Origin of the sequence: Lacrimispora sp., assembly GCF_046972725.1 — a bacterium.
GTDB lineage: Bacteria > Bacillota > Clostridia > Lachnospirales > Lachnospiraceae > Lacrimispora.
In genome coordinates, this window is the sequence record NZ_JBKVXF010000005.1 from 1 (window position 1) to 115,343 (window position 115,343).

Annotated in this window: 104 protein-coding genes, 5 tRNA genes, 2 pseudogenes and 1 riboswitch (1 of these 112 running past the window's edge); of the genes and pseudogenes, 27 read left to right on the forward strand and 84 right to left on the reverse strand. The window is 45.2% G+C overall.

Annotation, left to right across the window (positions count from 1 at the left end; genetic code table 11):
* Window positions 1–157: 157 nt before the first annotated feature.
* On the reverse strand, window positions 158–469 hold the full coding sequence (locus ACLTWA_RS15625) for a hypothetical protein (RefSeq protein ID WP_412328830.1): 312 nt from the start codon (window positions 467–469) through the stop codon (window positions 158–160).
* Window positions 470–929: 460 nt separating this feature from the next.
* Here ACLTWA_RS15625 and ACLTWA_RS15630 point away from each other — a divergent pair, with 460 nt between their 5' ends.
* The gene (locus ACLTWA_RS15630) at window positions 930–1,181 is read left to right on the forward strand and encodes a hypothetical protein (protein ID WP_412328831.1); all 252 of its coding nucleotides are present in this window, start codon (window positions 930–932) and stop codon (window positions 1,179–1,181) included.
* 303 nt (window positions 1,182–1,484) lie between these two features.
* Here ACLTWA_RS15630 and ACLTWA_RS15635 read toward each other — a convergent pair.
* The 14 genes and pseudogenes from ACLTWA_RS15635 to ACLTWA_RS15700 form a co-directional block, all read right to left on the reverse strand.
* A tRNA-Gly gene (locus ACLTWA_RS15635) sits at window positions 1,485–1,557 on the reverse strand.
* A 99-nt stretch (window positions 1,558–1,656) separates the two neighbouring features.
* A complete protein-coding gene (locus tag ACLTWA_RS15640; RefSeq protein ID WP_412328832.1) occupies window positions 1,657–2,403 on the reverse strand; it encodes a GntR family transcriptional regulator in 747 nt (248 codons plus the stop codon).
* A 12-nt stretch (window positions 2,404–2,415) separates the two neighbouring features.
* Window positions 2,416–3,063, reverse strand: coding sequence for a hypothetical protein (locus ACLTWA_RS15645; protein WP_412328833.1), 648 nt, complete (start codon window positions 3,061–3,063; stop codon window positions 2,416–2,418).
* Window positions 3,064–3,080: 17 nt separating this feature from the next.
* Window positions 3,081–5,210, reverse strand: coding sequence for a hydantoinase/oxoprolinase family protein (locus tag ACLTWA_RS15650; RefSeq protein ID WP_412328834.1), 2,130 nt, complete (start codon window positions 5,208–5,210; stop codon window positions 3,081–3,083).
* Window positions 5,211–5,298: 88 nt separating this feature from the next.
* A complete protein-coding gene (locus ACLTWA_RS15655; RefSeq protein WP_412328835.1) occupies window positions 5,299–6,642 on the reverse strand; it encodes a citrate transporter in 1,344 nt (447 codons plus the stop codon).
* Between the two features lie 483 nt (window positions 6,643–7,125).
* Window positions 7,126–8,613, reverse strand: coding sequence for an aldehyde dehydrogenase family protein (locus ACLTWA_RS15660; protein ID WP_412328836.1), 1,488 nt, complete (start codon window positions 8,611–8,613; stop codon window positions 7,126–7,128).
* Between the two features lie 513 nt (window positions 8,614–9,126).
* A complete protein-coding gene (locus ACLTWA_RS15665) occupies window positions 9,127–10,359 on the reverse strand; it encodes a UxaA family hydrolase (protein ID WP_412328837.1) in 1,233 nt (410 codons plus the stop codon).
* Between the two features lie 22 nt (window positions 10,360–10,381).
* Window positions 10,382–11,362 carry a mannonate dehydratase gene (locus tag ACLTWA_RS15670; RefSeq protein ID WP_412328838.1) on the reverse strand — a complete coding sequence of 327 codons (981 nt, stop codon included), beginning with the start codon at window positions 11,360–11,362 and terminating at the stop codon, window positions 10,382–10,384.
* 21 nt (window positions 11,363–11,383) lie between these two features.
* Entirely contained in the window at window positions 11,384–12,406 is a 1,023-nt protein-coding gene (locus ACLTWA_RS15675; protein ID WP_412329099.1) for an ABC transporter ATP-binding protein, read from the reverse strand.
* 27 nt (window positions 12,407–12,433) lie between these two features.
* Window positions 12,434–13,411 (reverse strand): annotated as a pseudogene (locus ACLTWA_RS15680) (ABC transporter ATP-binding protein); the annotation flags it as partial.
* Between the two features lie 15 nt (window positions 13,412–13,426).
* Complete coding sequence (locus ACLTWA_RS15685) at window positions 13,427–14,326, reverse strand: ABC transporter permease (protein ID WP_412328839.1); 900 nt, start codon at window positions 14,324–14,326, stop codon at window positions 13,427–13,429.
* Between the two features lie 14 nt (window positions 14,327–14,340).
* A complete protein-coding gene (locus tag ACLTWA_RS15690) occupies window positions 14,341–15,285 on the reverse strand; it encodes an ABC transporter permease (RefSeq protein WP_412328840.1) in 945 nt (314 codons plus the stop codon).
* A gap of 146 nt (window positions 15,286–15,431) precedes the next feature.
* Window positions 15,432–15,785, reverse strand: coding sequence for a helix-turn-helix domain-containing protein (locus tag ACLTWA_RS15695; RefSeq protein WP_412328841.1), 354 nt, complete (start codon window positions 15,783–15,785; stop codon window positions 15,432–15,434).
* 57 nt (window positions 15,786–15,842) lie between these two features.
* The gene (locus ACLTWA_RS15700; RefSeq protein WP_412328842.1) at window positions 15,843–16,577 is read right to left on the reverse strand and encodes a sugar diacid recognition domain-containing protein; all 735 of its coding nucleotides are present in this window, start codon (window positions 16,575–16,577) and stop codon (window positions 15,843–15,845) included.
* Between the two features lie 312 nt (window positions 16,578–16,889).
* Here ACLTWA_RS15700 and ACLTWA_RS15705 point away from each other — a divergent pair, with 312 nt between their 5' ends.
* On the forward strand, window positions 16,890–18,494 hold the full coding sequence (locus tag ACLTWA_RS15705) for an ABC transporter substrate-binding protein (protein ID WP_412328843.1): 1,605 nt from the start codon (window positions 16,890–16,892) through the stop codon (window positions 18,492–18,494).
* 324 nt (window positions 18,495–18,818) lie between these two features.
* On the opposite strand, the gene ACLTWA_RS15710 is transcribed toward ACLTWA_RS15705, so the two are convergent.
* The 4 genes from ACLTWA_RS15710 to ACLTWA_RS15725 form a co-directional block, all read right to left on the reverse strand.
* Window positions 18,819–18,980 (reverse strand): hypothetical protein, encoded by a 162-nt coding sequence (locus ACLTWA_RS15710; protein WP_412328844.1) that lies wholly within the window; start codon window positions 18,978–18,980, stop codon window positions 18,819–18,821.
* Between the two features lie 218 nt (window positions 18,981–19,198).
* Window positions 19,199–19,639: a VOC family protein gene (locus ACLTWA_RS15715; RefSeq protein ID WP_412328845.1), complete on the reverse strand. Its 441-nt coding sequence runs from the start codon at window positions 19,637–19,639 to the stop codon at window positions 19,199–19,201.
* 96 nt (window positions 19,640–19,735) lie between these two features.
* A tRNA-Gly gene (locus ACLTWA_RS15720) sits at window positions 19,736–19,806 on the reverse strand.
* Window positions 19,807–19,847: 41 nt separating this feature from the next.
* A tRNA-Phe gene (locus ACLTWA_RS15725) sits at window positions 19,848–19,920 on the reverse strand.
* Between the two features lie 347 nt (window positions 19,921–20,267).
* On the opposite strand from ACLTWA_RS15725, the gene ACLTWA_RS15730 reads away from it, so the two are divergent.
* Entirely contained in the window at window positions 20,268–20,660 is a 393-nt protein-coding gene (locus tag ACLTWA_RS15730; RefSeq protein ID WP_412328846.1) for a desulfoferrodoxin family protein, read from the forward strand.
* 98 nt (window positions 20,661–20,758) lie between these two features.
* On the opposite strand, the gene ACLTWA_RS15735 is transcribed toward ACLTWA_RS15730, so the two are convergent.
* The 14 genes from ACLTWA_RS15735 to ACLTWA_RS15800 form a co-directional block, all read right to left on the reverse strand.
* Window positions 20,759–21,190, reverse strand: a complete 432-nt coding sequence (locus ACLTWA_RS15735) for a hypothetical protein (protein WP_412328847.1) — start codon at window positions 21,188–21,190, stop codon at window positions 20,759–20,761.
* 96 nt (window positions 21,191–21,286) lie between these two features.
* Entirely contained in the window at window positions 21,287–23,281 is a 1,995-nt protein-coding gene (locus tag ACLTWA_RS15740; protein WP_412328848.1) for a methyl-accepting chemotaxis protein, read from the reverse strand.
* A 259-nt stretch (window positions 23,282–23,540) separates the two neighbouring features.
* Window positions 23,541–23,626 (reverse strand) — tRNA-Leu (locus tag ACLTWA_RS15745).
* 40 nt (window positions 23,627–23,666) lie between these two features.
* Window positions 23,667–23,748, reverse strand: a tRNA-Tyr gene (locus ACLTWA_RS15750).
* Between the two features lie 69 nt (window positions 23,749–23,817).
* Window positions 23,818–25,890 (reverse strand): glycoside hydrolase family 13 protein, encoded by a 2,073-nt coding sequence (locus tag ACLTWA_RS15755; RefSeq protein ID WP_412328849.1) that lies wholly within the window; start codon window positions 25,888–25,890, stop codon window positions 23,818–23,820.
* 370 nt (window positions 25,891–26,260) lie between these two features.
* Window positions 26,261–28,084, reverse strand: coding sequence for an ATP-dependent zinc metalloprotease FtsH (gene ftsH / locus ACLTWA_RS15760; protein ID WP_412328850.1), 1,824 nt, complete (start codon window positions 28,082–28,084; stop codon window positions 26,261–26,263).
* Window positions 28,085–28,093: 9 nt separating this feature from the next.
* On the reverse strand, window positions 28,094–28,621 hold the full coding sequence (gene hpt / locus ACLTWA_RS15765; RefSeq protein WP_412328851.1) for a hypoxanthine phosphoribosyltransferase: 528 nt from the start codon (window positions 28,619–28,621) through the stop codon (window positions 28,094–28,096).
* Window positions 28,614–29,990 carry a tRNA lysidine(34) synthetase TilS gene (tilS, locus tag ACLTWA_RS15770; RefSeq protein ID WP_412328852.1) on the reverse strand — a complete coding sequence of 459 codons (1,377 nt, stop codon included), beginning with the start codon at window positions 29,988–29,990 and terminating at the stop codon, window positions 28,614–28,616. The genes hpt and tilS overlap by 8 nt, the downstream gene beginning before the upstream one ends.
* Before the next feature lie 74 nt (window positions 29,991–30,064).
* The gene (locus ACLTWA_RS15775; RefSeq protein WP_412328853.1) at window positions 30,065–31,480 is read right to left on the reverse strand and encodes a SpoIIE family protein phosphatase; all 1,416 of its coding nucleotides are present in this window, start codon (window positions 31,478–31,480) and stop codon (window positions 30,065–30,067) included.
* A gap of 156 nt (window positions 31,481–31,636) precedes the next feature.
* A complete protein-coding gene (locus tag ACLTWA_RS15780) occupies window positions 31,637–31,960 on the reverse strand; it encodes an FtsB family cell division protein (RefSeq protein WP_412328854.1) in 324 nt (107 codons plus the stop codon).
* Between the two features lie 17 nt (window positions 31,961–31,977).
* On the reverse strand, window positions 31,978–32,334 hold the full coding sequence (yabQ, locus tag ACLTWA_RS15785; protein WP_412328855.1) for a spore cortex biosynthesis protein YabQ: 357 nt from the start codon (window positions 32,332–32,334) through the stop codon (window positions 31,978–31,980).
* A 17-nt stretch (window positions 32,335–32,351) separates the two neighbouring features.
* Window positions 32,352–32,636, reverse strand: a complete 285-nt coding sequence (gene yabP / locus ACLTWA_RS15790; RefSeq protein WP_412328856.1) for a sporulation protein YabP — start codon at window positions 32,634–32,636, stop codon at window positions 32,352–32,354.
* Between the two features lie 89 nt (window positions 32,637–32,725).
* Window positions 32,726–32,965 carry an RNA-binding S4 domain-containing protein gene (locus ACLTWA_RS15795; RefSeq protein ID WP_412328857.1) on the reverse strand — a complete coding sequence of 80 codons (240 nt, stop codon included), beginning with the start codon at window positions 32,963–32,965 and terminating at the stop codon, window positions 32,726–32,728.
* Window positions 32,966–32,968: 3 nt separating this feature from the next.
* On the reverse strand, window positions 32,969–33,271 hold the full coding sequence (locus ACLTWA_RS15800; RefSeq protein WP_412328858.1) for an HU family DNA-binding protein: 303 nt from the start codon (window positions 33,269–33,271) through the stop codon (window positions 32,969–32,971).
* 496 nt (window positions 33,272–33,767) lie between these two features.
* Here ACLTWA_RS15800 and ACLTWA_RS15805 point away from each other — a divergent pair, with 496 nt between their 5' ends.
* A complete protein-coding gene (locus ACLTWA_RS15805; protein WP_412328859.1) occupies window positions 33,768–34,748 on the forward strand; it encodes a ComEC/Rec2 family competence protein in 981 nt (326 codons plus the stop codon).
* Window positions 34,749–34,821: 73 nt separating this feature from the next.
* On the opposite strand, the gene ACLTWA_RS15810 is transcribed toward ACLTWA_RS15805, so the two are convergent.
* The 8 genes from ACLTWA_RS15810 to pth form a co-directional block, all read right to left on the reverse strand.
* Window positions 34,822–36,816, reverse strand: coding sequence for a methyl-accepting chemotaxis protein (locus ACLTWA_RS15810; RefSeq protein WP_412328860.1), 1,995 nt, complete (start codon window positions 36,814–36,816; stop codon window positions 34,822–34,824).
* Window positions 36,817–36,909: 93 nt separating this feature from the next.
* The gene (locus tag ACLTWA_RS15815) at window positions 36,910–37,548 is read right to left on the reverse strand and encodes an NAD(P)H-binding protein (RefSeq protein ID WP_412328861.1); all 639 of its coding nucleotides are present in this window, start codon (window positions 37,546–37,548) and stop codon (window positions 36,910–36,912) included.
* A gap of 85 nt (window positions 37,549–37,633) precedes the next feature.
* The gene (locus ACLTWA_RS15820; protein ID WP_412328862.1) at window positions 37,634–38,047 is read right to left on the reverse strand and encodes an Rrf2 family transcriptional regulator; all 414 of its coding nucleotides are present in this window, start codon (window positions 38,045–38,047) and stop codon (window positions 37,634–37,636) included.
* A gap of 162 nt (window positions 38,048–38,209) precedes the next feature.
* Window positions 38,210–38,353, reverse strand: coding sequence for an AE-binding protein (locus tag ACLTWA_RS15825; protein ID WP_412328863.1), 144 nt, complete (start codon window positions 38,351–38,353; stop codon window positions 38,210–38,212).
* Between the two features lie 26 nt (window positions 38,354–38,379).
* Window positions 38,380–38,928, reverse strand: a complete 549-nt coding sequence (gene spoVT, locus ACLTWA_RS15830) for a stage V sporulation protein T (protein ID WP_412328864.1) — start codon at window positions 38,926–38,928, stop codon at window positions 38,380–38,382.
* 192 nt (window positions 38,929–39,120) lie between these two features.
* Window positions 39,121–39,306: a hypothetical protein gene (locus ACLTWA_RS15835; protein ID WP_412328865.1), complete on the reverse strand. Its 186-nt coding sequence runs from the start codon at window positions 39,304–39,306 to the stop codon at window positions 39,121–39,123.
* Between the two features lie 147 nt (window positions 39,307–39,453).
* Window positions 39,454–42,990 carry a transcription-repair coupling factor gene (mfd, locus tag ACLTWA_RS15840; RefSeq protein WP_412328866.1) on the reverse strand — a complete coding sequence of 1,179 codons (3,537 nt, stop codon included), beginning with the start codon at window positions 42,988–42,990 and terminating at the stop codon, window positions 39,454–39,456.
* 9 nt (window positions 42,991–42,999) lie between these two features.
* Window positions 43,000–43,566, reverse strand: coding sequence for an aminoacyl-tRNA hydrolase (gene pth / locus ACLTWA_RS15845; RefSeq protein ID WP_412328867.1), 567 nt, complete (start codon window positions 43,564–43,566; stop codon window positions 43,000–43,002).
* Window positions 43,567–43,780: 214 nt separating this feature from the next.
* A riboswitch (purine riboswitch) is annotated at window positions 43,781–43,876 on the forward strand.
* Window positions 43,877–43,887: 11 nt separating this feature from the next.
* Here pth and ACLTWA_RS15850 point away from each other — a divergent pair.
* The 3 genes from ACLTWA_RS15850 (at window position 43,888) to ACLTWA_RS15860 (ending at window position 47,229) form a co-directional block, all read left to right on the forward strand.
* Window positions 43,888–45,300: an NAD(P)/FAD-dependent oxidoreductase gene (locus ACLTWA_RS15850; RefSeq protein WP_412328868.1), complete on the forward strand. Its 1,413-nt coding sequence runs from the start codon at window positions 43,888–43,890 to the stop codon at window positions 45,298–45,300.
* Between the two features lie 805 nt (window positions 45,301–46,105).
* The gene (locus ACLTWA_RS15855) at window positions 46,106–46,768 is read left to right on the forward strand and encodes a hypothetical protein (protein ID WP_412328869.1); all 663 of its coding nucleotides are present in this window, start codon (window positions 46,106–46,108) and stop codon (window positions 46,766–46,768) included.
* Between the two features lie 2 nt (window positions 46,769–46,770).
* Window positions 46,771–47,229, forward strand: a complete 459-nt coding sequence (locus ACLTWA_RS15860) for a hypothetical protein (protein ID WP_412328870.1) — start codon at window positions 46,771–46,773, stop codon at window positions 47,227–47,229.
* 91 nt (window positions 47,230–47,320) lie between these two features.
* On the opposite strand, the gene ACLTWA_RS15865 is transcribed toward ACLTWA_RS15860, so the two are convergent.
* From ACLTWA_RS15865 to ACLTWA_RS15900, 8 genes are all read right to left on the reverse strand, one after another.
* Window positions 47,321–48,118: an HAD family hydrolase gene (locus ACLTWA_RS15865; protein WP_412328871.1), complete on the reverse strand. Its 798-nt coding sequence runs from the start codon at window positions 48,116–48,118 to the stop codon at window positions 47,321–47,323.
* Window positions 48,115–48,699: a xanthine phosphoribosyltransferase gene (locus tag ACLTWA_RS15870; protein WP_412328872.1), complete on the reverse strand. Its 585-nt coding sequence runs from the start codon at window positions 48,697–48,699 to the stop codon at window positions 48,115–48,117. Before ACLTWA_RS15870 ends, ACLTWA_RS15865 begins: the two co-directional genes overlap by 4 nt.
* Window positions 48,700–48,725: 26 nt before the next feature.
* Window positions 48,726–49,820 carry a trigger factor gene (gene tig, locus ACLTWA_RS15875; protein ID WP_412328873.1) on the reverse strand — a complete coding sequence of 365 codons (1,095 nt, stop codon included), beginning with the start codon at window positions 49,818–49,820 and terminating at the stop codon, window positions 48,726–48,728.
* Between the two features lie 123 nt (window positions 49,821–49,943).
* On the reverse strand, window positions 49,944–51,353 hold the full coding sequence (locus ACLTWA_RS15880) for an aminopeptidase (protein WP_412328874.1): 1,410 nt from the start codon (window positions 51,351–51,353) through the stop codon (window positions 49,944–49,946).
* A 44-nt stretch (window positions 51,354–51,397) separates the two neighbouring features.
* Window positions 51,398–51,847 carry a D-aminoacyl-tRNA deacylase gene (gene dtd / locus ACLTWA_RS15885; protein WP_412328875.1) on the reverse strand — a complete coding sequence of 150 codons (450 nt, stop codon included), beginning with the start codon at window positions 51,845–51,847 and terminating at the stop codon, window positions 51,398–51,400.
* A 14-nt stretch (window positions 51,848–51,861) separates the two neighbouring features.
* The gene (locus tag ACLTWA_RS15890) at window positions 51,862–53,661 is read right to left on the reverse strand and encodes a glycerophosphodiester phosphodiesterase (protein WP_412328876.1); all 1,800 of its coding nucleotides are present in this window, start codon (window positions 53,659–53,661) and stop codon (window positions 51,862–51,864) included.
* Window positions 53,662–53,685: 24 nt separating this feature from the next.
* Entirely contained in the window at window positions 53,686–54,360 is a 675-nt protein-coding gene (locus ACLTWA_RS15895) for a GTP pyrophosphokinase family protein (protein ID WP_412328877.1), read from the reverse strand.
* A 130-nt stretch (window positions 54,361–54,490) separates the two neighbouring features.
* Window positions 54,491–55,423, reverse strand: a complete 933-nt coding sequence (locus ACLTWA_RS15900; RefSeq protein WP_412328878.1) for a S1 RNA-binding domain-containing protein — start codon at window positions 55,421–55,423, stop codon at window positions 54,491–54,493.
* A gap of 180 nt (window positions 55,424–55,603) precedes the next feature.
* Here ACLTWA_RS15900 and ACLTWA_RS15905 point away from each other — a divergent pair, with 180 nt between their 5' ends.
* The 7 genes from ACLTWA_RS15905 (at window position 55,604) to ACLTWA_RS15935 (ending at window position 61,155) form a co-directional block, all read left to right on the forward strand.
* The gene (locus tag ACLTWA_RS15905) at window positions 55,604–56,329 is read left to right on the forward strand and encodes a phosphatase (protein ID WP_412328879.1); all 726 of its coding nucleotides are present in this window, start codon (window positions 55,604–55,606) and stop codon (window positions 56,327–56,329) included.
* Entirely contained in the window at window positions 56,326–57,264 is a 939-nt protein-coding gene (locus ACLTWA_RS15910; protein WP_412328880.1) for a LysR family transcriptional regulator, read from the forward strand. Before ACLTWA_RS15905 ends, ACLTWA_RS15910 begins: the two co-directional genes overlap by 4 nt.
* A 97-nt stretch (window positions 57,265–57,361) precedes the next feature.
* On the forward strand, window positions 57,362–57,754 hold the full coding sequence (locus tag ACLTWA_RS15915) for a transcriptional repressor (RefSeq protein WP_412328881.1): 393 nt from the start codon (window positions 57,362–57,364) through the stop codon (window positions 57,752–57,754).
* Between the two features lie 110 nt (window positions 57,755–57,864).
* Complete coding sequence (locus ACLTWA_RS15920; RefSeq protein WP_412328882.1) at window positions 57,865–58,407, forward strand: NADH peroxidase; 543 nt, start codon at window positions 57,865–57,867, stop codon at window positions 58,405–58,407.
* A gap of 44 nt (window positions 58,408–58,451) precedes the next feature.
* On the forward strand, window positions 58,452–58,988 hold the full coding sequence (gene rbr, locus ACLTWA_RS15925) for a rubrerythrin (RefSeq protein WP_412328883.1): 537 nt from the start codon (window positions 58,452–58,454) through the stop codon (window positions 58,986–58,988).
* A 129-nt stretch (window positions 58,989–59,117) separates the two neighbouring features.
* Window positions 59,118–59,825: a LytR/AlgR family response regulator transcription factor gene (locus tag ACLTWA_RS15930; protein ID WP_412328884.1), complete on the forward strand. Its 708-nt coding sequence runs from the start codon at window positions 59,118–59,120 to the stop codon at window positions 59,823–59,825.
* A 4-nt stretch (window positions 59,826–59,829) separates the two neighbouring features.
* The gene (locus ACLTWA_RS15935) at window positions 59,830–61,155 is read left to right on the forward strand and encodes an ATP-binding protein (RefSeq protein ID WP_412328885.1); all 1,326 of its coding nucleotides are present in this window, start codon (window positions 59,830–59,832) and stop codon (window positions 61,153–61,155) included.
* A gap of 166 nt (window positions 61,156–61,321) precedes the next feature.
* On the opposite strand, the gene ACLTWA_RS15940 is transcribed toward ACLTWA_RS15935, so the two are convergent.
* The 18 genes from ACLTWA_RS15940 to ACLTWA_RS16025 form a co-directional block, all read right to left on the reverse strand.
* A complete protein-coding gene (locus ACLTWA_RS15940) occupies window positions 61,322–61,915 on the reverse strand; it encodes a hypothetical protein (protein ID WP_412328886.1) in 594 nt (197 codons plus the stop codon).
* Window positions 61,916–61,919: 4 nt separating this feature from the next.
* On the reverse strand, window positions 61,920–64,352 hold the full coding sequence (locus ACLTWA_RS15945) for a glycoside hydrolase family 3 C-terminal domain-containing protein (RefSeq protein ID WP_412328887.1): 2,433 nt from the start codon (window positions 64,350–64,352) through the stop codon (window positions 61,920–61,922).
* 15 nt (window positions 64,353–64,367) lie between these two features.
* Complete coding sequence (locus tag ACLTWA_RS15950) at window positions 64,368–67,241, reverse strand: glycoside hydrolase family 3 N-terminal domain-containing protein (protein WP_412328888.1); 2,874 nt, start codon at window positions 67,239–67,241, stop codon at window positions 64,368–64,370.
* 182 nt (window positions 67,242–67,423) lie between these two features.
* Window positions 67,424–68,437, reverse strand: a complete 1,014-nt coding sequence (locus tag ACLTWA_RS15955; protein WP_412328889.1) for a response regulator — start codon at window positions 68,435–68,437, stop codon at window positions 67,424–67,426.
* 2 nt (window positions 68,438–68,439) lie between these two features.
* The gene (locus tag ACLTWA_RS15960) at window positions 68,440–69,771 is read right to left on the reverse strand and encodes a PocR ligand-binding domain-containing protein (protein WP_412328890.1); all 1,332 of its coding nucleotides are present in this window, start codon (window positions 69,769–69,771) and stop codon (window positions 68,440–68,442) included.
* Window positions 69,772–69,893: 122 nt separating this feature from the next.
* Window positions 69,894–71,036, reverse strand: coding sequence for a 1-propanol dehydrogenase PduQ (locus ACLTWA_RS15965; protein WP_412328891.1), 1,143 nt, complete (start codon window positions 71,034–71,036; stop codon window positions 69,894–69,896).
* A 44-nt stretch (window positions 71,037–71,080) separates the two neighbouring features.
* Window positions 71,081–72,496, reverse strand: a complete 1,416-nt coding sequence (locus ACLTWA_RS15970) for an aldehyde dehydrogenase family protein (protein WP_412328892.1) — start codon at window positions 72,494–72,496, stop codon at window positions 71,081–71,083.
* Between the two features lie 36 nt (window positions 72,497–72,532).
* Entirely contained in the window at window positions 72,533–73,183 is a 651-nt protein-coding gene (locus tag ACLTWA_RS15975) for a phosphate propanoyltransferase (RefSeq protein ID WP_412328893.1), read from the reverse strand.
* A 38-nt stretch (window positions 73,184–73,221) separates the two neighbouring features.
* A complete protein-coding gene (gene pduA / locus ACLTWA_RS15980; protein ID WP_394523822.1) occupies window positions 73,222–73,497 on the reverse strand; it encodes a propanediol utilization microcompartment protein PduA in 276 nt (91 codons plus the stop codon).
* Between the two features lie 39 nt (window positions 73,498–73,536).
* Window positions 73,537–74,721 (reverse strand): methionine adenosyltransferase, encoded by a 1,185-nt coding sequence (gene metK / locus ACLTWA_RS15985; RefSeq protein ID WP_412329100.1) that lies wholly within the window; start codon window positions 74,719–74,721, stop codon window positions 73,537–73,539.
* Window positions 74,722–74,746: 25 nt separating this feature from the next.
* Window positions 74,747–76,060: an aldehyde dehydrogenase gene (locus ACLTWA_RS15990; protein ID WP_412328894.1), complete on the reverse strand. Its 1,314-nt coding sequence runs from the start codon at window positions 76,058–76,060 to the stop codon at window positions 74,747–74,749.
* A 45-nt stretch (window positions 76,061–76,105) separates the two neighbouring features.
* Complete coding sequence (locus tag ACLTWA_RS15995) at window positions 76,106–76,369, reverse strand: EutN/CcmL family microcompartment protein (protein ID WP_412329101.1); 264 nt, start codon at window positions 76,367–76,369, stop codon at window positions 76,106–76,108.
* Window positions 76,370–76,444: 75 nt separating this feature from the next.
* Window positions 76,445–76,972, reverse strand: coding sequence for a BMC domain-containing protein (locus tag ACLTWA_RS16000; RefSeq protein WP_412328895.1), 528 nt, complete (start codon window positions 76,970–76,972; stop codon window positions 76,445–76,447).
* A 16-nt stretch (window positions 76,973–76,988) separates the two neighbouring features.
* On the reverse strand, window positions 76,989–77,720 hold the full coding sequence (locus ACLTWA_RS16005) for a hypothetical protein (protein WP_412328896.1): 732 nt from the start codon (window positions 77,718–77,720) through the stop codon (window positions 76,989–76,991).
* 50 nt (window positions 77,721–77,770) lie between these two features.
* Window positions 77,771–78,049 carry a propanediol utilization microcompartment protein PduA gene (gene pduA, locus ACLTWA_RS16010; protein WP_412328897.1) on the reverse strand — a complete coding sequence of 93 codons (279 nt, stop codon included), beginning with the start codon at window positions 78,047–78,049 and terminating at the stop codon, window positions 77,771–77,773.
* A gap of 49 nt (window positions 78,050–78,098) precedes the next feature.
* A complete protein-coding gene (gene pduB, locus ACLTWA_RS16015) occupies window positions 78,099–78,887 on the reverse strand; it encodes a propanediol utilization microcompartment protein PduB (RefSeq protein WP_412328898.1) in 789 nt (262 codons plus the stop codon).
* A gap of 26 nt (window positions 78,888–78,913) precedes the next feature.
* Window positions 78,914–79,831: a glycyl-radical enzyme activating protein gene (locus ACLTWA_RS16020; RefSeq protein WP_412328899.1), complete on the reverse strand. Its 918-nt coding sequence runs from the start codon at window positions 79,829–79,831 to the stop codon at window positions 78,914–78,916.
* A 33-nt stretch (window positions 79,832–79,864) separates the two neighbouring features.
* A complete protein-coding gene (locus tag ACLTWA_RS16025) occupies window positions 79,865–82,387 on the reverse strand; it encodes a glycyl radical protein (RefSeq protein ID WP_412328900.1) in 2,523 nt (840 codons plus the stop codon).
* 396 nt (window positions 82,388–82,783) lie between these two features.
* Between ACLTWA_RS16025 and ACLTWA_RS16030 the strand changes: the two genes are divergently transcribed.
* Window positions 82,784–83,239, forward strand: coding sequence for a GlcG/HbpS family heme-binding protein (locus ACLTWA_RS16030; protein ID WP_412328901.1), 456 nt, complete (start codon window positions 82,784–82,786; stop codon window positions 83,237–83,239).
* Between the two features lie 90 nt (window positions 83,240–83,329).
* On the opposite strand, the gene ACLTWA_RS16035 is transcribed toward ACLTWA_RS16030, so the two are convergent.
* From ACLTWA_RS16035 to ACLTWA_RS16095, 13 genes are all read right to left on the reverse strand, one after another.
* Complete coding sequence (locus ACLTWA_RS16035) at window positions 83,330–84,214, reverse strand: hypothetical protein (RefSeq protein ID WP_412328902.1); 885 nt, start codon at window positions 84,212–84,214, stop codon at window positions 83,330–83,332.
* A gap of 46 nt (window positions 84,215–84,260) precedes the next feature.
* The gene (locus ACLTWA_RS16040; RefSeq protein WP_412328903.1) at window positions 84,261–85,454 is read right to left on the reverse strand and encodes an acetate/propionate family kinase; all 1,194 of its coding nucleotides are present in this window, start codon (window positions 85,452–85,454) and stop codon (window positions 84,261–84,263) included.
* A gap of 204 nt (window positions 85,455–85,658) precedes the next feature.
* On the reverse strand, window positions 85,659–86,558 hold the full coding sequence (locus ACLTWA_RS16045; protein WP_412328904.1) for a fumarylacetoacetate hydrolase family protein: 900 nt from the start codon (window positions 86,556–86,558) through the stop codon (window positions 85,659–85,661).
* A gap of 12 nt (window positions 86,559–86,570) precedes the next feature.
* Entirely contained in the window at window positions 86,571–87,131 is a 561-nt protein-coding gene (locus tag ACLTWA_RS16050) for a glycerol-3-phosphate responsive antiterminator (RefSeq protein ID WP_412328905.1), read from the reverse strand.
* Window positions 87,132–87,391: 260 nt separating this feature from the next.
* Window positions 87,392–87,757 carry a DUF1667 domain-containing protein gene (locus ACLTWA_RS16055; protein WP_412328906.1) on the reverse strand — a complete coding sequence of 122 codons (366 nt, stop codon included), beginning with the start codon at window positions 87,755–87,757 and terminating at the stop codon, window positions 87,392–87,394.
* A gap of 1 nt (window position 87,758) precedes the next feature.
* Window positions 87,759–89,021: an NAD(P)/FAD-dependent oxidoreductase gene (locus ACLTWA_RS16060; protein WP_412328907.1), complete on the reverse strand. Its 1,263-nt coding sequence runs from the start codon at window positions 89,019–89,021 to the stop codon at window positions 87,759–87,761.
* Window positions 89,008–90,468, reverse strand: a complete 1,461-nt coding sequence (locus ACLTWA_RS16065) for an NAD(P)/FAD-dependent oxidoreductase (protein ID WP_412328908.1) — start codon at window positions 90,466–90,468, stop codon at window positions 89,008–89,010. Before ACLTWA_RS16065 ends, ACLTWA_RS16060 begins: the two co-directional genes overlap by 14 nt.
* Before the next feature lie 167 nt (window positions 90,469–90,635).
* Entirely contained in the window at window positions 90,636–92,135 is a 1,500-nt protein-coding gene (gene glpK / locus ACLTWA_RS16070) for a glycerol kinase GlpK (protein WP_412328909.1), read from the reverse strand.
* A gap of 195 nt (window positions 92,136–92,330) precedes the next feature.
* Complete coding sequence (locus tag ACLTWA_RS16075; protein WP_412328910.1) at window positions 92,331–94,937, reverse strand: cation-translocating P-type ATPase; 2,607 nt, start codon at window positions 94,935–94,937, stop codon at window positions 92,331–92,333.
* A gap of 68 nt (window positions 94,938–95,005) precedes the next feature.
* A complete protein-coding gene (locus ACLTWA_RS16080; RefSeq protein ID WP_412328911.1) occupies window positions 95,006–95,758 on the reverse strand; it encodes an ABC transporter ATP-binding protein in 753 nt (250 codons plus the stop codon).
* A complete protein-coding gene (locus tag ACLTWA_RS16085) occupies window positions 95,755–96,819 on the reverse strand; it encodes an iron chelate uptake ABC transporter family permease subunit (protein WP_412328912.1) in 1,065 nt (354 codons plus the stop codon). Before ACLTWA_RS16085 ends, ACLTWA_RS16080 begins: the two co-directional genes overlap by 4 nt.
* On the reverse strand, window positions 96,816–97,829 hold the full coding sequence (locus ACLTWA_RS16090; protein ID WP_412328913.1) for an ABC transporter permease: 1,014 nt from the start codon (window positions 97,827–97,829) through the stop codon (window positions 96,816–96,818). The genes ACLTWA_RS16085 and ACLTWA_RS16090 overlap by 4 nt, the downstream gene beginning before the upstream one ends.
* Window positions 97,830–97,849: 20 nt before the next feature.
* On the reverse strand, window positions 97,850–98,902 hold the full coding sequence (locus ACLTWA_RS16095; RefSeq protein WP_412328914.1) for a siderophore ABC transporter substrate-binding protein: 1,053 nt from the start codon (window positions 98,900–98,902) through the stop codon (window positions 97,850–97,852).
* 366 nt (window positions 98,903–99,268) lie between these two features.
* Here ACLTWA_RS16095 and ACLTWA_RS16100 point away from each other — a divergent pair, with 366 nt between their 5' ends.
* From ACLTWA_RS16100 to ACLTWA_RS16115, 4 genes are read left to right on the forward strand one after another with little or no spacing between them, the layout of a single operon-like run.
* A complete protein-coding gene (locus tag ACLTWA_RS16100) occupies window positions 99,269–100,240 on the forward strand; it encodes an ABC transporter permease (RefSeq protein WP_412328915.1) in 972 nt (323 codons plus the stop codon).
* Complete coding sequence (locus ACLTWA_RS16105; protein WP_412328916.1) at window positions 100,230–101,213, forward strand: iron chelate uptake ABC transporter family permease subunit; 984 nt, start codon at window positions 100,230–100,232, stop codon at window positions 101,211–101,213. The genes ACLTWA_RS16100 and ACLTWA_RS16105 overlap by 11 nt, the downstream gene beginning before the upstream one ends.
* Window positions 101,210–101,968 (forward strand): ABC transporter ATP-binding protein, encoded by a 759-nt coding sequence (locus ACLTWA_RS16110; RefSeq protein ID WP_412328917.1) that lies wholly within the window; start codon window positions 101,210–101,212, stop codon window positions 101,966–101,968. The genes ACLTWA_RS16105 and ACLTWA_RS16110 overlap by 4 nt, the downstream gene beginning before the upstream one ends.
* 60 nt (window positions 101,969–102,028) lie before the next feature.
* Window positions 102,029–103,021: a siderophore ABC transporter substrate-binding protein gene (locus ACLTWA_RS16115; protein WP_412328918.1), complete on the forward strand. Its 993-nt coding sequence runs from the start codon at window positions 102,029–102,031 to the stop codon at window positions 103,019–103,021.
* Window positions 103,022–103,162: 141 nt separating this feature from the next.
* Here the strand turns inward: ACLTWA_RS16115 and ACLTWA_RS16120 are convergent, their stop codons facing one another.
* Window positions 103,163–103,837, reverse strand: coding sequence for a DUF5680 domain-containing protein (locus ACLTWA_RS16120; RefSeq protein WP_412328919.1), 675 nt, complete (start codon window positions 103,835–103,837; stop codon window positions 103,163–103,165).
* Window positions 103,838–104,090: 253 nt separating this feature from the next.
* Here ACLTWA_RS16120 and ACLTWA_RS16125 point away from each other — a divergent pair, with 253 nt between their 5' ends.
* The 5 genes and pseudogenes from ACLTWA_RS16125 to ACLTWA_RS16145 all read left to right on the forward strand — a co-directional run bounded on the left by ACLTWA_RS16125 (window position 104,091) and on the right by ACLTWA_RS16145 (window position 108,691).
* Complete coding sequence (locus ACLTWA_RS16125; RefSeq protein ID WP_412328920.1) at window positions 104,091–104,576, forward strand: S-ribosylhomocysteine lyase; 486 nt, start codon at window positions 104,091–104,093, stop codon at window positions 104,574–104,576.
* A gap of 87 nt (window positions 104,577–104,663) precedes the next feature.
* A complete protein-coding gene (locus ACLTWA_RS16130; protein ID WP_412328921.1) occupies window positions 104,664–105,065 on the forward strand; it encodes an RrF2 family transcriptional regulator in 402 nt (133 codons plus the stop codon).
* Window positions 105,066–105,117: 52 nt separating this feature from the next.
* Entirely contained in the window at window positions 105,118–107,001 is a 1,884-nt protein-coding gene (cooS, locus tag ACLTWA_RS16135) for an anaerobic carbon-monoxide dehydrogenase catalytic subunit (protein WP_412328922.1), read from the forward strand.
* 11 nt (window positions 107,002–107,012) lie between these two features.
* Window positions 107,013–107,465 carry a 4Fe-4S dicluster domain-containing protein gene (locus ACLTWA_RS16140; protein WP_412328923.1) on the forward strand — a complete coding sequence of 151 codons (453 nt, stop codon included), beginning with the start codon at window positions 107,013–107,015 and terminating at the stop codon, window positions 107,463–107,465.
* Window positions 107,462–108,691, forward strand: a pseudogene (locus tag ACLTWA_RS16145) (NAD(P)/FAD-dependent oxidoreductase). The gene ACLTWA_RS16140 and the pseudogene ACLTWA_RS16145 overlap by 4 nt, the downstream one beginning before the upstream one ends.
* 747 nt (window positions 108,692–109,438) lie before the next feature.
* On the opposite strand, the gene ACLTWA_RS16150 reads toward ACLTWA_RS16145, so the two are convergent.
* Window positions 109,439–110,368 (reverse strand): hypothetical protein, encoded by a 930-nt coding sequence (locus ACLTWA_RS16150; RefSeq protein WP_412328924.1) that lies wholly within the window; start codon window positions 110,366–110,368, stop codon window positions 109,439–109,441.
* A 406-nt stretch (window positions 110,369–110,774) separates the two neighbouring features.
* Here ACLTWA_RS16150 and ACLTWA_RS16155 point away from each other — a divergent pair, with 406 nt between their 5' ends.
* Window positions 110,775–111,362 carry a hypothetical protein gene (locus ACLTWA_RS16155; protein ID WP_412328925.1) on the forward strand — a complete coding sequence of 196 codons (588 nt, stop codon included), beginning with the start codon at window positions 110,775–110,777 and terminating at the stop codon, window positions 111,360–111,362.
* Window positions 111,363–111,458: 96 nt separating this feature from the next.
* On the opposite strand, the gene ACLTWA_RS16160 is transcribed toward ACLTWA_RS16155, so the two are convergent.
* Window positions 111,459–111,938, reverse strand: coding sequence for a cupin domain-containing protein (locus ACLTWA_RS16160; protein ID WP_412328926.1), 480 nt, complete (start codon window positions 111,936–111,938; stop codon window positions 111,459–111,461).
* Window positions 111,939–112,267: 329 nt separating this feature from the next.
* Here ACLTWA_RS16160 and ACLTWA_RS16165 point away from each other — a divergent pair, with 329 nt between their 5' ends.
* Both ACLTWA_RS16165 and ACLTWA_RS16170 read left to right on the forward strand, forming a co-directional pair.
* On the forward strand, window positions 112,268–114,556 hold the full coding sequence (locus ACLTWA_RS16165; protein WP_412328927.1) for an ATP-binding cassette domain-containing protein: 2,289 nt from the start codon (window positions 112,268–112,270) through the stop codon (window positions 114,554–114,556).
* The gene (locus tag ACLTWA_RS16170) at window positions 114,538–114,960 is read left to right on the forward strand and encodes a MarR family winged helix-turn-helix transcriptional regulator (RefSeq protein WP_412328928.1); all 423 of its coding nucleotides are present in this window, start codon (window positions 114,538–114,540) and stop codon (window positions 114,958–114,960) included. The genes ACLTWA_RS16165 and ACLTWA_RS16170 overlap by 19 nt, the downstream gene beginning before the upstream one ends.
* A gap of 174 nt (window positions 114,961–115,134) precedes the next feature.
* Here ACLTWA_RS16170 and ACLTWA_RS16175 read toward each other — a convergent pair whose 3' ends face one another.
* A protein-coding gene (locus tag ACLTWA_RS16175; protein WP_412328929.1) for an SIS domain-containing protein crosses the window boundary here: on the reverse strand, window positions 115,135–115,343 show its final stretch. It continues 766 nt past the right edge of the window; only the last 209 of its 975 coding nucleotides appear in the window; its start codon lies off the right edge, out of view; its stop codon occupies window positions 115,135–115,137.

Genomic DNA, 115,343 nt, shown 5'->3' on the forward strand with positions numbered 1-115,343 from the left:
CAAAACTTTTTCATCGGTTCACGATGTGTTTTGGAAGAAGTTTTTGCCGCCGTTTCCAGCGGCGAGTTATATCATACCAAAGCAGACGACATTTGTCAACACTATTTTACAACTTTTTTAACAAGAGCCAGAACATGTCCGGCCCTTGTTTTACATGTTATTGAGCTACATATAAGATTCTTCCTTCAGACGCAGTAACAGGTGATAAAAGTTCTTCTGTATTTTCTATTGTAAATGTCTCCGTTGTGGAAGCATCTATTGTTCCCTGCTCTGTTTTAGGAACTTCAAACGTTACCTGCTGCGTCTTTGCAGTGCCTGCTGTAGAATCCGTTAGCAAGGCATAGTAATAAATACTGGAATTACCGGCATAACTAAATGCGGCATCATTTGTGAAAGATATATCGAAAAAAGCATCTGACACGCTTGTATTGAAAGCTGCTGCGTTGGTTACTGATATTTCAATTGCCATATTTAAGATCCTTTCTATATTTTATTTACCAGCCCGCTTTAGTGGACCTATTATCAGTATATTCTCTATAGACAAGAGTGTTGCAGTGCCCGTCCCGTATGCTGATACATATATTATAAAAGGAGGGATTCACATGAGTTTCATTGATATTATTTGTAAGAACTCCGGAAGCTTTTCTTCCAATTGTTATAAATACACTGATAATCCATTAATCCTGGGACAAATGGGTCAATGCAGAGAAAACATATATCTGTATTTTGATCTGCCTCCTGAATTTTATATACGAAAGGTTGAAAGCTCCCGTTTAATTCTTTATAAGCTTCCTGTCTGCATCCCCAATAAGGCGTGCAGATTATATTCAAGTAATCTTTATTGCTTATACCCTTTAACAGATTTTTTCAATATATACAGTTACTGTTATTCCGGACCTCAATTCGATTGTAAATATGAAACTTGTTTTGTGGATGATATCCAGTTCAGCTATATGGAAATTGATATTACACCGATCACACAGGTCTGGCACAATGGACAGTTTGAAAACAAAGGATTGATTATTACCAGTTCAGGAAACAGTCTTCCGCTTGTTTTCGCAGGACATAGTTTTAAGATTCTCTCTATGCGCCCAATGCTGCGTGTTACCTACGAAAGCACCGGGCAATTACCATTAATGAACCAGATTCCATGTTCAGTTGAAATTAATCGGCATTTTTGAATTTGAAAATGCTGATTAATTTTCAGCTTACAGTTCTTCTCAAAGGGAATTATACCTGCCTTGTTGCAATCCATACTATCTACCTATTTTGCAAACTGATTATGTAAATTGGTTCAGTAATCTAAGGATTCATTCTTTACCTGGTTGTTTGATTCCAGTGAAATATAAATGCTCTTATAAAAATTGCCTGGCAGGCGGTTGGCAATTCGGAACATGGCTATAGAACTTCCTTTTTATATATGTTTTTATACACAAAAAAGCAGACTTCTAATTAGAAATCTGCTTCCTGCTTTTTGAATGTAGAGCGCGAGACGGGACTCGAACCCGCGACCCCGACCTTGGCAAGGTCGTACTCCACCAACTGAGCCACTCGCGCACAACGGTTTTATGAACTCTGTTCATCTAAACGATGAAAGCATTATAACATATTTATCCGGGAAATGCAAGAGGTCGAACTAATTTTTGTATTTCCCGGCTATGCGTGATACTTAAGTTTCGTCTCGACCAGAAAATCCACTCCCAGCCCGTCGGCTTCCCTGCGGACCTCGGTTTGTTCATGATCAAATAAATCTGCATATTTGGCTACCAGCGGCCGTTCTTTGCTGACCAGCCGGTTTAAATGGTGATTCAGCACCGCATGCAGGCGGTCAGAATCTTTTGCAAGGATTGCATCCATCAAGTCCCTGTGCTGCTTCACTACGCCTTTCTCAATTCCTGCGTCCGCCATGGAAAGCAGCCGTATTCTCCGGTAATGTCCGGAATTAGCTTCTAATATGTCGTTGCAGTAACCTTTATTGGCCCCATCATAAAAGATAGAATGGAAATAAGTATCCTCTGATAAAAATGCCCGGATATCACCGGTTTTTTCCAACGCCTCCTGTCTTTCCAGGGACAGTTCAAGGGCTGTAATGGTCTTTAGATTGCACACTGCCATAAACTCCAGCATCACGTTTTCTTCCACGCAGGTCCTTAAAAACCGTTCATTTCTCACTTTGTCGTAATCGATCTTTGATATCATGGTCCCACGCTGGGGCAGAAATGTGATAAGCCCTTCCTTGGAAAGGCTTATTAGTGCATCACGTACCGGGGTCCTGCCAACCTGATAGGACTCGCTGATGTCCTTAATGCTGAAAATCATTCCAGGGCGCAGCCTTAAATCCAGTATATCCGTCCGCAAAACATCGTAAATAGGTTCTACCTGGCTGTTGTCTGTTTCGCCCATCAATGCCTCCTGCTAAATGCTTAATACTTCCCTGTACATCTTCAGGGCTTCATCTGGACTATAATTATAATACAAAAGTATGTCTAAAGCAAATGGTGAATATGAAAATTTATTAAGATTCTTTGAAAAGTACATACCTCCGATCTCAGATAAGGCCCGTATTGTCGATTGGTTCTTAAAACCAAGGAACTTCCAGAGGACAATTTTCTCATTTCTCGTATATATCCCCGTTTCCTCCTCTTCCAGATAATGAAATATCTCATGGCCCAGAATCAATCGTTGGATCTCTTCTTTTGTTATTAATTCAGAAAGTCCGCCCTGCTCTACTGCCCGTTCAATGGGTTCTGTCATGATCTCAATCCGGTCCGGGGGGATAAAAAGAGCAAATAACACCCGATCTGCTATCTGCCCTCTGTCCGTGAACTCCACCTTAAGCTTTAGTTTTTCTGCTATTTCCCACGGATCCCGGGTTCCGAATCTCTTTACTGCCTGACCGGCCAGTTCCTCTCCGCAGCGGATGGACCGCCGGATCATGGCTTCCTTTTGTTTTGCATCGACTTTATCCCGAAGGATATCCCTGGAGAATGCATACATTCCCCAGGACTGGTCCTTTACTTTAAACAGTTCCTCCGCCATAATCCGCAGCTGTGTCTTTTCCATATCCTTCTCCAAACGTTTTAGCTCTGCTTTCTGTTGGCCGCTACCACAAGAATTTCTTCATCGGCGTCCAGAGCGGATATTTCCAGATCCACAAGCAATTCCAGCTGCTCAAAATCAACGGCTGAAAAGTCCATGACACGGGCACCCATGCAGAGATAGTAATCGGGTCTGATGATTAAGTCGGTCTGGTAGACAGCCATATCTTCCCAAAGCTGCTTGATCGCATTCATGCACTCTGCTGCTGTGGTCTTGATGCACATGCCCCTTCCGCGCTGAACCTTTATAAATCCCTTTTTGTCTATGATACGGATAGCTCCTGCGCCATCGGTACCAGACTGTTCTCCATATATATAGAAATAACTGGAACTTTCCAGAAGTTTTGCATCTTCATCAGCGATTCTCATATCCTCGGCTGCCAGATGACGCGCTTCAGATTCATCGCATTCTTTTAAAAGATCTGCTGTCTTGACTTCCGTAGAACCGGTTGCGATGGCGGTTACTTTAGAGGTCTGGGGATCGATCTCTATATGGATCTCCACAGATTCTGCCGTTGCACCGGATTCAATGGCCTTGTTTAATGCCTCATTCTTAATAGACTTAATGTCTTCTTTTGACGGTGACGGTATGATACGTTCCACCACATCACGGACCATGGAAAGAGCTACCCCGATGGAGGAAATAACTTCGGCATTTTCGGGAATGGAATATTTTACTCCCATTTTCTCACTGAAATAGACGATCAGGGAAGCGGCTCCTCCTCCAACTCCTACTAATGAAATCTGATCCTTTTCCAGCTTATATTTCTCTGCCAGTTCCAAAATCACAGGTTCAATCTTTAAATAAGCTTTCTCCATGATCTGTTTGGCAATATCCTCCGGAGTCGTGCCGCAGTAGTCAGCAAGGGCTTTCATTGCTTTTCTTGCCGATTCCACATTTCCGTAGGAGAAATGTTCTTTCTTTACCAGCCCCAGTACGTTTGCCGCACAGGAATTGGTTATGGTGACGGCAGACCCGTCTTCCAAACGGATCCTGACATAATCAGACGGATCCCCAGGCTTTGGAGAGAAAAATTCTACGGTAGGCCCTTTGATCTTGTCGGTATCGGTAAATACGGAATAATCAAGACCGGCAATATGGGCGGAACGGGGACCGACATCAATAATTCCCTGTTTATTGGCACGGACCATGGAGCCTCCCGCCACACCCAGGACTCTTACATCCAGTGAGGAAATATAGGTAGGATGGCCTCCAACGATGGAATAGTCGATGGCCGGACGTCCGTTTTTAATGACTCCAATATTCGTGGTGGTTCCGCCTACTTCAAAATAAACACCGTTTGATGCCCTTAAATACATGAGAGATCCCATAACAGAAGCAGCCGGACCGGAAAGCATGGTAAGCACCGGGCGCTTTTTCATTTCGGATATCTCCATAACACCGCCGTCTCCTCTCATGATCATCAGAGGCACAAATACTCCGGCTTCTCTTACGGAATTTTCCGTGGAGGTTGCCGTATCCAGCATCTTTGGCAGGATAGAAGCATTGATCGCGGCTGTTCTTGTCCGTCTGGTAAGGCCGTAAAGCTTTGTGATATCAGATGCCATGGTGGTTGGAATATTTTTCTCGCTGGCAGCTTCGTAAACTTCCTTTTCAGGACCTGCGTCATCAACGCCGAATGCCATGGAGGAAACGAGGACCTGCGCCCCTGACTGTATCATGGAGTCAATGGTATTTTGGACCACGGTGCGGTCCATCTTTTTTACATTTAAGAATTCATTGATGATCTTTATTTTCTTCTGGTTTCCCAGATCAATATCTGCAATCTTCGTCTGTCTTTTTGCCAGAAATCCTTCCAGCCCGCCTTTTGCCATACCGATGACACCAACCGTAGCTACATCGCCTTCAATCAGGGCATTGGTTGCCTGTGTGGTCGAGTGGGCAACAAAAACTACATCGTCAGGACTGATTTCGTTCTCTCTTAAGCAATTCTCAAATGACTTTACAACACCTGCTGCAACGCCCCTGGGATCATCATGTGTTGTTTTCACAGAAGATTTCCCAATGATTTCGTGGGTGGCGTTGTCAATTGCAACTGCTTTTGTATGGGTGCCTCCCACATCGATGCCCATTCTTACTGATCTTCCCATTTTAAGAATTCTCCTTTCTGCCTTAGATTCCTTTGAATGATCCCTTTTTATAAATGGAACTGGCGGAGACCGCCAGTTCCGTATATTCTTACATTAAGCCGCCGTAAAGTACAAATACTGCGATACAGCAGATCACACCGATGATCCAGCCGGTAGGTATGGACATCTTCATATAATCCTTTGTGGAAACCTTGGTATATCCAAATCCCCATGCGACCCAGGACTGGGTAATATCCAGATGCTGCGGTGCGATGGTTGTAATCGCAAACAGCGGGAATAAGAATGCCACCGGTGCGCTGGGAATCGCTGCAACTACAACTGCAAGAATGGCGGTTCCTGATCCGACCAGGTTCATGGGGCCTCTGAAAAATCCAAGTGGTGTGAGCACCGCAAACGTAATCACCAGTAAAAGGGCTGTCTGTGGAACAAATCCGCCGAGAATAGCTGTAAAATAAGGAGCTGCATAAGTTGCTGCATTGTTAAACATGGACAGAGTAAGCAAAAATCCAACCATTGGAGCCACATCGATGGAACCATCTGTAAACAGTTTTGCAAACAGTCTGCATATCTCCGAATAGCTTCCCTTCATCTTGCCGGTTGTAATAAGTGCAAAGATGCCGGATAAACAGAATCCAAGAATGATCGGAATTTTGAATGCAACAACGCCGATTACCGGAAGGATAACTGAGATCCAGGAAATAGCCGGAGCATTATCACTTGCGGAGTTTGGAGTAGCTGCCCAGGCATATGATTTCTTTTTATTCATAAAGAAGTTGGATACAATAAGTACTACTACAAGCGCAACGACCATACAGATTACACCGATCTTAAAATAGTCGTTATAGGTATAAGCTTCTGCTGCCGGATTAAATCCTGCATAAATGGTCTGATACTGCTTGAAGTTTACGATGTTGCCGAAGATACCCGCCATAATGGAACCCATAAAGCTGAACAGTGCAACCGGTGCCGGGATACCGAGAGACAGCATGATCGGAAGTACAATCACTGCAATGGAAATTACCGGACCAATCCCTGTCATGGACATAAAGATGATTGCGGTAACTACACACAAAAGTCCCATGGTGATTCTTGGCTTGTCGCCGCCAAGCTCAACCACCTTACGGATCAGAGTTGCTGCGATTCCTGTATCAACCAGTACCCTGCCGAAGAATGCACCAAAGAATACATTAACTAAAATTGATTTTGCATAACCTGCCGGACCATCTGCGTACACATAGGTCAGCACATCGATGAATGACTTGCCCTCCATTGCTGAATTTGGTGAAAATGCATTTCCCACCAGTGCAAGTACGGTCCAGAATGTAGCCATGACCGCAAACCCCACCATAAGATTGAGTCCCTTAACACAGTACCATACCATGCCAAGGAAAGACAGAATCATAATAATACCGATGATTACATTGATGTTCATACGAACCCTCCTTATAATAAAATGTTAATAGGTAACCCGCAGAAGACAGATATGACCCTTCCGACTCCCATGCAGTGGCTTTCGCCTTACTGCTGATACTAATATATTAGTACTAAAATATCAGTCTGTATATGGTGATAATCCCGATTTTTAGGCTTGTTTTTTGTCGAATATAAACAAAATATGTGGTATATACCGAATTTGTTTCTATATTTTTAACACTTATGTTTTTTCAAATTACCTGTATTTCTTTTGATTAATATATCAGTTATCCCATTTCTGCTTTCTATTTATTCTATCCAGATCCAGCAGTTCTAATAATTCTTCCCATATATTTTTTATTCAGCACAAAATGAGAAACCGGCTGCCGCAGAAGCGGTAGTAAGAAGTATATTTTACTTCATTCAAATAAGGAGCCAGAAACCGGCTGATGTTGATCCGCCGGTTTCTGGCTCCTTTTCAAGTAAGAATGTTCTATTATTATTATTTTTGCGGATAAAAGCCGGAAGGAACTTCATTCAGATTAATAAGGATATTCTTCATCTGAGTATAGTGCTCCAGCATTACCTTATGAGTCTCCCGTCCGATTCCTGAGGTCTTATAACCTCCAAACGGTGCTCCCTCAGGGATGCTGTTATAGGTATTGACCCATATACGGCCGGTCTCCACAGCTCTGGCAACTCTTATGGCGCGGTTGATGTCTTTGGTCCAGACAGCACCGCCAAGACCGAATTCACTGTCATTGGCCATCTTAACCACATCTTCTTCGGTCTTGAATTTAATGATACAGGCAACCGGTCCAAAGATTTCTTCCTGGGCCACTCTCATATCATTTGTTACATTTCCAAGCAAAGTTGGTTTCAGGAAAGCACCTTTTTCAAGACCATTCCCTGTCAGCTTTTCTCCGCCGCAGAGAACCGTAGCACCTTCTGATTTGGCGATCTCCACATAGCTTAAGATCTTCTTTAACTGTCCGTTGTTGATCTGGCTACCCATCTGGGTATCTGCATCCAGCGGATCGCCTACCTTCACCTTGTTAAAGCGTTTTACTGCTTCTTCTACAAATTTATCATAGATGCTTTCCTGTACGAAAACTCTGGAACCGGCACAGCATACCTGCCCCTGATTAAAGAGAATTCCCAGCTGAATGCCGTCCATTGCCATCTCCCAATCGCAGTCCTCAAAGAAGATATTAGCCGATTTACCACCCAGCTCGAGGGTTGCAGGAATCAGCTTTTCAGCTGCAGCAAGCGCCACGCTCCTGCCTACTTCCGTAGAACCGGTAAATGCCAGCTTACGGAAACCTTCATGCTCCAGCATATACTGTCCGGACTTGGAGCCGGCACCTGTGATGACATTAAATACGCCGGCCGGAATCACATCCTGAACCAGTCTTGCCAGCTCCAGTACGCTTAACGGAGTTGCGCTTGATGTCTTAAATACGGTACAGCAGCCGCTTGCCAGCACCGGTGCCAGTTTCCAGGAAGCCATTAAAAACGGGAAGTTCCAGGGTACGATCTGGCCAACCACGCCGATGGGGTCCTTTAAGATCAGACTTAAGGTATTTCCGTCAAGGATGTTGGCACTGCCTTCGTCAGCAAGAATACAGCCTGCAAAATAACGGAAATGCTGTGCTGCCAGCGGAATATCCACGTTCATGGTCTCTCTGATGGGCTTTCCGTTATCCATGGATTCCACGGTCGCCAGGTGCTCTCTGTTTTCATCTATAATGTCTGCAATTTTATTTAAGACTGCCGCTCTTTCTTTGACCGGCACGTGCTTCCATGTCTCAAATGCCTTCCAGGCCTCTTTGACCGCTTCGTCAACGTCTTCCCTGGTCGCCTCCGCACAATCTGCAAGAAGTGATCCGTCTGCAGGAGATGTGGTTGGAAATGTCTTGCCGTCGGATGCGTCCTTCCACTGTCCTCCGATAAATAACTGATATTTTTTCTGAAGCTCTATGTTTGCCATAATGAAATCCCCTTTCTGGTTCCAGATATATGTGTTTACAACCCTTTCGGATTGATTTGCTTCTGTAATCTTCATTATATGCAGGGGATCTGTTCTGTCAATTTAGTTATTAATTTCACATCTATTTGACATTAAATTATCTTATTCCGCTTAATCTTTAACAATAGAATTCATCTAATACCAGATGGTTTTTTTTGTTTTTTCTGATTATTTCAGAGTAAAATCCAGATGTATGATGTATGCTTTCTTTTTTGCATACACTAGCTTCATTTCTTTCCGGAGTATCTTTGATCATTGATATTATTTTCACACTATTTTTCCGCTTTTTCTCTTTCATATCTCCATATTTTGATTTTATAGTTGATATTTATATAACAGAATAAGCGGTTTTTTCTTAAAATTTCTTTTTAATTTCAATTGGCTGCCTTTTTACTGAGATTTCTTTATAAAAATTTTCGTTTATTCGTTTTAATTTATCAATTTTTTTGTGATCCGTTAAATTTATGACATATCTTATCCAATGGAACCAATCTGCCAGGGAGAGTATTCATTTCTCCCTACTCCGTTTAATTCGGCTTTTGTTTTTTCTCCTGATGCTACCCGCAGCAGTTTTTCAAAAATGAGCTGCCCCATTTCCTCTACGGTATTTTCCCCGTTTAAAATGCTGCCGCAGTTGATATCCAGGTCCGAAAGCATCTGTTCAAAGACGGAATCCGATGACGCCATCTTAAGCACCGGAGACGGATATGCACCAAAGCAGGAACCGGTTCCTGTGGTATAAGCGATCAAAGTGGCTCCCCCGGCAATCTGTCCGGTGACGGCCACCGCATCATAACCGGGGGTATCCATAAAGACCAGTCCCTTTTCTTTTACGGGCTGGGCATACTGGTAGACCTCCATGAGAGGGGAGGTCCCTGCTTTTTTGATTCCGATCCCCTTATAAGCCTGTTCAGCAATATAGCTGTTCACATCCCAGTATTCTTTTGGAAGATTTTTGTCATACACCAGCAGTTCTTTAAGCTGAATGGCACGGATCCACCAGTTTAAGCGGTTTAAAAGTTTTTCCCGCACTTCATCATTGGCGGAACGTTTTAAAAGCTCATCCTGTACTCCGTACAGTTCCATGGTCTCACTCAATATGACGGCGGCACCGTTTTTCACCAGCAGATCAGCGGCAACTCCAAGGGCCGGATTTGCGGAGCGGCCTAATATGGAATTGGTTCCTCCGCATTTTAAACCGACGATCAGATGTCTGGCAGAAACGGTGGTTCTTTTTACTGCATTTGCCTTTTGAAGCATGCTGTAGACGATGTCAATGCCTTTTTCCACACTGCTGCGGCTTCCGCCTTCGTTACAGACAATCAGCTTTTTTAAAAAAGGGCCTTCGCTTAAGTGTTCGGCTTCAAAAAATCCTTCTGCGCTGTTTCCCCTGGAGTGAAGGGAAACCACCAGCATCCCTCCCATGTTGGGATTATCGATAAACCCTCTCATGGTTCTGCGCAGCAGATCAAGAATCTGTCCCTTCATATCCAGGGCCCCGCCCAGCGTCGTTATGTAAGGAATGACCCCGTCGATATTTTTATATCCTGCCAGCCGGTCGTAGGTAAAATAATCAGCGATCTGCCTGGCAACGGTGGCTGATTCATTTTCCGTAGCAATGACTCCGATATAGTTTCTGGTGCCAACTCCGTGATTGCTTCTTATGATTCCCTGAAAGGAAGCATGATGATTTTGCCGGTTATCCATAACGGCACCTCCGCAGAATGAATTATTTTGAAAGTTCTGCAACCGCACAGTGGAGCAGGGCTTTCATGTAACCGGTGGAGTATGCAAAAGCGGAATCCTTTCCACCGCAGGATTTTACAAATTCAGGTACGTGGTCACAGTGCATGCTTCCGTCATAGCCGCTGGCTACGAACTGTTTCATGACCTGATACATATCCATATATCCATCCTCCAGCAGTGTTTCTTCAAATTTCGGAAGGGTGCTGCTGACATTTCTGAAATGTACCACAAATACTTTTTTGTTTTCCACAAAATATTTAATATCCTTTAAGATATCCCCAAACCGGTCCCCGCCTTCCAGCCAGCAGCCCACACAGAACTTCATGCCAAGGTAAGGACTGTTATCTACCATCTCAAATGCCCGTTTGTAATCTTCTGATGAATGGATGAGATTGCAGACTCCCTCCAGGCTTTCCACCGGCGGATCATTGGGGTGAAGTGCCAGACGGATATCCGCTTCTTCACATACAGGCAGAACCCGGTCCATAAAATACTTGAAATTCGCCCACATTTCTTCTTTCTCATATTCCCGGTCAAAGGTAAGGGGACGGCGGTTCAATTCTTCCATATCCACCAGTCTTCCCACCGCACCTCTCGTATGCTTTCCTACTGCAAATTCAGTGGTGGATACCCGTCCCTGGTCCCAGGTCACATAGCCCACCCGGATTCCGGCTTTCCCCAGGACCCGGTTAAAATCGTTATATTTTCCGATCCACTCATCCCGGTCCGGCCGGCCAAGGTGAATGGAAGGATGCTTATACATGTTGACGTTTCCGGCATCATTTACCGTTAAGTCATATTTGGCACACCGCTCCATAAATCTCATGACAAAGTCATAATTGCTGTGTTCATCCTTAAACATTACAAATACGTTATTCAGTCCCATCTGCTTGGCAAAAAGAAGCTGTTCATCCGTATAATCGGACACAATCGGAATCTGTACTTTTATGGTATTTTTATTCATAGGAACCTCCTGGTCTTGGTTTTAGTTTTCGTATAAGAAGCAGGCGACTTCATGCCTGTTTCCAGCTTCTTTTAGTTTTGGAACTTCATTTTTGCAGCGGTCCATGGCCTGGCTGCAGCGGTCATGGAAGGGACAGCCTCTGGGCCGGTTTACGATGCTTGGCACCTCTCCCTGAATGGGAACCCGCTCTCTTGCTGATTCCACCTCTGGATCTGCCACCGGCACCGCCGACAGCAGTGCCTTTGTGTACGGATGAAGGGTATGATTGTATAAATCTTCACAATCAGCAATTTCTACCACCCTCCCCAGATACATCACTAAGATCCGGTCACTGATGTGCTTTACCACCGCCAGATCGTGAGCAATAAACAAATAGCTGATGCCAAGCTTTGCCTGGAGCTCCTCCAAAAGATTGATGATCTGAGCCTGAATGGATACGTCCAGGGCAGAAATCGGTTCGTCGCAGATAATGATATCCGGCTCCGAGGACAGGGCTCTGGCAATGCCGATGCGCTGTCTCTGCCCTCCGGAAAACTCGTGAGGGACTCTGTCCTTTAATGCAGGATCCAGACCAACGATCCGGAACAGCTCATCGACCCGCTCTTCGTACCTTTCCGCCTCCCTGTACTTTTTGGATAGCTTTAAAGATTCTCCTACAATGGAACCTGCCGTCTGTCTGGGATCAAGGGAAGAAAAAGGATCCTGAAAGATCATGGCGATCCTTGGGCGGTAAGGCTTTAGCTGCCTGTCATTGAAGGAAGCGATATCCGTTCCGTCAAAAAGGATTTTCCCCTCCTCCGGTTTATAGACCCGCATGATACACCTTGCCATGGTGGTTTTTCCGCAGCCGGATTCTCCCACGATGCCCAGGGTCTCTCCCTTTCTCAAGTGGAAGGTTATGTCTTCAATGGCCTTTACTTCCCCTATTTTTTTCCTCATGACTCCTTTGTATATGGGAAAATATTTTCTTACATTCTCAATTTCCAGACAGTTCTTCTGGCTGAGATTCCGTACCGGTGCCGCCTTCTTTGGCTTTTTACGGATCTCCTCTTCTTTTGCTTCCAGTTCTTCCTCTGTCAGACAGCAGGCCGCCCAGTGATCCTTTTTCACCTCTATAAGCCCCGGCTTTCTGCTCTCTTTGCACTTATCCATGCGATACTCGCACCGGTCATAAAAGGGACAGTATTCCGGGCGCATGGCCGGGTTTGGGGGAAGTCCGTCAATGGGCACCAGCACACGGTCCTTTAAGTCATCAAGCCTTGGAATTGCCCGCAGCAGGCTTCTGGTATAAGGATGGCAGGGACGTTTGAATATGCTGGCGGTACCGGCAGTTTCCATCACATTTCCGGAATACATCACATAGATCCGTTCTGAGAACCTGGCGACAATGCCAAGGTTATGGGTCACAATGATGACTGCGGTTTTCGTTTCCTTTGCAATGTCCCGGATCATCTCAAGAAGCTGGGCCTGAGTGGTCACATCAAGCGCTGTGGTGGCTTCATCTGCAATCAATATATCCGGTTTGGAGGACATGGCCATGGCAATCATGATCCTCTGTCTCATACCTCCGGAAAACTGCTGCGGATAGTAATGAAACCGCTGTTCGGCATCGGGGATCTTTACCATCTTCAGCATTTCAATGGTGCGTTTCTTTGCGTTTTCCTTATCGAGCTTCAAATGAAGCATAATATTTTCCTGTATCTGGTATCCGATGGTAAGAACCGGATTTAAAGACGTCATTGGTTCCTGAAAGATCATGCTGATTCTTCCGCCTCTCACATCCCTCATCTGGGTGCTGTTCGCTCCGTAATCCAGCAGGTTCTTTTCCACCCCCTCCAGGCGAACCTCTCCGCCTTCGATCGTTCCCGGCGCTCCAATCAGCTGAAGCACGCTCATCATGGTTACGGATTTTCCGCTCCCTGATTCTCCTACAATTCCAATCACCTCGCCTCTGTCCAGATGGAGAGATACGCCGTCCACCGCACGCACCCTGGCCCCATCGGTCAAAAAACAAGTCCGTATATTATTCACTTCTAATAGATGGTTCATTTCGCCTACCCCCTGTCAGATTTCCCCTCTGAGTCTCGGATCCAATGCATCCCGGACGCCGTCACCAAGTGTATTTAAAAAGATTACCAGCAGCGCAATGCAGATACCGGGCGCAATGGAAAATGTGGGGTTCTGCAAAAGAAAGCTTCTTCCGTCGCTGACAATGCTTCCCCAGGAAGCTGTAGGCTGACTGATTCCAAGTCCCAGAAAGCTGAGCCCCGCCTCTGCCAGAATGGTCTGGCCGACCTGCTGGGTCATGGTAACGATAATCGGTGAGATGCTGTTTGGAAGAATATGCCGGAACATCAGCCGAAAGTTTCCGTTCCCCTGTAATTTTCCCGCCATGATGTAATCGGTTTCCTTAATTGATAAGACCTGCCCCCGCATCATTCGTATGTAAATCGCCATATTGGAGATTCCAAGTACGATGGACAGATTAATGATTCCTCCGCCAAGAACTGCGCAGAGCGCCATGGCAAAGACGATCTGCGGAATGGAGCGGATGGCCTCGCTGACCCTGTTGATCACATCATCCACGGCTCCTCCAAAAAAACCTGCTGCCATTCCGAAAAATGTTCCGATGGCACATGCGATCATAACCGCCAGAACGCCTACGACCAGAGAAATACGGGTTCCATAAATGACCCGGCTTAGAACATCCCGTCCGGAGTTATCCGTGCCAAACAGATATTCCAGGCCCGGTTTTTTTAAGCTGTCCATCAGATTTGTCTTATTGGGATCATGAGGAACCAGTAGCGGGGCAAAGACCGCGATGAACACAAATATCATGACTCCGATAAAACTGACCAGCACGATCTTTCTGCCAAACAGGACCTTAAAAAATTTCCGCCATTGCTCCTTTTTCCTGCTCTTTTCCAATCCCTTATTTTTTATTGCTGCTGCATTCACTTCCATGGTAACACCTCCTCCTAGCTCAGACGGATTCTCGGATCCACAACGGCATATACAATATCCGTAATTACATTTACAACGCTGGATACCAGCGCAATCAACAAGACACAGGCCTGAATTAACGGAATATCCTGTGCCTGAATGGATGTGACAAATAAGGTCCCCACTCCTGGAATGTTAAACACAGACTCCACAAACATGGAACCGCCGATCAGCATGCCAAGCCGCAGCCCCATCAGGGTGATGACAGGAATCAGCGCATTTTTCAGCGCATGGACATAGATGACCTTTCGCTCCGCAAGCCCCTTGGACCTTGCCGTTCTTACATAATCCTGACGGATTACTTCAAGCATACTGGATCTTGTCTGCCTGGTAATAGATGCGATTCCTCCCAGAGTCAGACAGGTGAGCGGCAGTATGGTCTGACGGATGCTTTTTGTGAAATCCACCAGCGGAGAGGTGAATCCAAAGGACGGAAACCAGCCAAGCTTCATGGAAAATATGTACAGAAACAATACGCTCAGCCAGAACTGGGGAAGACAGCAGGTGATATTTGCTCCCATGGTCACAATGGTATCAATCTTTTTCCCCCGGTAGACCGCACTTAAGATTCCGGTAATGATGCCCAGCGGAATGCTGATAAAAAAGGATAACAGGGAAAAGTATAAGGTTACGGGTACATGATCTCCCAATACCTCAGTGACTGACTTATGATAGCTTGCGGATGTGCCGAAATCCAGCCGGATGGCATCCCACAGCCATAGAAAATACCGGACAACCACCGGTTTGTCCAGATTCAATGCGTAATACCAGCGTTGATAGGTTTCTTCTGATATCTCCCCGCCAAGCATGGCATAAACCGGATCCCCCGGCAGCATGGATATGAGCATAAAAATAATAAACGACAGTATGATCAAGACGATTGCCGTCTGCCCCAGACGTTTTAAAATGTATCTGCCCATTGTATTTCCCCCTTTCAACTTCATTCTGATTTTTAACCCCTATGGCAAGATTATATAAAACTCTGTTTTTATTTGCATTATGCCGGGAATACATAAAGTGCCTGAATTATTGTTTTCATAAGACACCTTTCTTTTCTCCGGAAAAATCACTTTGACAAATAACTGTCAAGGGCCAGCAATAGAATGGTATCCTTGGAACTGCTTAAAGGCTGCAGCCCCAGGATCTCTTTGAATTTTCTGGTGCGGGCAAGAACCGTATTCTTATGTACAAACAATTCCTTTGCCGCCTCTGCCGGACTCATATTAGTAGAAGCCAATGCCGCAGCCGTAGTATGAAACAGCTCTTTATCCAGATAGTTGTCAATGACATTCCGGTAACTTTCAAAGAGAGGGCTTAAAAGATCGGGGCTGATACAGCCTGTCATATACTCGATTAAGTAATCGTTGATAAAGTAAAGCGTCTCTGTCCGGAAATGAACGTAATCCTCCAGCCACTTCAAACAGCTGTAGGAATTCCTGTAATGGATCAGGGAGTCTGCCGGAATGGTATAGTATAACTACAGCTTGACCGAATCCTCAAAAAACCGTTTTTCTTTTAGCAGCCCCATAAAGTATTCACTTAATTCCATCATGCTGTCCCGAAAAAAAGCGGGTTCAAATTTACGAAAGGACTTAATTAGTACCAGATGCTGTCCATCCATGGGAAACAGGATATCCTGGGGCTGTTTTTGAGAACTGCTGTACCCCTGGTAAAGATACTGAATGGCTTCCTTTGCGTTATCTCCGGTGGTATGGATCATGATTGCAGCCCGGTATACATTGTCCCGTATACCGACTTCCGTAGCCAATTGAAAGATTCGTGTGGGATTAATGGGCTGCTCAAACAAAAGGGCATCCCGAAGCCTGCTGATGGTCTGTGATTCAATTAAGTCCGCCTGACTGGTCTGGTTTTTAAAGAAAAAGGACTCGATGGTCAGCTTTGCCATCTTGGCTATGGGCATGATGTCGTCGCTGTTGCCTAAGATCCCCACCGCACCGATCGGTTCCATGCGGTGAAGCAAAAGTAAATTGACTCCTTCCGAAACCCCAATCAGCCCGTCGGTCGGTGTCTCAATAATCTTTATGAACGTTTTACTCTTAATCAACTCATACGCGACCAGGTGAAAGTCACCAACATGAGAAGGAATGCCGCTGGCAATGATAATTCCTTTTTCGTTCGTAATATTAATGGTAATACCAAGCTGCCGGTGAATTTTTGCCACATAATCGCGGGCAAGTTCTACATTTATCATTTTGTATACCTCCGATTCTGATGCCATTCTATGCCGTTTTCGTCGTGTCCTGTCACAGTTTCCCATTCTCGGGAAGAGTCGCCTGTGATATTGCATAACAACTCCAAAAATAACTCCTCCTATAATATTAAAACAAACAACACATTTAAGCTACATCGGAATATGTGTTGTTAAAACAATTAATTTTATTATTATTGTATTGGCGGTATAATGCAAATCCCACATAATTCAGGTACATTAAGGGTACAACACATTCTTTGCTTCTTCATAAAACCATCCTGCAGAGGCAAGTCTATAAAGGAGGAAATACAATTGAAAAAAATATGGGCATTTCCGTTAATTACCGCTTTAATCGTGGGAAGTCTAAGCGGATGCAGCGGACAAAAACAAACCGGGGGAACACCTGCCGCCGTCACAGACGGAGCTGAAAAAACAACCGCAGAAACTTCCGCAGAAGCAAAAGGGGAAATCAGTTACGGAGGAAGCGTAACCATCTGCTATCCGGATGCACCGACCACCTTCTTTCTTCCATTCTCCGCTTCCACCGGTGACAGAGCTTCCGCAGCTCCGGCCATTGAATCTCTGGGGCGTATGGATGCAGAAGGCAATACTTCCAGCTGGCTGGCAGAGAACATTTCACCTGACCCGGAGACACTGACCTGTACCGTAACCTTAAAGAAGAATATTAAGTTCAGCGACGGAACGGATTTTAATGCAGAAGCGCTGATTTGGAATTTTGACAAGATGATGGAGGGAGGAAAGAAAGCAGAATTAGGAAATCCCGTCTCTTATGAGGCAAAAGATGACTATACCGTGGTTCTCACCTACGATACCTGGCAGAATAACTGGGATACGGTCCTTGGCGAAGTATTTGTATACTGCCCAACCGCATTTGAAGAAAACGGGGAAGACTGGGCTGCCATCAATCCCGTTGGAACCGGCCCCTTTGTCATTTCAGAATATGTCAAAGGCTCTTACACCAAATATGTAAAAAATGAAAATTACTGGATCGAGGGCCAGCCTTATCTTGATGAACTGACCATCTCCTACATTACCGATACAACCGCTCAGCTTTCCGCATTTATGAACGGTGAGATCGATCTTCTTGCAACCAACGATTCCACCATTATTTCACAGCTTGACGGAAAATACCAGAACATTGCACAGGAAGCCCCCGACCTGGGTCAGATCAAATATGTGATGTTCTGCAGCGGTGACAAGTCCTCGCCGTTTTACGATTTGAATGTCCGAATGGCCGTGATGCATGCCATTGACTGGGAGGGCTACGCCCATTCTCTTACGGGCGGAAGAGGTTCTGCAATCACACAGTTCGGCACTCCGGGGGCCTGGTCTTATGACGAAGACATTGACTTTATCGAGTATGATACGGAACTTGCAAAAAAAATGCTGGCTGACGCCGGTTATCCAAACGGCTTTCAAACCACGATCAGCACCATTGCCACCAATAACAACATTGCCGTACTCCTTCAGGCTTCCCTGGCAGAAATCGGCATCAAGGCGGATATCAAGACCATTGAGCTGGCTGACTTTAACTCCCAGAAAGCAGAAGGAATCTATGACGGCGGTCTGATCACCGGTGCCGGTGCTTCCAAAATGGATTTCACCAACAACTACATCCGCCTGTATTCCTCCAAGGGCCTTAACTACTTAAACATGATGGCCCATCCAAAAGAATATGAGGATGCGCTGTTTGGTGCACTGGCTGCAAAGGATCTGGACGAGAAAAAGAGATTATTAAAAGAAGCCTCGGTACAGCTGGTGAACAAACAGGCTCTCCTGCTCCCCCTTGCTGCTGTTTTCCCCGCCTGCTATGTGCAGGACGGCATTATGGGCTCCGGCTTTTACCAGATCGTCAGCGTGCAGTGGACGCCTGAATCCATGTATATTGCCAAATAGCTTTATGAAAAACACCCGTCAATGATCAGTCGACGGGTGTTTCAGAAAAGAATCAGGTATGAACCGGCTGTTCTGCCTTTTTTGCAAAGCAGCCGCAGGGAGATAAGAATATTTAAAGGGATTTAACTATACCTTTCATACAGTTTACGCTGCATGTTCTTGTCTCGTGATAATTATTCAGAATAAAATTCATCCTTTTTTCCACGTATCACACAATGTATAATTTTATTCTTTTTACCCAAACTATTATTGCCCGTCTTATTAGACACGCCCAGACATTTCTGTCTCCTCAATGTCTGGGCGATATAAAGATTCCTTTTTAAATCACTTCACGGCTTCTATTCCGGCCAGTTCTCCATTCCCTTTCATTTCAACCGTTGGCTGGGATTTGATAAATTCCAACGTCAAATATGCTGCCATCGTCAATACATATAATGCAAACAAATTTACCGCTACTGCCATGACTTTCAGTAATTTCATCTTCATATGGTCTTCCTTTCTTTTTTCATACTACAAACAGGTACTTACAAACTTAGAATACCCACAGAATCGATTTATACACAAACATTACCGGCCCGGAAGAATCAAAACCTGTATCTCCCCTTGCCGGACAAAAAAACGGCACCGGGATTCGCATCCTGGTGCCGGCTTATCTATATTCCGAGGTTATCGGTGAAAGTCTTGCTTTTGTCTTCAAACTATGTTCACTTCAAGAAACCTTCCTTTAACTCATCCGCCGGATCCCATTTGGACCAGGCCGCTTCAAGCAAATTACCCTGGTTATCTTTGAAGTAGAAATATTTTGCTTCCCCATCTCCAAGGGAATGAATATCCTGAACTTCTATGTGGCGTTCCTTCAACTGCTGATGGGTATATTCAATATCGGGACAATTCATGGTAAATACGGGATGGGGTAAACCATTCCTTATAATAGACAGCGGACAACGCTCCCTGGTCTCTATCAGAACCAGTGCAATGGCGTGTTTATGAGGATAATGCATAATGGCGATCATCGAGCCTCTGTCCTCGAATTTATCCACGAGTTTCAGTTCTAAATACTTCTCATACCATTGAATCGCGCTTTCTATATCTGTGGCAGGTAAATAGTTGTACCCAATTTGAGAAAATAAAAAATTCCGTTTCATGGTTTCCTCCAAATATTAGTTTATATGTCCGCATATATGATAAAAAACAAGCCAAAACAGAAGAATGCATCATCTATCTTGGCTTGCCACACTTAAAGCGGGTGATGGGAATCGAACCCACGTATCTAGCTTGGAAGGCTAGTGTTCTACCATTGAACTACACCCGCAAGGAATTTTAAAACGTATTTCAAATGTGCAAAAGGCACAATGCCCAGAGCCGGAATCGAACCAGCGACACGAGGATTTTCAGTCCTCTGCTCTACCAACTGAGCTATCTGGGCCAACCGGTTGGAACATGAGTTATTTTACAGGATTTCCTTCTTCTTGTCAAGGGAAGTTTTCTAAATTATGTAAAAAATATAATAAAAAGGATTATTATTTCTTTGACCCTATTTAAAATGGAGGGTTTTCCCAATGTCACTTCCTCACAGCATCCGGTTTTCTTTTTTATGGCAGCATGACCAGCCATATTTATCCAGAACTTAATAAACTGGAGAAAAAAATGACATGACCTCAGTCATTGAGAAAATACCGGCCCCAGTCAAGGGGAATGGAAAAAGTTGGTGTTATGTTTCTGCCTCTATTTGGGAATTCTGATAAATGATATCAACAAGATTGGAGGAGCCTCATGAAAAACGAACCTGTATTTATGACAGACCAAAACCGCAACATCATTCTGGAAGCCATTTTAGGGACCCCGAATGCCGCAATCCCAGACAGCTTAAAACCATTTGACATTCTTGAGCCAAACACCTCTGACGGGGCAGCCGAAAAACATGCTCCTGTCATAGAAACCGACGGAAATCACGTAACCGTAAAAGTGGGAAGTGTATTCCACCCTATGTCCGAAGAACACAGCATCACCTGGGTATGCCTTTATACGGCTGCCGGCTGTGTGATGAGGGTGAATTCAGGCGATGGCTGCGAACCGGTTGCCCATTTCACTCTAGAGGAAGGCGATTCTCCCCAAACCGCTTATGCTTACTGCAATCTTCACGGATTCTGGAAAACAGAGGCTTAAGAAAAAGGAGTTTATGCTTCAAGAGAATTTTAATTTTCTCTGTGATGCATAAGCTCCTTTTTTCCCCTGTAATTTTGCGCCCTTCCCTGAACAGGCGGTCAAAGCATCTTCTTTAGGCGTTCTATATGATCCTCTTCCACTTTCAGCAGCTCCTTCATAAGCGCAAGAATGTCCTTATCTGCTTCTCCTTCATACTGCCGGATCCGCTTGTTGCAGTCAATGATCCCCATGGTTCCTCCCTGAATCAGCATCTCTGCCATATGAGAAACAGACTTATCCTTAAGAGTCTTCATGTCAATGGCCAGATAGGCCATCATCGTTTCCAATGCCCCGGCATCCTTTGCCTTTCGTCCATGTAGGTTTAATAGCTCCCTTGCTTTTTCATGAACCTGACTATATTCCTTAAGTTCTGCATCTAAATGCTCCTGAAAGGGTTTATTATCTGTCATGGATAAAAGCTGTTTCACGGTTTTTACACCCATCTCAGAATTCTGATAAATGAAATCCAGTAATTCGGCATCTGCGTTCATAGATTTCCCTCTTTTCATTTTTTGTTAGTATGAGTTAAAAACCGGGAATTTATAATAAAAATAACTCAGAATACAAAATACAAAAAGGAACCCGTCTCATTCTAACTCCTGATCAGTTTCTTCTGTCTCCTCCGTCTCTTCTTCAACCGGTCCATTGCAAAGCTTAAACTTTTCAACCTCCATCTGCAGGATGCGCGCCTGTTCTTCCAGCTTTTCCCCGGCAGAGGAGCTTTCCTCGGCCGTGGCTGCATTGGCCTGAATAACTGCAGAGACCTGGGATAAGCCCTGATTGATCTGATCGATGGCCCGCACCTGCTCCATGGAGGAAGCCTCTACCTCCTTCATGGCCTGTTCCACCTGAACGGACTGTCCTGCAATTTCCTGAAAGACTCGTCCGGTTTCCCCAGTCAGTCTCTTACCTTCTGAAACTGCCTTTACGGATTGTTCAATCAGCTCAGACGTCTGTTTTGCCGCCTCTGCGGACTTTTCCGCCAGGTTCCTGACCTCTCCGGCTACAACAGCAAACCCCTTACCAAAGCCACCCGCCCTGGCTGCTTCCACGGCAGCATTTAAGGCCAGGATATTGGTCTGGAACGCGATGTCTTCAATGATCTTAGTAATGTTGGATATCTTTTGGGAAGATAAGCTCACCTCATCGATTGCCGCCTGAAGACTTTCCATGTGCTGGTTGCCCGCATCAACTTTCTTCCCGGACTGGCTGGTATAAGCGGAGGCCATGCGCACATATTCCACGTTTTTTTCCGCCTGCAGGTATACTGCCTGTATGGAAGAATTCAGTTCCTCAACTGCAACTGCCTGTTCTTCGCTTCCCGAAGCAAGGGCCTGGGAAGCACCGTTTACCTGTTCTGCTCCGCTGTTGACCTCTTCTGCTGTCAGCTGAACACTTTTAAGAGTCTCACTCAAACGCAGGGAAATGGATTCCATGGTCGTCCGGATGCTGTTAAACTCTCCCGGATATTCACATCTGCTTTGAACTGCCAGGTTTCCGTAAGAAACCTCCTGCAGGTAACAGGAGATATCCTGAATGATCTCCTTATATTTAAAAGCCATCTCATTGATCTTTTCTGCGATACTCCCGATCTCATCATTTCTTTCAATGGTCAGTTCCATATTCAGATCTCCGCCGGAAAGCCGTTTAAGAGAATCTACTACATTTCCAATGGGTCTGGTAATCCGGTTTATAATTCTTAAAACCGCAAGAACACCAAATACAAGAGAAAGAAGTCCCAGAACAATCGCACTGACTACAGACACTTTTATTCCGGACATAAATTCCGATTGAAGAGCCGTTACATTGACCGACCAGCCGTTGGTGCCTTTGATGGGCGTAAAGGAACCGATTTTCTTTTTTCCGCCTTCCTCATAAAAGCGAAAACCAGTTTCTCCCTGAATCATCGCCGTTTCAAGTTCCGCAATCTCACCGTATGTCTTCGGATTTGTTTTTGCATCTTCCACGCTGTTTTGTTTTGCCATCACAAGAGCAAAGTCATCGCTTGCCACCTTTGCTCCATTGCGGTCCAATATGTAAGTACTTCCCGTAGTTCCCAGCTTTGCATCAGCAATGATGTTTTCAAACACAGAGTAAGGAAATTCAAGAATCACCACAATGTCCCCAAATGGATAGGCATACTGAAAGGAGACAGAATCCTTTCCAATGATCGGATCTGATAAGAACGGAGTCCCGCTTTTTGCCTGCTGGTATGCAATATTATCATCATAGGCTTTCCCGTTCGCAACGGATTTTCCATCAGAGGAAATAATGTCGATCTTATTCAGCCCGTATTGGGAGCTGGAAATGTTCAGGAAAATGCCGATGTTACCTCCCCGTTCTGCATTTCCTTTCTCATACAGCGCGATGGACTCCGCTATGATAGAATACTCCTTTAACTGCTGCGTGATTTTTTCTGAAACCAGTTCCGACGTTTCCTCAAGACTCATAGCCAGTGATTTATGAGCCGTATCATAGATAAGATAAATGGAGCTTACAGACAGTAAAAATACAATGCAGGTAATACAGCTTATGGTAAACATGACCAATTCCTTTTTAATTCCCGTTCGGCGTCTGCTCATCTTTTACGAACCTCCAATATATGATTTGTGCTTTAAAATCCCTAAAGATCATAAGGATCCAATCTGTATATCGGACCGTTTTCAGATAGTTATAGCGTATTTACCATCTTTTTACAGCAGTTTTTCAAACTTTACTCACAATTTACACAATTTTTACAGTCATGCATACAGTTTTTCAGGCTGGGCCATGGTGCCTATGCGCTGTCATTCCAACAAAAAAAGATACCCATCAAATAATGATAGATATCTTCACCCTAAATGCCGGCGACCGGAATCGAACCGGTACGGGAGGTAAGTCCCGCAGGATTTTAAGTCCTGTGCGTCTGCCAGTTCCGCCACGCCGGCATTCTCATATATAATCGCAGTCACCTGCCGTTATATGGAGTGGGCGGAGAAGGATTCGAACCTTCGAAATCGTCGATAACAGATTTACAGTCTGCCCCCTTTGGCCACTCGGGAATCCGCCCATGCTTTATTAACAAGCGTCTGTTATTTTATCATACGGACAAGCAAAAATCAAGGGTTTTTTGCAAAATTTATAACTTTTCAATCCGATCTGCGGACAGCAGAACCGCACTCGTTTCCGGCATCCGAACGGTTATCCGGCCGTCATTTACTTCATAGGGAACTTCTCCTGCATTGTAGCCGCTGCCAAAGGTAAACATATGCCTTGTCATCGTCTCCCCGTCCCTTACCCCCAGCTGCCATACCGGTATTTCCACATCTCGTTCTCCCTGACAGTGATTCACCGCAACGGCACAGATACTGTCTTTATAAAACCTCCCATAGGAAATCAGGTGCTTTTCAGCCAAAAGCTGCTTTAAGGACCCCAGCCGGAGCGCAGGCAGCCGGTGATGAAGGGCAGTCATATACCGGTGGAATTCAATGAGTTCAAAGTTTTCATCGCCCCAGGGATAGGTTCTCCGGTTATCAGGATCCGTAAAGCCGCATACACCGGCTTCATCACCGTAATAAATGGTGGGCGCCCCCGGCCAGGTCATCTGGATCATGACACCTTCCCGAAAGATTCCATAATGGATGTCCTCAGAGGCAGCTTCCGGTCCCAGGGTAGACGACCGCCCCACTTTTCTGTTGGTTCTGGTAAGAAAACGGGAATGGTCATGGTTTGATAATTCATTCATCGCAGCAAAAAGGGAACCGGTCATCATGCGGCTCATGTGTTCGTTCATGGACTTAAAAAAACGTTCTCCGTCTCCAAACAGAGCCGGACTGCTTTCATCGCTGTGCTTTTCCATTCCGGTCAAAAACCAGCTGACCGGCTCCATAAAGGCATCATAGTTCATGACCGTATCCCACTGATCTCCATTCAGCCAGGCAGACGGATCTCCATAATGCTCTGCCAGAATAAGAGCCTCTGGATTCGCCTCTTTTACCGTTTTTCGAAAGGCTCTCCAAAAGTCATGGTTATACTGGCTGCTGTGGCCTAAATCCGCTGCCACATCAAGCCTCCAGCCATCTGCATGATAAGGCGCAGACACCCATTTTCCTGCAATACGAAGAACATCCTCATATAAGGCCGGGGATTCTTCATAATTAAGCTTTGGAAGGGTCGAATGGCCCCACCAGCCTTCGTAGGAATCATTATAAGGCCAGCCCCGGCCGTCGGAAAATTTAAAAAAGGAGCGGTAGGGGCTGTTCTCTGACACATATGCCCCAGGCGCATAATTTCCCGACATTTCATAGATCCGTTCCCCATCAAGCCATTTATGAAAGGATCCGCAGTGGTTGAATACTCCATCGAGAATGACTTTCATCCCCCTTTTGTGCAGTTCCTCCACAAACCGGACAAAAAACAGGTCGCTGGCTTCCAGATTTTCCTTTTCTGTGGTGCGGATCATATATTTCGCAGCATTCCGGTTATCTTCGGCTTTCGGATCTACCGCCTCGCCTCCATCCGTTACGATCACTCCGTAATGGGGATCGATATGGTCATAGTCCTGGCAGTCATATTTATGATTGGAGGGTGAGACAAAAACAGGGTTCAAATAGATCACGTCAACTCCGAGGGCCTTTAAATAATCAAACTTATCCCATATCCCCTGCAGATCTCCGCCGTAAAAATGTCCCACATCCATCTGCTGCGGATATTCCCTCCAGTCTCCCGCATGAGTAACCGGCTTTCCGATGTAGATATATTCCCGGTCAGTCACATCATTTTTCTCATCTCCATTGCGAAAGCGGTCCACAAAAATCTGATACATCACCGCCCCCTTCGCCCAGTCCGGCACAGAAAAGCCCGGAACCACACGGAAATAACAGGAGGCCAAAGGTTCCTTACAAGGCCCCAGACGGTTGTAATACCAGCGTTCTGCTCCCTTTTCTATCCGAAAGAAATAAAAAACCGGATCAGCTCCAACCACTATTTTGTATTCATAATAATCAAACAGCCCATCGGATCCGGCTTTTTCCATGGCTGCCTCACGGTCACTTCCTTTTTCTATAAAATAAACCCAATCCGCATCATTCCTTGCCGTACGGAAAAGAAACCGCACTTCTTCTCCCTTCGCCGGCTCTGCCGGAAAACGGAAATTCTCTGTCTCATCGGTAAATAACGCTTCTGTGTTTAACGCTTCTGACTGAAAACACATAGGATCTCCATTTCCTTTCTCTGCTTCTATAAATTCTATTTTATCTGATTGATCTTAAATATACAACCCGCCTTTTTCCAATAAACAGATAGAAAAAACGGTCAGCGGGGTAGCTGACCGTTTTTCGGAGAAGGTATTTCGTTTCTTATGGGGTGTAGCAAAAACTATATAATGTATTGGGGGGGTTTACGTTTATAAATATACCATGCTCTGCAAAATAAGTGTGCACAAACATCATTTTTTTCAATATGATTTTTTATGCACATTTCCCCAGCCCTTTGACAGGTTACAAAAAAGTGCAGAATCACAGGCAAAAACATAGACATTTTACCCGACTCTGCACTTCTATCTTCATTAAGCCTTCAGAAGCTTATATCACTTCTGCTGGAGCAGAGAACAGACTTTCAAATTCCTGCTGGCCGATTTTTTCTTTTTCCATAAGCAGCTTACAGCAGGCATGAAGTACATCTTCATGTTTCAAGATGATCTCTTTTGCCTTCTCATAGCACTCATCAATGATTCGTTTTACTTCATTGTCAATGGTGTTGGCCACCTGGCCGCCGTAATTCTTTGTATGGGCCAGATCCCGTCCAATGAAGACTTCATCACCGTCATTATCATAATTGATCATGCCCACCTGCTCGGACATGCCGTACTGGGTCACCATGGCGCGGGCCAGCGCTGTGGCCTGCTTAATATCCTGTGATGCTCCGGTGGTAATATCACCGAAGATGATTTCCTCTGCGATCCTGCCGCCTAAATCCACCATAATATCCTGCAGCATCTTTCCTCTGGTGTTGAACATATGATCATTCTCCGGCAATGGCATGGTATAGCCGGCAGCACTCATTCCCGTTGGAATAATGGAAATGGTATGAACCGGTCCCTGGTCCGGAAGAAGATGGAAAAGAATGGCGTGACCTGCTTCATGATAAGCAGTGATCTTCTTTTCCTTTTCGGTTATGATTTTGCTCTTTTTCTCGGCTCCGATGCCGACCTTAACAAACGCTTTATCAATATCGGCCTGATTGATGAATTTCTTGCTGTGTCTGGCCGCATAAATGGCTGCTTCATTCATCAGATTCTCAAGATCAGCACCCGTAAAGCCTGATGTGGTCTGGGCGATCCTTTTTAAATCTACATCTTCTCCCAAAGGCTTTTCCTTGGAATGTACCTTTAAAATATCTTCTCTTCCCTTTACGTCAGGTCTCCCCACGCCTACTTTCCGGTCAAAACGTCCGGGACGAAGGATGGCCGGGTCCAGAATATCCACACGGTTGGTCGCTGCCATAACGATGATTCCTTCGTTGACACCAAACCCATCCATCTCTACAAGAAGCTGGTTTAACGTCTGTTCTCTCTCGTCATGTCCTCCGCCCATACCGGTTCCTCTCCGCCGGGCTACGGCGTCGATTTCATCGATAAATATGATACAGGGCGCATGTTTCTTTCCTTCTTCAAATAGATCCCTGACACGGGATGCACCTACACCGACAAACATTTCCACAAAATCCGATCCGGATATGGAGAAAAACGGCACTCCGGCTTCACCGGCCACTGCCTTGCCAAGAAGGGTCTTACCGGTTCCGGGAGGTCCTACAAGAAGGATTCCCTTTGGGATTCTGGCGCCTACATTCGTATACTTCTGTGGATTCTTTAAAAAATCCACCACTTCTTCAAGCTCTTCCTTCTCTTCTTCAAGACCTGCCACCTTGCTGAAATTCACCTTGTTGGCATCCTTGGCAAGAAGTGCCCGGCTCCTGCCAAAATTCATCATCTTGGAATTGGCACTTCCGGCTCCTGCCCTGGCATTCATGACCATAAATAAAAATACCATAGCCATTGCCGTAAGTATCAGCGGAAGTGTGATGGTCAGGAATAAATTCTCCTTCTGGACGGCGTCCACAGTATAAGTGATTCCACTGCGGTCCAAACGGTCCTGAATTCCAATCACATCGGATACATTGGCCTGTTTTGTGGTGCCATCGGTCATGGTCATCTCAATCTTCCCGGTTGGGGGCGGATCGTTCTGCCTGATCGTAGCCGAGGCTATGGTTCCATTGTCTATTGCCTGCATCAACTCCTGGTTGGTGATGATTCCGCTTTTTTGGGGAAGCCTGCTGGCAAATAAAAGCATGATAACCAGAAGGAGCAGAAATCCCAAGCCTTTAAATGGTTGCTGTTGTTTTAACATGCTGCCTCCTTATTGCTGTTCTATAACTCCAATATATGGCAAATTCCTGTATATCTGATCGTAATCAAGACCATATCCTATGATAAACTCATCCGGTACTGTAAAACAGGTATATTTGACCTGTACCTGTGTCTTCACCCGGCGCTCCGGTTTGTCAAGAAGGGTACACAGCTCAATGCTGTTTGGATTTCTTTGTTTTAATACCTCAATTAAATAGGATAAGGTATTGCCGGAATCGATGATATCTTCAACGATCAGCACATCCTTTCCCTCGATGGGGTCATCAAGATCCTTCACGATCTTTACGATCCCGCTTGATACGGTACCTGACCCGTAGCTGGATACGGACATGAAATCCATGGTAAGCGGCAAGCTGATTCGTTTGGAAAGTTCACAGGTAAAGAAAACGCCTCCCTTTAATATACAGATCAGATGAAGCTTTTTTCCTTCATAATCTTTACTGACCTGTTCTGCAACTTCCTTAATCCTTGCTGCCACTTTTTCCTCTGATAACAATACACGTATCTTATCATCCATTGTCTTTTCCTCCGTCTAACTGCATTTGTATTACTGTATGGGTATCATCTGTTATCTTATAGTATTCACTGATCCGGTATCCGATGACCCAGAGGACATGGGAACCATCCGCAATTAATGGGATTTTTTCACGTTCCTCCCTGGGAACCTTTTCATCAATCATCAATGCCTTGACGGTTTTTCTACCGCCTCCGGCCAGTGTCATGTAATCTCCTGTTTTCCGATACCTCACTGAGAGTGCACATTTGATTTTATCATAATCAAACCATTTCGTATACCCGTTTTTGGGAATTTCCTGACCTTTTTTATAAGGAAAGACTTGAAAATCAACTTCAGGAAGGGGCCGTTCTTTGGAATTATCCACAGATTCCTTCTGATTTTTATTCTTTATCCACAGGCAGTCAGAAATCCGTACGGCAAGAAGCCCTCCCGGCAGATCCACCTGCTTGCCTTTGGGGGCGGACAGCAGAGCCGCGGCACTTTCCACATGGGTCATGGTAATGTCTTTCATGGACGCCCTGACCGACCGGATCATGGTTCGGATTACATAAGTCTTTATGATGTCATCTTCCTTTAAAAGAAATTCTGTTCTGACTGCATATGCAGTGACTGAACCAGTTTCATCCGTTCTCCGGATGCCATAGTCCTTTAAAAAGTTTTCTGCCTGTTTTTCCAGGTACTCATCAGCTTTTGCTGCCATTTCCCCGGCATGGATAATATTTTCTGCGGCTCTGGGATTGATCTGTTCCCGGATTTTTGGAAGAAGAATCCCCCTGATCCGGTTTCTGGCATAATCGGTATGGGAATTGGTTGAGTCTTCACAATAAGATATCCCTTTTTCCTTTAGATATGCAAGAATTTCCTCCTTGCTTACCGGCAGCAAAGGCCGGACAATCCGGTCTCTCACCGGCCGTATCCCCCCCAGCCCCTTTAGCCCTGTCCCGCGGAACAGATGATAAAGAATGGTCTCTGCCTGGTCATCGGCGTGATGGGCTACAGCGATTTTATCTGCGTCGAATGCCTTGCGTTCCTTTTCAAAAATCTCATACCGCAGATGCCTTCCGGCCTCCTCCACAGACATTCTGTGTGCTTTTGCATAGGCTGCCGCATCCACACGGATACAGGAAAAGGGCACCCCAAGAGACCGGGAAAGTTCCTTTGCGTACTCACTGTCCCGGTCTGCTTCTGCGCCCCTTAAACCGTGATGGACATGGACGGCCTTTAAAGAAAGTCCAAGCACCTCTTTTAATTCATGTAAGATTACAAGAAGACAGACCGAATCGGCTCCTCCGGAAAGCGCCACAAGGATGCGGTCTCCCGGAGTCAACAGCCGGTTCCGTCTGATAAACTCCAATATCGTTCTGTACATTCTGTCACCTTCCTTAGTTGATTTTCTCCCCTCTTTATTATAAATATACCCGCAAAACATGTCTGTTGCAATTATTATTTTCTTTTCCAGATGCCTGCAGTCAACACCGTCATATCATCGGCAGCGTTTTCCGTAAATGATCTCGCAAAGAGCAGAATCCGGTCTGCCATATCCTGAGGATTTTTTTTAGGCATACTGGCAATGAACTCCTTTAGCATGTACTCTTTGTCATCTGCCGGCAGAGCGTCTAATATTCCGTCGCTCACCATGACGATCCGGTTATCGTCCCATAGCTTTTTCGACAAAAGCACAGGTTCCACAGGATTTAAGATTCCCATGGGAACATCACCTGCTTCTAAAAGCTCTACCCCCCGGTCTGTCAATATGTAGGTTGCTGCCGCTCCCAGCTTCATGGCTTCCATAATGCCGGTTTTCAAATCAATGCAGCACAAATCCAAAGTTGCCGGATGTTGGGAAATACCGGTCAGCAAAAGAACCGTATTGACCATCTTTAAGGCGGCCCTGGCGGAAAACCCGGCTTCCAGAAGCCTTTGGGTCAGTTCAATGACCTGGCGGCTCTCTTCCTCGGCGGCTTTGCCGCTGCCCATACCGTCTGACAGGCTCATAATTACCTGACACGGCTGGACTTGTCCAAAGGTGTAGTTGTCACCGGAAACCTCTTCTCCGGTCTTTACCGCCTTTGCAGCCCCGTAGATGACCTGAAACTCTCCTTTTTCCACAAACCGTATGGTATCGGACTGTTTTGTCACCAGATTTCTTCCATCCGGTGCCACGGTCCACTCTCCTTCTTCCATTGCCGCTTCCAGAATTTCTGCCGCCTCCTTTACTGTGACGCAGCGTCCGTTCATGGTCCGCATGGTTAAGAATGCTTCCCGCTGCTGGTTTTCATATTCCAGCATCAGCATTTTTTCTATTATGATATGATTTTTCCGGAATGCCCGCTTTACCTCATCCTCCCATTCGGGAGTGATGTCAACGGCATGTTCGACCTGATGGGAAAATTCCTCTAAGATCATTGCCAGTTCCTTAAACTGCACAATGACTGCATCCCGGCTCTCCAAAAAGCGGTTCTTCCAAGCCAGATTCATGGTAGCCCGTCCAAGGCCCCGGTTTAAATGGACCATGTATTCATCTTTCTTTTTACAGGTTTCCAGAAAAAAACGGGGCATGTCCCCGTAGTCCACGTTCCCCTTTTGTTCAAATGCACGAATCAGATATTGCAGATAATACTGATTATCCTGTTCTTTCCCGGGATGCACAAAGCATTTATTACAGCCTGCGCATACCATGGCTGCCGCTGTTTCAAGAGCTGCCACGCCATCTTCCTTCGTAAGTCCCTGTTCTGTTGACAGTTCATCTGTGCACGCTTTCGCAAGTTCTCCTAAGGAGTTTGCCATGTCGTTTAATCTTTTAGCCGTGTATACATTCACATCAGCCATATCGTGATGTGCTGCCTTACGTCTGAACACAAAAATCCCTCCTGCCTGTTTCATGCTTTAGACCACATTATATACAGACAGAAGGAAAATATTTGTCAAAACAGCTGACCCATTATTTAAAATCGTACGACAGGTTTCTCCTATAAAGTCCACGTATCTTGGACATAGAGGGATACCCGCAAAACACTATTGCCTTTGCGACGGTTTCAGCAGAATTTCGTCAGGCTTCACAAGGCCAAGCTTTTGCTTTGCCACTTCTTCTATGTATTGTTTGGTTTGGACATAGACCCGGTAGTCCTCTAACTCCTTGGACCGCTGCTGTTCCTTGTCCACCTGCGCCTGAAGGTTTTCCAGACGGATTGCATACTCCTGCTCCTTTTCCTTCAGTGTGGCGCCTTTGATCGTAACAGTCACGGCAAGACTGAACACTACAAAAGTAATACCAATGAGGGTCATGCGGTTGCCCCATTTGTCTTTTCTTTTTCTTCTAGATCTTCCCATCTTATTCATTCATTCACCAGTCATCCCTATTGCCGTCTTTTGTGACGGAATAACATACGCATTTTCATTTTAAGATATTTCCAAAACTTTTTCAAGAACTTTAGAAAAAACCTGCTTATCATTCTGTCATACAGGAACATGCCAAGAAAAATCCCAACGATGACATACCCCCTTAATCCGCCGTCATTCTGCTCATATAGAAGGGAAAATACCGTCAGAGCGGCATATACCCAGAATACCATGTCCTCAATCCCTATAAGTGTATAGGAGTGAGGAACTAAAATACGGAAAGTTCGCAACAGGTCATATGTCATCATAAGCCCTGCACCCGTTAAAAAGCTGTAGAGCAGAAGTTTTACTTCATATACGATATGAACGCTCATATGACTCCTTCTGATTCTTATTTAAACAGCCTGGAAAGCAGAGATTCTCCGGATCTGCGCAGTGCTTCGTTGGAAGAATAATTTAAGCTCTCAATGCTGCCGTTTAGATCCACTTCCCCCTTTTCCAGGGTCAAACGGCTTACATGAAGATCCTTCCCCTTTAATGTCAAAAGCCCCATGTCAGTATCCAGGATCACCTGATTCTCGTCAAAAGACACCACTTCCCGTATTCCCGTCAACGTACCGGAGGCACGATTTTCTATTGTCAGCCTGTGAGGGCGGATGCTCATTTTCTCTTCCATAAGAAAAACCTCCTAATATACCTGTCTTAAGTATATTAGGAGGAGTGCTCCAATATTCCTGAAAATTATCATACGTATAAGAATTCCAGCTAAAGATACCGGTACAGCTCCTTTGCTTCATCCTTTTTTACCGTTTCTGCCACGTCAAGAACCTCAACTTTCACCGAACTGGTTCCAAAACGTATCTCGATCACATCACCCTGTTTAATGTTTAAGGAAGCCTTCGCAGCTTTGTCATTGACAAGCACACGGCCTGCATCACAGGCTTCGTTGGCAATTGTCCTTCTTTTAATCAGACGGGAAACCTTAAGAAACTTGTCCAATCTCATGGATTATGCGTTTACCATATCCTTTAAAGCCTTGCCAGCTTTAAACTTTGGTGTCTTGGAAGCAGGAATGTTCATGATTTCGCCGCTCTTTGGATTTCTGCCTTCTCTTGCTGCTCTTTCAGATACCTCGAATGTACCAAAACCAACTAACTGGATTTTCTCGCCCTTTACTAACTCTTCAGATACAACATCTGTCAAAGCCTTTACTGCCTTCTCCGCATCCTTCTTGGACAGTTCAGCCTTCTCTGCTACTGCTGCGATTAACTCTGCTTTGTTCATTGATATCTTCCTCCTAAAATGTAGCACTTTGCTACGATTATTCGCATTAACACGATTACTATATCATTTATAGCTGTTTCTCCTGTTTTTGTCAAGGTTTTTTCCTCTTTTTACGGGCTTTCTCCTGCATTTTTATCGCATCGCACAGGGCTTCTCCCTCTTCCGATAAAATCACCTTTTTATCGCCAAAAACATGGGGATTTCTGCGTATCATTTTTTCTTGGGGTCTGGCTGTGAATCATAACCTTTAAGCGAACAGCTTCAGGCTCTTATGGGTCTGTTTCCTGTCCCAGGAACAGCCATATCTGGAACGCAGTTTATTTGTAATATTTACGAAATTACTGAAAGTATACATGCCTGCCTTCTCTTCACACATTTTTTCTTTTATCTGATTTCCAGTGACCGTATACTTTTTGAAACATTTTCCAATTCTGAAGATTTTCTGACATTTATCTCCGGCCCCTGTTAAAAAGGAGAAGATTCTTATATAATAGTTTTAATTTAATTGAAACCGGAGGTTCCTATGAAAGAATTCAAATTCTGGAAAAAAGCAGCAGCTTTCCTGCTCTTTTTTAACATTGTTTTTTCTGCATTTCACGTGCAGACCGTATCAGCAACTCAGGGAGAAAATGATTTAACGGCGCAGGCCATGGGATTTGGCCCCGCCCTTGCCATCGGACATGGAGGCAGACTTTTTAACGGAGGCAGCTTATCTCTCCTGTCAGATTATGACAACCGGCAAATGCTTTCCATGGTCCTGCAGGACAAGAATGGCGAGCTTATCGTTATCGATGGCGGCTGGGATATCGATGCGGAACACCTGACCGACGTAATTAAGAGCAAAGGCGGCCGTGTCTCTGCATGGTTCATCACACACCCACATTCCGATCACGTGGGAGCACTGGTAAAGATCTTAAACAACCCGGACAGAAAGATCACGATCGATCAGGTTTATTACAATCTGGCAGACCAGTCCTGGTATGAAACAAAAGAACCTTCCAGATCCGATATGGTCACTCAGCTGCGGAACGCACTTGCAACGCTTCCTGCGGACCGTCTCCATGTCGTCCATAAGGGTGATGAAATCAAAGTAGGCCAGATCAGGGCCAAAGTTTTGAACGACCCATATCTGTTAGACGTGACTTCTGTCAACAACAGTTCTGTTGCCTACAAGTTCTTCTTAAATAACGTCAGCATCCTGGTGCTTGGAGATTTGGGACCGGAAGCCGGAAAGCTTCTGCTGAATGAGACAAGCCGGGAAGATTTGAAAAGCGATATTGTACAGATGTCCCATCACGGACAGTACGGGGTCAGTCGGGAAGTATATGAAGTGATACGTCCTAAAATCGCACTTTGGCCATGTCCGCTGTGGCTTTGGAACAATGACAATGGTTCCGGGATTGGAAGCGGTGACTGGAAGACTCTTGAAACCAGGCAGTGGATGGATGAGCTGGGAGTAAAACGGAATTACTGCATTAAGGATGGAGACCAGACTATTTATTAATAGGATTACGCAAAAAGCAACCCGACAGGTTATACAGACGGGTTGCTTTTTTTACGGTATGATTTTCAGACATTCAGATTTTAAAATGTTCTGCCTCTTTAAGCATCTGCCCTGTGGCATTCGTCAATATCTGGGCTGATTGAGCGACGCTGTCTATAGAGGCACTGATTTCTTCTGATGAGGCCGATATCTCCTCTGATGATGAAGATATTTCTTCTGATGCTGCTGAAACGCTTTGTATTTTATCTAAGATCGCATATTTATCCGTATCAATTGCCTTTGCGGAATTTCTTACGCTTTCTATCTTTGGCAGCATTTCATTGATTCCATCAATAATTCTGTTAAAGGATATCAGCGAATCTTCGATTACCTTAAGCTGGTTTCCAAGTTCTTCATCCATAGAAGAAGAATTCTCAATGATCCCCTCTGCTTCTGACAGCAGTCCGTCAGTTACGCTGCTGATGTTTTCTGAGGAAATCCTTGACTGTTCCGCAAGACGCCTGACCTCTTCGGCAATAACAGAAAATCCTTTTCCCGCATCTCCTGCCCTGGCGGCTTCAATGGATGCATTTAAGGCCAGAAGATTTGTCTGAGAGGCAATGCTGTTCATCAGCCCTGTGATTTCTCCTATATGCTTTATGGAATTTCCCAGAGCATTGATTCTGTCAAAGAAATCCTTAAAAGAAAGGGAAATACTTCCTACCGACTGATTCAGGGCCTGCATGTTCCTGTTGTTATCGGTTGCCATATTGTTGATTTCTTTGGAATTTGAGTCAATCAGGCGGATTCCGTCAAGCATATCGGACAGCTTCTGATTAAACTGCTCCAGTATGTCTGTAACGGTAGCCAGTTCTTCTGCCTGATTGCTGGTCCCCTGGGCAATTTCCGTGATCATATCCGATACGTTTTGAGAACCGGAGGACACTTCTCTTATGACAGTATTCAGGCTTTCGGTCTGTGTATTAATGTCCCCGGAGCTGACCTTAATTCCCTGAATCATACTTCCCAGGGATTCCTGCATGGTTTTCATGGATCTTGTCATTTCGCCGATTTCATCCTTGCGCTTTAAATTCCTGACGGGAACCTTCCGGCTTAAATCCCCTTCTGCCAATTGCTTTAAATGCTTAGAAGTTGATTTTATCGCCATGGAAAATGCAGTTGCCATAATATATACAAAAACCAGACTGAGCAGCACGAACACAGCGGAGGTAACTTTTGAAGCTTTCTCCAGACCTCCAAGTACGGATAAAGCCTCCTCCTTTGTCATCGTGATTCCCACAGACCACTCCGTATTTTCTACCGGAGCATAGCCTATGTATTTATCAATTCCTCCATAACGGAACTGGCCCATTCCAGTTTCTCCGGCTGTCATCCGTTTCTGAATATCGGCCACTGCCTGAAGTTCCGGGTTCTTTTTTGCCGCTTCCAGTCCGTTATACTTTTCAATGACTAACTGCTTGTTTGGATCGGCCACTGATGTCTGATCCTTATTAATCATATATGCAGTTCCATTCTTTCCCACCTTTACCTGATTTGTCAGTTCACTTAAATAATTGCCGTCTCTCGTTTCCACTAAAACCCCAACGACTTTTTCTCCATTTCTGATTGGAGCTGCATAAGGCACAACCAGAAGATTCTCAGGTGTGACGGTTGGATCATCGACACTGGCTTTTCCTGATAAGGCATCCTGAAAAAACCTGTACTCTTTTAAATCACCGGTAGTGGTTCCGTCTGTATTTATAAGATTTCCATCCAAGTCCGCGATTCCCAAACGGACGGAACCGATTCTTTCATTTTCCCCTTTGAGAATCTTCATCTTATCTTTAACCGCTATTGACATATCCTTTATATCATCTCTGGCCGCAATCGCCTCCAGTTCTTTCATCTCACCTTCAATTCTTCCTGAAATATTGTTTGCTGTCTGTCTGGAAATTTCGGGTATCAAAATTTCAAGATTGGATTGTAATGCCTTATTTGCATTATAATAAGAGACGTAGCTCAATCCCACACAAACAGCAATTATCAATATTCCCAGGTAAACCGTCATCTTAACGTTTATGCTTTTCATAAAATCTCCTGTTTATCTGCCGTACATTGTCATACCTTTGTATTTAAACTCTTTATCATTCAGACGTTTGTTCACAATGCATTACTTAAATGCTTAATCAGACACGGTAAAACGTCCGCGGATAACCGTTGGCTGTTCTATTTCATTTAAGACAGCAACTGCCATGGTTTTGCTTGTGGTATGTGATTTTCCATCTGCTGCTGTCAGAAGGTGATCCTTTCCCAGCACCGGAGTACTCTTTTCACCGGGCGTAAAGGAAGCAGAGGGGGAAACTCCCACCCAATTGACATTCTCAACATTCTGCAAGAACAGCAGTTCCTTTAGCTGGTTCTCAGGAATGGAAATCCATGCCTCAGAACCTGGAGTTTTACGGATGGTTTCCACAAAGCGTTCTCCCGTCTCATCAAACAGGCTTCCTGCCCCTAAGATAAAAAACAGACGCGGAGAGCTGGTTTCCCGAAATAATGCGACCAGCTTTGCAGCAAGGTCTACATGAAGATAAGCCAGATTCGGTGCCGTAGCAAACGCGTTGACCACCACATCAAAGCCTTCAAGATCCTTTTTTTCCAGAGAGAATGCATCCTTTATCATTACCTTTGCGTCACTTCCGAGAACTTCTTTTGCCTGTTCTTCGTTTCGCACGATAGCTACCGCTTCATGCCCCCGCTCTTTCGCCTCTCTGTAGATTTCCCGTCCTGCCATACCTGTTGCTCCAATAATTGCAATATTCATAAATATTCCTCCATTCTTTCTGGCCGTCACTTCAGCCTCAATTATAATTTTATTTACGTAACAGCCTTCCGTGGTTTCGTAAACACTACTTTTCATTCAGACGGCTTACGATTTCGGAAAGCCGTACTTCAGCAAGCTGTTTTTCAAAGGTATCCTGAAGCTTATCATACACTCCAGTCAGACTTCTGCCGATATTCGCACCTACAAAACAATGTTCATTGGTATTGGTATGCATATCAAAAATCCTGTGATTCTCTTCAACCGCAAGAAATACCTCAAGCAAAGAGATTTCATCGCTGGGCTTATTCAGTCCTGTGGCCCCAAGTTTTGTCTGAACCTTTATCAAATCTGCCTTTTTAAGTTTTCCCATAAGGCGCCGTACCAATGCCGGGTTCGTCCCGATGCTGCCTGCAATCCAGTCAGAGGTAATGGGATTTCCATTGTTAAGGGCAAGCATACATAGAATATGAATGCTAACTGAGAGTTTTGTAGAAAACAATTGTTTGGTTCACCTCCATTTGTAACTATTTTAGTAACAAATACACCATTTGTCAATCCTTGTTAATAATAAGTTTTCTCATCACCACCCTTTGTCTCCCCATATAAAAAGACAGCCGCCAGTGAGTACAGTTTTTTCTGTCTCTTTGGCAGCTGCCTTTTCTTAATTCCCTCCTGGGCCGTCCCTTCTGGGGCGCTCGGATTCCGGCAATGGTTCTACGTAAAATCCGTCTTCGTATGGCTCATAATCAACTTCCGGAATATCGCCATCACTATAATTATCTTCCTGCGGCACTACTACTCTCATTTTTTTCACCTCCTTATTATGATTTTTTATCCTTCCATCTGGCGGCCTAAGAAACCGGCTGCTGTGGTTGCAAGCTTTGTTTCCATATCACCAAAACGTGCTCTTGGTTCTCTGCTTAATAAAGCTACGGCTCCGATTGCATCACCTTCGCAGATAATGGGAGCTACGACCTGAGCGGTAATCCCTTCTAAAGTTTCTCCGGTCAGTGCCACAAAGGCTTTATCATCTTTTCCAGCAAGAACAACGGAACGTTCATTGATGATGGTTTCCAGCTGCTTGCTGATTGTTTTTTGAAGCAGTTCTTTTTTAGAACCTCCTGCCACTGCAATGATCTGATCTCTGTCACTAATGCAGACAGTCAGTCCTGTTGCCTGAGCCATTGCTTCTGCATACTGGGAGGCAAAAGCAGTCAATTCGACCATGGGGGAATATTTCTTTAGAATAATTTCTCCTTCTCTGTCTGTAAATATCTCAAGCGGAGTCCCTTCTCTTAAACGGAGTGTCCTTCTGATCTCTTTTGGTATAACTACCCGGCCCAGGTCATCAATTCTTCGTACAATACCAGTTGCTTTCATAATTAAAATTCCTCCATCTTGTGCAATTTAATATCACTGATATTATTTTGCTACGAATGCGGAAGATTATACTTAAGTCTGCCATTTTTCCCAAAATTTAAAATCAGGGCCAGCCTTTTTTTAAGCTGAACCCTGATTTTTACATGAACCTTAAAATAAAATTTGAAGAAGCGGGATTGAAAGTGAACCAGATCAAAACTCACCTTTTCTAATGGGATGAGATACTTCCTTTGAAGAGGTAATATATCCCTCATGAGCTGCCTTTGCGGCTGTATTATCCGGAATGGGTGAAACGAATCTGTTTTCAAAAGAACCATTCCTTTGAATCGTTAATTCATCTGATACTCTCTGCAGAAGATACATACTTAAAACGTCCATAGCTACCACCTTTCTCCGAAACAAAGTTTTTGAAGGAAAGAAAGCATCTGGGACTAAATCCCTTCTTCTACTATTAGTATATCACAAAACACACAAAAGATTTACCATATAAGCTTTTATTTCTTGGCTGTTTTTGCAAAAATCCGTTTATTTATCAGACAATTCTCGGATTTGTTTCAAAATCATCTCAGCCTGGCCGATCATGACATCGGTGGTCAAATTCTTTTTACGGTCCAGGTAGGTAAACCTGGGTTCTTCCCCCATGAGGAACTTCAAATCTCCACGGTACTGCTCCACGAGCTTTGGAATTCCTTCTGTTTTCAGCTTCGCATTCTTATACATGGTCAGCCGGATCTCCTGACGGTTAATATTGACCTCAGTCACATAGGCGCTGTGGGCCAGTGCCTTTAAGCCTGCCACCTTTAAAAGATTATCAACCGGCTTTGGAATATCTCCAAAACGGTCCATCAGTTCATCCTGCATATCCATGTATTCGTCTTCATTCTCAATCCCTGAAATCCGCTTGTAAATATCAAGCTTCTGATACTCATTCTTAATATAGGAAGTGGGAATATAAGCATCGATGTCGCAGTCCACCACAGTCCCGTAGGTCTCCTCTTCTTTCCGCTCTCCTTTTAACTCCAAAACTGCCTGGTTTAAGAGCTTACAGTAAAGATCATACCCTACGGCTTCCATGTGTCCGTGCTGCTCTGCCCCAAGAACGTTTCCTGCTCCCCGGATTTCCAAATCCCGCATGGCAATCTTAATGCCGGAACCAAGCTCCGTAAATTCCCGGATCGCCTGAAGACGCTTTTCTGCCTCTTCCTTTAACATCTTATCCCGTTTGTACATGAGGAACGCATAAGAGATCCGGCTGGAACGCCCCACCCGCCCACGAAGCTGGTACAGCTGGGAAAGTCCCATCCGGTCTGCATCCTGAATGATCATGGTATTGGCATTGGGAATATCAAGACCGGTCTCAATGATGGTGGTACAGACCAAAACATCGATTTCCCCATTTACAAAATCAAACATAATTTTTTCCAGCTGATGCTCATGCATCTGCCCGTGGGCAAAGGTCACGGTGGCATCGGGCACCAGCTTTGCTATATGGTTTGCCACCTCATCAATGTTGCTGACCCGGTTGTACACATAGTAAACCTGTCCTCCCCTGGAAAGTTCCCGGTGAATGGCTTCCCGGACCATCTCATCGTTGTGCTCCATCACATAGGTCTGAATCGGCATACGGTCTACCGGAGGTTCCTCCAGCACACTCATATCCCTGATTCCCACCAGGCTCATATGCAGGGTCCTTGGAATCGGGGTGGCGGTCAGAGTCAGAACGTCGATGTTATCCTTTAGCTGCTTGATCTTTTCCTTGTGGGTTACTCCAAAACGCTGTTCCTCATCAATAATAAGAAGTCCAAGGTCTTTAAACTTCACATCTTTTGAAAGGACCCGGTGGGTCCCCACCACAATATCCACCAGCCCCCGGCTTAGATCCTCCACCGTCTTCTTGATCTGGCCGGGCGTACGGAATCTGGACATTAAGTCCACCCGGACAGGAAAATCCTTGACCCGCTGGGCAAAGGTATTATAATGCTGCTGGGCCAAAATGGTGGTAGGCACCAGATAGACCACCTGCTTTCCGTCCTGAACCGCTTTAAATGCAGCCCGCAGTGCGATTTCCGTCTTTCCATAGCCTACATCTCCGCAGATCAGACGGTCCATGATCTTTTTGCTTTCCATGTCCTTTTTGGTGGCTTCGATGGCATCCCATTGATCCTCTGTCTCCTCATAAGGAAACATCTCTTCAAATTCTCTCTGCCAGACCGTATCAGGCCCATACTGAAATCCGTGGGTCTGCTGTCTTGCCGCATACAGCATGACCAGATCCTTTGCGATCTCTTTTACCGCTCCCTTGACCCGGGTCTTTGTCTTATTCCACTGGTCCCCGCCCAGGCGGTTTAATTTGGGCTTTTTGGCTTCGGCTCCCGCATACTTCTGGATGCCGTCCAGTCTGGTGGCCGGAAGATACAGATTCCCGTTGTCCGCATACTCCACCTTTAAGTAATCCTTGATGACACCATCCTGCTCGATCTTTTCAATTCCCCGATAGATGCCAAGGCCATGATCTTCATGAACCACGTAATCACCGATGGAAAGGTCGGAAAAGTTCTGGATCTTTGTTCCTTCGTAGGAAGCCTTTTTCCGTTTCCGCTTTTTCTTTTCTCCGCCAAACATATCGCCTTCGGTAATGACGATGAATTTAATCAGCGGATATTCAAAGCCCCGGTGCAGCTTTCCGTATGTGACAAGAATCTCACCCGGCTTTACCTCCCGCCCTTCCTCATCGTCATCGGGGCAGTAGGCCCGTAAGTCATACTCCCTTAAATCACCGGCCAGACGGCTGGCCCTGGTCCGTGAGGCGGACAGAAGAACGACCCGGTAGCCGTCTTTTTTCCATCTTGTCAAGTCTTTGATCAGCAGCTCAAAGCCATTCTGGTAGACACTTACGTTCTTCACCTGAAAGCTGTAACGGTTCTTTACCGTAAATCCGGCCAGCTTCTGTTCCAGTCCTGTTAAATAAACCGCAGTCTTTGTCTGCGCTCTGGCTAACATTTCCTTAGCAGCAAAAAGAAGACCGGTCTGTCCCGGAAGAAGATAGCCGTTATCGAGGCGGTGAATCATGCTTTCCCTGAATTCTGCTTCTACCGTTTCCCCTTTTTCCTTCAGCCGTTCCGGTTCATCTAGAAATAAAACTGTATCCTCCTTTGGGAAATAGTCGAGAAAGGACACACTTTCCGGGCAGAAATAATGGATGTAGCCATCAAGTCCCTGCTGTCTGTATCCTTCCTTTAAGCCTTCCAAAAGCTCATTTATGATGGAACGGATCCTTGCTGACTCTTCGATCTTTGACTGGCTCCTTAAATCCTTTTCGTATTTCTTTGCTTCTTTTGAGATAGCTTCCATGCCCGCTTCGATCCGGTCTTTGGTCAGCACCATCTCTGTTGCCGGATAGATCAATATCTCCTCCAGCTGTTCGATGGACCTCTGGCTTTCAATATCAAAGGTCCGTATGGAATCCACTTCATCATCCCAAAGCTCAATCCTTACCGGAAGCTCCTCTGTCAGAGGAAACACATCAATGATACCGCCGCGTATGGAAAACTGCCCCATGCCATCCACCTGGGCCATACGTTCGTACCCCAGTTCTGCCAGATGCTTCTTCCATCTTTCCACCTCAATGGTCTGGCCGCTTTTTACGGAAAGCACCTGCTCCTTTAAATACTTAAGGGGAAGCAGATGGTCCATCAGGCCATCCATGGTGGTGACCACCCAGCCGGAGGATTCCTCCATCAGACGGCGGAAAACGGTCATGCGCTGTTTGGTAAGAAGGTTTCCATGGATGTCGGCGTTGAAAAACAGTAAGTCTCTGGCCGGATATAACCATACGTTTGGATCAAAAAAGCTTAAATCCTCGAAAATCTCCCTGGCTCTGGTATCATCATAAGTCACCACCAGCTTTTTCGACCTGTTCTTTGCCGCTTCGTACATCAAATGAACCTTCTGGGAATCCATGCAGCCGCTTGCCGCTATGGGGCCGGCCTTTTTTTCCAGATCGTTTAAGAGATCTTCAAAATCTTTCAACTCTCTTAATGGCTTTTCAAATAGTCCGCTCATGAAGTCTCCTTATTTCTTTCTGTTAAAATGATTCATCGCCATATCTGCCCCATCGGATACGATCATAATGGCCGCTTCTGCTGCTGCCTTGTATGCGTCCTCCATGATGGCTTCCTGTTCCTTTGGAAAGCGCCCCAGAACATAGTCTGCCAGGTCCATTTCCTTTGGCTTTTCACCGACACCCACCCGGATCCTTAAAAATTCCTGGGTTCCCAGATGGGTTATGATGTTTTTAAGGCCATTATGGCCTCCGGCACTGCCTTTTGTCCGGATTCTTAACTGGCCCTCTTCCAGATTGATGTCATCACAGATCACTATGATATGTTCCGGTTCCACCTTATAAAAATCAGCCATGGAACCGATGCTTTCCCCGCTCAGATTCATATAGGTCTGAGGTTTTGACAGGATTACCTTCTCCGTACCAAGCATTCCCATACCGCAAAAAGCCCTGTGCTTTTTATCCGTTACCCTGATTCCCAGTTTGTCTGCCAATATATCTATGACCTCAAAGCCTACGTTGTGTCTGGTCTTTTCATATTCCCTGGTTGGATTTCCTAATCCTGCGATGATAAACATGGCGATTCTCCTTATTATTCTCTATATTAACTGCTGTTATGATTCATGACTTCCCTGGCTTTCAAACGCCTGAAAAGCGTTAGATTTTCCAGTTGGAGATCTAACGCTGTTCCTATCATTTTATCAGCTTGCCGGAAAGATGTAAAGGCAAAGGATTTATTTTTCGATTATGAACTTTTAAAGGGAATCCCTTGTCATATATCCGTCCGTTATGATAGAATGAAACCGCTGCGCTTATATAAGTTCAAAATCGGTTGAACGTTTCTACCAACTGCCAGAATGGTTGACTATAAGGGTTAGAAGGAAAAAGGAGTGATGTTTATGAAGGATGCGAACAAAAAATACGATGTGATCATCATCGGTGCAGGCCCATCCGGCATTTTCTGTGCCTATGAACTGATTGAGAAAAAACCGGAGCTTAAGATTCTTATGATTGAAAAGGGCCGCCCGATTGAAAAACGGAAATGCCCCAAGCGTACCACCAAGGTATGTGTCGGCTGCAAGCCCTGCTCCATTACCACAGGCTTTGCGGGAGCCGGAGCATTTTCTGACGGTAAGCTGTCCTTATCCCCTGACGTAGGAGGAAACCTTCCGGAGATTCTGGGATACGATAAGACCGTGGAACTTTTAAAAGAATCCGACAACATTTATTTAAAATTCGGTGCAGATGAAAATGTCTACGGCGTGGATAAGCAGAAAGAAATCGAAGAAATCCGCCGGAAAGCCATTAATGCCAATTTAAAGCTGATCGAATGTCCGATCCGCCACTTAGGGACAGAGGAAGGCTATAAGATCTATACCCGCCTTCAGGAGCATCTGCTGGCACAAGGGGTGGAAATGGCCTTTAACACCATGGTAAAAGACATTATCATCGAAGATAATAAAGCAACCGGTGTCATCACCGACAAGGATGAAACCTGTTATGCCAAAGAGATCGTTTCTGCCATCGGGCGGGAAGGCTCCGACTGGTTCAGCCACATCTGCAGCAGCCACAGCATTGAGACACAGGTCGGAACCGTAGACATTGGTGTTCGTGTGGAAGTCCGTGATGAAGTCATGGAATTCTTAAATAAGAACTTATACGAAGCCAAACTTGTTTACTATACTCCTACCTTTGACGATAAGGTCCGCACCTTTTGTACCAACCCATCGGGTGAAGTTGCAACCGAATATTATGAAAACGGCCTGGCTGTTGTCAACGGACATGCCTATAAATCCAAGGATTACAAAACAAACAACACTAACTTTGCAATCCTGGTATCCAAGAACTTTACAAAACCCTTTAAAACACCAATCGAATACGGCAAACACATCGCCCAGCTCAGCAACATGCTCTGCGACGGACGGATCCTGGTACAGACCTTTGGTGATTTCCAAAGAGGACGCCGTACCACAGAAGAACGTTTATGCCGTAACAACTTAATCCCGACCTTAAAAGATGCAGTGCCCGGAGACTTATCCTTAGTGTTCCCTCACCGCATCATGGTAGATATAAAAGAAATGCTCCTGGCCCTGGATAAGGTAACTCCCGGAATCGCCAGCGATGAGACCTTACTATACGGGGTAGAAGTAAAATTCTATTCCAACAAAGTAGTCGTAAATTCAGACTTTGAAACAAGCGTAGAAGGACTTCGGGCCATCGGTGACGGTGCGTCCGTTACCCGCGGACTCCAGCAGGCATCTGCCAATGGGATCAGCGTGGCGAGAAGTATACTTTCAAAGAATAAATTTTAATTGTAAATAGTAATGCCGCTTCACTAATTGTTATAAAGTTAGAGTCATTCAAGATGTTATCTGAACATAATTAATTTATTAGAAAAAATAGCTGTAGCTCCAATATATTGTATATACTGAAGCTACAGCTATTTTGTCATGCTTAAAAATAGAAAAAGTTACATGCAAGCAGCGATTTTCTACATGGAGTGGCTTATTACTTCTTAATTTGCTATTTTATAAGTAGATTAGCTAATCTGTACTCATAATAAAAGAAAGGACAGTCCCTTATGGATAAGATCCCTTTAATGGTTTAATAATCGAACTGTGATGCTTTATAATTCCAGAAGGATAGAAAAAGGAAATTAATTGTATTAGTCTTTATAGTTATATTTTACTTATTATAATTAATGGATACATAATAACATTTCCCTTGATACAAAAAATTCAACTAAGAGATTATATTGTAAATTATCTCTCTCCTGCACTATGACAGTAGAAAATATATACGATACCAGAATTTCAACCCATCACTTATTCTGATGAAATTTCAGGAATATATGGGGAATTTTATATAGTTGAAGTAAAGGGAAATAAAAATCAACGGAGTACTGACTTTAATGTTATGGAGAATAATCTTACAGGTGGAGAATATCGCATAAAAAAGTATTATTGTGCGAAGGACAAAGCAATAATACCCTTTATTTAGCTACAAAGTTTTTAATATCACCCTACGAGGTAATCCAAAGGTCAGAGAATCCTAAAAATCTTAATTAAAAACATACTTATTTAATAGTAAAACAAGGATGAAAGCGAGGATTTTATTATGAAAAAGTTGACAACAAAAATTGTCAGTTTTATACTGACATTATCAATGATATTTAGCCTAAGTGTTTCTACATATGCTGCAGAAAGAAATGCCAGCATTGCTAGAATTGAACAACTTGTAAAAACTGCAGAAACAGAAATCAAAAATAATGGTGAAGCTTCAGATAATACAGTAAAGAAATTAGAATTCGAACTAAAAAAATTAGGAATAACCACAGGCTCATATTCAGGAACACATTCAGTAGACGAAAATCTTATATCCACTTTAGGATATGGTGAGACTCACGATTTAGGTCAAGGCTGGACCTATAGAGTTGACAGACCTGCTGGTGGTGAAGCTAAACCCCATGTTCATGTTGACAATAACCGCATAAATGTTCATGGCGCCGAGAATGTAGACGGAACACCAAGTCATGGAAAAACACTTAGTGGTTCGAAAGTCCCAAAAGATGTTCAAAAAAAGGTCAAAGGATCGGCCGATTATAAAAAGGGCCAACAAGATTTAAATAAAATGAAAAAGGCTAAACAAGAAATTAATCGTCAAAAATTAGATTTATCACAATGGAAGGATGTAGTTATCGCTGCTGGAATTTTTGTTGCAATTGTGGGCGTAGCCTTCTTTGCTCCAGAATTCTTACCAGCTGCAATAGCGGCTATTTAATTATGGTTAATTATATATTAAAACTGGAAGTGAATCTCAAAAACATAATGATTTTTGCAGTGGAACACAAATCAAGGGATATTGCATTGCTTTTATTTGAAGATCATCATCGCCCAGGAGAATTAATGAGAGATTTTCCTTCACTGTACCCAAATTATTACGCTTCGGAGGCAGAATGGGATGATGACAGGAACTTAATATCAGCACTTGTTTTAACTTTAGACGGAGAAATAACCGATCGTGATTTAAAAGATGATCTTGTATGTCTGGCTGATTCAATGATTGAATATAAGCCTGCAGTCAATACAAAGATTACATTTCATTACGACCCCAAAGCAAGTCAATATTATTTTGAAAGAGATAAACACAGAGATCAATTTTTACAATATATGCTGTCTCTCTGTGAGCAAAAAGAAACAATTCACTTGGATGAGGATTCGTTCAACCACCTTTCCCAATAAGCACGGGTAAGTATTGATCAATAAAAAACAGAGGAGAAGTCCGGCAGCCAACATCTCAGCTTCGAACTCCATTCCTCTGTTTTTTACGATTCTATACAAGCCCCAGTTCTTTCATCGCATAAGCAACCCCGTCATCTTCTACGTTCTTCGTAAAAAATGTAGCATAAGGTTCCAGCTCCACGCTATGATGTCCCATAAGCACGCAATTCTTAGCGAACTGAAACATGGAAAGATCATTGGTGCTGTCTCCGAACACATAGACATCCTCCAATTCAATTCCATAATGCTTCATCACCCGTTCAATTCCGGTTGCTTTGGAATGTCCGGCGGGGACGCACTCATAAAATCCGCCTCCCCGGTCAATGATTTCAAAGTCTTCTCCAAGCGCCTTGGAAAACCCCTTCATATCACTGTTTTCATCACCAAACACACAGAATTTATCAAAATCATAACAGTCCTCATCCCAACCGTAAGGTGAGATCACACCGTTTTCTCTCATCTGGTCCTTCATGCGTTCCACTTGAGGCATCCAGGAGATTTCTTTCCGGAAATAACAGCTTTCCGTTCCTTCCAGCACTCCGTCAAACTTATGATCCGTAATGATCTTTTTTATTTCCATGCCCTTTTTCCGGGGGATTGTGGTGGAAAATAAAACCTTTTCTCCTGCCACCACCCGGGTTCCGCATCCACAGCAATATCCATCCACATCAACCATACGCCGAACAGGACCGACCAGACTGTAAGCCCGGCCGGTATTAATAAATGCCAGATGCCCGTTTTTCCGGGCTTTTAAAATTGCTTCTTTTGCGCTGTCCGGCACATTCCGGTTAATCTCGGAAAACAGTGTGCCGTCTATATCAAAAAACAGCGCCTTACGTCCTTTACTCATCGGTCACCTCGAAAACAAATGGTACCCGTAGTTTCATCCATACTTTCCACAATTGCCAGAGACTCCACTTTGATTCCTTCTGCTCTTAAGCGGTCGCCTCCAGGCTGGAACCCTTTTTCAATGACGATCCCGGCACCGACTAACTCTGCGCCGGAATCCTTTACAATGGCAGCCAGGCCTTCCAGGGCTTTTCCATTGGCCAGAAAATCATCAATCAGAAGAACCTTGTCCCCGGCTCCGAGAAATTCTCTGGAAACCATCACATCATACGTCTTCCCATGGGTAAAGGATTCTACCTGGGTGGTGTAAACATCTCCTGCAATATTTTTTGTCTTGGATTTCTTGGCAAATACCACAGGCACATCAAAATACTGCGCAACAATACAGGCGATTCCGATTCCGGAGGCCTCGATGGTTAAGATTTTATTGACTTCATATCCAGCAAAGCGCCTTTTAAACTCTTTTCCGATTTCAACAAACAGCTTAATATCCATCTGGTGATTCAAAAAACTGTCCACTTTCAAAACATCACCGGACTTGATCTTGCCGTCCCTCCGTATTCTGTCCTTTAAAAGCTGCATAAAGGTTTCCCCCTGTCGTAAGAATATTATTTGATTACTGCATTGGCTGTAAGGAAATCCATGACCTTGTTATTGATAATATAATCATCAACATCAAACTTGCTTTCTGTTTCAAGCAGCTTTTCAGCACTTTCATAACCCAGGTCCTCTGCAACCTTCTTGCGGTCATCATCGCTTACAGTAATATTCTCTTTTTCAGCGATCGCATAGACTACCAGTCTCTGTTTTACCGCTTCTTCTGCCTGAGCCTTTGCTGCAGCCTTAAAATCTTCTTCCTTCATTCCGGTAAATGCTCCCACAAAGGTAGCAAAATCCATTCCATAAGTAGCTGCCTGGTTGGTATATTTTGCAATCATGTTATCAAAATTGGCATCAATGGCTTCCTGATTCGGCTCTACCTTCGATGCGTCTGCAATGGCAGTATAAATGTCATTCTTTACTTTCTGCTCTGCCTGCTCATTCTTGCTGGCCAGAAGGGTCTGTTTCTTATCTTCTTTATACTCATCAACGGTCTTAAAGCTTGTGTTTTCCTGAACAAATGCATCATTCAATTCCGGAATCTGCTTTTCCTGCACCGCATTGACAGTTACCTCAAATACTACCGGCTTTCCTGCAAGATCTGCATTCTGGTACTGCTCCGGAAAGGTAAGGTTCAAGGACACCTTGTCTCCCTTTTTTGCACCGATCAGCCCGTCTTCAAATCCATCGATAAACTGATTGGAGCCAATGGTCAAGTCTGTTCCTTTCGCCGTACCGCCCTCAAAAGCAACGCCATCCTTGGTTCCAACATAATCAATATTTACTACATCACCGTCCTGTACGGCACGGTCCACATCTACTTTTTTCGTATTGGCAGAAAGGTCACTGTCAATGGCCTGTTTGATCTCTTCGTCAGTGACTTCTACTTTTTCTTTCGTCACTTCAATTCCTTTGTACTTTCCAAGCGTTACCTTGCCGTTGTCAATATCCGTCAGATCTTTCACCGCCACTGTTTCCTGGGCGGAGGATTCAGTCGCTTCTGCTTCTGCTCCGGTGGTCTCTTTTACGTCTTTTTTTGAACAGCCGGAAATAAGGGCGGCGGCAATCAGACCGCACATACAAACTTTAAAAATTTTCTTCATTATACAATCCTTTTTCTTTCTTTTTAATGTTTAACAGGAAACCGCTTCCTGACAGTTATACCATATAGGACTGACGAAAAAAAGCGTTTTCCCGAAATTAACAAAAATTTCAAAATTCCGTTATTATTTATAAAATGCCCGGAAAGCCTTGTATGTATTATATACGTCAAGCTTGGCCGACAGTTCAAAGGGCGCATGCATGGAAAGAATGGGCACTCCTAAATCCACCACATCCACGTCCATGGCTGCCACGAATTTGGCAATGGTGCCGCCGCCTCCCTGGTCAACCGCACCGAGCTCTCCGATCTGCCAGTACACACCTTCCTTTTCCATCATGGCGATGACCTTTGCAAGCAGCTCCGCACTGGCATCATTGGAGCCGCCTTTTCCTCTTAAGCCGGTATACTTGGTTATAACACAGCCTTTGTTCATAAAGCAGGAATTCCGTTCTTCATACGCCTGGGAAAAGGTGGGATCATAGGCTGCATTTACATCAGAGGATAAGCACATGGAATTACGGAGAACTGTTCTTACCTCCACTCCGGCCATAGCTGCCAGGTCCTCAATATAGTGAAGAACAAAATCAGAGTTTAATCCGGTATTGCCATCAGAACCGATTTCTTCTTTATCCGCAAGAATCGTCACAGTTGTGAACTGAGGGCAGACAGCATCGATCTCTGCCATCAATGCGGTATATGCACAAACTCTGTCATCCTGACCGTAAGCGCCGATCATGCTGCGGTCAAAACCAACGTCGCAGGCTTTCTGAGCCGGTACCAGTTCGATCTCCGCACGTAAAAAGTCAGCTTCCGTTATGCCGTAGCGGTCATGAAGCAGCTTTAAAGCCAGAAGCTTAACCGGGTCCTTGATATCCGCATCATCAACATAGGGAACGGAACCGATGACTACATTCAGTTCTTCGCCTTTGATCCCGTCCTTTAATTTTCTCTCATTCTGGTCGCCTGCCAGATGAGGAAGCAGGTCTGTGATGCAAAGAACCGGATCCCCTTCCTTTTCCCCGATGTTTACTTCCACAATCTCTCCATTTTTCTTAATGATGACACCATGCATGGCCAACGGAATGGTTGCCCACTGGTATTTGCGGATTCCGCCGTAATAATGGGTCTTAAAGTAAGCCAGGTCATTCTTTTCATAAACCGGATTCGGCTTTAAATCAAGTCTTGGGGAATCGATGTGCGCTCCGTTGATACGAACACCTTTCTCCACGCTTTCCTTGCCGAATGTGGTGGCAATGATCGCCTTGCCCCGATTTACATAATACACCTTATCTCCGGTCTTGTAGCTGGTTCCTGCGGTAAAAGGAACATAGCCCTGCATCTCAAGCATGGCTACCGCTTCTCTTACGCATTCTCTTTCTGTCTTTCCATTATCCAGGAATGTCTTATAGCCCTCGCAGAACATCTCAGCTTCTTCTTTCTGCTCTGGGGCTTCCTTTCCCACATGAGGGAACTTAAATGTCAATTCCTCCTGTAATAACTGTCCTTTCGTTTTCTCCACTGTTAATTCCTCCATTTTCTCAAAGGGCTGTGCCCTGTATCTGTCTATGTGTGCGGCCGTCAGCAGATATCATCGCTGTCAAGTACCAGAGTAAACGGCCCGTCATTTAAAAGCTCCACCTTCATATCCGCACCGAAGATTCCCTTTTCCACCCGGCAGCCATGGACTTTCAGCCGTTCCGTCATATACTCATACAGTGTTTGGGCGAGCTTTGGCTCTCCTGCTTTGATAAAACTTGGGCGGTTTCCCTTTTTGCAGTCCGCATAAAGGGTAAACTGGCTGACCGCCAGAATCTCTCCCTCCACGTCAGAAAGAGAAAGGTTCGTCTTACCGTTTTCATCTTCAAAAATCCTTAACCTGCATATTTTATCCGCCATCTTTTGGGCAATGGCTTCCGTGTCGGAATCCGCCACACCGATCAGCAGCAGCAGACCTTTTCCAATGGCCCCCACCGTCTGTCCGTCTACGGCAACTCCGGCATGAGCTACCCGCTGTAAAACAACTCTCATTCCTCTTCTCCTGTCTACTTTAACACCAGTCTTAAATATTCCAAAAGATTCTCCGTGGCCTCTTCCCGGTACACGATCTCTCTGGTAAGAACCGGATAATCCGTGATGATATTGTCCACGTTAAGCATCTTCATCCGCTCCATCTCACTTTTGCTGTTCACCGTCCAGGCGTGTACGGCCTTGCCCTTTAAATGGGCGGCCTCCACCAGCTTTTCACTGACAAAGCTGGACCGGAGGCTGATGAAATCGATGTCGTCACTGGAATAATAATTGCCGTATGCGGCGGAAAGGATATACCCGGTCCGGATCTTATCATCAAGCTTCTTTATTCTTGTAAGATAAGAAAACCGGGTGGACGTGACCACACACTGCTCATGCATCTGGTACTTTTCAATGAGCAGCGCTACCTTTTCCGGCAGGAGACTGTCACTTCCTGCATTTTTGATCTCAATATTAATATTGATCTTTCCTTTGCAGTAACTCATGACCTCTTCCAGAGACGGGACTCTCTCTTCCTGAAACTCCTTAGAAAACCAGCTCCCTACATCTAACTGCTTCAGTTCTTCAAGAGTATAGGAGCTTATGGTCCTGTTTACCCCGGCCACACGCTTTAAGGTCACATCATGCCCCAGCACCACCACACCGTCACTGGTTTCCTGGACGTCGATTTCCACATAGTCTGCCAGGTCCTCCACCGCCTTTTTAATGGAGGCCATGGTGTTTTCCGGCGCTTCCATGGAACTGCCCCGGTGTGCGGTGATCTTTATGTTGCTTAAGATGCCTTCGGTAATGGCAGAACCGTTGTAGACCACATTAAAAAGGGTAAATAAACTGAAGGCTGCCACAGCCGTTATGGATACCGCCGCAATCCTGAGAGTGGTTGGCCTGGTGCCGGAGACCAAAGCATTCCCGGCTTTTTTCAGGCGCTTGCTGCTGAACTGGAAGTACTGGACGCTCAAGGCTCCGTAACTTCCAATGGCAAGAAACATGCTGCTCAAAAACAAAAGCACAAACTCGATTCTTCCGCAGGCCGCAGGCAGTAAGGCCAGCGCCAGCCGGTTATCCGTAAACAGCGTCACGCCTACGGCAGTCACCAGCACACAGAAGGCGTATACCAGCCTTAAAAGCACCACAAATGCACCATAATAAAGAGCCAGCAAAGCGACCACCTTCACGATCCGCCGCCTCAAAAGCCACCAGCTCCGAAGATAACCATCCCGGAAGTTCTTCTGCTCCACCATACAGGTATGGAACGTATAAAGCCCAGGAACCACCATCGCAAGGATTAAAAGCACCAGCAAAACCAGGCACACTTTTCCCCACGGCTGTAAAAGCACCTGTGACATGACAAAATTCAAGGGCTTTACATGTGTAAACACCCGGTAAATAATATATAAATTGGCAAGAGCATAGCTGGCAAGAATGAAAAGAGCCAGACGCCAGTTCTTTTTTCTTACCTCATCCCAGAGTTTTAAAAAACCTCCGGTCAATATCTCTAACGGTTTTAGTTTTCTGGTATAAAAACTTCCCTGATAAAGTGTCAGAAAGCAGCCGGTTTCAAATACGAGAATCAAAATCCCCATAACGATCAGCGCCGCTGCCGTAAGAAGTGTCCAGGGCTTCATCAGGAAATCACCGATATTGGCACCTGTCAGATAACTGTATCCGGCCATATGAAGAGCGAATAAAAGGCCCTTGTCTAATGCAAACAGATACAGCGTGGTTGTAACCAGACGAAATAAAAATGCAAAAACAAAAGTATTCTTCCGGTTAAACTTAAGAATCTCTAAAGTGTCTTTTGTTAATGTGCTCATAGAACGACCTTCTTTATTGCGGAGTTATGAATCATGAGTTCCTTCTTCTCCGCCAGCCTCCTGCCGGTTTGCTTCACTGAGTTCCAGGATGGACTGATTTAAGGAAAACATCTTTGCGTCCAGCATATTCACTACGTCCGCACAGGCTTTTAACTCCTGCTGCAGATAAGCCGGAGCATTGCCTTCAAATTTATAATATATTTTATGCTCCAGGCTTGCCCAAAAATCCATGGCAACGGTCCTGATCTGAACTTCCACCTTGGTATCCACCGGCCCATCGGTTAAATAAATGGGTATGGTCACTACCATATGATAGCTTTTATATCCGTTGGGTTTGGGACTCTTAATATAATCCTTTACATAGAGCACCGTAACATCACTCTGCTTTGTGATCATCTGGGCGATCTGGTAGATATCCGAGGTAAAGGAACAGATGATCCTTATACCGGCGATATCACTCAGCTTCTCCACCATATTGTCGATGGTCACTTCAAAGCCGTAGCGTTTTAGCTTCTTTACGATACTGTCAGGTGTCTTAAGTCTTGACTTGACGTGCTCAATCGGATTGTAATTGTAAATATGGAGAAACTCATTATTGAGTATTTCAATCTTTGTACTGATTTCCTTTAATGCTGAGTCATACAAAAACATCACTGATTTCCACTGGTCGACCTGGTTAAATGAACTGGGAACATTCATTCCTCATTCCCCCTCTCCTTACCCTTTATCCGGGTATATGAGACAGGGGCAACCCGTCGCCGGAAGCCCCTGCTCATCATAGACATTATATCATAGAAACCTGATCTTTTATATTGTTTTTCCCCACTTTTTAAAATTTTAATCCTTTTAATAAAGAGGAAAGACCTGTGGACGCACTGCCGGTCTCCTGATAATCAAAGACTTCTTCTGTCAGCTCTTCCTCTTCCTCAAGGGCCTTCATACTTAAGCTGATCTTATTATCCGCTGTGGATAATATCTTTACTTTTACCTTCTGGCCTTCCTTTAACACCACACCCGGATGCTTGATTCTCTGGCTGCTGATCTGGGAGATATGGAGAAGCCCTGTAAGACCGTTTTCCAGATTGATGAATGCGCCGTAATCCTTTAAGCTGTCAACCGTACCTTCCATAACAGCTCCTGCCTGGCATTTTGCAATTTTTTGGTTCTTCTCTTCCTTCAGCTTTAAAAGCGCCGGTTCCTTACCGGAAAGAATCAGCTTTTTATTTTCTTCGTCAGCAGTAATTACTGTTACTTCAATGGTCTTTCCATTGTATTCCTCTAAATGTTCCACATATCCTGCCGCCAGCTTTGACGCAGGGATAAAGCCGCGGATTCCCTCTAAATAAGCAACCGCTCCGCCTTTTACGATTTCTGTGATTTTAGCGTTCACAACGGTTCTGTCCTCCCGCAGGGCATTCAGCTTCTCCCATGCCTTCTGGTCACCCAACAGCTTGGCTGATAAAAGCACATTGCCTTCCCCGTCATCAGGGCTTAACACCGTGGCAGTGATCTCATCTCCCTGATGGATTTCCTGAAGCAGGTGGAAATCAGGGTCCCCGTTAATGTCTTCTTTTTGGATGACTCCCTGTGCAAAATATTTTAAGTCCAGCAAAACCATGTCTTCCGTTACGTGGACAACCGTTCCGGTCACCACATCACCCTTTTTTACACGTTTGAAGGACGCTTCCAGTTCATCCTTGTAGTCGTCCATTGTCTCCACGTTTTCTTCCACCAATCCGGCTTCCTTCAATTCCTCACTCATACGAATTTCCTCCATTCATAAAATGCTTGTTTCTGCGTAAAATCTATCTATATATTTAACACATTCAGATTGATATTTCTATAGTTTTCTAAGGAAAAATGTGATATATTTGAGTCAAATGGGTTTTATCCCGAAAAAGGACATACACCTGCCGGGTGCTCATAGAGAAAGGACAAGAAAATGAAAGACATCATGGATCTGCATACCCATACCATTGCCAGCGGACATGCATACAACACCTTATATGAAATGGCAAAATCTGCTTCTGAGAAAGGACTTGCTCTTTTTGGTTCCACGGATCATGCTCCAAAGATGCCGGGGACCTGCCATGAGTTTTATTTTATAAATTTTAAGGTCATACCGAGAAAACTGTTTGGGATTAACATTCTGATGGGATCAGAGTTAAATATAACGGATTATAAAGGAAGCGTGGATTTAAGGAAAGGACTTTTGGAACGACTGGATTATGGTATTGCAAGCCTTCACGAGCCTTGTTTTAAAAGCGGAACGGTTTCTCAAAATACCAGCGCTTATGTGGGGGCCACCGAGAATCCTTGCATTCACATCATCGGCCACCCCGATGACGGCCGTTTTCCTGTTGACTATGATACACTGGCGGCTGCGGCTGCAGAAAATCACACGCTTTTGGAGGTGAATTCCAGTTCCCTTCATCCATTGAGTGCCAGACAGAATGCAGAGGAAAATTACAAGGTCCTTCTGGAGCGGTGCAGGCATTACAAAACCAGCATCATTATTAACAGCGATGCCCATGTGGAAGCAGATGTGGGAAATCACGAAAGAGCCTGGGCGCTGATCAAAGAAATGGACTTTCCCGAAGAACTGATTGTAAACAGTTCCATGGAGCGGCTTCTTCCCTTTATTCCAAAGCTGGAGGCTTATTTATGATCAACTTCTTAAATCTTGAGTACTTTCTTGCAGTTGCCGAGGAGCTTAATATTACCAGGGCTGCCAAGCGGCTTTATATCTCCCAGCAGTCCTTAAGCAATCATATTTCCAATATGGAGAAGGAATTTGGTGTTCAGCTCTTTAACCGTACCATGCCCCTTACCTTAACGTATGCCGGCCGGTCCTTAAAGCACCGCGCCAAACAGCTTCTGGATTTAAAAGATGAGACCTACCGGGAACTGGCGGATATCAAGGATTTTACCATAGGACAGCTGTCCATCGGTATCTCCCATACCAGGGGACGTTTTCTGCTTCCTGCCATTCTTCCTGCCTACCGGGAGAAATTTCCCAATATTGAACTTCATCTGGTGGAAGGCAATTCTTCAGAACTCAGCACTGCTTTGATCCATGGAGAAATCGACCTGATGATCGATCTTCTGCCCTTTAAGGCTGAAAACGTGGAAACTATCCCGATTTGTGAAGAGGAGATTCTGCTTGTAGTCCCGGACCAGATCCTGGATACCCATTTTCCCGGAAAGCAGGAGGATATAAAAAGAGAGCTGAAACTAAATCCTGACATACAGCTGTTAAAGGACTGCCCTTACCTGCTCATCCATAAGGGGAACCGGGTACGCACCATCGCTGATGAGATTTTTGAAGACGCCCAGCTAAGCCCTGCAATTCTTCTTGAGACAGAAAATATTGAAACGGTGCTGGCCCTTGCGGCTAAGGGAATGGGAATCACATTTTATCCAAGAATGTTTGCTTCCGGTTATACAAGTTCCGAAGATGGGAGCATGAAAAAAACAGGGCTTAACTTTTTTTCCCTGAATTACAACCGAAGTCATGGAGTTCTGGCCTTTGGATGCCACAAAGGCAGATACTTATCCCAGGCCACCAAAGAGTTCATACGCATTGCCAGGGAAAACATCTGATGATTTTTAACTATACATTGACAAAGCGATAGGAATCTACTATTATTAAATAGTAACAATTACTAATATAATTATCGTTTATAGAAAGGGAGCGGCCATGAAAACATTAAAGTATAGCCGTCAGCGGGAATCAATCAAAGCTTGTTTGATGGCAAGGCATGATCACCCTACTGCCGACGCTCTATACACGTCCATCCGCGAAGAATACCCGAACATCAGCCTTGGCACCGTTTACCGGAATCTAAATCTTCTTGTAGAACTCGGTGAGATCCAGAAGCTGACCTGCGGAGACGGAGCAGACCACTTTGATGCCGACACATCACCCCACTATCACTTTGTATGCAAATCATGCGGGCAGGTCTGCGATATGCGCTTAGATTCTATGGAAGAAATCAATCATCTGGCTCAGGAACATGCGGAGGGGCAGGTGGACAGTCACACGATCTTCTTCTATGGTACATGCAAACATTGTTTGAGAAAAAATTCTTAATAAGACTTGACATAAGAAAAAAGTTGTGCTAAATTAATATCAGTAACAATTACTATTATTAATAGTATTCCACAGATAATTAAATTTTAAAATAAAGGAGACATGAGATCATGAAGAAATGGGTTTGTACTGTATGCGGTTATGTTCACGAAGGAGAGGCAGCTCCGGAATTCTGCCCAATCTGTAAAGCTGGTTCTGAAAAGTTCAAATTACAGGAAGGAGAGATGACCTGGGCCTGCGAGCATGAGATTGGTGTTGCTCAGGGTTCCCCGGAAGATATCATGAAGGATTTAAGAGCAAACTTTGAAGGAGAGTGCTCTGAGGTCGGAATGTATCTTGCCATGTCTAGAGCGGCTCATAGAGAAGGATATCCGGAGATTGGATTATACTATGAGAAAGCTGCTTTTGAAGAGGCAGAGCATGCTGCAAAATTCGCAGAATTACTTGGTGAATGTGTAACATCCAGCACAAAGAAAAACCTTGAAATGAGAGTTGACGCTGAAAACGGCGCGACTGCCGGTAAGTTCGATCTTGCAAAGCGTGCAAAGGCTTTAAATTTAGATGCAATCCATGATACCGTTCATGAGATGGCAAAAGATGAGGCTCGTCACGGCAGAGCATTCAAGGGCTTATTGGATAGATACTTTGGTTAATAGAATACCATAGATCAACAGGAGTTAAAACAGGAGGGTTCAAGATGTCAAAATATGCGGGAACAAAAACAGAACAGAACTTAAAAGATGCTTTTGCCGGAGAATCAATGGCAAGAAACAAGTATACCTTTTTCGCCTCAGCTGCTAAGAAGGCGGGCTATGAGCAGATGGCTTCTTTATATTTAGAAACAGCTGATCAGGAAAAAGAGCATGCCAAGATGTGGTTCAAAGAGCTTCACGGCATCGGTACCATGGAGGAAAACCTGGCTGCTGCTGCAGAAGGGGAAAACTACGAGTGGACCGACATGTATAAACGCATGGCAGCAGAGGCCAGAGAAGAAGGATTTGAAGAGCTGGCATTCAAATTCGAATTCGTGGGAAAGGTCGAAGCAGCCCATGAAAAGCGCTACTTAAAGCTTCTGGAAAGTTTAAAGAATGACAAGACCTTTAAGGGGGATGCTCCTCTTGGCTGGAAGTGCCGCAACTGCGGTTACATCCACGAGGGACCTGACGCTCCGGAGATCTGTCCTACCTGTGCACACCCGAAAGCCTATTTTGAAAGAAAAGTTGAAAACTACTAAAGAAAGAAACCGGTCTGGGATTATCCTGGACCGGCTTTTTTTATGGGCTGCCTCATATCTTGGTTTTTTTCCAGTATCATGGTATACTTATGTCAAATGAAAGAACCATAATTGATCGGGGACAGAACCATGATTCGAATTGCAATTGTAGAGGATGAACAGGAATACGTACAAACGCTGAAAAGCTATCTAAACCGATACGAAACGGAGCACGGCTTAAACTTCCGGATTGAGATCTTCTCCGACGGCCTTGACATTATTTCTGATTATACGTCTGTCTATGATATCATACTTTTGGATATTCAGATGAAGCACCTAAACGGAATGAAAACGGCAGAAAAAATCCGGGAATTTGATGAAGAGGTGATTCTTATCTTTATTACATCCTCTTCTCAGTTTGCCTTAGAAGGCTACATGGTCGATGCCCTGGGTTATGTGCTGAAGCCGGTGCCCTATCTTTCCTTTTCCCAGATATTAAATAAAGCTATCCGAAAAACGGAAAAAAGGCAGGAAACACACTACATAACCATCGATGTGGACGGCGGTACCATGCGCATCAATCTGGAGTCTGTCTATTATATTGAAAGCCAGCTTCACCATCTTTTAATCCATACGGAAAAAGGAAGCTATATCACACCGGGACCCATGAAACGGATGGAAGAAACACTAAAGACCTATGGATTTGCCAAATGCCACAATGCATATCTGGTAAGCCTTATGCATGTAACCGGTATTCTTCAAAGTCATGTGCTCCTCTCCTCCGGCCATAAGGTACCGGTCAGCCGTGCCCGGAAAAGACCATTTATGGACTGCCTGACCGATTATCTGGGAGGTTGAATAAATGGATTTTTCTCAATTGATGAACACGCCCCGGCCCTATACCGCACTTGCGGAGTGGAGCGCCTGTGTCATGTATATCCTGATGCTGCGAAGAAGACGGAAAGGCATTGCGCTGGCGGTATCCTTTCTGGGCATGTTCGGGCTCTTTTTTCTGCTCCATCTCATTGCCGGAATCCTTCCCTTATACTTGTGGTTCCCGGGAATGGCCGCTGCGATTTTACTGATCTTTTTCTGCATCTTCATTTCCTGTGAAGTGTCTCCTTATGATGCTTTGTTCCTTTGCGTGCGGGCTTTTGTTCTGGCTGAATTTGCAGCCTCTATGCAGTGGCAGCTTTATGTCTGGTGGGCTCTCCGGGTTCAGAGAGAGAACAGGATCTTTTCCCTCGTCATTATGGTTGTTACTTATTTATGTGTTTTTGCCTGGTATTATTGCCTTGAGAAAGAGCATATCTCAAAGGATGAAGGCATGGAGGTGGAGCGAAAGGAGCTTCTTGGTGCTGCCTCCATCGGACTGGGTGCATTTTTAATGAGCAATATCAGCTTTGTCATGCCCAATACTCCATTTTCCAGTGCTGCCGGTTCCCTGCTCTACGTCCGTACTCTGGTGGATTTTGGCGGGCTGATCATGCTGTTTGCCCAGCAAAACCGCAGGAAAGAGCTTCGGGTGCGCAGTGAGAATCACGCCATGAACGTGGTCCTTCAGCGGCAGTATGACCAGTACCGTATGGCCATTGACAATATGGAATTGCTGCGAAGGGAATTTCACGACTTAAAGCATTACATGATTGCCATCCGTGCAGAATCAGATCCTCAGAAAAAAGAACAGTATCTGCTTGAAATGGAAAAGGCCATCGTCACTCAGGAAGCCATGGCTGATACAGGAAATCAGGTCCTTGATGTTGTTCTTACTACAAAAAGCACCTATTGTACCCAGAATAAGATCACCTTCACCTGTATGGCGGATGGGAAGCTGATCTCCTTTCTCCATGTCAAAGATATCTGTTCCATTTTCGGCAATGCCCTTGATAATGCTATTGAATGTGTGTCCCAGTTTGAAGACCCTGAAAAACGGCTGATCACACTTTCTGTCTCTAAGAAAAATAACTTCTTAATGATTCAGTGTGAAAACTACTCAGAAAACCGTCTGGTCATGGCGGACAGCAAGCTGCCTTCTACCACTAAAAGCAATAAACTGTATCATGGTTACGGATTAAAAAGCATTCAGGCGGCGGCACAGAAATACGGCGGAACCATGACGGTTTCTTTCATGGATCACTGGTTTACCTTAAAGGTCTTGATTCCTGTTCCCTCAAAAGCTTTGGATTAAACGCCTGAGGGAACGGGGCATGGTCCCGGCTGCAGATGATCAATATGGGCCTTGGACGTTATGGGACGTGCAGAATGCTGCAATGAAGTTTCAGACCCAGCCTGGCATAAAAGCCCCCAAAGGACAATGGTTCCTTGCCTTTGCGAGCTTAAATACAGCTATGCTTCTATTTGCTATCATTTTTAAAAATAATCTTAAAGATAGGGAAAAATACCCAGAAGGAAATGGCAGAATTGATCAGCATGGTAATGACATCTGCAATGGTCTCTCCTCCCGCTCCCAGATTCAGTTCATTCATAAAAAAGTTATATACCGGCGCTTTATAAAGACCCTGAAGGGCTGCAGCACCGATGGTAATGATGAGGTAGGCGGCCACATACCACATGGCTGCTTTTGCGGCACTGTTGCTGGCCTTAAAGGTTACATTTCTCTGCAGACAGAAATTGATCACCTGTGCGATGGCCATGGTAATCTCCACGGCAAGGAAATATGCAAGGCCTCCGCCTCCGCCAGAAGACAGGGCTCCTGCCCCGTAATTGAATATATAATAGGGGGTTCCATCAAGGTTCGCTCCTACCTGCCATATCTGAAAATCCGTATTGACCAGAGAGGTCATTCCAAAAAGTCCCCGGAAAACCGGCATTAAAATCAGCTGCAATACCGTAACTCCGTTGGATACAAGAAAAAATATTAAAAATTGTGCAGCCGTCGGGTGTTTATGGGAAAATGTCTTCCACCCGGCTTTTATTCCTGCCAGCATGCACTCACCCCTTTCCATTTCCCGACAGCTTCTTTTCCAAAGCCCGGTTTGCTTTTGCATTGGCGAAATATCCGCCGATAATTTTTTTCAGACCCTTATAGTAATGTCCGTTGACCGCTAAAACCATCCCCTCTGCCATCTCCATGCTCACCGCTCCGCCTGTCATCTTTGCAATTCCCCGGAATGGCATGCTGTAGATGAACAAAAGGTTTAAGTCAGGTTTTCCCTTTGCTTCACTTTTTTTCTTTAAGCCGGCCAGTATCTTACACACCAGCCTTGCCAGAGAACTTTTCGCATACTGCATCTGGCAGAGGGCGTCGTTTAATCCTAATTCTCCGGACCATTTTCCCATGGGGATGGGATGCCCAAGCAGAGCCTCGAACTCTTTGTCCGGCACATCCCTGATTCTGCCGGAATAATATGATTTCAACCGTTCCGGCACATAGGGAAGCGCTTTTGTGGTTCCATTTACGGAAAGTGTCCCGCTTAACCTTATATCAGCCACACTTGCCCCGATCTGCACGGTATATTGGCCCTCTTCCACCTCAAACCCTTGGGTAACGGAATTCCAGTAGCGGAAGGTTTTATCATCAAAGGAAATGGTAACGGTTCTGCTTTCCCCTGCCTTTAAAAATACCTTTGCAAATCCCTTTAATTCCTTTTCCGGACGGAATATGGCTTCTCCCGGGCCTGATACGTAAAGCTGGGCCACTTCTTTTCCGTCTGCCTTTCCGGTATTGGTAAGGGTGAAGCGGACGCCGCTTTCTGTTACCAGAAGGCCGGAATATTCAAAGGTGGTGTAGGAAAGTCCATATCCAAAGGGATACCGGACAGGAATCTTTCCCGTATCATAATAGCGGTACCCCACATAAATGCCTTCCCGGTATTCGCTGTTTCTTTCCTCACTGGGAAAATACCGGAATGCAGGAGTATCTTCATATCGGACCGGGTACGTTTCACTTAAGCGTCCGGACGGGTTTACTTCTCCCGTTACGGCCCGCAGCATGGCGCCGGAACCGGCCTCTCCGCCCAAAAATCCGTGCAGAATGGCCTTACAGAGGCCGTGCCAGGGCATCTCGATGGCTGAGCCGGCACTGATGATTCCAACAACGTTAGAATTGACCCTTGCCAGGGCTTCCAGCAGTTTGATCTGATTGGTGGGCAGTTTCATGTGGCTGCGGTCCATTCCCTCAGTCTCACTTAGCTCATCAAGACCAAAGCAGTAAAGCACCACATCGGCCTTTGCCGCCAGTTCTTTCGCCTGATTCTCCAAGGCAGCATCCGGCTTGCCGTTTCGTAAATAGCCCTGGGCCACGCCCACGCAGGTTAAGGCAGAATCCTGAATCGCCGTCTTCATGGTTTCCAGTTTTATTGGCTTTACCAGAGAGGAACCAGCGCCCTGATAGCGGGGAACAAGGGCAAAGTCTCCCACCAGAGCTACCTTGCAGCCTGCTTTTAACGGAAGAAGCTCCTGGTCATTTTTTAAAAGGACAATGCTTTCCTCTGCGGCTTTTCCCGCCAGTCTGTGATGAGCTTCCTGGTCAAAGGTTTTATTTACAGCTTCCTGGTTCTTTGTCAGGTGAAGCACAGCGTTTAGAAGGTCATCCACACAGGTATCCAGTTCTTCCATAGTCAATTGCTCCTCTTCTATGGCTTTTATCACCTGTCTGGCAGAATCAAGGCCAGGGGAAGGCATTTCCAGATTGGACCCGGCGGCTACACCTTTTACATGGTCGTTGGAGCCGCCCCAGTCTGTGATCACAATGCCGTCAAACCCCCACTCCTTACGCAGGATATCCTGCAATAGATGTTTATTTTCATTGGCATACGTTCCGTTTACCTCGTTATAGCTGGTCATAATGGATTTGGCGCCGCCTTCCTTGACGGCAATCTCAAATCCTTCCAAATAAATTTCCCGAAGGGTTCTTTCATCCAGAACGGCATTCATGGCCATACGCCTGAGTTCCTGGCTGTTGACTGCGAAATGCTTGGGGCATGCATAGACTCCCCGGCTCTGGATTCCTCTTACATAGGACGCCGCCATTTTCCCGGCCTGATAAGGGTCCTCGGAGAAATATTCAAAGTTTCTTCCGCACAGGGGGCTCCTTTTGATATTGAGCCCCGGCCCTAACAATACGTTTACTCCCAGCGCAGAGGCTTCCTCACCAAGGGCGTTCCCAATCTCCTCGCAAAGAGCCTCATCCCAGCTGTTGGCAACTGTGGCTGCGGTGGGAAAGCAGGTTGCGGGAAGGGAGGGGTTTAATCCCAGATGGTCCCCTTCCCTTGCCTGTTTACGGATTCCATGAGGGCCATCGGAACAAAATATGGAAGGAATGCCAAGCCGGTCGATATTCCGGGACTGCCATACATTTTTTCCGCTCAATATGGCTGCCTTTTCTTCAATTGTCATCTTTTCAATGATTTCTGTATGTCTCATGCTTGATTCCTTCCGTTAGCTCTGCTCGTTCACTCCGTCAGATTCCCGCTTCTTTTTATATTGATTAAAAATTCTTAATTCCAAAGCAACAAAACCTGCGGCCAGAATCACATCTACAGCAATGGCTGCGATCTGCCAGTTCAACAGGCCCACCTTTGCATTGTCTCCCTCGTATGCCCGGCTGTTTACAACGGTGTACATGATATTTTTGGAGGCTTTGCGCATTGCAAGCAGGCTGGTGGCGCTGGTGGTATCTTTCAAATGGTTGGTCTCGGTGTCATAAGCAACCAGCATGGCATCGTTGCCGTTGCGTATTGCCTGGTCTGCATTCTGGTAGCCGTACCCGCCGAAATAATCCGTCAGTACCAGGCCACGAAAGCCCCATTCGTCTCTCAGCACTTTGTTGAGAAGTTCATCAGAAGCTCCGGCATATTCAGTCCCGATGTAGTTGAACGAAGACATCACTGCCTTTGCTTTGCCCTCCTTGACTGCAATCTCAAAAGGTTTTAAATAGATCTCCCGGATTGCCTGTTCATCGGCCCAGGTACAAAGCATGTTGCATCGGTTTGTTTCCTGGTCATTCAATGCAAAGTGCTTGATATAACCATATACTCCGTAGTGCTCCGCTCCACGGACTGCACTGGCTGCCATCTTTCCGCCTAAAACTCCGTCTTCGGAATAGTACTCAAAATTACGTCCTCCGAATGCAGAGCGGTGGGTATTCATCGCAGGCGCATACCAGCCGGATACATCCATCTCGTCTGCCATCTTTCCAATGCTTTCGCCAAAGGCCTCTGCAATGTCCTGATTCCAGGTGGAAGCGATCATCACTGCAGACGGGAATCCGATGGAACCGGTTCCGGTAAAGTTATTGTTAATGGAGGCAGGGCCGTCACAGTCCACAGTTCCTACCTTTTTTACGCTTCTGGCCGCGGAAGTCTGATATCCTCCGATGGCTACCATGGTATCCATCTCCGTTACCGTTAGCTGGTCAAGCAGCTTCTCCCACTGAGGATCGTCATAAGAAAGACCCCGCATGGCGGCAAGAGATAATCCATTCTTCGCACCCGTGACTGGAGCCACATCGGATGCGTTGTTATAGTCTTTTGGGTTATAGTTGCTGTTATTAAGGAAGGTCTTTTTATATTCTTCCGGCAGAGTCATTGATTCAGGAGCAGCGGTGGCTTCTTTATAGTTTGCAAAACCGTCGGCCCGGGAAAGACAGGTAAGCGCTCCTTTGGCATCTTCAAAGCGGTTTACGGCTGCCGTATCATCAGAAACCCGTGGATTGGCTTCATCATAAACCAGTTCAGAAGAAACAGCATAGTTTTGCTCTGCAATGACCGTATGGGAGTCAGAGCGGATGGAAATGCCATAATCTCCTGCCTCCAGAACATAAGAGCCTTTTCCATTGGCATCATAGGAGGCCATGTCTTCTGCCGGGAAGGTGATTTTTACCGTCTCAGAAGCGCCTGGTTCCAGAATCCCTGTCTTGTCAAAAGCGATTAAGTTTGCAGATGCTTTCTCAATGCCTCCGTTGGTATAAGGAGGATTATAATAGACTTCCACTACGTCCTTACCGGCCCTGTCTCCCGTATTGGTTACGGTCACATCAAAGGAAATCTGACCCTCTGCTTCGGTTAATGGCCCCATCTTCTGGGAAAACGTGGTATATGACAATCCATAGCCAAAAGGATAAAGGACGGTTTTGCCGTAGTCGATCAGACCTTCCTCTGCCGCCGTCTCATAGAAACGGTATCCTACATAAATGCCTTCCACATAATTGACAAAGCTTGGGTAGGTTGCCTCCCCCTTAAATGCCTTGCCTGCAAATTCCTTCATATTGTCATAGACAAAGCTTCCAAAGTTTTTAAAATCAGGAGTTGCTTTCAAATCGGTGACAAAGGTATCACTGGTCTTTGCGGAAGGATTCACGCTTCCGCTTACGATCTCGCCAAGGCCTTCAAAGCCGGACTGGCCGGTTCCCGGACACCAGACAGCGCTTTTGATCTGGCTGTAATCCTTTAAGAAGCCAAGTTCCATGGCATTGGCACCGTTATATACGAAAACGACTTTGTCAAAATTGGAACATACCAGATCAACCATATCCTTTTCGGTCTGGCTGAGCTGAAGGTAATGCTCTCCCTTTTCAAAATCTTTATAGTCTTTGGAGTTGTCGGTATAGGTCACTGCACTGACATCGGACGGCAGGTCCGCACCTTCTCCGCCCACACGGGTGATGACGATCATTGCCGTATCGGAGAATTCTTTGGCATCCGATATCAATTCGCTGGTGTAAGAAGCCCTGACCGGCTCCGGAAGGGTCCAGTCCTGTTCCCACATCCCAACCTGTGGACGGTCTGCCCGGTATGATGTGTAAAAGTCAGACAGTCCGGTATTCAGCTTAAATCCGGCATGCTCCAGTCCCTGAAGCAGAGAAACGGTCTCATAGGCATCGGAAAGAGAACCGGATCCGGTACCTCCATAACATGGATTGGTGGAGGCCCAGCCAAAGACATTTAACTTAGTATCCGTCTTTAAGGGGAGCAGATTATCCTCATTTTTCAAAAGAACGATTCCCTCTTCTGCGATTTCCGTGCAAAGTCTGGTGGCCTCCTCAGACGTTTCTTCTGAGATGGTACCGCTGCCGGTGGCAAGAGAAATCAGGCTGGACATGGGGCCCCAGCAGATCAAGTTCACAACAATGACAACGGCCAGAACAATGGCCATGATGCCCTGTCTCCGGATCATATACTTTGCTGCGCCCTTTTTCTTTCGAAAGGCCACCATCGCTGCGATTACGGCTGCTGCCACAACCGCAAGACCAATCAAATAGGGTACACAAAGATTGACAATCTTCATGACATCATCAATATTAACCTGTAACATTTCTTTCATCCTCCTCAATACAAATTACCGCAGGCCTGTGTGGTATACTGTCACTTTAACATAAATTCGGACTTAAGAGATGTTCTCCTGCATAACTGGTAGGAATCCCGGCACAACCAGCAGGCAGATTTTCCTATACGATAAAAAAAGCTTCCGGCAGATTCGGAAGCTTTTGACACCAGTCAGAGGGACTGTTTTTTTTTCGTCTCCATTTTATATTGTTTCACAGTTATTTTCTCATACTTTTTAAATACCTTGCTGAAATAGCTGCTTTCATTATAGCCAAGGCGAAAGGCCACATCTGCAATGCTGTCCTCGGTAAAATAAAAATACCCCTTGGCCAGATGCATCTTTTTCATATGGATATACTCTGTGACACTGACTTTTAACTGTTCCCGGAATATGCGGCTTAGATATCCCTGGCTGATGGCACAGTTTTCTGTAATGGTGTTAAGAGTAATATCTTCTTTGATATGATTTTCTATGAAGAGGAATATATTTTCCAATAAGGAATAACGGTTAATGCTGTTTTGCTGAAACAGATAATCCATCACCCGGAACAGCCAGAGCTCCGATGTCTTCCGGTCAAGGATCAGGGCTTCATTAATAGGAAATAGTTCTCCGATCTCTACCTTTTCATCGTAGACCATTCTGGTATCCAAAAGATTCTGTCCCATAAAGGTAAAAATCTTAATCAGTCTTAACGAATCTCCTCCTGCCATGGCATAAATCCCGTCGATAATCCCGGAAAGGCTCCTGTAAAATTCTCCAAAATCCTTCTGCCTCAGAAGCATGGCAAGTGCCTCCTGATGATTCATGGCCGTATCTTCATGATCCGTCTTATAGTTGTCCAGTATTTTCTTTAAGTGATTCCATGTGACTGGTTTCTCTAAAACCTCCTTCACTTCATCTCTTGCCATACTCCTGACAAATATATGAGAAGAAAAGCCGGACAGCATATAAATGGTTATTTCGGGATTGGACTGATGAATGATCCTGCTGGCTTCCAGTCCGGTCATACCCGGCATCATCATATCCATAAATACAATGTCTATGGAGTCTTCCTGGCATGCTCTTACGGCGCTCTCTCCACTGCCTGCCACCCGGACTACCTGAAATGATTCTTCCCTGGATATTAAGATTTTCAAGGCTTCCTGCATTAAAATATCATCATCTGCAATCAGAACCCTATACATGATTATTCCGTCCTTTCTTCATAATGTTCGGGCCAGATCAGAACGCTTTTCCCCCCCTTGTTCCTGGTGCTTTCCGATATGATTTTATACTCTTCACCAAAAAGCCGTCTCATTTTCTCCCTGGCATAATCTTTTCCTAATTTAATATAATATCCTTCATGCTTGTCCTTAAACATCTCATATTTGGCTTCTAATTCCACTTCTGAAAGACCGGGACCATCGTTGGTGATCTCAAGGACCAGGCTGTTATTTCTGATGGAACCGCCTATGGATATCTTTCCTCCCTGTTTTTTTAATGCGATTCCATTATACAGGGCATCCTGAATAAATGGAAGAAGGATCCCGGAAGGCATCTTTCTCATATGCATCTCCCTTGGTACCTGGATGGAGTAATTGAGCCTGTCTCCCAGTTTTTTACTTTGGATCAGAAAATACTTTTCTGCATGATCCAGCTCTTTTGATATAGGTACAAACGTTCCCTTTTCCATACATTTATATTTGGTATATTCAATAAAAGAACCCAAAAATTCCTGAAATTGCTCTGTATCCTCCATAATGGACAAATTCATGAGAGAAGTCATCACCTCCATCATTTCACAGGGGTTGAAATTCATCTTTAATTCCTGCAGCTCCATGTTCTTTTTTGCGATCTCTTTTACAAGAAGCTGGTTTGCTCCCTGGATTTTTTTGATCCGGCTCTTTAATGCACCCTCATGAAGATGTTTGCTTACTTCATTTTCACTGAGCTGGTTGATCACAAGGAAAACCAGATTGGCTATATCAAGAAATTTCTCATATGGGACAACCGGAATATCTTTCCGAAGCTCCTCACTCTTTTCTCTTACTTCCTCCGACTGGGCGGAACGCATGACCGAAGCCAGACGGCTTACGGACTCAGGGGCATCAAAGCACTGGACCTGTCCTCCGATAAAGCCTCCCAGATAGTTCCCTCTGACAATGATGGGAATCGCCATCTCTAACAGTCCGCAAGGGCAGAAATATACATTTGCCTTCTTTGTTACGGCTGCCTGTATGGAGCCAAAGGCATCAGAGGATTTACAGCGTTCAATGGCCTCTTCACTGTTTCGGACCTGCCTGCAGAAACTGGAAAAATGTGTGGAATCCGTAATCGGTTCCCCCCGAAAATCCACCGTAACAAAAGCCACGCCGGTCGCTTTTGAAAGACTCTCCTGGATATTCTCCAGTTTCTCCTTTCCAAACAGGTGGATAATATCCAGTTTTGTCATATTCCCTTCTTCATCCATGCTGAAGTAGTCATCCGTTGAATCTGACTGAATTTCAGCTAAATGAATCAGTTCCTGATATTCTTCCATCTTATAACCTCCCTTTGCTACTATGTTATGTTTGCCATCTTCTGAAAAACGATTCGTTTCTTTATCAGAATAACACAAGAAGACCGGGCTGTCATACAAAACAGCTCGGTCTTATGATTTTTTTATCCGTTTATGCCATTCTCCCTGCCTTCGTAAATATCCAACAGAATCTTCTGTATTTCAGGACCTCCGATTTTCGTAGGAGTGGTGGCAAAACAGGCATCCATAAGAGCATTATCTACCATGTTTTTTAACTGCTTTTCATATTCCGTCCGGTCAATTCCCAGTTCCTTAACAGAAGACGGCATATTCATGCAGCGCATCAGAGCCGTAATCAGCCCTTTTATTGCTTTTACCGCAATTCCAGGATCATCCTTTGATTCTGCCAGCTGTACCTTTAACGCCAGGGCGGCATACTTCTTCATAATCTCCTGGTTGTGACAATTATACTCAATCACATGATTTAACAAAATAGCATTGGCCAGGCCATGGGGAATATGAAAGGTTCCGCCAAGCTGATGGGCGATGCTGTGATTTACTCCAAGGCCGGCCGTATTAAATGCAATTCCTGCAAGCGTTGAGGCCTCCTGCATCATGGTTCTGGCTTTTATATCACTTCCATCCATATAGCAGCCCAGAAGAGATTTTATTAAAAGCTCTACTGACTTTTCTGCCATGGCATCAGAAAAGACATTGGCGCCTGTGGCAACATAAGCCTCTAATGCATGAGTCAGTACATCCATACCTGTATTGGCCGTAACAGCCTGAGGAACTGACAGTGTCAGTGCCGGATCTAAGATGGCTGCATCAGGGAGTATTTCATCTGACGAAATCAGATGCTTGCTCTTATTATCGGGATCTGTGATAACAGAAGCTGAAGTCACCTCAGAACCGGTTCCGCTGGTTGTGGGAACAGCAATAAAGAGAGGCTTTTTTACCAATTCCTTTACCATGGAAAAATAAATGATTCCTTTTGCAGTGTCAATGGCAGAACCGCCTCCAAAGCCTATGACAATATCAGGCTTTACCTGATACATCATACAAAGCCCCGATCCCACCACCTGAATGGTAGGATCAGGAATAGCTTTGTCAAATAATTCTACAACATTACTGGAACCAAGAATGTCTGTTAAATACTTAACAGTTCCATTTTCTGAAAGAAACTTATCACAAACTATCAAAATCCGCTTATTTTTTAAGCCCCTTAAATACGCTCCCGCTTGCTGGCCCTGGTGTATTCTGGTTTTCATGTATACATTTGACATGTGCGTTTCTCCTTTTTATTCCATCGATAGCAGCTATAACCGCTTTATCGGATGCTGAATGCATCAGTGAGAACGCATTTCCGTTTTCTGCAGAAAGATCTTGCTGAGGTAAGACCTTCTCCGGTAGGCCCTGCAATGGTAAATGTGGTATGGCCTTCTCCGCCTGCACCGATTCCTGCAAATGACGGTGCATTCTTTACAAAGATCGTTGTTTCTAACATCTTTGCCATCTTGCTTAATTTCTCTACGCTCTGAGAGTGCATAATCGCTGTATGGCGGTTTCCATGTTCTGCTTCATACGCGTACTCAATGGCGGTATCTACGTCAGGTACACGTACGATCGGAAGGATAGGCATCATCATTTCTTCCTGTACAAACAAATCATCCTTTGGCACTTCCATGATAATAACACGAACGGAATCCGGTACCTTTACTCCCAGCTTATCCATGATATAGACTGCGCTCTTTCCAACAAAAGGAGTCTTTGGGCCACCCTTTTCTGTGGTTACAAGCGCCTTTAATTCCTCGATCTGCTGTTTATCTGTCATCAGATAAGCACCGTTTTCCTTCATATACTGAATCAGATGATCGCAGATGGAATCTACTGCAAATACCTCTTTCTCTGCAATGCAAGGAACGTTATTGTCAAAGCTTGCCCCATCAACGATATCTTTTGCTGCTTTTTTAATGTCAGCGGTTTCATCAACAACGACCGGAGGATTGCCTGCACCTGCACCGATTGCTTTCTTTCCGGAAGAAAGCACTTTCTTTACGATCGAAGGGCCACCGGTAGCAACTAAAAGGCGAACCTTTGGACTGCTTATCATTTTCTCCGTGTTCTCTAAAGACGGCTCTTCCACCATTGCGATCAGGTTGGAAGGAGCACCGGCTTCTATTAAGGCTTTGTTCAGCATCTTAACAAGAAGTCTGGAAACCTTTTTCGCTCTTGGATGAGGGCTGAAAAGAACTGTATTTCCACCTGCGATCATGGAAATGGAGTTGTTAATAATTGTCTCTGTCGGATTGGTGGTTGGAGTGATGGAACCAATGACACCAAAAGGACAATACTCGATTAAAGTAAGGCCGTTATCACCTGTTACTGCCTCGGAAACCAGATCTTCTGTTCCAGGAGTCTTTTCAGCTGCCAGACGGTTCTTAATGAGCTTATGCTCATAGTGGCCGATCTCAGTCTCCTCCACTGCCAGTCTGGAAATCAGTTCTAAGTTTTCTTTATTCAAAATTGTTTTGCGGATCACATCCACATATTTCTGACGGTCAGCCATGCTGGTGTAAAGAAGCTTTTTCTGTGCCTTCTCGGAAGCCTCAATTGCTTCATCCATTGTTGCGAAAAGGCCGTATCCTTCTACCTTCTTCTCTGTTACATTCATGATCTGTTCTGACTGAATCTCACGCAAAACCTGTTCTACCATTTGTTCAATTGCTTTTAAATCCATATCCACCTGTCTCTACCTGCTTTCCCTTATTGTGAATCTGTTTTAGTAATCCTTACCGCTCTTTCTGATGATCACATAGTCGCCGTTGCTTAATGAGAATGCATTGGCTTCATCCACATCTACATGCATTTCCAATGAAAACTGATCCGATACACGAACCAGAACATCTCCAAACACACCGCGTCTTTCACCAAATGCCTCCACTTCCACCATATCCTTGTCTTTCAGACCCCATGCATCTGCCTGGGCAGGCGTCATGTGAATATGGCGTAAAGCGACAATCGCACCACTTGAAAGAGAAACTGTACCTTTAGGACCAATTAAATCCAGTCCAGGAGTTCCTTCAAGGTCTCCGGATTCCTTTATGAGAGGACGGATTCCAAGACGGAAGCTGTCGGTCTTTGATACCTCAACCTGACTTTGTTTCCTCACTGGTCCAAGAATCCGTACCCGTTCAAATTCTCCCTTAGGGCCTCGTATTGTTACTGTCTCATTGCATGCGAACTGTCCGGGCTGTTTTAAGTCGCCCTTCTTGGTCAGCTCATAATCTTTTCCATAAAGTATGTCTAAATCCTGTCTGGATACATGGACATGCCGGTTCGATACCCCAATGGGAACTTTATGTGTATCATAATCTTTGATTTTCTCAATTACCCGCTTGGTAACAAGCTTGATTAATTCTTCTTTATCCATGATTCCCTTTTCCTTTTGAACTGATTTTTACCCGCTATTTATAATTTTGGTAAAATTTTCTCTACATCTGTATGAGGTCTTGGAATCACATGCTGAGATACCACTTCCCCTACATTGGCTGCTGCGGCTGCACCTGCGTCTACGGATGCTTTTACAGCACCTACGTCTCCGCGGACCATGACAGTCACAAGACCGGAACCAATTTTTTCATATCCGATCATTGTTACGTTCGCTGCTTTTGTCATTGCATCTGCTGCTTCAATTGCACCTACAAGACCTTTTGTTTCAACCATTCCTAATGCTTCATTTGACATTTGTTTTTCCTCCTGATTATTTGTTATACTAACATTCTATTAAAAGGCCAGTTGTTTTAATATCCATGCCTTATCGGTTTCTTCCCATGAAAATCCCTGATTGGTCCTTCCAAAATGCCCGTAAGCGGCTGTCTTCTGGTATTGAGGTCTCCGAAGCTTTAATTCGGAAATACAATCGGAAACTCCAAAGGAGAACACATTTTTTACAATTGCCTCAATCTGGCTGTCTGAGATGGTTCCGGTTCCAAAAGTATTGACCGTGATCGCTTCCGGCTCTATTCCTCCGATGACATATGCAAGCGCCACTTCACACCTCTTTGACAGACCTGCGGCTACTACGTTCTTTGCCACATAGCGGGCCATATAGGCAGCCGAACGGTCCACCTTGGTGGGGTCTTTTCCGGAAAAAGCTCCTCCGCCATGCTTTCCAATGGTGCCATAAGTATCCACCATAAGTTTTCTTCCGGTGACTCCCGTATCTCCTGCCGGACCTCCGATGACAAACCGTCCGGTAGGATTGATATGTATTCTCGTCTCCGGAGTGATAAAACCGGAATCGATTACCGGTTCAATCACCGTACAGCGGATAAATGCACTTAATACTTCCCGTGTCACGGCTTCGCTGTGCTGGGCAGATACAACAATGCTGTGGATTCCCACAGGCTCTCCTGCCTGATTGTAACGCACGGTGACCTGGGTCTTTCCATCGGGATATAAAAAGGATGCTCCCTGGGTCTTTCTGACCTTATCAAGCTGCTCTGCCAGGCGGTTCGCCAGATAACATGGCAGCGGCATCAGGCTCTCCGTTTCATTGACTGCGTAGCCGTACATGACACCCTGGTCTCCTCCGCCAAGCACTTCCTTTTCTCCGTCTCTGCCTTTGGTGACGCCAAGGGAAATGTCCGGAGACTGATTATGTATGTTGGTAAAGATCATACAGGTATCTGCATCAAACCCTTTCCCATGTTCCACATATCCAATATCCCGGATAATCTCCCTGGCTTTTTCCACCACGTCAATCCGGGCCGTTGAGGTGACTTCTCCTGCCAGCATCAGGGTATTCGTAGAAGCCATCGCCTCTACTGCCACCCTTGATGAAGGATCCTCTTTCAGATAAGCATCTAAGATTCCATCTGCAATCTGGTCACAGACTTTATCCGGATGCCCCTGTGTTACGGATTCGGAGGTCACGAAATACGTTCTTTCCTCGCACCCTTCCAACATATTCATTAACCTGCTTTCTCAATGATTAACGGAGGGCGAAGCCGTCAGTCAGCGTACACCTTCTCCTCCGTGTGAAATGTCTTGCAGTTGCAGTTCCTTCTCCGGTCGCAGTTGCAACCGTAAAACTGGCGTGCCCTTCAAGATCAAATCCAACTCCCAGTAAAGACGGGCCGTTTTTCACAAATACAGAAGTCTGCATCTTCTGTGCCGCGCGGCTTAAATGTCCGATACACTGGGAATGAATGGTAGCAGTGTGCTTGAGCCCCTGCTCCACCTCAAAAGCCGTCTCTAATGCCTCATCAAATCCGGAAACCTTAATCAGGGGAACCAGGGGCATTAAAAGCTCAAGGGTTGCAAAGGGATGGGTCTTATCCGTCTCTGCCACAATCAGCTTCACAGGAGAAGAACAGGAGATTCCTGCGCTGGCAAGTATCTTATCAGCACTTTTTCCTTCCAGCTTTTTATTCACCATCAGATCTTCTGTTACGGCGACTTTAAGAAGCTTTCTGATCTCTTCCTCATTCTTTACGTAATAGACCCCGTTCTTTAAAAGCTCATAGATAAAAGCGTCGGCGGCCTGCTCTGTCACAACAATGCATTTTTCAGAAGTACACATTAAGTTGTGGTCAAAGGCAGCACCCCGGACAATGTCATAAGCGGCCTGCCTGATATCAGCCGTCTCATCTACGATAGCAACCGGGTTTGCCGGTCCTGCCGCAATCACCCGCTTGCAGGAAGCCATTGCCTGGTTAAGGGAGTCCGCACAACCGGTACACACCACAAGGTCTACATCCGGATGGCTCATGATCTCCTTTGTATATCCCATAAGACTTTCATGAAGGGTTACCACAAGATCCGGAATATTACAGGCGCTTAATACGGCATTGCTGATCACTGCCGTCACCAGCTGGGATACCCGCAGTGCTCTCGGATGAGGGCAATGTACCACGCCGTTTCCTGCTGCAAGGATACCAATGGTATTATTGATCAGGGTCGCACAAGGGCTGGTGGAGGGCTGAACTGCACACACAACACCTACCGGCGCAAGCTCATAAAGAGTCATGCCGTGATCACCTGTATTGACTTCTGAAACAAGATCCTCCACACCTGGAGTTTTTTCTATGGCAAGACGAATCTTCTCCGTCTTATCCGCTTCATTTCCCATACAGGTCTCTGCTACCGTCAGTGCCGCCAGTTCTCCTGCCATGGGACGAAGGGCTTCCCTTACTGCTTCTACTACTTTACGCCGTTCATTTAAAGTCAGCTCCGCATATTTTGCGGACGCAGTCTTTGCTGCTGATACCGCAGCCGTAACACTGGAGTAAATACTGCTAATCATATGATTTCTTACCTCCTTTCCTGTTAAGCTGATAAGGAGAGCCTTCTAGCCTACGACGGTATCAACGATTCCAATAATCGCCATATCGATCACGGCTTCACGCTTCTTCTTATCTACGCGGACAGAAGAACCCTGGCCAATCAAAACCGTTTCGCCGACTCCTGCCCCTACATAATCCACCGCCACTTCTTCAGAATCTATAAAATTACCCTGGGAATCAATCCTGCGAACGATCATTAGTTTGTAGCCCGTCAGTGTCTCATCCTTCCTGGTGGCTACAACAGTACCTGTAATCTTTGCCAGTCTCACTTTTATTCCCTTTCCTTTCCAGGACACAAAGTTCCCCACGAACTTTGTGTACCAACGAAATCCTGAAATTAATTTTTATTTTCTGCGTCCGACCATTTTTTTAGCTGCGGAGGGGGGTACAGAAGATTCCTGTGCCGGTTTTACTTCTGATTTCACTTCTGGTTTAACTTCTGTCTCTGCTTCTGTCTTTTCTTTTGTTTCCGGTTTTTCCGTCTCTTTTATAACTTCTTTTACGGGTTCTTCCTGGAGAGCCTTCTCTTCATTTTCTGTCTGCTTTTGCAAATTTGCAGAACCGGCTGGCTGGGAAGGGACCTCATCCTTTGTATTTTGGGCAGCTCCAAAAATCTGCTCCACAGAATCTGCAGGCCGGGCAATGACTTTAAAGGACACCAGTTTCTGGTTTTCCAATCCTGTCTGCTTTCCTGCGCTTACAGCCGCATTGACTGCTCCCACATCTCCGGCAACCTTGATGGTCATATAGCCCTGACCTTTGGAGTTTTCAATCTCCAGAATCGTAACATTGGCTGCTTTGACCATGGTATCTGCTACCAGCACTGCCGTTGACAATCCCTGGATCTCAACCAATCCTAATGCCTGTTTCATCGTATCACCTCACAACTTATGTTTTCTGTAAGACAATGTTCAATAACCTTGCCCTGTCTTTTGCCAAATCTGTAATAATATCTCCCTCTTTTAACAGGAGCACTCCATCTGATGCATGTTCTTCTACATTTGATGCCGTTATCAGTCTTTTTCCACCGGTTACACAAACACCGGAATTTTCTTTTACAACTGTGCTCTTAAGGGAATCTGACCGGAACAGACTTTCGCAGGCAGCGATTTCTATTCCATATTCCAAAAGCTTTCTGTAATAAGATAAGATCTGTTCCTGATAAGCCGGCCGCTCTTTTCCGGAAAAAGGAGTAAGTCCAGACTGTAAAAACAGTATCCGGCTTCCTGCCCGAAAACAGCCGGCCAGCCAGGTGGTCTCAAAGGTATCGTGGATACACAGGGCAGTCTTTACCGCCACCTCTGTGGGCACCACCGGAAAAACAGTTACCGCATCTTCTAAATCTGCCGGAATCCCCTGGGAATGATACCGTATTCCTGTGCAGGAAGAAAACTTCCGCAAGCAGGCATCCCGTACCTCCTCCTGCCATTCATCGGGAATGACAGGGCAGATACGGTATTCCCCTGATGACTGTATTTCTTCCAAAAATCTGTAATACCGTTCATCCCAGGCTGAGGTACAGACCATATACAAGAGTTTTTTTTCTTTTTTTCCCTCTTCTTCCAGTCTCTTTAAGATCTTTAGCACCAGATTCTTCAGCTGTTCTTCACTGATTGTCAATCCATCCACCTCATTTCAGGTAACGTGGCACTTGATGCCCGCAGCCATATTTACTGAAGATGTGGAAGAACCTTTTCAACATCAGTATGAGGACGTGGGATTACATGAGTAGAAACAAGCTCGCCTACTGCTGCTGCTGCGGAAGCGCCTGCATCTGTGGCAGCCTTTACTGCACCAACATCGCCTCTTACCATAACCGTTACAAGTCCTGAACCGATTTTCTCATATCCAACCAGTGTTACATTTGCTGATTTTACCATTGCGTCTGCTGCTTCAATTGCTCCAATCAAGCCTTTTGTCTCTACCATACCTAATGCATCTGCGCTCATTGTCAAATCTCCTTATTATTCCTGAATGTTTTCTCTCTTGGTTTCTTTGTTAAATGTAAGGGGTCTCAGAGGATTTGGGTTCCTCTCCCATGGCTCCAAGCATTTTCTTGCCTGCTTCTATTGCAGCACGCACTGCCTGCCTTACCGCACCGGAATCTCCGGTAAAGGTAAGTATGACCTCGTTGGAATAGCTGGTTCCTGAGGTTGGGGAACTGTAGCCTACCACTTCAACATTGGCTGCCTTTACTGCAATATCTGCCAGAACAGTACCAATGGCTGCAGGTCCTGCACAGGTCATTCCAAAAGCCTTTCCTACCGGCGCTCCAAGGGCCTTTTCCAGACAGTAGCTGGCTCTTGCCGTATACTGGAACTCCAGATGTCCTGCTTCATTGGAGTATACATCTCCAAAGTATTTTGGCAGTACCTGAAGTGCAATTTCCACTGCTCTTCTGGCATCGGATACATCTTCTGCACCGATATAGATCAGGCTTCCGTGTCCGGCTCCGCCTTTGGTGTCTCTTGGAAGCTCTACAGAGATAATCTCTGTATTGGTTGCCTTTACTGCTTCATCTACCGCCCAGATCTGGCAGCCTGCACCCGTTCTGCTGCCGATAATACCAACCGAACGGTACTTGCCTAATTTCATTACATCGGCAAGCATCGGGTCAACACTGGCAATTACAAGCCCAATGGTATCGCCAATGGCAGTTCCTACAAATTCGGTCATTCCGATTCCTTTTGCTGCCGGCTTAGATGCTTCCGGCTTACTTGCTTCCGGCTTGATTCCAAGCTCATCAGATACTTGTTTCATTACTTTTTCAATTAACTGCTGATCCATTCTTTTCCTCCATTCTCTCTATGACTTTATCCACCGATCACACACCGAAAACCGTATTCCTCCACAATGGACTTACACTCTGTAAGGTCTTCCGGATTCAGTGGTTTTACATGTTTCAGTTCGTAATCCTTTCCTAACAGTCCATATTTGTTTTCTCCAAATGAATGATAGGGAAGAAGGTGTATGGTCCTTATTCCTGTCAGTGTCTTTGCAAATTTTGCTATCTCACCGATTGCCTCCGGGGAATAATTAAAACCTGGAATTACAGGAACCCGGATCACCGTATCAGAAATACGGGTAATACGGGGAGCATTTTTCAATACCACCTCATTGGCTGCTCCCGTAAAAAGCCTGTGCTGTCCGGGGTCCATATGCTTGATATCCAACAGGACCGTATCTACATATGGAATAACCTGCTCTACCGCCTCTTCTGTGCCGATTCCAGTGGTTTCAATGGCAGTGTTCCACCCCTGCCCCTTACTGGCTTTTAAAATCTCTGAGGCAAACTCATACTGCACCAGCGGCTCCCCGCCGGAGAGAGTGATTCCCCCTCCGGAACGGCGGTAAGTGGTGGCATCCTTTTTTAATTCCCGTATCACCTGCTGAACAGACATGGTCTTTCCTTTTGAAATAAGGGCTCCGGCCGGACATGCATTGGCGCACTCCCCGCATCCGGTACATTTTTCTCTGTCTATCCAGTTTTCATTCTCCGGGCTGATGGCTCCCACCTTACACACTTTTATGCAGCGTCCGCAATGGATACACGCATTTTCTTTATACATCATGACTGGCTTTATACTCTGGGATTCCGGATTGCTGCACCACTGGCAGGAGAGAGGACAACCTTTTAAAAATACGATTGTACGGATTCCCGGACCGTCATGCAGGGAAAACCGCTGGATATCAAATACGGTTCCCGTCAGATTATAATTGATCGAATCCATGCCGACTCCCTTCTTTTTCTATGCCGGAACCTTTTACAGGGTCTGCTCGGTACGGCTTATAATATCATCCTGTACTTCTTTTGCAAGAACGGTAAACTGTGCACTGTATCCGGCTACACGGACCACAAGATCCTTATACTGGTCCGGATCCTTCTGTGCTGCAAGAAGTGTATCACGGTCAATAACATTGAACTGTACATGCATTCCCTTGTGGTCAAAGTAAGAACGTACAATCGAAGCAAAATGCTTCAGACCTTCATCTCCAGCAATTGCAGACGGAAGGAATTTCTGGTTATACAAGGTTCCGTTTGAATAGTTGGCATGATCCAGTTTGGAAACAGACATGGCAGCCGCAGTGGGGCCATTGGTATCTTTTCCCTGTCTTGGAGACACACCGTCTGCAAGAGGAGCCTTTGCCAGCCGTCCGTCAGGAAGAGCTCCTACATCCTTACCAAATAATACGTTGGCAGATACCGGATAACATCCGGCCTGGAATTGTCCGCCTCTTGGGTTTTTGTATTTCTCCACTTCATAGGAATAAATCTGTCCGCAGCGTCTTGCAATCATATCCACTTCGTCTTCATCATTACCAAACCAGGGAGTGTTCTCAAGAATTCTCTTGATCTGTGCATAGTCTTCCTTGCTGCCTGATTCTTCTTTCTGAGGCTTGCTTAACTGTGCCTGTAAATCTGCAAGATTGATGGAACCATTATTGCTTAAAATCTTCTTTACTGCCTCATAAATTCTGGCTTCATCGGTAGTTTCAGACGCTGCAGAGGCAGCTTCGCAAGAATAGCCAAAGTTATGGTCAAGAGCATCTTTTAACTGCTCCATGGTAATCTCTTTGTTTTCAAAAACGTGTTTTTTGATTGCACAAAGGGAATCTCCTGCGTCAGCAACACCAAATGCCTGTGGTCCTGTAAAGTTATAGATGGCTCCGCCTTCCTGAACACTCTTGCCACGGCCGATACAGTCATCAACCAAAGCAGATAAGAACGGAAGCGGCGCACGTTCCGCATGGGCATAGTCCACACAGTTATCTGCCTCTGCAAGATGGTAAACAAAATATTCCATCTGTTTTTTATAAGCCTCAAAAAGCTGCTCTAAATTGGTAAATGAGGTGATTTCTCCTGTTTTCGGACCTAACTGCTTATCCCCAACTTTTCCGTTGTTAAGAGTGATCTCAAGAACCTTTGCAATGTTAAAGAATGCCGCATCATGCCAGCCTTCTGTTTTATGAGGGCACTGGGGTTCCACACAGCCGATGATACAGTAATTTCTTGCATCTGCCAAAGATACCCCTCTGTTGCAGAGTGCAGGAACAATGACTTCATCGTTATACATGGCCGGAACACCAAGACCCAAACGGGTCAGTTCACAAGCACGGTAAAGGAATTCGTCCGGTGTGTTCTGATGAACACGGATGGAAAATGACGGAGCCGGAAGTTTCACATGGGCAACGGCCTCCATACACATATAAGACATCTCATTGGTCGCATCCAGCCCGTCTTCTGTCTGTCCGCCTACAATCAGGTTCTGGAATACGGCGTATCCGGCAAATGCCTGAGCAGAAACTTCATCTCTTGTCTTATTAACGTCATTTAACTTCACCCATACACAGTCTACCAGTTCCTGTGCAAACTCACGGGAAATGCCTTTATCCATAACAAGATAGGGATTCATATACTGGTCAAAGCGTCCTGGGGATATGGAATGTCCATTGGCTTCGATCTGAAGCAGGATCTGTACAAACCAGAAGGACTGACACGCTTCATAGAAGTTTGTTGCTCCCTGCTCCGGAACTCTGTCACAGTTAGCGGCAATCTGAAGCAGTTCTGCTTTTCTTGCTGCATCGGGACATACCGCTGCCATCTCTCTTGCTTTGGCTGCATAACGGTGTGCAAACTGAATGGCAGCCGAATATGTAATGATAAGAGCTTCATAGAAATTTTTCTTCTTAATATATTCAGGATCGCTGGTATCAAGTTTGGCCATTGTTTCCATTACCTGGCGGATGATACCGGAAAATCCGATTTTTAATACTTTACCGTAATCCACGCACACATGGCCCACGCCGCCATAGAAATAGTTTCCTACGGTAAATACGCCATTGCTGATACAGTCCTTTGTCTCCTGGGACATATAAGATTCTGCCAGGGCACTGGTCGTCTTTCCTTCCCAGTACTTAAATGCTTCCTTTAACTCTGCTTTAGTCTCTTTTGGAATCTGGAATGGATCTGCCATTCTGGTTCCCATGGTATCAAACTCTTTTTCTACCCATTCATAGGAAAATTCAGGGCAGATTTCCGTGGAACGGATATTTTTTGTAATTGCGCCGACGATCAATTCATTGTCACGAATGGTAACCGGAATATTCTTAAAAATCTTTTCCGCTGCTCTGGCTCTCCTCATAATAGGGGACAGCCCCTCCGTCTCTTTATAAGATTCAGTTACTAAAACTGCCCGTTCTGATTCCACATACGGTACTGCTTCCACAATTGCTCTTTTTAGTTTTTTTACACGCTCCGTTGGCTCTGTAAACCCTTTTGCAAGCATAAAATATCCTCCTTCTACATAATAAGTTTTTGGATGATTCCTCTGTCCACATCATATCGCATGGAAGCGAAAATAATGAAACATTTTTAAAACATAAAACTTGTACAATCCAGACCTTTTCTGCATCCGGCCCATTCCCCCCGGCCTGTCAGGCTTCCTGTCCGGTCATTTAAAAAGGGGGCAGGGCCTTTTTGTCCCGTATGTTTCATCTTACCTGATGAAAGACCTGGGTTTCCAGTAATCTACAGACTTATTTTATGTATTATCAAGACTTCTTCTTTAAGCCCCGCCTGTATTGGATTGTCCCTTTTTTCGGACTGTACTGTAATTGAAAGCAGAGGGGTTTCCCTTTATAATGGTAGTAAATCCACAAAAGTCCCTTTAGGAGGTATTGGTATGAGCGATTCTCAAATAACCGGAGAGATTGCAGCGGCTGTGATTGAAGCTTTAAAAAGTGAACGAATGACTTTAAAAGAGGCCTTAACCATAATAAAACGGGGAGAAGAGATGGCAGAATCCCTTCATATCCCCATGGTCTTTACCGTGGTGGATGACGGAGGAAACATGGTCGCCATGCACCGTATGGACGATTCCCTCCTTGCCGGAATATCGGTTTCCCATGCAAAGGCATATACTGCCGCAGCCCTTCGAATCCCAACCGAAGAAGCGGGCAAAACCATTCTTCCGGGACAGCCCCTTTACGGTCTCCAGCAGACCCACCCCGGTAAGTTCTGTGTCTTTGGCGGAGGGATTCCCCTGACTTTTAGAGGCCGCTTCATCGGCGGACTGGGTGTTTCAGGCGGTACGGTAGAGCAGGATATTGCCGTTGCCCGGCATGCCGCAGGCATTTAGCCATAAAGAACAAAAAACAAGCATGAGACAGTTGTTTAACGGCTGCTCATGCTTGTTTTTTATACGGAAAGCCTTTCGTTTGAACTCTTGTCAGGGAAGGAAAAATCCATTTCCGAATAACACATTCACAAGAAAGGTGAAAATAAAAATAGTACATGCAGGAGGATCGATATGCGTGTCACAATGACTGTTAAATACCTTTCCTGCAATATCACCGAACAATGCGGTTAAGATGCCAAATACAGTGCCCATGACCGGATTACCAGAGGTTACTGCCGCCAAAGCGGAGATCAGGGCAATGTGGTGGGTGGAAGGTACAGCAAAACCTGTCTGAGTAAAAATCAGAGAAAATGCTGCAATTCCAAAACAGAGAACCGGAAAGTTCCCTATGGCAGCCTGGGAGGCTCCCCCTGATGCCATGGACTGATACACAAAACCGGCTGCCGTTCCGATTCCGGCACCGAGTAAACCATTGCAGAAGAACCCTTTTCCTACTGTAACATATTCCCTCTTTTCTCCCGCTTCCGTTTTCCCTGTTAAGCCACTGCTTCCAAAAGCAAAACGTGCGATCAGTGCAGAAACAATAACAGTAATTCCCGGGAGATCCGTATTTAAACGAAAAATACTGCCTGCAAAATAGTGGACCACAAAGCCAAGGACACCAAACCCTCCGCCTACCAGCAAAGTCACAGGGTCTGACAAGCCGTAAAGAGGGGACAAAATATCCGTACCGCTCTGCAGCATTTTCTTTTTTCCTGCATAAGCCGCAGCCGCCACGCCTCCTGCAAAGGCAATATGGGGACCAAGATAGGAACCAAAGGCAACAAAGCCTATGGATGCATCCGCCCCGCCTGCCATTGCTGCCGCCGCTCCTGCAATGGCTATTACTCCCGTAAGAATAAACGCCGGCAGCGCTCCTATGTATGCCCCGATAATTCCTCCGCCAAACGCCCCAATAAAAGCAAAAACATCCATACCTTTTTCTCCTGCCGTTTTTTTCTAAACCTTTTTATCCGCCGGCTCAGCCAACCAGAGAAATCGTCTCTCTGGCAATGGCCAATTCCTCGTTGGTAGGAATCACCAGTACCGCTACTTTGGAATCAGCGGTAGAGATCAGCTGCTCGCTTCCTCTCTTTGCATTGGCCTCATCATTTACGCCAATCCCCAAAAATGCAAGCTGTTCACAGATCTTCTTTCTCATACTTCCATCATTTTCTCCTACGCCTGCGGTAAAAGCAATGGCATCAATACCACCCATGGCGGCCGCATAAGCACCAATATATTTTACGACACGGTGGGTAAAGGAATTAAGCGCCGCCTGTGCTCTGTGGTTCCCCTCTTCTGCTGCCTTCATAATATCGCGGAAATCACTGGACACACCGGAGATACCAAGAACTCCAGACTTTCTGTTGAGCACATCAAGCATCTCATCAATGGTCAAGTTTTCTTTGTTCATAAGAAACTGCATGGCACCAGGATCCAGGTCCCCGCTTCTGGTTCCCATTAAAAGGCCCTCAAGAGGAGTAAATCCCATGCTGGTATCGAATGATTTTCCATTTTTTACTGCAGAAATACTGGAACCGTTGCCCAGATGACATACCACGATCTTCATATTCTCATAATCACGATTCAGGTATTCTGCCGCTCTCTTTGACACATAGCTGTGACTGGTTCCGTGAAATCCGTATTTCCGAACCTTATATTTCTCATAATATTCATACGGAAGGCCGTAGAGGTAAGACATCTCCGGCATCGTCTGGTGGAATGCCGTATCAAATACTGCCACCATAGGAGTCTCCGGCATAAGTTCCATGCATGCACGAATACCGGTCAGGCTTGCCGGATTGTGAAGAGGCGCTAATGCACAGCATTCTTCAATAGCCTTTAAAGTCTCCTCTGTGATGAGGGCGGAAGAGGTAAAGACTTCCCCTCCATGAGCCACCCGGTGTCCCACAGATCCTATTTCCTTTAAACTTTTTATAATACCCGACTGTTCATCGGTGAGCAAGCTCTGCATGATTTTTACTGCTTCTTTGTGGGTGGGCATAGGGGAAATTACCGTCCTCTTTTCTCCGCCCTTCTTCTGGTAAGTGACTTTGCTTTCATCAATTCCAATTCTTTCACAAAGTCCGATTGCCATCACTTCCTCTGATTCCGGGTTGATTAACTGGAATTTAAGGGAAGAGCTTCCGCAGTTAATTACCAATGTGTACATAATTCTTCCTCCTGCCTCGTTCATATACGTGATTATACTTTTCAAACAGGAACATTATATCATCATGGTCACTGGCTCAAGGTGTATTATTCAGACAGGAAACCTGTAAAATACACACCATTTTGTTTAGAATCTTCATGGCATTTTGGTTTTGACACACAAAAAAAGTGCGTTTCCCTATGGGAAACGCACTTTTTATCCATGCTAAACTACTTTATTAATAATAGAACCGATCCCTTCAATCTTACATTCCACTTCATCCCCGGCCTGTAAAAACCTTGGAGGTTCAAATCCCATCCCAACCCCCTTGGGTGTTCCGGTGGAAATAATGGTCCCTGCACGAAGGGTCATTCCTTTTGATAATTCGCTGACAATCTGGTCAATGTTAAAGATCATAAGCTTTGTATTGCTGTCCTGTCTTAACTCTCCGTTCACCTTCGACTGAATGCTAAGCTCCGGAGGATAGGAAAGGGAGTCTGCCGTTAAAATACAGGGGCCCATAGGCGTAAACCCGTCCAGGCTCTTTCCGAAATACCACTGCTTATGTTTGTTCTGCACGTTGCGGGCACTCACATCATTGATGATGGTGTAACCAAAGATATACTCTCTGGCCTTATCGGCAGGCACGTTCTTTGCATCTTTTCCAATGATAATCCCCAGTTCTGCCTCATAATCCAGGCTGTCCACCATGTCGCTGTGGCTTTGGATCTCTCCGTAAGGGCCTACTGCCTCATTCACTCTCTTTGAGAAATAAACTGCCTCAGCGCGGGTTCCGTCAAAGTTTTCTTTTTTAAACCGCGCGGATTCTTCGGCATGTTCCATGTAATTGATCCCCAGACAGATAATGTCCTGTTCCGGCCTGCGGATAGGAGCCAGAAGCTTCACTTCTTTCATCATAGCAGCTCCCACGATGTTATTGTTGTAGGGGTCAAGTCCGGAAGCATGTTCCAGTAAATCAAGTTCTGACTGGCTAAGCCCTTTCACGACCTCCAGCATCTCCTTGTACTCCATACCAAAAGCCCTGAGAGGAAAGACCCACTTCTCATCCTTGCTCACGACTCCGATATCTTTTCTCCGGTCAACCTCGTATGTAACTAATTTCATAGCATCCTCCTTTTACATGAACCATAACTCTTCCCTGGTGGTGGAAATTGCATCTGCGCCTGCGGAAAAGGCCGCCATGATATCCTTTTTATCAGATATCAGTCCGCCTGCAATAATGGGAATATTGGTGTAGCTGCGAATCTCTTTTAAAACCTTTGGCATCACTCCGGGCATGACTTCTACCAGGTCCGGGTGATAGGTATCAATCTGTTTTTTCATCGTACTCATCGCAAGGGAATCGATGATAAAGGTCCTCTGTACTCCAAGAAGCCCCAGCTCCACCGCCCGCTTTACCAGAAGAGGCTTTGTACTGATTATCCCATCCGCACAGGTGTTCTGCTTTAGGAAATCCACAACGATCTCCCTGGAGCTTAATCCATGTGCCAGGTCTGCGTGTACGATCGCATATTTCCCATGTTCTTTTATCTGATGCACGATACTGCCGATGTTTAAAATATTCCCATAGAGAATAAATACCACCTGGCACTCTGATTCAAAGCATCTATGAAGTCCATTCTCATCCTTAACGGCTGCAATCACCGGAGATGCCTCCAACAGTTCCATCGCTTTCATCAATATTCCTCCACACCTGCAAAAATATGGATCTTGTTCTACTTTATCAATCCTTTCACTCACCGTCAAGGTAATTTTACCCTTTGCCGGCTTTCTTCGGAAAGTAAAGCAGTTGTCCGCTTTCCCCCTAGTATACCATTCTGTACAGGAAAATGCCATACTCCCCTTGTTTTTTTATACAAAACAGCCCCCGCATGATTATAGAAGCATAAGGTTAATCCCTCCATGTTCTGATTTCTGCGGGGCTTTCTTTCTTATTTTTATGATACTTTACCTACATTTCTGGTTGCTACCACAGCCACTCCGGTTCCGGCACAATCTGCAAGAATCACATCTCCTATGGAAACAGGAGCCTGTACGGCAACCTTCCGGATCTCCTTCATGCAGTCAAATATCTTGTCTTTTGGTATATCCTGACTGGTCTTTACAGAAACCATATCAAAATTTCCGCCGATAACAGGAACAGAAGACGTTACGATCCTGGTGGGACTTAAAACCTCTTTCCTGCCATATTCAATTCCCCGGTTACAGGAATTCCCAGTTACTTTGATTTCCCCTTCCTCCATGGCAACTGTTAAGGAACAGCCCATCGGACAGCAGATACAGGTCAATTCTCTTACTTCCATGTCATTCCACCTCCGTACAGACTACGATTTTCTTAAGATCAGGATATTCCTTCAGGCTTTCCTTCTTTAACACGACCTGTTCCATCTCACCGGGCGCCAGCACCCGTTTCTTTTTATGAAACACTCTGGTCCCATCATAATAAACACTGATATAACGGTCCTTATATACATCCGACACCCGAAAACGCACCGTAACCTGGTCTTTCATATTCTCTATATCAAGCTTCTGAGGCACCGTATAGCGGACTCCGCCTTGGGCTTTAATGTCTGCGAAGGAAGAGCCCTTTTTTCCTTCCGCTTTCACATAATTGGCCGCACTGGTTCCTGCCATGGAAGCTTCCTCCGATACATAATCCACCAGATCATGGACATGAAGCACATTGCCGCAGGCAAAAATACCTTCCCTGCTGGTTTCCAGCCGGTCATCCACCACCGGACCGGAGGTCACGGGACTGATGGCTGCTCCGGCACCCTTTGAGAGTTCATTTTCCGGAACCAGTCCTACGGATAAGAGCAGGGTATCGCAGCTGACAAATGTTTCCGTCCCCTTGATGGGCTTCCGGTCTTCATCCACCTTTGCCAGCGTAACTCCGGTCACCCGCTCCTTTCCTTCAATATCCACCACCGTATGGCTTAACTTTAAGGGGATGGCGTAATCGTCAAGGCACTGGACAATATTCCTCTTTAAACCGCCGGAATAAGGCATCAGCTCTGCAACCACCTTTACCCGGGCGCCCTCCAGTGTCATCCGTCTTGCCATAATAAGGCCGATATCTCCGGAGCCCAGAATCACCACTTCTCTGCCTACCTTTTTTCCTTCCATGTTCACAAGCCGCTGGGCGGTTCCGGCAGAGTAGATTCCGGCGGGACGGTATCCCGGAATATTTAAGGCACCCCGGGGACGTTCCCGGCAGCCCATGGCAAGTATGATGGCCCGTGCCTTTATCACGGATAACCCATTTTCCCGGTTTACCATGGTGATTTCCTTTCGGGGACTGATGGAAAGGACCATGGTATTAAGAAGAAAGGGAATGTTGTGCTCCTTTACCATCTCTATATACCGGGCCGCATATTCCGGTCCTGTCAGCTCTTCCTTAAAGGTGTGAAGGCCAAAACCATTGTGGATGCACTGGTTTAAGATTCCCCCAAGGAATGAATCCCTCTCCAGAATAAGAATATCTGTAATACCTGCCTTCCTGGCAGCCACTGCTGCGGAAAGTCCTGCAGGACCTCCTCCCACGATTACGATATCATGCTCTGTCATGTGCTGATCCTCCCTCTTTTCCGTACAACAGATTGGAACCGGGCCTGTTCTTACAGATCTCCTCCATGTTCCTTCCTGTTTCCCTTGCCAGTATTTCCATGGTCTTTGGTGCGCAGAACCCTGCCTGGCACCGGCCCATGCCCGCACGTACCCGGCGCTTGACCCCGTCAAGAGAGACTGCTCCCAACGTCCGGTTTACCGACGCCACGATCTCTCCTTCACTGACTTCTTCGCAGCGGCAGATAATGGTCCCGTACCGGGGATCTTCCTCAATCAGTCTTGCCCGTTCTTCAAAGGTCAGTGATCTGGGATCGATCAGTCCCTTTCTTGTCTCCTTAAAATCCGCCTTTTTCCCGGCTGCCGCCTTCTTTGCAACCAGACCTGCCAGATATACGCCAATCGCAGGAGCGCTGGTCAGTCCGGGGGATTCGATGCCTGCTGCATCATAAAAGCCCGGAGCGTCAGAAACCTCTCCAATGACAAAATCTCCTCCTGTCTCATGGGCCCGGAGACCGGAAAAGGAGGTAATGACTTTACGGAACGGAAGGTCCTTTACCCCCCAGGCGGCTTTTTCCATGATCTCATCAAGCTCTTTGGCTGTGGTTTTCACATTTTCCTTATCTTCCACGTCGGAAGCGGTGGGGCCTGCAAGAAGGTTTCCATGAACCGTGGGGGTGACCAACACCCCTTTCCCCATGGCCCCGGGCAGCTGGAAGATGGTATGGGACACATGGGTCCCGGCTTCCTTATCAAGGAGCAGGTAATCTCCTTTTCTTGGAATAATGGTGAGCTTTTTTTCACTGACCATGTTGTGGAACCGGTCGGCATACACGCCTGCTGCATTGATGACGGAAGCGGTATGGAAGACACCCTCTGAGGTTATCAAGTCATAACCACCGGAGGTTTTTTCAAGCTCCCTGACTTCGGTATTGAAAAAAAATTCCACACCGTTGTCGCAGGCATTCTCCGCCAGCGCGATGGTAAGGCCAAAGGGACAGACGATTCCTCCCGTGGGCGCATAAAGGGCCGCTGCCACCTGGTCCGTTACATGAGGTTCCATGGCGCGTACCTGGTCACCGGAGAGAATGGTCAATCCGGGCACCCCGTTTTTCCGTCCCTTTTCATAGAGCGCATGCAATGCCGGAACGTCTTCCTCTGACAGGCATAAAACCAGAGAACCGTTCCTTTGAAAGGAAAAATCCAGTTCCTTTGAAAGATTTTCCATCATAAGACTGCCTTCCAGGTTAAATTTTGCTTTTAAGGACCCTGGGGATGCGTCATATCCTGCATGGACGATGGCGCTGTTGGCCTTTGATGTTCCGGAGCACACGTCTTCCTCCCGTTCGATCAGACAGACCTTTAACTCATAACGGGCCAGCTCTCTTGCCACCGCACAGCCAATGACTCCGCCGCCGATGATGGCCGCATCGTAATACATTTCCTTCATGTTCTTTTCCTCCATCTACGCAGTAAATACTCCTTATAAATATCAAAAAAAGAGCAAGGAAAATAAACGGATCTCTCCGTATTACCATCCTTACTCTTTCATCTCAAAGGCTTATTATTTTATTAAATTCATGCTAACACAGATACAGCCCCGGTGTCAAGAGGTTTCTAGCAGTCCTCTTCCGACCAGCACAGCGCACATTTTACAGCCCTCTTCCAGCCTTTGATGAGCCTCTTGCGCCTGTCCTCATCCATCTGACTGTCGAAGGCCCTGGACACTCTCCAGTTCTTTCTGATTTCCTCTTTATCCTTCCAGTACCCTACCGCAAGTCCGGCCAGATAGGCAGCCCCCAGAGCAGTGGTTTCGATGCATTCCGGCCTTACGATCTGGGTATTTAAAAGATCGGCCTGGAACTGCATGAGGAAGTTATTGGCTGAGGCACCGCCGTCAACCCGTAACTGCTTTAAATGAATGCCGGAATCCTGTTCCATGGCCTCGATCAGGTCGTAAACCTGATATGCCATGGATTCTATGGTGGCACGTATGAACTGTTCCTTGCTGGTTCCTCTTGTGACCCCTACAATGGTTCCTCTGGCATACTGATCCCAATAAGGTGCGCCAAGTCCGGCAAAAGCCGGTACAACGTAGACGCCTCCCGTATCCTCCACTGCCTTGCAGTATTCCTCTGTCTGGGGAGCGGAGCGGACCATACGCATCTCATCCCGCAGCCACTGGACGGCAGCTCCGGCTACAAAAACACTTCCCTCCAGTGCGTACTGGATCTGCTCCTGATCGCTGGCTGCAATGGTCGTCAGCATTCCATGCCCGGAACGGACTGCCTTTTCTCCTGTATTCATAAGCAGAAAGCAGCCGGTTCCATATGTATTCTTCACCTCACCTGCATCAAAACAGCACTGTCCGAACAAAGCCGCCTGCTGGTCCCCTGCGGCTCCGGCAATGGGAATCTTTCCACCCATAACATCAGAGGATGTATAGCCGTAAACACAGCTGGAGGGCTTTACATCAGGAAGCATGGATCTGGGAATCCGAAAATAATTTAAGATTTCCTCATCCCAGCATTTCTTATGGATATCAAATAACATGGTCCTGGAAGCATTGGTATAATCTGTTACATGAATGCAGCCCTTTGTCAGATTCCAGATCAGCCAGGTATCCACGGTTCCGAACAAAAGCTCCCCCCGTTCCGCCCGTTGCCTGGCCCCCTCCACATGATCCAGAATCCATTCGATCTTGCTTCCCGAAAAATAAGCATCCGGAATCAGTCCTGTCCGTTCTGCAATCAAAGTTTCAAGCCCTTCGCTTTTCAAATCTTCGATCCGGTCGGACGTCCTTCTGCACTGCCAGACAATGGCATTATAGACCGGCTCTCCCGTCTCCTTATCCCATACAATGGCGGTTTCCCTCTGGTTGGTGATCCCGATGGCTGCAATGTCACTGTTATGTACCCCGATCTTGCCCATGGCCTCCATGGTCACGGAAAGCTGTGAGGACCATATCTCCATGGGATCATGCTCCACCCACCCCGGTTTTGGAAAAATCTGTGCAAACTCCTTTTGCGCTGCGCTGCAGATGTTCCCCTGCTCATCAAACAGGATGCATCTGGAACTTGTTGTGCCCTGATCCAGGGCAATGACGTAACTTCCCATAATTCCTTCCCATTCCAATACCAGCCTTTTGGCCGATACCTGTTAAATTTTTCTCAAGCAGTAAAGAAAGAGCCTCGGAAATGAACGGTTCCCCGCACTCATCACCTGGCTCTTTCATCTCTTAGGCTATCTGTGAAATATATGTAATAGTATCATGACCGTTATGCTCTGTCAAGTTTTAAGGATGCTGTTTTCTCAATAAAGGCTTTCCCTGATGGTCTTTAAGGCCTGGATCACAAGGGTAGGGATAAAGGCAAAAATGAATATGGTCAAAAACTGCCTTCCGCTTAAATCAGCCACATAAAAAAAGTCATGAAGTCCCGGAATGAACAGGACCGCCGCAAGTAAGACCGCACCTGCTTCAAAGGCCATGATGCTCCACAGATTGCTTTTTAAGCCGATCTTTAAGATGGAATGGCTGCTTCTGCAGTTAAAGCCGTGGAACAGTCTTGCCAGGGTCAGTGTGGAAAATGCCATGGTGCTGGCGGCTGCTTCGCTTCCAGTCACCAGACCTGTGGCATAGGCGCTCATGGTACAGACAGCAATCAGGGCTCCCTGAAAAAGCAGCTGGAGAACAAACCGTTTTGTCAATATCCCCTCTTTGGGATTTCTTGGCTTTTGAGCCAGTAAATCCGCTTCTGCCTTTTCCATCCCAATGGCAATGGCAGGAAGGGAATCGGTCAGAAGGTTGATAAACAGCAGATGGACCGGAGCAAAGGGAACCGGAAGACCCTTTAAGGATGTGTAGAGCACGCATAAGATCCCTGCCATATTGCCGGATAAAAGAAACTTAATGGCATTTCTAATGTTCCGGTATACATTCCTTCCGTTGGCTACGGCCTTTATAATGGTTGCAAAGTTATCATCGGTCAGGATCATGGCGGCGGCATCCTTTGACACCTCAGTTCCCATCTTCCCCATGGCAACACCGATATCGGCCTGCTTTAAAGCAGGAGCATCGTTGACTCCATCTCCGGTCATCGCCACGATATGGCCCTTTTTCTGCCAGGAACGGACGATCCTTATCTTATGCTCCGGGGATACCCGGGCGTAAACACTGATTGTTTCCAGCCTGCGGTTTAATTCCTCTTCCGGCATATCATCGAGTTCCGGCCCGCTGACCGCCAGATCCCCCTCTCCCAAAATGCCGATTTTTTCCGCAATGGCAGAAGCAGTGACCTTATGGTCTCCGGTGATCATCACCGGACGGATGCCGGCACGGCGGGCACTTAAAACCGCATTTTTCGTCTCGGGACGGGGCGGGTCCATCATGGCTGCCATTCCTAAGAACGTGTAGCCGTCTTCTGATTGCTCCGACAGCACTTCATGATCCTTTACTTCCCTGCACACAAACGTCAGGACTCTCAACCCCTGTGCCGAAAATTCCATGTTCTGTTCCATCAGAGCCTGCCGATCCCCTTCTCTTATGGGACGGATGCCCTCACTGGTCCAGATTTGGGTGATCCGGGGCAAGAGCACATCCTGGGCGCCTTTGGTGAAAAGGATGTTTTTCCCCTCGATCCGGTGGAGTGTGCTCATCAGCTTTCTTTGGGAATCAAAAGGGAGCTCCCCGATTCTCGGATAATGGGCTTTGATGACCTCTTCTTCAGCGCCGGCCCGCTCTGCCATCTGTAAAAGAGCGGCTTCCGTAGGATCTCCCAAAAGCTTTCCATCCAGATAGGTGGAGTCATTATTTAACACTGCGTCATAAAGCAGATATTTATGTACGGGAATTTCTGCATTCAAAAGCTCCGGCGGATACAGGCGGTTATTAACATAAACCTGCTGGACCGTCATCCGGTTCTGGGTCAGGGTCCCGGTTTTATCCGAACAGATGACCGAAACACAGCCAAGGCTTTCCACCGCCTTTAAATCCTTTATGATGGCATTTTCCCTTGCCATCTTCTGGGTTCCCATGGCCTGAACAATGGTGACAATGGAACTTAAGGCTTCCGGAATGGCAGCCACCGCAAGGGCAACTGCAAACATCAGGGAATCTAAAACCGGCATCCGCCGGTAAATGCTCAAACCAAACACCAGAAGACAGACCAATAAGATCCCCGCTGCCAGTCTGCTCCCAAACTGGTCCAGACTTACCTGGAGCGGAGTCTTTTTCTCCCCGGCATCATTCATCAGGGAAGCGATCCGTCCGATTTCCGTATTCATGCCAATGCCTGTGACCAGAACCTTTGCACGGCCTGCCGCAACCAGAGAACCGGAAAATACCATGTTGGCCTGCTCCGCCAGAGGAACCTTTTCCTCCCGGATCTTCCCTGTCCGCTTTTCCACGTTGACAGACTCCCCGGTAAGAGAGCTTTCATTGACCAGAAGGGAATAATTCTCAAGAATCCGTCCGTCCGCTGCCACCATATCCCCGGCCTCCAGCAAAAGCATATCTCCCGGCACCACTTCTGCCGATAAGATTTCCTGGATCTTTCCTTCTCTCATGACCTTTGCAACCGGTGCTGACAGGGCCATTAAGCTGTCTAAAGACTTTTCTGCCTTCTGGTTTTCCACAGTTCCCAATATGGCATTAAGCAAAAGTACGGCAAAGATCACTCCCGTGCTTTCTGCATCTCCGGATATCATGGAGATAACCGCTGCAATCATCAGGATGATAACCAGCAAATCCTTAAACTGGTCTAAAAATACCTGGAACGCACGTTTCCGTTCCGCCTTTATAAGCGTATTCTGGCCGTACTGTTCTCTGCGCTTTATAATTTCAGCGGCGCTCAGCCCGGACCTGCTTGCGTGAAGCTGAGAGAGGGCTTCATCCTCTGATAAACGAAACCATTCTTCCATTCATGACGCTCCTTCCCATTTCTCCTACTATGGTATGAGCCTTCCCCTTAATTTCATGAATGATAGAGTTAATAAATTGCGATTGGCCCATAAGGACCTTCCATTATATTTATGTCTGTTTCAAAAATATCCGTCAAAAGCTCCGGCTTCATAATCTCTGCCACGGTTCCAAATGCGGCAATCTGTCCGTTTTTCATGGCACAGATCCGGTCGGAATACTTAGCCGCAAAATTGATATCGTGAATAACGGTAAGAATGGTTCTGCCAAATTCATTGGCCGCCTGCCTCAAATGTCCCATCATCTGTACGGAACGGGCCACATCAAGATTATTTAAAGGCTCATCAAGAAGTACGTATTCCGTCTCCTGGCATAAAACCATTGCCACATAGGCTCTCTGCCTCTGCCCGCCGGAAAGCTCATCCAGATATCTGTTTTCCAAATCACCCAGGTCCAGAAAATCAATATATTTGGAAATGATCCGTTCGTCCTCCCTGGTTAATCTGCCCTTTGAATAGGGAAAACGGCCAAACCCGGCCAGCTGTCTGACCGTCAGTCTGGTTACAAAATGATTTTCCTGCCGCAGAATCGTTAAAACCTTTGCCAGGTCCTCTGATCTGGATTCTGAAACATTCATATTTGCCACTTTAATCTGGCCTTCATCCAGGTTTAAAAGTCTTCCTATCATTAACAGTGCCGTAGATTTTCCCGCACCGTTCGGTCCGATCAGGGACGTAAGGCCGGCTTTCGGTATCTGGATATTTAAAGGCCCTATTTTCACTTCATCAGAATAAATCTTTCTAACATTACGTATCTCAATCATAAAGTTCCCTTTCTAAGCATTACAACTAAAAACGTGATTCCCCCAAACAGCTCGATAATAACGGAAACAACACCCTGGGCTCTGAATATATGGTACATAAAGAAGTAGGAGCCGGTCAAAACCAGAAAGCCTATGGCAAGGGCCATGGGAAATACATATCTGTGATCATAGGTAGGTGCTGCCTGATAAGCCATTGTAGCAACTAAAAATCCAAAGAATGTAAGGGGACCTACCAGAGAGGTTGAAACAGACATCAGAACAGATACTAATATAAGCGTATATATGACTCCAGACTTATGATGGACCCCCAAAGAATTGCTTGCACTTTTTCCGAGGGACAATACATTTAGTTTTTTGGAATGGGCAAGAATCAGCACTGCGGCAATGATTACTATGGGGATCGCAACCGGAAAATATTCTGCATCCGCATTGTTGACCGAGCCGAACAATCTTGCCTGCAAAACATCGAACTCCGACGGCGCCAGAAGCCTTCTCATAAAGGACGATACAGACTTTAGCCCGGTTCCGATAATAATCCCGACCAATAGCATGAGCTGCAGGTTTCCATACTTTCCGGAAAGCAGCCAGCCATAAAGGATCAAACACATAATAACCATGACAGTAATCTGAAACAGAAAGGGTCCGACACCGCTGAACTTCAAAAATACCCCGGCCCCGAAAAAGAACATGGTACTGGTATGTATGGTCCCGTAAAGCGCTTCAAACCCTAAAAGGGAGGGCGTGATAATCCTGTTATTGGTGCTGGACTGGAACGCAACCGTGGCCAGGCTTTGACAGACAGCAGAAATAATCATTGCAATGATTGCTGTAAGCCTCCGCTTCACGACCGGAAGAAAGGAAGGAGAATCGACTGGTACCGGATTGTTATAAACCAAAAGTCCATAGGTAGCAAGTACACCTAAAAGAAACAGGGTCATCAGCAAGATCCAATAGCGTGTCTCTTCCTTCCTGGAGCGAAACGCTCTGGCGGATCTGCTTTTATCATAAAGTCCGGACTGGATTCCGGGATTATATTCATTATTATGTTTAAATTCACTCATCTTAGCTTCCTTTGTTTCATTAAGATCACGATAAATATAACCGCACCCACAGTACCAAGTATTAAAGAGACAGGGACTTCAAAAGGCATTATGATCGTACGGGAAATAATATCGCAGAGAGTGATCGCTCCCATTCCCAGCACGCATACCCAGGGCAAGTTGCTCTTTAAATCATCGCCCCGGTACATGGAAACAATATTGGGCACAATCAATCCTAAAAACGGCAGGTTCCCGATCACAGCCGCAACAATACCCACGGCTGCCGAAATAAGGCCAGTACCCAGAATAACGATCTTGTTATAATTTACTCCAAGGCTTGTTGCCACGTCTTCTCCTAATCCGGCTAAGGTCAGCCGGTCCGCATAGATGAAAATAATGATATTGATGATGACTATGAGCCACAAATATTCGTAACGTCCGATTTGTACCGGCGCAAAAGAACCCACGAACCAGGTTTCAATATTCTGCGTCATTTGGAATACCAGTCCTACAAACGTGGAGATGGAGGATATGACGGCTCCAAGCATCATTCCTATGATGGGAACGATTAAAGACGAGCGGAGCTTGACCTTTCTTAAGAATAAAAAGAAAACCATAGTGCCTATAAAAGAAAAAATAATGGCACCGGCCATTCTCTGCACCAGAGTGGGTGCCGGAATTGCCAGATAAACGAAAACAAGTCCCAGACCTGCCCATTCAATGGTCCCCGTTGTGGTCGGTTCCACCATACGGTTCTGTGTAACAAGCTGTGTGACCAGCCCTGCCATAGACATGGCCGCACCCGTAAGCATGAGTGCTGCGGTCCTTGGAACACGGGTGATAAAGAACATCTGCAGACCATCTTCCTGTCCTTTTATATCATATACTCCGGTAAAGAGCGATACGATTCCTAAAACAAAAACACAGACAACCGCCAGTATAAAAGATTTTGTCCATGTTTTACTTTTATTAAAATTCTGGGGCTGAGAATTCTCAGCCCCTGTGATTTTTTTTATTCTTTCTTTCCGCATTCTTGTGTACATCCTTTATCCTATTTGGTCAAAGAACCTGCAATGTTATCAAATAACTCTAAATAGGTCTGTATGGATTCGTTGGTGTATGTATCGTTTGGCGCGTAAACAACCTGTCCTTTGGAAACAGCCGTCGTGTTCTGAAGTGCCGGAGAATTATTGATCACATCCTGAGCCGGAACCGCATCCTTTGCAGAAGATACAGCGGCATCACGGTCCAGTACAAAAATCCAGTCCGGATTGCTCTGTGCGATTGCTTCCACGGAAATGTCATCTCCCTGATGATCGGAAGTGGCACCTTCAACTTCTAAGGCTGACTTCCAGCCAAAGACTTCATACAGGGGACCCCATACACGTCCGGAAAGTGGTGCGGAAAAACCGATCTCACCGCCGGAAACTACAATACTCATCACTTTGTCGGTTCCATTGTAAGCAGATTTTGCTTTTTCAATGGCATCGTCAAAATCAGCAGTCAACTTCTCTGCTTCTTCATTCTTGTCAAAGATCTTCCCCAAGGTGATGGTGGAATCCTTCAGTCCGTTTACAAAACTGTCACCGGACTCACCGGCTTCTTTAGAAATCTGGAAGCTGAGATCAACAACTGCTGCATTTGGTACCAGCTTCTTTATGTCTTCATAGTAACTGGCAAATCTCTGGCCTACAATAACCACCTGAGGATCTGCTGCTGCAATGACTTCAAGATTTGGTTCATTATGGCTTCCAACATCCTGAACTTCACTGTCTGCTACATAAGGAGAATCTGCCGGCATGACCGCTTTTGGAACTGCCGCCAACTTAATTCCCCAATCTGATAAGGTTTCAAAGGTTCGGTTATCCAATGATACCACAGTCTCCGGATTTACAGGAACGGTAACGGTTCCATGAATATCTGTGACTTCAACGGTTGTGGCTTTTGCTGCCGTTGATTCCGCTGCTGTTGTTTCCGCAGATTCACTTGCCTGTGTACCTGCTTCGGTAGCAGCGGTGTTATTACTCTGGCTTGCACAGCCGGTCAGTGTCAAAGCAAATACTGCTGCAAAAACAGTCAACTTTGGTAAAATAGATTTTCTCATAATATCCTCCTGATAATGTTTTAATGGGAAAATAACCTTTTGCAGTTACTGCACCGGAATTCGGTTAGCAGAAACTAACTTATTCGGCAGTGTACCATATGAAACCATTATTGTCAACCTCTTACTTTGATTCGGATAACCTTTCAGCCTATCAATTAGCATACCCTTTTGTTTTGACGGTATCAAAATTGCAACTGTTGACAAACCAAAAATCCGGCACTATAATAGCTGACGTAATATTAATATTTCCATCTCGGAGGATATACGTTGTATGTTGGATAAGAGATCAACTTCTGTTGGTCTCTTATATTTTTTTCAAGAGTTAGATATGACTAACTTGAATTCACAAAAGAGGAGTGATTTTATTTGGTCCAGAGCAAGCGATTTGCAATAAACACAAAACTGATTTTACTTTGTTCGCTGTTTCTGCTATCTGTCTTGTCAATTATGGTCGGCGTAAAAGACATTGATTTTTTCCATCCTACATTAAATGACATGCATGTTATTTTTATAAGCAGATTCCCAAGACTTATAAGTATTATCGTCGCTGGATGCAGCGTCAGTATCACGGGTCTGATTATGCAGACCATTACAAGAAATAAATTTGTATCTCCAACCATAGCAGGAACGACGGATTGGGCCAGACTCGGTATTCTTTTTGCCATGCTTTTCTTCAGCGGTTCCAGTTCTATTGTACGGATGCTCTCAGCTTTTGTGACCTGCTTGCTAGGTTCTTACTTATTTATTCGCCTCCTGATGAAAATCAGAGTAAAAAATGAAGTATTAATTCCTTTGATCGGACTTATGCTTGGTAACGTGGTCAACGCAATCGCAACTTACTTTGCTTACCGCTATGATCTGGTCCAGAACATGTCCTCCTGGCTTCAGGGCAGTTTTTCTTTGATTTTGAAGGGCCGGTACGAGCTTTTATACATCGGCATTCCGTTTCTTGTTATGGGGTATTTTTATGCAGATAAGTTCACGATTGCCGGTATGGGTAAGGACTTTTCGCAGAATCTGGGGCTTAACCACAACCGGATCATTAACCTGGGTCTGGCAGTTGTTTCAATGATAACCGCTGTGGTTACTGTAACTGTGGGAGGACTTCCTTTCCTTGATCTGGTCATCCCCAACATTATCAGCATGATAAAAGGAGATAACTTAAAAAACAGCTTACTTGACACCGCCTTAATGGGAGCAAATTTTGTTCTTCTATGCGATATAATCGGAAGATTAATTATTTATCCTTATGAAATCCCCATCGGCATGATGATCAGCATTATCGGCAGCACCATCTTCCTTTGGATGATACTTAGGAGGAAAAAGAATGAAAACTAACTTAAAAATGAAACCGGCAGAAAAACATGCTGCAAATATACTTGTCATACTGGGAATAATTGCATTAATTGCTATTGCTGTATTTATTTTTCAAGGGCTTAACACCAATAATTTTGACTTTAACTTTCCAAGAAGGCTAAGAAAAATCGCAGCCATTCTACTGGTAAGCACCTGCATCGGTTATTCCTCTGTGGTCTTCCAGACAATAACTGAAAACAGAATCTTAACCCCCAATGTTATGGGACTGGATTCCTTATATATGTTTATCCAATCATTAATTGTTTATATGTTTGGAGCCAAACAATTGATGCTTATGAACAGTACCGTTCATTTTATCATATCGGTTGGACTAATGATGGCCGCCTCTTTGGTAATATACTCACTGGTTTTTCGCACAGAAGGGCAAAACATTTATACGCTTGTACTGGCAGGAATGATCATGGGAACATTTTTCAGAGGAATTTCTTCTTTCCTTCAAATGATGATTGATCCCAACGAATTTTCAATTCTTCAGGGGAAAATGTTTGCAACCTTTAGCAATGTCAACGAAAAGCTTTTGACCATTTCCTGTTTTACGGTGCTGGTATGCCTGCTAATTTCCAGAAAAGACATTGCCAAAATGGATGTCCTGGTGCTTGGCAAGGATTCTGCCATAAGTCTTGGTATATCCTATAATAAAACTATGCTCCGAACCATGATAATTATATCCGTCATGGTATCCGTTTCAACGGTTCTGGTCGGACCGGTCACGTTCCTCGGAATCCTTTTGGTCAGTATTTCCAGAGAACTTATGAAGACCTACCGGCACATCTACCTGATCTTTTGTGCCATACTGACCGGCCTTATCGCCCTCCCCCTGGGTCAGCTTGTGTCCGAACGTATTTTTAACGGAAAAACAACCTTAAGTGTAATTCTTAACTTTGTCGGGGGAATTTATTTTATTTACCTTCTGCTAAAGGAGAGCAAACAATGATAGAGATACAAAAGGTTACAAAAAACTATGGATCAAAGACTGTGGTAGACGAGATTACTGCCACCTTACAGGAAGGCCGTCTTACCGCCTTTATCGGAAGCAACGGTGCCGGGAAAAGCACCCTTCTTTCCATGATCAGCCGGCTTATGAAAATAGATAGCGGCGAAGTAACTATTGATGGTACAAATATTCTGAAATGGAACCAGGAAGAACTGGCAAAACAAATATCCATTCTCCGCCAGTCCAATCATATGAACCTGCGTCTGACCATCAGAGAACTGGTAAGCTTCGGACGCTATCCTTATACAAAGGGAAGACTCAACAAGGAAGACAATGAAAAGATTGACGAAGCCCTGGACTATACCGGCATCACTCAAATTCAGGACCGGTATCTGGACCAGCTGAGCGGCGGCCAGAGGCAAATGGCTTATATTGCAATGGTCATTGCCCAGGATACCAAATACATCCTTCTTGATGAGCCGCTTAATAATCTGGATATGAAACACTCCGTCCAGATTATGAAAATTCTGAGAAGATTGGTGGATGACCGTGGAAAAACCGTTATTATTGTCATTCACGATATCAATTTTGTCTCCTGCTACGCGGATGAAATCTTAGCTCTGAAAGACGGAAAGCTTATAAAAGCGGGAGAGGCTGAACAGGTCGTAAATTCCCGGATTCTTTCCGAAATTTACAGTATGCCCATCAGTATCAGCCATATAGACGGAAAAAATATCTGCATCTACTATACTTAAGCTTGTTTCCGTCAAATGACGGTTAACATAAATAAAAAACAATTAATACAGGAGGTTTTTATGAAGAAACTATACGTATCAGTTTTAGCTGTTTTGACGGCAGGTGCCGTTCTTGCCGGCTGTTCCAAATCCAACACAGATACAACAGCAGTAACCAAGGCTGCTGCTGCCGGCGAAACCACTGCTGCACAAAGCAAGGAAGAAGAAAGCCCTAAGACAATATCTGTTACCCATGACCAGAATACTGTTACGGTACCGGTTAACCCTAAGAGAGTTGCCGTACTGGATTACAGCGTTCTGGAAACAATTGATTATCTTGGTGCAACCCCTGATATGATCATTCCCCAGGATGATCTTCCCCACCAGCTGGAAAAATATAAAAGCGAGCCTTATAAAAATGCAGGTGATATTAAAGAGCCAAACCTGGAAGCGATTAATGAATTTAAACCGGATCTCATTATCATAGGCACTCGTCAGGCAGCTTTATATGATGAATTTTCCAAAATTGCTCCTACTGTTTACACCGATATTGATTACACCAAATACTGGAGTGAAGTTGAAAGGATCAACCTGCTGATCGGCGATATCTTCGAAAAGAAAGATGCTGTTGAAGCCAAGCTGTCTGAGCTTAAGGTAAAGTCAGAAGAAATCAAGGCTGCTGCTGAAAAAGACAACAAAAACGGACTTATTATTCTTACAAATGACGGAAGCTTAAGTGCCTTTGGTGTAGGTTCCCGTTTTGGCTTTATCCATGATCTGCTGGGCATCAAGACAGTTGATGACAACATTGAAGTGAGCAAGCACGGAATGGAAGTCGGCTTTGAATATGTTGCGGAAAAGAATCCAGACCTGCTGTTCGTTGTTGACCGTACCGTTGTAGTCGGCGGCAGCAACATTGCTTCCAAAACACTGGACAATGATTTAATCAAAGGAACTACTGCCGGCAAAAACAACAAGATCGCTTATCTTGATCCCAGCACATGGTACTTATCCGGATATGGCCTGGAATCCATCCCTTCCATGTTTGATGAAATAGCTAATGTATTAAAATAAAAAACAGGCTTTCTTCTGTGGCGTGCTTGTAAACTGCTTGTTTCACAATGTGCATTGCACTTTGTGGAAGATTTGTTCCAGATAGATTGGAGCAACGAGTTTCAGACACGCCCTCAATAAAAGAAAGCCTATTTTTTCTTGTTACTTGATCTTTCCTCCATGAAAACAGCACTCATAGACGGAAAGATTATTATAATATATTTCTTCGTTTCCCTGAAACCAATCCATATCTCCGCATATCTTACAGCTATACAGGTAGGCATTCTCCTGATAAAAGGCGGGGCCGCGAAATGGCTGCTCCTTTGGTACTGCCAGCAAAGCTGCCTTTAAAAAGTCTCCGTTAAAGTGGGGATTCATAGTTCTTCCGCAGTAATTCATTCCGTAGACAGGAATCCCCTTATTCCAGACGGCTTCTTCCCCCATAAAACATTCTCCCCCAAGATACGTATCCAGGTATAAAAAGTCTCCCTCCTCATATCGGAAATCATGAGAGCCGGGCCTTGCGGGTATTTCTTCTGCTGCTTTGGCCGCATAGGTCCTGCACTTTGCCTTTACAAGAAAATTCCTTAATTCGGATCTGCTGCAAGCCTCCTCTGGAATCAGGGACGTATGACAGGAGTCATTATCTTTTACCAGATGGTCGATGGTTACCTTAAAAAATTCCGATATGCCAATAAGATTGGATATATCCGGATACGCCTGTCCGCTTTCCCATTTTGCTATGGCCTGACGGGAAACGGAAAGCCTTTCTGCCAGTTCTTCCTGGGTCAGACCTTTGCTTTTTCTTAATACCAGGAGCTTTTCTGAAAAGATCATAGGAATCCTCCTCCGTTTTTTTACTATATTATCATAGAACCATATAACTTTTAAATCACCGGTCCGTAGCATTTTTTCTACGTTTGGCTGCATCAAACGCCTGTGATTGATGTATTATGAGAAAAATCCTTGTAATTTTAGTCATATCTGTAATATTAGTTGCAGAAAGACGTAATCTTTATTATAATTTCACCATAAGTAACAAAAAATGAAAAACATAATAGTATTACCATATAAGAAAGGATATGACATTATGGAAAAGATCACGAGCTTTACCATTAACCATTTAAAACTTCTTCCAGGCATTTATGTCTCCAGAAAAGACCAGGCAGGGGATACCCTGATCACCACCTTCGATATCCGCATGACCCGCCCCAACTTTGAACCTGTCATGAATCCGGCAGAGATGCACACCATCGAGCACCTGGGTGCCACATTTTTAAGAAATCACGAAAGCTATGCTTCCAGAGTTCTTTACTTCGGCCCCATGGGCTGCCGCACCGGATTCTATCTTCTTTTGACGGGAGATTACAAATCCAGGGATATTGTGCCGCTCATAACAGAGATGTATGAATTCATCCGGGACTTTGAAGGAGAAGTGCCGGGCGCCGCTGCAAGAGACTGCGGGAACTATCTGGATATGAACCTTGGAATGGCAAAATACCTTGCCAGAAAGTTCCTTGATTCCGTATTATACGGGATTGAAGATGAACATTTGATTTACCCTGAGAACGACTGATTTTCCCCCGCTTTTGCGGGGATTTTTTTAATGATAAATCTTGACCAATTAGGTTCAGTATGATAGTCTATAAAGTGGAGGTGTTACATGCTGATAACCAAGGAATGTGACTATGCGATACGTATCATTCGGGCACTGTCTTCCGGCGAGACAGAGAATATCCCTACCATTTGCGAGAAGGAACGGATTACTTCCGCCAATGCCTATAAGATTGCAAGAAAGCTGGAAAAATCAGGTTATATCAAAAGCTTTCGCGGAAGTGCAGGCGGATATGCCTTAAACTGCGATTTGGAGCAAACAACTTTATATGACATTATATCCGTCATCGATCCTAAGATGCTGCTGATCGAATGCATGCAGACCGGATATGAGTGTCCCCTACATTCTCACAATACCCCATGCCGCGTCCACCGGGAATTTTCCAGAATCCAGAGTAATTTAAACAAAGATCTAAAAAAGCATTCTCTGGCTCAAATTCTGGCAGAATAATTTTTTATTTTAATCTATACTTTTTTTGTACAGTTTCTTAAGGAGGAGAAAAATGAATCAATGTTATGGATGTAACACGTGTGAAAGTGCTGACAAACCTTTACAAGCCTTTATTTCCACACTGCCGATGGAAACCTCTCACCACCGTGTGGAAAAACAGAGTACGAAATGCGGTTTCGGACTCCAGGGCGTATGCTGCAGACTCTGTGCCAACGGTCCCTGCCGGATCACGCCCAAATCCCCAAGAGGAATCTGCGGGGCCAATGCGGACACCATTGTTGCAAGAAACTTTTTAAGAGCCGTTGCCTCAGGAAGCGGCTGTTACATACACGTTGTGGAGAACACAGCGCTTAATTTAAAAAATACGGCCAGGACCAGGGGCGAATTAAAGGGAATGGAGTCCTTAGAGCATTTGGCGCAGCTTTTCGGCATTGAGGAACCGGATGTTTATCAAAAAGCGGAAAAGGTGGCTGATGCGGTTCTAGCCGACCTTTATAAGCCGGAATACATGGAGATGGAACTGACGGAAAAGGTGGCCTATGCTCCCCGTGTCAAGCGGTGGAAAGAGCTTGGCATCATGCCGGGCGGAGCAAAATCCGAAGTGTTCAAGGGCGTGGTGAAATGCTCCACCAACTTAAACTCCGATCCCCTTGATATGCTTGTAGATTGTTTAAGACTGGGCATTTCCACAGGTATCTACGGCCTTACCCTTACAAACCTTCTAAATGACGTTCTCCTTGGTCAGCCAAAGCTTCGTCTGGCACCGGTAGGTCTGCGTGTCATTGACCCGGATTACATCAATATCATGATCACCGGACACCAGCATACTATTTTTGCCGATCTGCAGGAGAAACTCATCTCCCCGGAAGCGGTTGCAAAAGCCAGGGCCGCAGGAGCAAAGGGCTTTAAGCTGGTTGGCTGTACCTGCGTCGGCCAGGACCTGCAGTTGCGGGGAGCTCTCTATACAGAAGTCTTCGACGGTCACGCAGGCAACAACTACACCAGTGAAGCCGTGCTTGCAACCGGCGCCATTGATGCTGTCCTTTCTGAATTCAACTGTACCTTACCCGGAATCGAACCGATCTGCGACGAATTAAAGATCAAACAGATCTGTCTGGACGACGTGGCAAAAAAGTCGAATGCAGAGCTTATGAAATATGATTTTGACCATAGGGAAGAACAAAGTGAAAAAATCATAGACAAGGTGGTGAGCGCTTACCAGGAACGCCGGGGTATCGTTCCTCTGAATCTGTTCCCGGAACACGGAAATGATAATACCCTTACCGGTGTCAGCGAAGGCTCCTTAAAAGGCTTTTTGGGAGGAAACTGGAAACCTCTTATTGACCTCATCGTCTCCGGTGATATCAAGGGAATCGCCGGCATTGTAGGCTGCTCCAACTTAACCGCCGGTGGCCACGACGTACTGACGGTAGAACTGACAAGGGAACTGATCTCAAAAGATATTCTGGTTCTGACCGCCGGTTGTTCTTCCGGCGGCATTGAAAACTGCGGGCTTATGACTCCGGAAGCCGCTGAATTTGCTGGTCCTAAGTTAAGAGCCGTGTGCAAAACCCTTGGAATTCCGCCGGTGCTCAACTTCGGTCCCTGCCTTGCCATCGGGCGTCTGGAGATCGTAGCCACCGAGCTCGCCGCGGATCTTGGTGTGGACCTTCCAAAGCTTCCTCTCGTTCTTTCTGCTGCCCAGTGGCTGGAGGAACAGGCCCTTGCAGACGGCTGCTTCGGGCTTGCCCTGGGTCTTCCCCTTCATTTGGGCCTTCCCCCATTTGTAACCGGAAGCAGTGTTGCTGTCAAGGTGCTGACTGAAGGCATGAAGAGCTTAACCGGCGGACAGGTAATCATCAATTCCGATGCAAAGGAAAGTGCGGATATCCTGGAAAAAATCATTTTGGAGAAACGGACCGGTCTTAATATATAGGAGGTTGGCATATGGAACGGATATTCATTGATGCAGCCAAATGCGATGGCTGCAGGAATTGCTTTGTTGCATGTATGCAGGCCCACCGAAGGGACAGCGGCTCCATCTATGATCTGGATCTTACAGATCCCCAAAATGAAGCCCGCAACCGTATTGTAAGAGGCAGTGACGGAACATACACGCCAATCTTCTGCCGTCACTGCGACCAGCCGGAATGTGTCATGTCCTGTATGAGCGGTGCACTGAAAAAGGATAAGGAAACCGGTCTGGTGCTTTACGATGAAACACGGTGCGGCTCCTGCTTTATGTGCGTTATGAATTGTCCATACGGCGTTTTAAAGGCCGATACCAGCACAAGAACCAAGGTCATCAAATGCGATTTCTGCATGGAACACGGAGCGCAGCCAAGCTGCGCAAAGGCTTGTCCTACCGGAGCGATCTACGTTAGGGAGGTGAAGGGATGACTCATGTAATCATTGGCACAGGGGCAGCCGGAATCACAGCGGCTAAAACCATCCGAAAGCTGGAGCCGGATGTGAGAATCATTATGATATCTTCTGATGAATATGTGCATTCCCGCTGCATGCTTCACAAATATTTAAGCCATGAGCGGAACGAAAAGACTCTCTCCTTTATTTCTGAAACCTTCTTTGACGATGCCCATATTACCTAGCTGAACTATCAGGTACTGCACATTGACACCGTAAAACAGCAGGTAGAGCTTGAAGACCGGACAAAGATCCATTATGACCGCCTTCTCATTGCCACCGGAGCGGAAAGTGTGATTCCTCCCATTATGAATTTTAGGGAAGCAAAAAATGTGTTTGGGCTTCGCCATTTATCCGATGCCCAAAAGATCCGGTCCTATGCCGAAAAAGCTGACCGAATTCTCATCGTAGGGTCAGGACTTGTGGGAATGGATGTGGCTTACGCATTTCTTGAACAGAAGAAAAAAGTGACGGTTCTGGAAATGGCTGACCGGATTCTTCCAAAGCAGCTTGATGAAACTGCTGGAAGAGCTTATCAGCAGTTATTTGAGGACCATGGCTGCAAGTTTATTCTGGGGAGAAAAACCGTGTTAAGCACCATGCCTGAAACGGATGAGATTACCTCTGTCATGCTGGATGACGGCACGCTCATTGAATGTGACATGATCGTGGCCGCAGCCGGAGTCCGTCCCTCCACCGCCTGTTTAAACGGCAGCAATATTGCCGTGGACCGTTTCATCAAGGTCGATGAATGTTTAAAAACCTCCTGCGACCACGTGTATGCAGCCGGTGATGTAAACGGAATCGCAGGCATCTGGCCTAGTGCCATGAAGCAGGGACAGACTGCCGCCTATAACATGTGCGGGATAAAAACACCTTATGAAGACCGGTATGGCATGAAAAACACCATGAACTTCTACGGGCTTACCACCTTATCCATTGGAGACGGCATTGCAGACGAGGGCGATGAAGTGATTGTTCAGGAAGATTCTAAATGCTATAAAAAGGCCATTCTCCGCGACGGCGTACTGAAAAGTATCTTGATTCAGGGCCCGCTTGAGTACGTTGGAATCTATCAGTATTTGATTAAGAACAAAATTTCTTTAAAGGACGTGAAAACCGGTATCTTTGATTTGTCATTTGCTGATTTCTATGGCATTGATAAGACCGGACAGTTTGTTTACCAGACCGCTGGACTTTGATGATTTCATATACCTGCGAATGTTTTTGCAGAGGATCCGGTATGCAGACAGAGGTTAAAGGCCGTTATTACTGACTGCTTTTCACCTCTGTTTTGTTGCTGTGTTCTTTAAGCCCTCACAGGTCTTATTTGTTGGTTTATTTACTGTTCTGCATATTCCCTGGCTGCCCCCCTGGAATTATTATTATTAATAGAATATCATTACTCCTTTCTACTGACAATGTGAATCCTTCCATTTTTCTCTGCACCTCTCAGAAACTTCCAGTGTACTTCACCTGATAAGTGATGTAAAATATACTAAAATAAATAAGGGGTACATATAATGTCTAATTTTTATAATAATAAAAATGATTCTTATCAGAATGGTTTAGCCATAGGAATCTGCCTCGGGCTAATCCTGGGTTCTTTATTTAATAATCTTGGACTGGGAATGATTATGGGAATATGTTTGGGATTGTTGTATGATTATGGATATTTGAAGAAGAGGTGAGCAGTATCCGTCTATGTATGTTTTGATTCTCACCTCCATCGTTTGGAGAAAATGAACGTATATTGCAGGCTTTATATGAGCTGTCTTTATATCAAAAGCACGGTCGATTCAGATTAGACTGTGCTTTTGATATTTTATTAACTGTATACAAATTAAACTTTACTCATCTTTTAATCATTTATAAACTGAAAATCAAATCCTATAAAATCCGATTTTCAATCTATACATACAGGCCTGCCTTTCAGCTATGCCGGGGATTTATAGTGTTGCTTTACTGATTTCCTCAGGCATGCCGTACCAGTCATTTTTGTGCCAGGAATACCAATGCGATTTTTCTTCTGGCACTTTCCGGTCCGTTTCTACTGCCGTTATCACCCTTTTCAGAGAAGAACCTTTTAAAAGTTTTTGATAACTTCTTTTTCGTATGACGCTATCCCTATCCTCCAGCAAACACCTTCTTGATAAAAGACCACCATCATAGGAATCCTCAATTCCAGTAACTAGCAGGCTCCTGCCTTCATAAGTTACCTGATCTCCCATACTGTAGTTCCACCCACCATCTACAAAAAAGTACAGAATTTCATTTATTCTCCTCTTAACAGTTCTACTGGTGCTGCTGTCTAAAAAATTATGATTGCTGCCAAGACCAATAGAAATCCAAGCCGTTCCGCCTGTTGGATTTGGATATACAGGCACTCCAATGTGAGAAGATATCCGTTTTAAAAACTCCCAGTCCGTTTCCTCATACTGAATCAGAGGTGCTTCATAAACATCTGAGACCGGAACATAATCAATAATATCTCCTCCATTTGCCTTTACCAGTTCCCGGAACAGAGCCTTATAGGACTTATTCTTCCGCTGAAAGCTCCTGGTCTTCTTTTCGTAATCCATGAATATGGTTCTGCTGCAAAATTCCATGGACACATATGCCTGTCCTTCATATTTGATCTTTATTCCACACGGAACGCCGGAAAATAAAATCTGACTGACTGGTCCATCTTCAAATCTGATTGTAACATTTTCCCTCCAGCTTATATTGCTGCAGGCCTGCACGTCCTGATCCTGTACAATCCCCTCAAGCCATGCTTTGGAGTGGTCATAAAGACCTTGCTTTATTTTCAGCTTTGTTACACTTATCAGCGCAAATGGCAGTTCTACACTGATTAAATCATGAATTTTTGTTTTCACAGACATTGCTCTCCTTCCAGTTTATCTTTACGGGGATAAAACAAATCCCATCGCATAACAATTCTATGATGGTTCCATGGCGTAAGGACAGAATCCATCAAATACCTGAATCTTCTCATCCATTTTTAAATACCTCTCAAAAAAGTATTTCTGTTAAATTGCTTACAGTGTAAATATAAAACAAAAAACGACAAAAAAAACCTTTTATGTAAAAATTAACCAGCTTCATGTAATTATTGGTAACAGGTTTATATTATATGGCTGGTATTGCCAACTTAAATGAAATCAGTTGTCTATTAAAAACATTTACATTCCTTTACATTTCTTATTTTCACATTTATGACAGCACGTATAATCATACATATTTTTGCAAGTATCACACATACTAGCTGCATGAGGTGATCCTATGAATTTTCTGGCTTATTATGAAATTATTTTTCAATGTGTATTAATTTTGCTGGCTTTTTATTATGTATTTAAACGTGAATATAAGGTAGTGAAGTCCATTGCGCTGATCTTTGTGTTTTCATTTTTACCCGCGGTATCAAATGCTTTATTCCACATTAATATAGATACGGTCAGCGTCCTCATATATTTTGCCATTCTCTTTATGGCTATGTACCTTGGAAGCGCGCTTAAATTTTATGATAAATACAAATGGTGGGACCGGATCGTTCATTTTCTTTCGGGGGCCGGGTTTGTGGGCTTTGGAATTGCAATTGCCAGCTTAAACTCCGGAATCTCCAACTGGGGAGTAACCTTTTTTGGTGCCACATTTTCAATCACGCTTCATGTGATTTGGGAAGTGCTTGAATATATAAGCGATTGCCTGACCCATGGAGACGCGCAGCGATGGCAAAAAATACATGCAACCAATAATCATGTCTCAGAAAAAGCGATTCAGCCGGCCGGGCTGGTGGACACGATGAATGATTTTATATGCTGTATTGCGGGAACTGTATCTGCAATCATTATATGGCTGATTGTTTTATGATTTCTTATTACCCCCACGAAACCAGACCCATCAAAAAAACTACTGCCAAAATTTTAGACAGTAGTTTTTTTGATGGGTTTCTATGGAAATGGGATGCTAATTCCTCTGTGTATTCTCCGGATTTGGATCCGGGTACCATGAGCGGTTTAAATCCGTACCGCTGAAAATCCGCCTTGCTCCATTGGACTTTTGCATGTACATATCTTTATCCGGATAATAACAGGTATCCTCACTCTCATTCGTCCCAATGTCCAAAATAACCAGTTCCTCTTCTCCAGAATTATAAAAGGTATGTGCATTGTTTTTCCCTGCCGGCTTTGAAATAAAGTCACCCGGACCGACCTGCTGCTTTTCTTCATTTAACCGCAGCGTTCCCGTTCCTGAAAGTATAAGAAAAAATTCCTCCTGCTGGGAATGGCTGTGATACTGTGTACTGTATGCTCCCGGCGGAACATAATCAATGTTTACATAAAACTTCTCACTTCCGGAAGCTTCCCCTAATGACTTTGTCACCAGACCCACCGCATCACTCCAGATGAATTGGTCAGACAACTTATTCATGTTTTTAATATCCATATCACTCCTCCTGCACGTTCCATAATGAATAGTTCCCAGGTTATAACATTTACAGCAATATCACAAGCCGGTTGTAAATCCACAAGTTCCTTATCAGATAGATGATGATCGTTATTCTTATTGCTATTCTACCCAAAAATCTGGCTGCTGGCAATCATGTTTATTTAAGAATCTGCATGCTGTGCTGACTTTGATAAAAATGCCTAATCGTATCTCTGTTACATTTTAAAAGCATTTTAATATTGAAAGGCTGGGCATACTATGCTAAAATATACTTAACCCACTCATATATTAACCATTTCATATATAATCAGGAAAGGCAGCATCCTATGCATAATTATATCCATGTCACCGGAGCCAGGGAACGTAACCTGAAAAATATCGATATCCAGATACCCAAAAAGAAGATTACGGTTTTCACAGGGGTATCCGGTTCAGGAAAATCATCTTTGGTTTTTGATACCATTGCAGCAGAATCACAGAGACAGTTAAACGAGAGCTATACCAGCTTTATCCGCCATCGCCTGCCCCATTATGGAAAGCCAGACGTGGATTCCATGGAAGGTCTTTCTGTGGCTTTTATTATTAACCAGAGACGGTTAGGAGGCAATGCCCGTTCAACCGTAGGAACCATAACCGACACCTATTCTCTGCTCCGCCTTTTGTTTTCCCGTATCGGCAAACCGTTTGCAGGATATTCCGATGCTTTTTCATTTAATACCCCCGGGGGAATGTGCGACGGCTGCCAAGGCCTTGGAACCATAGAAGCCGTCGACCTTGAACGCCTGCTGGATAAAGATAAATCCTTAAACGGAGGGGCCATACGTTTCCCCACCTTTGAGCCGGGCGGCTGGAGACACGCCCGATATATTTACTCCGGACTTTTTGATAACACTAAAAAAATCAGGGATTTTACTTCCGAAGAGATGGAATTGCTGCTTTATGCCGACAATATCAAGGTAAAGAATCCAGATCCCCAATGGCATAAGACCGCACGGTACGAGGGACTGATTCCACGGATTGAACGGAGCTTTCTAAAAAAGGAGGATGGAGAAAAGGTCACATACAGCAAGGAGATCGAAGGCTTTGTATCCAAACAGACCTGTCCTCACTGCCACGGCGCACGTCTCAATGAAAAGGTGCTCTCCTGCAGGATTAACGGAAAAAACATTTCCCAATGTGCGGATATGCAGGTAAGCCAGCTGTTAGATTTTTTACGGTCCATCACAGCTCCTGCGGCGGCTCCCATTGTTTCTGAGCTGACCGGCAGGCTGCAGCATATGGCATCCATTGGACTGGATTATTTAAGCTTGAGCAGAGAAACCTCCACCCTTTCCGGAGGCGAATCCCAGCGGATAAAAATGGTCTGCCAGCTGGGAAGCAGCCTCACAGACCTGACTTATATTTTTGATGAACCAAGCATAGGGCTTCACCCTCACGATATTCATAAGATCAACGGACTTATGAGGCTTTTGCGCGATAAGGGCAATACCGTATTGATTGTGGAGCACGATCCGGATATGATCCAAATCGCAGACCATGTGATCGATATGGGACCAGGGGCCGGAATTCATGGCGGAGAAATTGTCTATCAGGGCGATTATGAGGGCCTGAAAGCTTCCGGTACTCTGACAGGAACCTGTCTGTCACACCGCCCCTTGCTGAAAGCAGAACCCCGCACGATTAAGGGCTGGTTATCTCTTTCCAATGCCACACTTCATAATCTAAAGAATGTCTCTGTAACCATACCAAAAGGAGTTATGACCGTTATAACCGGAGTTGCCGGTTCCGGTAAAAGCACTCTGATCAATCAGGTTCTGCCTGAATTTTATCCGGAAACGGTATTTATTGACCAGAAAGCCATATCGGCTTCCAGGCGTTCCAACCTTGCCACCTTTACAGGGATTTTTGATACAATCAGAAAGCTGTTCGCAAAGAGCAATGGGGTGAATCCGTCGCTGTTCAGCTTTAATTCCAAAGGTGCCTGCCCGGTCTGCAAGGGGCTGGGCGTTACCTATACGGATCTGGCTTTCATGGATACCATAGTGACCGTATGCGATGAATGCCGGGGAAACCGTTATACCGAAGAAGTATTAGCACTGCAGCTACGGGGAAAAAGCATTGGAGATGTTCTCAAAATGACGGTATCAGAAGCCCTGGAATTTTTCCAGGAAAAAGAGATTGTGACTGTGCTGAAACGGATCGCGGACGTGGGAATTACCTATATCACACTTGGTCAGCCCTTAAACACGCTGTCCGGCGGAGAACTCCAGCGGATTAAGCTGGCCTCTGAGCTGAAGAACCAAGGCCGGATTTACGTACTTGATGAACCCTCGACGGGCCTTCATATGGCCGATATCCGCCAGCTGATTCATATGATGAACCGTCTAGTGGAGCAGAATTCAACCTTGATCGTTATTGAACACAATCTGGAGATCATGTGTCAGGCAGACTGGATCATTGATCTTGGCCCCTATGCGGGGGAAAATGGCGGGGAGATTCTGTTTTCCGGACTGCCTAATGATTTGATCCATTGCAAAGGATCTCTGACAGGAACTTATTTAAAAAACTATATCAGGAATGGACAGGAGGATGCAAAATGCCATCAAAAAAACTAGAAGAAAACTATGTTCCTTTTCAATGTATGATTGTTTCCAATACCAATCGTTTCAACGTGGAAGGTGTTTCAACCGCTCAGTATTATATACTGGACACCCTTTTGAAGCAGGGACCGAAGACTGCCAGGGAACTGGCGGAAAGGAAAGGCATCTCCCAGTCGGGCATTTCCAAGCTGACCAAACGTTTGCTGGAAAAAAACTACATCCGGCAGGAAAGACAGACGGATGACCGCCGTTCCTATAACATTGTTCTTACCGACGAAGGTAATGCCTTTTTAAGACGGGTAGAAAATCTGGGGAATGAGATTATGGATCTGATTGAAAAAGCGCTGACGCCAGCGGAAGTGGAAACGTTTTCAAACATGTGCCGGAAGATTACGGATCTGTATGAAAAAAAGCAATAATTTTTATTAAAAAGCAACTCAGATATAACTGAAAACTGCCATAACTTTGATTATAAAACACCCGGTTATGGCAGAACCTTTACTATACAGTGTATGAATGTATCTTTTCGGTTAAATATTCCAGACCTTGATTCAAATTAATAAATATACCACCTTTTTGTTAACAAAAAATAATTAGTATTCTACTTTCCACATATATCTTCTTGTAGAAAGAGGATGTTGTCTGGAATCAGCCAATGCATGATTATAGACATCGTATACGTTATTAAATAAAGAGTGGTTAAAATAAGAAATTACAGATGCAGGAATCGTGGAAAGTCCTAAATCTTTTGCATCCAGTACTTCGAACCTCTTTCCATATTTTTTTAAGAATTCCAAAGCCC

What these genes read in the sequence shown, in the direction of transcription:
- ACLTWA_RS16140 (WP_412328923.1), top strand. Translation starts at nt 107,013, where the DNA reads ATGGAACGGATATTCATTGATGCAGCCAAATGCGATGGCTGCAGGAAT.
- ACLTWA_RS15915 (WP_412328881.1), top strand. Translation starts at nt 57,362, where the DNA reads ATGAAAACATTAAAGTATAGCCGTCAGCGGGAATCAATCAAAGCTTGT.
- ACLTWA_RS16120 (WP_412328919.1), bottom strand. Translation starts at nt 103,837, where the DNA reads ATGATCTTTTCAGAAAAGCTCCTGGTATTAAGAAAAAGCAAAGGTCTG.
- ACLTWA_RS15930 (WP_412328884.1), top strand. Translation starts at nt 59,118, where the DNA reads ATGATTCGAATTGCAATTGTAGAGGATGAACAGGAATACGTACAAACG.
- mfd (WP_412328866.1), bottom strand. Translation starts at nt 42,990, where the DNA reads ATGAGCGGACTATTTGAAAAGCCATTAAGAGAGTTGAAAGATTTTGAA.
- ACLTWA_RS16105 (WP_412328916.1), top strand. Translation starts at nt 100,230, where the DNA reads ATGAAAACTAACTTAAAAATGAAACCGGCAGAAAAACATGCTGCAAAT.
- yabP (WP_412328856.1), bottom strand. Translation starts at nt 32,636, where the DNA reads ATGGAAGAGAAAATGAGCATCCGCCCTCACAGGCTGACAATAGAAAAT.
- ACLTWA_RS16155 (WP_412328925.1), top strand. Translation starts at nt 110,775, where the DNA reads ATGAATTTTCTGGCTTATTATGAAATTATTTTTCAATGTGTATTAATT.
- ACLTWA_RS15780 (WP_412328854.1), bottom strand. Translation starts at nt 31,960, where the DNA reads ATGAATAAGATGGGAAGATCTAGAAGAAAAAGAAAAGACAAATGGGGC.
- ACLTWA_RS16115 (WP_412328918.1), top strand. Translation starts at nt 102,029, where the DNA reads ATGAAGAAACTATACGTATCAGTTTTAGCTGTTTTGACGGCAGGTGCC.
- ACLTWA_RS16095 (WP_412328914.1), bottom strand. Translation starts at nt 98,902, where the DNA reads ATGAGAAAATCTATTTTACCAAAGTTGACTGTTTTTGCAGCAGTATTT.
- pth (WP_412328867.1), bottom strand. Translation starts at nt 43,566, where the DNA reads ATGTTTATCATCGCAGGATTAGGAAATCCAACCAGGGAATATGAAAAG.
- ACLTWA_RS15825 (WP_412328863.1), bottom strand. Translation starts at nt 38,353, where the DNA reads ATGAGAGTAGTAGTGCCGCAGGAAGATAATTATAGTGATGGCGATATT.
- ACLTWA_RS15625 (WP_412328830.1), bottom strand. Translation starts at nt 469, where the DNA reads ATGGCAATTGAAATATCAGTAACCAACGCAGCAGCTTTCAATACAAGC.
- ACLTWA_RS15655 (WP_412328835.1), bottom strand. Translation starts at nt 6,642, where the DNA reads ATGAACATCAATGTAATCATCGGTATTATTATGATTCTGTCTTTCCTT.
- ACLTWA_RS15685 (WP_412328839.1), bottom strand. Translation starts at nt 14,326, where the DNA reads ATGGAAGTGAATGCAGCAGCAATAAAAAATAAGGGATTGGAAAAGAGC.
- ACLTWA_RS15815 (WP_412328861.1), bottom strand. Translation starts at nt 37,548, where the DNA reads ATGAATATTGCAATTATTGGAGCAACAGGTATGGCAGGACGGGAAATC.
- ACLTWA_RS16040 (WP_412328903.1), bottom strand. Translation starts at nt 85,454, where the DNA reads ATGTACACATTGGTAATTAACTGCGGAAGCTCTTCCCTTAAATTCCAG.
- ACLTWA_RS15835 (WP_412328865.1), bottom strand. Translation starts at nt 39,306, where the DNA reads ATGGACGTTTTAAGTATGTATCTTCTGCAGAGAGTATCAGATGAATTA.
- ACLTWA_RS15865 (WP_412328871.1), bottom strand. Translation starts at nt 48,118, where the DNA reads ATGAGTAAAGGACGTAAGGCGCTGTTTTTTGATATAGACGGCACACTG.
- ACLTWA_RS16020 (WP_412328899.1), bottom strand. Translation starts at nt 79,831, where the DNA reads ATGGATTCGATCAATTATAATCTGACGGGAACCGTATTTGATATCCAG.
- ACLTWA_RS16055 (WP_412328906.1), bottom strand. Translation starts at nt 87,757, where the DNA reads ATGGAAGTAAGAGAATTGACCTGTATCTGCTGTCCGATGGGCTGTTCC.
- cooS (WP_412328922.1), top strand. Translation starts at nt 105,118, where the DNA reads ATGAATCAATGTTATGGATGTAACACGTGTGAAAGTGCTGACAAACCT.
- pduB (WP_412328898.1), bottom strand. Translation starts at nt 78,887, where the DNA reads ATGGATCAGCAGTTAATTGAAAAAGTAATGAAACAAGTATCTGATGAG.
- ftsH (WP_412328850.1), bottom strand. Translation starts at nt 28,084, where the DNA reads ATGTTAAAACAACAGCAACCATTTAAAGGCTTGGGATTTCTGCTCCTT.
- ACLTWA_RS15640 (WP_412328832.1), bottom strand. Translation starts at nt 2,403, where the DNA reads ATGGGCGAAACAGACAACAGCCAGGTAGAACCTATTTACGATGTTTTG.
- ACLTWA_RS16085 (WP_412328912.1), bottom strand. Translation starts at nt 96,819, where the DNA reads ATGAGTGAATTTAAACATAATAATGAATATAATCCCGGAATCCAGTCC.
- ACLTWA_RS16065 (WP_412328908.1), bottom strand. Translation starts at nt 90,468, where the DNA reads ATGAAGGAAATGTATTACGATGCGGCCATCATCGGCGGCGGAGTCATT.
- ACLTWA_RS15805 (WP_412328859.1), top strand. Translation starts at nt 33,768, where the DNA reads ATGAAAGAATTCAAATTCTGGAAAAAAGCAGCAGCTTTCCTGCTCTTT.
- ACLTWA_RS15850 (WP_412328868.1), top strand. Translation starts at nt 43,888, where the DNA reads ATGAAGGATGCGAACAAAAAATACGATGTGATCATCATCGGTGCAGGC.
- ACLTWA_RS16160 (WP_412328926.1), bottom strand. Translation starts at nt 111,938, where the DNA reads ATGGATATTAAAAACATGAATAAGTTGTCTGACCAATTCATCTGGAGT.
- glpK (WP_412328909.1), bottom strand. Translation starts at nt 92,135, where the DNA reads ATGGGAAGTTACGTCATTGCCCTGGATCAGGGCACAACAAGTTCCAGA.
- ACLTWA_RS16035 (WP_412328902.1), bottom strand. Translation starts at nt 84,214, where the DNA reads ATGGATGTTTTTGCTTTTATTGGGGCGTTTGGCGGAGGAATTATCGGG.
- ACLTWA_RS15950 (WP_412328888.1), bottom strand. Translation starts at nt 67,241, where the DNA reads ATGTTACAGGTTAATATTGATGATGTCATGAAGATTGTCAATCTTTGT.
- pduA (WP_412328897.1), bottom strand. Translation starts at nt 78,049, where the DNA reads ATGAGCGCAGATGCATTAGGTATGGTAGAGACAAAAGGCTTGATTGGA.
- tig (WP_412328873.1), bottom strand. Translation starts at nt 49,820, where the DNA reads ATGAAGAAAATTTTTAAAGTTTGTATGTGCGGTCTGATTGCCGCCGCC.
- ACLTWA_RS15920 (WP_412328882.1), top strand. Translation starts at nt 57,865, where the DNA reads ATGAAGAAATGGGTTTGTACTGTATGCGGTTATGTTCACGAAGGAGAG.
- ACLTWA_RS16025 (WP_412328900.1), bottom strand. Translation starts at nt 82,387, where the DNA reads ATGCTTGCAAAAGGGTTTACAGAGCCAACGGAGCGTGTAAAAAAACTA.
- ACLTWA_RS15940 (WP_412328886.1), bottom strand. Translation starts at nt 61,915, where the DNA reads ATGCTGGCAGGAATAAAAGCCGGGTGGAAGACATTTTCCCATAAACAC.
- ACLTWA_RS16125 (WP_412328920.1), top strand. Translation starts at nt 104,091, where the DNA reads ATGGAAAAGATCACGAGCTTTACCATTAACCATTTAAAACTTCTTCCA.
- ACLTWA_RS15690 (WP_412328840.1), bottom strand. Translation starts at nt 15,285, where the DNA reads ATGGGCAGATACATTTTAAAACGTCTGGGGCAGACGGCAATCGTCTTG.
- ACLTWA_RS15755 (WP_412328849.1), bottom strand. Translation starts at nt 25,890, where the DNA reads ATGTGTTTTCAGTCAGAAGCGTTAAACACAGAAGCGTTATTTACCGAT.
- ACLTWA_RS15650 (WP_412328834.1), bottom strand. Translation starts at nt 5,210, where the DNA reads ATGGGAAGATCAGTAAGAATGGGCATCGATGTGGGAGGCACCCATACA.
- ACLTWA_RS16110 (WP_412328917.1), top strand. Translation starts at nt 101,210, where the DNA reads ATGATAGAGATACAAAAGGTTACAAAAAACTATGGATCAAAGACTGTG.
- ACLTWA_RS15645 (WP_412328833.1), bottom strand. Translation starts at nt 3,063, where the DNA reads ATGGAAAAGACACAGCTGCGGATTATGGCGGAGGAACTGTTTAAAGTA.
- ACLTWA_RS15945 (WP_412328887.1), bottom strand. Translation starts at nt 64,352, where the DNA reads ATGAGACATACAGAAATCATTGAAAAGATGACAATTGAAGAAAAGGCA.
- ACLTWA_RS16030 (WP_412328901.1), top strand. Translation starts at nt 82,784, where the DNA reads ATGAGCGATTCTCAAATAACCGGAGAGATTGCAGCGGCTGTGATTGAA.
- ACLTWA_RS16090 (WP_412328913.1), bottom strand. Translation starts at nt 97,829, where the DNA reads ATGCGGAAAGAAAGAATAAAAAAAATCACAGGGGCTGAGAATTCTCAG.
- ACLTWA_RS16045 (WP_412328904.1), bottom strand. Translation starts at nt 86,558, where the DNA reads ATGAAATTAGTTACATACGAGGTTGACCGGAGAAAAGATATCGGAGTC.
- tilS (WP_412328852.1), bottom strand. Translation starts at nt 29,990, where the DNA reads ATGTACAGAACGATATTGGAGTTTATCAGACGGAACCGGCTGTTGACT.
- ACLTWA_RS15895 (WP_412328877.1), bottom strand. Translation starts at nt 54,360, where the DNA reads ATGAATGTTCCCAGTTCATTTAACCAGGTCGACCAGTGGAAATCAGTG.
- ACLTWA_RS15870 (WP_412328872.1), bottom strand. Translation starts at nt 48,699, where the DNA reads ATGCAGCTTTTAAAGGACAGAATACGGAGGGACGGCAAGATCAAGTCC.
- ACLTWA_RS15990 (WP_412328894.1), bottom strand. Translation starts at nt 76,060, where the DNA reads ATGATTAGCAGTATTTACTCCAGTGTTACGGCTGCGGTATCAGCAGCA.
- ACLTWA_RS15710 (WP_412328844.1), bottom strand. Translation starts at nt 18,980, where the DNA reads ATGAAGATGAAATTACTGAAAGTCATGGCAGTAGCGGTAAATTTGTTT.
- ACLTWA_RS15665 (WP_412328837.1), bottom strand. Translation starts at nt 10,359, where the DNA reads ATGGATAACCGGCAAAATCATCATGCTTCCTTTCAGGGAATCATAAGA.
- ACLTWA_RS15700 (WP_412328842.1), bottom strand. Translation starts at nt 16,577, where the DNA reads ATGATAAATGTAGAACTTGCCCGCGATTATGTGGCAAAAATTCACCGG.
- ACLTWA_RS16050 (WP_412328905.1), bottom strand. Translation starts at nt 87,131, where the DNA reads ATGAAAGCGATGGAACTGTTGGAGGCATCTCCGGTGATTGCAGCCGTT.
- ACLTWA_RS15855 (WP_412328869.1), top strand. Translation starts at nt 46,106, where the DNA reads ATGAAAAAGTTGACAACAAAAATTGTCAGTTTTATACTGACATTATCA.
- ACLTWA_RS15960 (WP_412328890.1), bottom strand. Translation starts at nt 69,771, where the DNA reads ATGGAAGAATATCAGGAACTGATTCATTTAGCTGAAATTCAGTCAGAT.
- ACLTWA_RS15935 (WP_412328885.1), top strand. Translation starts at nt 59,830, where the DNA reads ATGGATTTTTCTCAATTGATGAACACGCCCCGGCCCTATACCGCACTT.
- pduA (WP_394523822.1), bottom strand. Translation starts at nt 73,497, where the DNA reads ATGTCAAATGAAGCATTAGGAATGGTTGAAACAAAAGGTCTTGTAGGT.
- ACLTWA_RS15670 (WP_412328838.1), bottom strand. Translation starts at nt 11,362, where the DNA reads ATGAATAAAAATACCATAAAAGTACAGATTCCGATTGTGTCCGATTAT.
- ACLTWA_RS16170 (WP_412328928.1), top strand. Translation starts at nt 114,538, where the DNA reads ATGCCATCAAAAAAACTAGAAGAAAACTATGTTCCTTTTCAATGTATG.
- ACLTWA_RS15715 (WP_412328845.1), bottom strand. Translation starts at nt 19,639, where the DNA reads ATGAAACGGAATTTTTTATTTTCTCAAATTGGGTACAACTATTTACCT.
- ACLTWA_RS16075 (WP_412328910.1), bottom strand. Translation starts at nt 94,937, where the DNA reads ATGGAAGAATGGTTTCGTTTATCAGAGGATGAAGCCCTCTCTCAGCTT.
- ACLTWA_RS15730 (WP_412328846.1), top strand. Translation starts at nt 20,268, where the DNA reads ATGAAAAACGAACCTGTATTTATGACAGACCAAAACCGCAACATCATT.
- ACLTWA_RS15910 (WP_412328880.1), top strand. Translation starts at nt 56,326, where the DNA reads ATGATCAACTTCTTAAATCTTGAGTACTTTCTTGCAGTTGCCGAGGAG.
- ACLTWA_RS15740 (WP_412328848.1), bottom strand. Translation starts at nt 23,281, where the DNA reads ATGAGCAGACGCCGAACGGGAATTAAAAAGGAATTGGTCATGTTTACC.
- dtd (WP_412328875.1), bottom strand. Translation starts at nt 51,847, where the DNA reads ATGAGAGTTGTTTTACAGCGGGTAGCTCATGCCGGAGTTGCCGTAGAC.
- yabQ (WP_412328855.1), bottom strand. Translation starts at nt 32,334, where the DNA reads ATGAGCGTTCATATCGTATATGAAGTAAAACTTCTGCTCTACAGCTTT.
- ACLTWA_RS15880 (WP_412328874.1), bottom strand. Translation starts at nt 51,353, where the DNA reads ATGGAGGAATTAACAGTGGAGAAAACGAAAGGACAGTTATTACAGGAG.
- ACLTWA_RS15890 (WP_412328876.1), bottom strand. Translation starts at nt 53,661, where the DNA reads ATGAGCACATTAACAAAAGACACTTTAGAGATTCTTAAGTTTAACCGG.
- ACLTWA_RS16060 (WP_412328907.1), bottom strand. Translation starts at nt 89,021, where the DNA reads ATGACAGAGCATGATATCGTAATCGTGGGAGGAGGTCCTGCAGGACTT.
- ACLTWA_RS16130 (WP_412328921.1), top strand. Translation starts at nt 104,664, where the DNA reads ATGCTGATAACCAAGGAATGTGACTATGCGATACGTATCATTCGGGCA.
- ACLTWA_RS16080 (WP_412328911.1), bottom strand. Translation starts at nt 95,758, where the DNA reads ATGATTGAGATACGTAATGTTAGAAAGATTTATTCTGATGAAGTGAAA.
- ACLTWA_RS15975 (WP_412328893.1), bottom strand. Translation starts at nt 73,183, where the DNA reads ATGGATAAAGAAGAATTAATCAAGCTTGTTACCAAGCGGGTAATTGAG.
- metK (WP_412329100.1), bottom strand. Translation starts at nt 74,721, where the DNA reads ATGTTGGAAGGGTGCGAGGAAAGAACGTATTTCGTGACCTCCGAATCC.
- ACLTWA_RS15955 (WP_412328889.1), bottom strand. Translation starts at nt 68,437, where the DNA reads ATGTATAGGGTTCTGATTGCAGATGATGATATTTTAATGCAGGAAGCC.
- ACLTWA_RS15810 (WP_412328860.1), bottom strand. Translation starts at nt 36,816, where the DNA reads ATGAAAAGCATAAACGTTAAGATGACGGTTTACCTGGGAATATTGATA.
- ACLTWA_RS15735 (WP_412328847.1), bottom strand. Translation starts at nt 21,190, where the DNA reads ATGAACGCAGATGCCGAATTACTGGATTTCATTTATCAGAATTCTGAG.
- ACLTWA_RS15900 (WP_412328878.1), bottom strand. Translation starts at nt 55,423, where the DNA reads ATGAGTGAGGAATTGAAGGAAGCCGGATTGGTGGAAGAAAACGTGGAG.
- rbr (WP_412328883.1), top strand. Translation starts at nt 58,452, where the DNA reads ATGTCAAAATATGCGGGAACAAAAACAGAACAGAACTTAAAAGATGCT.
- hpt (WP_412328851.1), bottom strand. Translation starts at nt 28,621, where the DNA reads ATGGATGATAAGATACGTGTATTGTTATCAGAGGAAAAAGTGGCAGCA.
- ACLTWA_RS15905 (WP_412328879.1), top strand. Translation starts at nt 55,604, where the DNA reads ATGAAAGACATCATGGATCTGCATACCCATACCATTGCCAGCGGACAT.
- ACLTWA_RS16165 (WP_412328927.1), top strand. Translation starts at nt 112,268, where the DNA reads ATGCATAATTATATCCATGTCACCGGAGCCAGGGAACGTAACCTGAAA.
- ACLTWA_RS15795 (WP_412328857.1), bottom strand. Translation starts at nt 32,965, where the DNA reads ATGAGATTGGACAAGTTTCTTAAGGTTTCCCGTCTGATTAAAAGAAGG.
- spoVT (WP_412328864.1), bottom strand. Translation starts at nt 38,928, where the DNA reads ATGAAAGCAACTGGTATTGTACGAAGAATTGATGACCTGGGCCGGGTA.
- ACLTWA_RS15965 (WP_412328891.1), bottom strand. Translation starts at nt 71,036, where the DNA reads ATGTCAAATGTATACATGAAAACCAGAATACACCAGGGCCAGCAAGCG.
- ACLTWA_RS15860 (WP_412328870.1), top strand. Translation starts at nt 46,771, where the DNA reads ATGGTTAATTATATATTAAAACTGGAAGTGAATCTCAAAAACATAATG.
- ACLTWA_RS16000 (WP_412328895.1), bottom strand. Translation starts at nt 76,972, where the DNA reads ATGAAACAGGCATTAGGATTGGTTGAGATCCAGGGATTGTCAACGGCA.
- ACLTWA_RS15660 (WP_412328836.1), bottom strand. Translation starts at nt 8,613, where the DNA reads ATGGCAAACATAGAGCTTCAGAAAAAATATCAGTTATTTATCGGAGGA.